The organism is Vibrio diabolicus, assembly GCF_011801455.1.
Taxonomy (GTDB): Bacteria; Pseudomonadota; Gammaproteobacteria; order Enterobacterales; family Vibrionaceae; genus Vibrio; species Vibrio diabolicus.
This window is the reverse complement of the sequence record NZ_CP042451.1, coordinates 922,738-1,038,080: the sequence shown is the minus strand read 5'-3', so window position 1 is coordinate 1,038,080 and position 115,343 is coordinate 922,738. Positions and strand designations below refer to the sequence as shown.

Here is a 115,343-nt window from a genome sequence, read left to right as displayed (position 1 = left end):
TTGTATAAACTCGCTCAAGAAGGTGTCATTGGCTCTTCACTGACTAATCCAGAAGACGCGATTGTCGTCGACTCTGCGTGCTCCGCAACGATGCTAGCAACAGGAATACCTACCGCTTCTGAAGTCATTGGCATTGATAGCCAAGGCAACCACGTTGAAACCATTTTGGAAAAAGCCAAAAGCAAAGGTAAGGCTACGGGTCTCGTCTCTGATACACGTATGACTCATGCAACGCCAGCCGCATTTGCCGCTCATCAACCACACCGTTCTCTAGAAAACAGTATTGCGGCGGACATGCTAGAAACTGGCGTTGACGTGATGATGTCTGGCGGACTTCGTCATTGGATTCCAAAGTCGACAAACGACAAGGGAGAGACATACGAGCAACTTGAAAAGCTCACTGAAGGTAATGTCTACCTAAAGTCGAAACGTAAAGATGAGCGCAACTTGCTTACTGAGGCGCAAGACCAAGGTTACAACCTGGCTTTCAGCCGCGATATGCTCACACAAGCTAAAGGTGACAAATTACTTGGACTTTTTGCTTACTCGGGCATGAACGATGGTATTGCCTACAGCCAAAGCAAAAACGATCCAAAACGTACGCAGCCATCACTGGAAGAAATGACCACCAAAGCAATCGACATTCTTTCAAAAGACAAAGACGGCTTTTTCTTGATGGTTGAAGGCGGTCAAATTGACTGGGCTGGCCACAGTAACGATGCGGGTACGATGCTGCATGAAATGATCAAGTTCGACGAAGCGGTAGACTCGGTTTATGAGTGGGCAAAAGGCCGTGATGACACACTGATCATTGTTACCGCTGACCACGAGACCGGTTCTTTCGGCTTTAGTTACTCATCAGCAAACTTGCCTAAACCGCAAAAACGCGACGGCGAAGCATTCAAAAATCAAGATTACGCGCCAAACTTCAACTTTGGTCAGTTCGAAATCCTCGATGGTTTATACAACCAGAAGAAAAGCTACTACGGTATGATCAGCGAATTCCAAGCGCTTGATAAGAAAGCTCAAACACCAGAGAAGTTTGCAGAGATTGTGAATGCAAATAGCGCTTTTTCGATTACGCCTGAGCAAGCAGAACGCGTATTAGCAAGTAAACCAAATCCATACCGACTCGCTGGACACAAATACTTAAGCGAAGAGAACGTTCCTACAATCAATGACTTTGATGCGTTCTTTCCTTACAACGACCGTGGCAACTTGCTAGCTCGTGAGCATGCAACAAAGCAAAACACCGTATGGGGAACGGGTACTCATACGCATACCCCAGTCAACGTATTTGCTTGGGGACCGGCAGAAACTATCCTTCCAGTATCAAAAATCATGCACCACTCTCAGTTAGGTGAGTACTTAAAGCAACAAATCAAATAATCGGCTTGCACTTACTTCACGACTCGTGAAGTTCAAACGCTCTCGTAAGGGAGCGTTTTTTTATGCATGAAAATAGTTGACGTTTTAAACAATAAACCTCAATAATTATAGGTCTTTGATTATATGAATGAAGAAAATGTGCGAAATATTTGCTAAGCAGCCCCAAGACAACTATCAGTTCATCACCCGCTCTATCCGTATTGATGGTCACGCCACAAGTGTAAAACTTGAAGCAAGCTTTTGGACGATTCTTGAGGAAATTGCTAACGCTCAAAACATGACTGTTCCTAAGTTTATTAGTACGGTCTATCTAGAAGCGCTCGAATACAATGGTGAAGTAAACAACTTTGCCTCCCTACTCCGCTGCGCCTGTCTCACTTACGCTCGCCAGCCTAAAGAGACGATTCGTCAAGCACTTGCACAACTAAACACTTAATAACAACCAACCGCTGACCAACCTACCAATAACCTTCATAAGCTATGCAACAGAGTGGTAAGCCATTGAACATGTTCTAATTTGTCGTACTAGAGTACTACCCAGACTCCTTTTGAACTCGCTAACCTATGCGGACTATCAAGGAGTACCCATGACAAAAATGATTCATACCATGATCCGAGTCAGCGATCTGGACCGTTCTCTACAATTTTACCGCGACGTACTTGAGCTAGAAATCAAAGACCAATACATCTTTGATGGTTTTTCTCTGACCTATCTAGCCAACGAAGAAACTGGCTTTGAATTAGAGTTGACACACAATCACGATCAAACTGAGCCTTACACTCACGGCTCAGGCTACGGTCACCTTGCTGTCAGCGTAGAGGACATCGAACAAACTCACAAACGCATTAAATCTCTCGGTATTGAAGCGGGTGACATCAAAGCCTTTGATCACCAACAAAAACATTTGGCAACGTTCTTTTTTGTGACTGATCCTGATGGTTACAAAATTGAGTTCTTACAACGCCAAGGGCGTTACCTATAACAAAAAGAGTAAACATCATGATTCACTTGACTGCTACCTTTCACGCACAACCGGGAAAAGAACAGGAACTGAAAGCAGTGCTCACCCGAGCACTTGAACCCACTCGCAATGAGGAAGGTTGTGTTCGTTATCAGTTATTCCAAGATAAAGACAATGCGTGCCACTTCGTTTTTCAAGAGCAATTTAAAGACCAACAAGCGTTCGATCTTCATGGTAAAACAGAACACTTTTCTCTTTTGATTAGCCAAATCGACAACTTGTTAGAATGCGAACCGAAATTGGCGTTCTTTAACGAACTGTAAAAACACCGCTTAATGCAAATAAAAAGGCACTCTTTACTAGAGTGCCTTTTCGTACTGTTGTGGCTGTGATTACGCGTCTTGCTTCTCTACCATGTGCAAATGCACATCTTGTTGTGGGAAAGGAATCGAAATGCCTTCTCGGTCAAAGCGCAGTTTCACTTCTTTTGTCACATCCCAATACACGTCCCAATAATCATCAGTTTTTACCCAAGGACGAACAATAAAGTCTACAGATGATGTGTTTAACGTATGCACTTTGATCATCGGCTCTGGTGTACGAAGTACTGCAGGGTGAGAAGTAATGATATCAGACAGCACTGACTCGGCTTTCAGCAAGTCATCCGCATAGCCAATGCCAAACACCATATCCACACGGCGAATGCGCTCGTGTGTGACGTTCTTAATCACATCTCCCCAAATTTTACTGTTAGGTACAATAATAATTTGGTTATCAAACGTACGGATTGTGGTGTTCACCAAACTCATATGGCTTACCTTACCATCCACGCCACCAGCATACACAAAGTCACCAACATCAAATGGGCGGTAAATAAGCAACATCATACCCGCCGCGAAGTTGGACAAGGTGTCTTGCAAAGCGAAGCCGATAATCACACCAGCAATACCAAAACCAGTTAGGATCGGTGCTAGGTTCAATCCAAGCTGAGATAGGCCCACCATGATACCAATCACCCACACGAATTTGCCGGACATTGATATAAAGAAATCCTGCATCAAGTGTGAGAGCTTTAAGTTTTTCGATGAAACCGCCTTGCTGACCACTTTGCGCGTTAACTTCGCGAGCCCACGAGCGATCAATAAAATCAGCGCAAATACAAACAACTGGAAAATGTGCTGCGGCGCATTTTCGGCAAACCAGTCTAGCGCAGAGTTGGACCAATGGCTCAGTATTGACCACACTACTTTGGTATTCAGCAAGTCATGGGTGATATTCCCTGTCACTTCGAAAATTTGGCGTTTGTATTCGGACGTTTCTAAACCGACTTTATCGCCAATCGAAATTAAATTGCGTAGGCTTTCCGTCGCAATATTCAGTCTTTGTTTAGTAATAAGCTGACTTAGCTGCAGTGACGCTTTTTCCGATTCAGGGCTTGACGAAAGTTGAGAGCCGATGATCTCACTTTGCTGACTCAAGTACTCAATTGAGGCAGACAGCAAACGCATGCGTTTATCAACTTTATCCTTTAGTTCCGCTTCTGCGCGCTCATTTTGAGCCCCTAACTCTTTCAGCCAAGCAAGGTTTTGCCAACTTGAATCGAAGCTGACATCGAGGTAATGCTGTAACTCTCGGTAATCATTTACAAGAGCAAGTTTCTCTTCATCCTTGGCTTTATTTAAATCTTCAACGACTTTCTTTATTTTTTCCGACAGATAGTTCGTGGCGTCCTCAGAGTATTTTTCCTGCTTTTTAACCAAGGAGATCAATTTGTCACGAGGGATAGTTTCACGTTCAATCGCTGATGCTAACTGACTTCTTAACTCTTCATTTTTTTGGAACAGCTGCAGTTGAAGCGCGTCGCGCTCATCACCACTCGCTTGCGAGAGACCTTGGGATAAATCCACAATTTCTCGATTCAAGTTATCAATAGAAGTTTCGGCAGCAGAGGGCTCTGGCGTATCCTGAATATCTTTCGCATTGATGACCATCGGGGCCATCATACCGAGGATGAGCGCGAATAATGCCACCCAAGATGTCAGGCGTATTTTCTGGGGGAAATGAAACGTCATGTTTACCTCTTAGGGAACAGTTCTGATCAAAACGACCAAGAATAGAAGTGTAAAGCCTTGAAATTATATACCTAAGTTTACAACACTAAATAATAAACTGAGCAGCATTTCGTTAGTTGGGCGTCAAAGTTGAGAAACCCAATAACAAACAAGCCTTTCATTATTAGATGAAAGGCTTGTTTACATTTAACTACGGGCGATTGGGGTGATTCAGAATGTGGTCTTCCCAATCCACTACATCAATCTCGTATACCACTTTATTGCGGACACTTTCGCCCGCCGCGTGCATCGCAGATTTAGAGCCCGTAATCAACGGATGCCATTCTGGTAAAGGCTGTTTTTCAGCCAACAGGCGGTAAGCGCACGTATGCGGCAGCCAAGTAAAATCGTCAATGTCTTCGCGCGTCAGCTTGGTGCACTCTTCACCCGAAGTAAAACGATTTGGGTAATCCTTACAAGAACACGTTTTGCTATTTAACCAGCTACAGGCCACATTGGTGTAATAGATTTCGTCGGTATCTTCGTCCATTAGCTTATGCAGGCAACATTTACCACAACCATCACAGAGAGATTCCCATTCCTCTTCTGTCATCTGCTCTAACGATTTACTTTGCCAAAATGGAGTGCTCATACTTCAGGTCTCACCAAGGGAATTTAGGGGGCGATTTATACCCCTCTCGACGCAAAAGTTCAAGTTTTGAGAAGATCTCGAATCATTCACACATAACAGTAGAGATATTCAACTACTTTCGCTTTACTGTTCTATCCTTAAACGAGTTTCCATTACTCAATTGATCAAGAAGGCATTAAGGAGTTTTCATGGGTATTATTTCTTGGATTATTTTGGGCTTAATCGCCGGTGCACTCGCAAAATGGCTCATGCCAGGAAAAGATGGGGGTGGCTGGATTGCGACAATGCTACTCGGTATTGCTGGGGCGTTTGTCGGCGGCTTTCTTGGCGGTATTCTGGGTTTCGGCGGGGCAACTGGCGTAAATATCGGTAGCATCATCACCGCAACGCTAGGCGCATTTATTCTGCTGTTTGTTTACAACCGCTTCTTGAGATGATCACAACGGTTTAGAAGCCAAAAGGAGCACTCTATTGAGTGCTCCTTTTTATTTTTTCTTAAGCGACTCTTCCAATCCACGTCAAAATGACCATAATTGCCCCCTCAATTTTTAAGAGGTTTACATTATGGATTGTCGATTAGGATGCGGAGCTTGCTGTATTGCGCCAAGTATCTCTTCACCGATACCTGGAATGCCCAAGGGCAAACCAGCAGGTGTTCGTTGCATACAACTCAACGATGATAATTTGTGTAAACTGTTTGGTAAGCCTGAGCGCCCTAACGTTTGTCACGATTTTAAACCGTGTCCGGTTGTGTGTGGCAAAACCAACCAAGAAGCGCTCGACAACATCACTGAGCTAGAGCAACTTACTTAATCTATTCAGAGCCCCCGTTTAGTCGTTACCAAGCTCTCGTAAGTACAAGTAGATGGTATCGCGCGAAATGCCAAGATGGTTTGCAACCATTAAAACAGCATCTTTGTATTTAAAAATGCCTAAGCCGTGCAGTCGCGTCACCAGTTCACGGTTACGTTTAGAAGGCGCAATGGCTTCATTTTCCCACACTTCTGTTTGCACGGTTTCTATCGTACTGATGATGGTTTCATCGATATTACGCGCAAACGTTTCTGGTGATCGAGCGCCACCAACACAACACTCGGTGTGTTGCTGAGGCAGCATTGCCTTTAAAAACGCCTGCATCGGTGCATCCATATCTACGTTGATACACAGCAAACCAATCGGTTTGTTTTTTGGATTTCTGACAATGGTCGTAATGGAGTGCAAGGTCTTTCCGTTCGACGTTTTCGTCAGGTACGAATCAGAAACGTCCTTGCCCTCTCTTAACTTCATTCTCGCTAAGTTGGTAATTGGGGCACCTTCACTGCGTTCCGTCACGTGCCCATTTGCGATTTTGATGATTTCCGGCGCTTCGGCATCTAAGCTGTGGAGAACCACTTCAGTGTGTTCACCATACATACGTGCAATGCCATCCACGACGTTTTTCATAGAGTTCAAAATATCGAGATCACTCTTGGTGAGTTTCTTTAGTAGCAATGTTACTTCCCTTAGCAAAAACTGGAGGTTAGGCCGACATAATATCGATAATAGATTTGTCAGTATAGGGCATACCGAAACGAACCATTGAGCCAACATTTCTTATCGTTTGCTCAACTTCTTCGCCTACTATACCTTGATTCTTAACACTGTGGTTACCCATCGCCATCAAATATGAGCGCACCGCCGTTGTCGACGAAGTACACACTTTCATCGCACAAGAGGACTTCGCACCATCGCACACCATACCTGAACTGTCGCTGATGACGTTTTGAATGGCGTAGCATGATTGCTCGAATGTACCACCAGCTAAATACACCAGCGCCATAGAAGCTGCCGCACTGGTAACAGTGTTGCCACAAAATGCGGATAACGGTGGGTAATAAGATTTGATGTAAATAGCCCCTAAATGACTCATGATCAACGCGCGAGCCAGCTGTTCTTCGTCGTTTTGAAATGCTTCTGCGGCAACTACAACTGGCATTGTAGCGGCAATACCTTGGTTCCCACTGCCGAAATTGCTCATGGCTGGCAACGTCGCCCCTCCCATGCGAGCATCAGACGCCGCTGATGTCATCATCTGTATACGACTCATTAAGTCATTGCCCAATAAGCCTTGCTCGATGTTGCCTTTTAGCGTGCGTCCAATTTCTAGGCCGTAACCTCGGTCGATACCCTCTTGAGCCAGCAAGGTATTAAGCTCTGCAGCTTGGAGAATGAATTTGATCTCTTCAAAAGGTGCTTGAGTGGCAAACTCATAGATTTGTTTGATCGAAATATCCACACCTTCACAAACGGAAGCGGTCGCAACGCGTTGCTGTGATGGGGCATCAAAAATCACGTCGCCATTACGCATGATCTGGAGAATGTTGGTGTGACCGCCACTGATCGTGACCGAAACAACATCGTCACCAGAGGAGAGCGTTACGTTGCAATAAATGAATTCTTGCGTATCCATGCGCGCTACGGTTACTCGCTCTTCATCTATCAATTTTTGCGCAGCAGCGACATCCTGCTCATTAATCCGAGCCAACACTTCCAGTTCTGCTGTTGGGTCACCGGCTAATGCACCAACTGAGGCGGCAATTTTGAGGCCTATCTTGCCCGTTCCGGGTACGAAAACACCCATCGAGTTTTTAAATAGGTTGTCTGAAACACGCACCTCTATCGCATCAATATCGGATGCGCCCAACTCTTTTCTAGCAACTGCTGCCGCGTACGCAGCAGCAATGGGTTCTGTACATCCTAATGCAGGTTTCACGACTCGCTTAATGATTTGGATATATTGTGTCCATTGCTGGTTCATGCTCTGTTCTCCGTATTACTTTTTATGAGCAATCGCTTCGACTTCAATTAACACGCCAAGAGGTAAATCTTTCACTGCGAAGCAACTGCGTGCCGGACAATCTTGTTGGAAAAACTCTGCGTAGACCTTGTTAAACTCGGCAAAGTCATTAATATTCGATAGGTAACACGTTGTTTTTAAAACAGTATCGATACTGCCACCACCAGCCTCTAAAACGTGCTTCAAGTTAGTAAGAGATTGATGACTTTGTGCACTGATGCCGCCTTCAACTACTTTTCCTGTTGCCTTATCAACGGGTAATTGGCCAGAAGTAAAAATCAAATCGCCATAGCTAGTGCCATGTGAATAAGGTCCGATAGCAGCAGGCGCGTGTTCAGATGAAATCAATTTTTTCATTTTTAAATCCTCACATAAATTTTATTTTTTATTAAGAAGTTTCTAATTTAACTTCCGTATTAGCGTTATTTTTTCAATTAAATATGAACCAAACAACTAGATCAGATCACAAAATTCGTTAAAAACTCCAATTTATTTGAACTTCCTCGCCAAGATCTCAAATTTATCTGAATTTTCCACAAAAAAATTGGTGATATACATTTTCTCAATTAAATTTGAGAAAAATTCATACTAACAAGAGAAACAATAAAATGAGCGTGACAGCACCTACACAAACCTTACCCATCGGTAAAGAGCCACCGCACGTAAAAGCAGGCATGGCCCTAGATGAGTGGAAAGCCGCGATCAAGTTTGATAGCACAGACTGGGGATGGGTGATCATGAGTATCGGCATGGCAATCGGCGCCGGTATTGTTTTTTTACCAGTAAAAGTTGGCGTATTGGGCCTTTGGGTATTCTTGGCCTCTGCCGTAATCGGCTACCCAGCGATGTACTTGTTCCAACGCCTTTTCATCAACACTCTCTCAAGTTCACCAAAGTGCCAAGATTACGCTGGCGTCATTTCCGGCTACCTTGGTAACAAATGGGGGGCGTTATTAGGTGTGCTCTACTTCATCATGTTGGTGATTTGGGTCTTTGTTTACTCAACAGCTATCAACAATGACTCGGCATCTTTCCTACATAGTTTTGGCATCACGGAAGGTTTATTGTCTGAAAACCCGCTATATGGTCTGGCTTTAGTGTGCGCGCTGGTCGCTATTGCATCTCGTGGTGAAAAGATTTTGTTTAAGGTCAGTACTGGTCTTGTACTGATTAAACTTTGTACCGTTGCATTACTTGGCGTCATGATGATCGAAAAATGGGATGTAGCGAATGTCGGTGCAATTCCAGAAACAGGCGCTGGTTTGAAAGATGCAATTGAGCTACTGCCGTTTACTCTAACGTCTATTCTCTTCATTCAAAGCTTGAGCCCAATGGTGATCTCATACCGATCAAAAGAAAAATCGATTGAGGTTGCTCGCTTTAAAGCCATGCGCGCAATGAAAATTGCTTTCGGTATCTTGTTTGTGACGGTCTTTTTCTACGCGATTTCCTTTACGCTTGCGATGTCACATGAACAAGCGGTTAAAGCAGCAGAAGAGAACATCTCTGCTCTTGCGATGGTTGCGCAAGGCATGGACGGCACGACGCTAAAACTAATGAGTTTGATGCTGAATATTTTCTCAGTAATGACAGCGTTTTTTGGCGTGTACTTAGGTTTCCGCGATTCTTGCCAAGGTCTAGCGATGCTGGCTCTAAAAAAGGTCATGCCTGAAGATAAGATCAATAAAGACTTAGTCACCAAGGGAATCATTCTCTTTGCGATTCTCATGGCGTGGGGTGCAATTGTATTGAATCTACCAGTTCTGAGCTTCACATCAGTATGTAGCCCTATCTTTGGTTTGATTGGCTGTTTGATTCCAGCTTACCTTGTCTACCAAGTGCCTTCTTTACACAAATACAAAGGCGCGTCGCTTTACTTGATTATTGCGACTGGTATTTTGTTGTGCGTATCACCTTTCGTCGCATTTAGCTAAAACCTACTTTGCCTTGGCTGTTACTCAGGTAGTGATGGCCAAGGCAAACTTAAAATTCAACCTCTCCTCTCCTTGCTTTTCTCTCATCCTTGAGAACTCTTGCCACATACCGTCCTATTTGCAGTCTTTACGAGACCTCCCTCACACTTAATTGACAATTCTCGACTATGTTCAGCGGGTCATTTAAGTAGAAATTAGGAAATAACATGAACAAGTATTTAGCAGAGGCTTTTGGTACGTTCTGGCTAGTATTAGGCGGTTGCGGTAGCGCAGTGTTGGCTGCAGGTTTCCCAGACGTGGGTATTGGTCTGCTGGGCGTTGCTCTGGCCTTTGGTTTAACCGTTTTAACCATGGCATTTGCAATCGGTCATATTTCAGGTTGTCACTTGAACCCGGCAGTGACGGTTGGTCTTTGGGCTGGCGGTCGTTTTGAGACAAAAGACGTTGCGCCTTACATCATCGCACAAGTGCTCGGCGGGCTGATCGCTGGTGGCATTCTTTATGTCATCGCGACAGGACAAGCTGGATTCGATGTTGTGGGTTCTGGCTTTGCCGCCAATGGTTATGGTGAACACTCGCCGGGTCAGTACTCCATGCTTGCTGCGCTAGTTTCTGAAGTTGTAATGACGATGATGTTCCTTATCGTAATCATGGGGGCGACAGACAAACGTGCACCTCAAGGTTTTGCACCTATAGCGATTGGTTTGTGTCTGACTCTTATTCACCTGATCAGCATTCCTGTCACAAACACCTCAGTAAACCCGGCTCGTAGTACAGCAGTCGCAATGTATGTGGGTGACTGGGCAGTTTCTCAATTATGGCTGTTCTGGGTTGCGCCTATTTTGGGTGGTGTACTTGGTGCAGTTATCTACAAAAACCTTCTTGGTAAAGAATCGAACGATTAATCGTTCTCAACTCCCAAAATCAAAAAAGCCGCTGAATTCAGCGGCTTTTGTCTTTTACCTAATCCCCTAACTGCGAATAAGGATAAATAGGATATGGTGCGACTAGTGCACCACCTGTATATATTGCAGCAGGCAGCATCCCAGAGAAACTATAAGCTTGAAACAAGTGGTTATACATTGTCCCTCCTTCTAACCAAAATCCAGTTATCTGGTCATATCCATGGAAGCCAAACAATCTCGAAACATCAGAGTTAAAGTAATCATGAACTTTAGATACTTTGTTAACGAAACGTCCTATGAGCCCATTCTCATTGTAAAGATGTGCGCCAGAAGCCTCTCGCGCCATACCTCCTTCCGTGAACAAAGTTTGCGTCGGTTTCTCGTTCCACATAGGCTTGCTACCACGAGTACCGTCAGTCAATAGCTCACCATCAACATTGTTCTTACAGACTGAGCCTGAGTTAGCAACTTCACAAGACCTAATCTTATAGCGATCTGTAACATTTTTCATGTACTCAAAGCTAAGCACAACAACTTGTGATAATGCGGCAAATTTTGCACCTTTTTCACATGAACCACCCGCGATCTCACCTGTAGCACAACCACCAGCTGCTGCGACACTTACTTTCGTGGCTGCATGTGCAAATCCTCTCGTTGGCTTAAAGCTATTGTAACCTCCGATAGCGCCTGTAATTGCACCAATCGCAGCCCCTTTGCCAACTCCGTTCCAGCTTTCACTAATGATCCCACCGGTTACAGCCCCACCAGTGGCGCCACCAAGTGCACCGGCAGCAATGGCATTAGTAAGAGACCCTGCAGAGAAGAAACTTGCACCAGCATCGGCTAGCAACACACTGTACGTACCACCACTGGCGACAGTGACGACGATCCCCACAACGATACCGACGATTTCTCTCGAGTAACGAGAGGTGAACTCTCGTACGTCGTTCCATTGACGTTTAAGTTCTTTTTTAATTCTCTTAAAGAAATGGCCAGAAGGATCGTTGTATTTAAGAGGATTATTGAGAACGTAGCTGTATCGATTGAATGATTGACTATTATCAGGAGCTTGTATGTAAACGTCAGCGCTGATAAATCGTGCTAATGTTGCATCATATAAACGACCGTTCATATGGATTAAGTCAACTTCATTAAGCATCTCATGCCCTGTAAATGCACGATTCAACAATACAGGTTGAGGCAACAACACATTGTCAGCTTTCCAAGTAAACGCTCTCTCTTTGCCCCAAGGGTCATATAGCTTACGGTCAACAATATTCCCCCACATATCACTTACCATATCAACCGATTTAAGCGCATCTGTATGGCTATAACGAATTTGGCGATCTACAGATGCATAGCTTCCTTGTCCATCAGTCTTCAATGAGTTCACATTTATAGCGACCAGACCATTCCCAGCATAAATGTACTGAGTTTGTTGAATGTCCCCGGATGCTAGCTCTTTTAACTCGTAGGACTTACCGAGGTACCAAGTTCTGCTTCCATCGCTACTACGCTTGCTGACTCGCTGATTCGACTCATCATATTTAAAGTCAACCCAGCCTTGTTCTTGCTGAATACGTGAAGGCTTGTTGAAGCCTGTCCATTCAATTGTTCTCCCTCCGCCAGATAGCATATTTCCGTTTTCATCGTAGCGATATGTATTATCCCCAGCTTGAGTTACCGCATGCTTGTGTAACGGATCTGCGTAGATATAATGACCAACGTCAGACTTATATTTGATATTGCCATTCGCAGCATAAGACATGGAATACTTTTTGTTAAATAACGGATTCTCAGCATGTGCTGCACCAATACCAGACAAATGGTAGTCTGTTAGTCGGTCTTGATCGTCGTAGTAGAAATTTTCTTGTATATCATTAACAAGATCTCGGCGACTCTGCACATTATCCATTCTGTCGTAGGTGTAATGAACGCCACGCAGCAGCTTGGAACCTTGCCTAGTGTATATATTGAGTAGTTGACCATTACTCTCATGATAATCGAAACTATTAACTAAGCCATTTCCTAAAACCTCTGATGTAATTCGACCTTCGGCGTCCATATCGTTGAGCTTCCAGTACGAAATCCGTCCATCAGCTGGGTTATCATCTTTGAGGGAACGTAGTGCATCTGACTCATTTTCAGATTCCACAGCTAGGTTATTGTACTTCTGTGAAACAAGCTTGACTTGCTTAACTAATTTTACTAGTTGTTCTGCAGCTAAAAGATAGCTATTTACACGTAATTCCGTTGTATCTTGCACATATTCAAGCCTATCTACTTCTTTTGAGAGTGAATTGAGTTCATCAAACATTTGACGCATTCTTTGATCATATAGCGGATCGTCCCTTTCCAAATCAAATGTCGCTAAACTTATACTTCCGCCATCAGAATAGTTGCCGTAGTACGCAGTTTGGTTTTGATTGATCAAACCTGCTTCAAAAGCAGCCCATTCATCAAGGCTTACCTCTCTTAGTAAGTTACCTTCAATCTTAAGATGGAAGTTAGGTTGCTGAACTACAGGTATCAAACCATTTCCAGAGACCACCACTGTCCTTGGGGAAACTTTGAAATAACGCTCGCCATATTCATTTGTGTACATATGTAATGGTCTAGTATGTAGCTCCGCCCTCATTTGGCGCGCAAATGCCTCATTTTCAGCCACTCCGTCAAATGAGATAAGCTGATCTTTAAGCTTCTGATACTCTTCCTTGCGTCGCTTGTAGAAGAATTGCTGCTCTTGTAAATCTTTTACTTTAACTAAATAATCTTTCGCTTTATTTAGGGCTTCATTGATTAGAGGCTCAATCACGTTGCGATATTCAGCTGCAGTGTAATTAACTTGAGCTTGAGAAATATCTCCCCAGACTTCCGTATTAATACCCGTTAAAGCATCTCGGGTGTAGTTTAGAGTAAACTTGTTAGGTCTATGTTCTCGAATTAGTTGCCCGTTAGAGTCATACTCTAAATCTCGTGCGAATGTGTGCTCTGGAGTAATCGTCTCTTCGCGTCTCAGTAAACCCAGACCGTTGTAGAAGTAGTTCTTAACCAGTTCTCCATCTACAGTTGCTTTTAGTAGCCCTCCTAACCAGACGCGTCCATCCACTTTGTCGTAAAACCATGCCTTTGTGGTGATGTGTGTTACTTCTTTCTCACTTTGCTTAACTTTGGATTCTACTTTCTCAGCGACTTTGCGACCTAAGTTGTCGTAAGCGAAATGAGTACTTTGACCTTTAGCATCAGTTTGATTAACGAGTTGACCAAAACCGTCATATTCATAAGTCCACAAACCTAGATCTGGATCATCTACTAAAGATTTATTGCCTTGAATATTGTACTCGGTACGAACTGTTTCTCCTTCTGACGCAATAGCAGATTTCAACATTCCATTGGCATAGAAGTCGTAGATAACTTTGCCACCATTCGGCTCCTGTTTCTCAATCTCCCAACCTAATACGTTGGTAAAAGTTTTAGAAACTCGACCTTTGGCGTCCGTTTTGGTTACTGTGAAAGGACCGTAAGAATAAGAAATCCAGCTGTCTTCTTTACCTGCAGGACCAGGTTCTTTTATCGAAATGACTCTTCCTAATTTGTCGTACTGAGTGACAATATACTGAGGAATATCACCTTGGTAATAAGGTTTTGAAGCAGAGACTAAATTGCCAAATGCATCATAGCCAGAATCAACGAAAACCCACTTACCGTTTACCGATAAAGAGGCTCTTCTCACTTCTCTTTCTAAAAAGTCAAAAAAGCTGATCTTCTTGCCTGAGTTTTTCGATTGATTGATAACACAGTAACTCGCATTGTTAACATTGAATAAGCAACGACTGTCTCCCGCAGGAAAGCGACTGATCTCAGATTTTACAGAAGTGTTTACAACAGACACCTCGGCTTCTCTACCAAAACCATCGAGTTTTGTCGAAGTAGAAAGACCGTTTTCATCAACTTTTACAATTAGCCCTGACAATAGATCAACAGTTTGAGACGAGACGTGTCCTGCAGGGTTTGTCACCTCGGTTACAACACTATTCCCTACGTAGGAATGTTTAAAGGAAGTAGAGCGAGTTTCTAATCTCCCCCCGTTAGTCGCAGTAACGCTTTCTTTAGTAACAATACCGTTTCCATCTCGCTCTTTGATGGTAACCATGGAATATGGCGTATTTGGTAGCGTCGTGTGCTCACGCAACAAACCGGTTTCATTGTCATATTTAAAAGTAGCCTCTTGAGAGATCCTGCTACCATCGCTGTGAATGTAAGTTGTTTTAGTCGAATCGAGCAACCCGATTAACCAAGAATCTACCTTATTTACATACGCGTTTTGGGTAATTTCAACAAACGTGTCACTATAACCGGTGACCGGATTAAGTCCGGTTGTTGTCGTTGTAATTTTACCAACATTCAGAAATGTATCGACATCACTCTGCTCTACGGTAACTGTACTAAGAAGTTCACCACTTTCAGAGTATTGGTAGTCCTTTCGTTCTGAGGTATAAAATGCAAAGGTGTTACCGACTGTTGGAGTTTCAACCCATTCGACGATTTCATCGTATTCTGTAGCTGTGATCGCCTTCACGAATCGAGCTTGACCAGATAATGCAGATAGCTCGCGATTCAAATCATCCGATACTGGCGTCATGAGCCACACTGGTATTTGATCTTCTAGTACCGTTGTTCGCTCCTCAACCAAAGAAAACTCTGTGGCAGGAATCATGATTGGCATCAGTGTTGAACCGCCAACAGGAACAAATTTGTCAGCGCTTGCTGCGTATTTTTGATCTTTGTATTCGATAAGCTTATAACCCTTTAAATGCTTATCTGCTGCAGAAGACAGCTGTTGGAAACTTTTAACGATTTGCGTAGCACTGAACTCTTTTTTTAGCGTCTTAAATTCAAATTCAGATTCGGAACTTTTACTAAGCTCTCTAAAGTTCCAAAAGTCATTCGATCTACAATCACCGCAACCATTTAACCACTTTTGTCCATTCGCAAAATAGTCGGTTTGCTTTTTCAATGTGCCTGAGTAAGGAAATTCTGTATTAAATTGAAACTCTTGGTTGAGAGTGTTTTTTTCATTAACAAAGCTTCGCTGTCGAATCCATTCGAAACCATTGTGTTTTAGACCATCTTTAGAGCGCTTTGCAGGACCATATTGGAATAAGTAGTTATTTTTTCCATGTCCGTTGTCGGTCTCAAGACGATAAGCTACAGGGAAAGAGCCTGGTAAGTTAAAAAGACCAGAATCATCAGACTTAAAAGAGTCAGAAGGCGTGTGATTACCGTATGGGCCAAACCATACTGAAGAAATATGTCCTAGACCATTTGTCACTTTTTCAAGCAATAATGGAGAATGGTTGCTCTGAGCAGTGGTTTGACATTCTAGACGGTTAGATCTCTTCTTACAGAGCTCAAACTTACCATCTTGGTTCAAATCAATGAATGAGTTAAAACCAGTCCCCCAATTATCAACATCAAATTCATATTGGTACTTATAAGCGTTGACACATTGGACCTTGTTACCGACGCCACGGCAGAAATCTATAACACCATCCTGATCCAAATCGAGCCACCAACGTTTATCTACGCTCCCGAGCTCGCCTGTCCAATCATCACTTTTAACAAACTCTATATCGTCTTCGAATTTATGCAACGAACCAAGAGAGCCAAGAGAACAAGTTAGATTAACTGTTTTGCTAGCATCGTTATCCGTCATGCGACAAAAGTCGATGGCATTATCGCCATTCACATCCACCCACCAACGGGAATCTGGCTGACCTACAGAACTAATTGGAAAACTAATATTTTTTTGAACTAGATATTTACCCGAAAAAGACGTGCACTTAATCGTTTGCCCTTCGACAGAACAAAGTTCACTACCACCATCGCCATTTATATCGGTCCAATAAGTGTCTTTAATTTGCCCCCATTCTATGCCACGAACGTGTACTGAATCAGACCACTCGCCATCTTCTTTGGGTTCACTGCATAAAAGTTCATCACCTATACGACGACAGTACTCTGGTACGCCATTACCATCCATGTCCCTCCACCAACGGAAGTCCTTCATCCCGGAGTTCAACACAATCCAAGAAAGTTGTGTCGTTGTATTATTTGAATGAAAAGCATCACAAAGTAATTTGCCATCATCTATACGACAAAACTCTGTTTTACTATCACCATTTATATCTAACCACCAATGGCTATGAGCGTCTCCCCACTGACTTATATTGTAGGTGCGAGCGACACTAGATTGAGACACATCCATGTGGCAAGTAAATCCATGGGCATCAGTCTTACAGAAGTCACCTACGCTATTCCCATCAATATCAACCCACCAACTTCTATTAGCATTTCCCCAATCACTAGGGATAGTGTTTTTCCCCCAATGACCTAAGTCAATATTAGCGATTTTCTCATCAAAGAATATCTGGCCTTTCATTGGGCTTTTATGTTCCTTCCAATCAAATTGAGTGGCAGGTAAACAATCATCCTTCGCATCGCAATATGTAATACTATCAATAAAGGAGGCACCAAGACCTTCGATTACCTCCTTATAACCCAGTCGGTAATAATTTTTTATTTTATTGTTTATACTTATATCAATTCTTGTCAGCTTTGATTCATACCTATGAACATTTCCGTCTATCTTATAATGTTTTGTAGGAATACCACTATTGATAGGAAGATAATTAAAGACAACACTGAAAGAATCGTAATGTATCGATGATATCTGGCCTAAATTATCATAGTTATAAGAGATACTCTCTGAACTTGGGTTGCTTTTATAGGAGCTCAACAACCAACTCTTCGAAAGGTTATTATAATGATATTCTTCAACAGCACCGCTTTTATCATGCTTAATGAAGTAACTTGATGCTGCATTTGAATCACCATTCAGAATAATTTTTGACTGGTTATCTACGTGTAAACGGTATTCAGAGCCATCTTTGCCAGTTACACCTTTTTCACCAATTAAACGCGTGCCATTTAAGCAAAAATTATCAGTAAAACTATAAGTCACTGAGCTTACTTGCCCTTCAATCGCTTGATGGTCACCACACCTTTTTATGGCAGACAGGCCGCTAAGCGAGAAGCCGCCCCCTAGTTCAGACCTTACGGGCCCAGAGCTTGAGTAGCTTAGCGCTAGATTAGGAGCTATACCCCCTTTCCCAGCTGGTAGTGTTATCGGTATTTGATAATATGCGACACCCTTGTCGATCGATAGCTCTCCGGGCAAAGTACCGATCGTTTGTGCTATTGCAGGAATAGACAACCCCGCAAAGATTACACCTAGCCAATTTTTCATTTAACTGCCTTTCAATTAGATAGTTCTGATATTTGATTTTCTAAATTAGTAATTCTTTTATTTATATTTTCGGACTGTTCTTCTGAATCACCTTCCAAAATCCGACTCTTTAACAGTTCAGTTCTCAGCATTTTTATAGAGTTATCATACTTTGAAAAGCTAGTTACATTCAAAGTATCCATCTTCTTATTTTCCTTTAGATTTTCATCATTATTCTTATATGAGAAGTTGAGCCTAAAAACGTAGCCAACAGTCGCAATAATTATGACCAACAAAAATGCACACAAGGATAACTTGGTTTTAACAGGCATGTATATGACACTAAATTGACAAAACCAGGCAATATAATAAAAAAAACCAAACTTCATATATCAAAAACAAAAATGCGTGATAGACATCACAAACAAATTAATATCTTAATATTTAAGTTTATTAATAATATTCAGTGAATATTATAGCTAAAATCTAATATCAACATGGCTAGAAAGATGAAAAAAAAACTAATTGGCATACTCACTATTCTATTATCGTTTAGCTCACTTGCTGAAACTAATGCTGGCTCAGGGCAGAAGTGGTATGGACCATTCACGATTGATAAGGTAGCTCGTTACTGGGATGGTGGACACAAGATGTCAGTTCATGTTAATGAAACACCAGAGACTCCCTGTGAAGTGTCGAATAGCGAGAAGAAGTTTACTTATCTACCAGATAGCCAACCGACCTCTATGGACTTATTCTCAGCTGTAGCAACTGCTCAAGCTCAAAACAAAAAGGTTATGCTTCTTATTGATAAAAGTTGTCATAATGTTTTGGGACTGAACGTTCATGGTGTAGAAATACTAAGCAACTAACTTACCCCAAACTCCCAAAATCAAAAAAGCCGCTGAATTCAGCGGCTATTTATTAAATTCTGTGTCGACCTAACAGCGAGTGTGACAACGTCGTGCCATCGACAAGCTCAAGTTCTCCACCGACAGGCACACCATGCGCGATGCGGCTGGCATCAACTTGGTGTTCTTTACATAGCTCTGCGATGTAATGTGCAGTGGCTTCGCCTTCAACCGTCGGGTTTGTTGCCAAAATCACTTCGGCTATATCACCGCGACGTAAGCGGTAATCCAGCACATCCAGCCCAATATCACTTGGACCAATACCGTCTAGTGGTGACAAATGTCCCATAAGAACAAAGTATCGACCAGAATACTGGCCCGTTGCTTCGACTGCAGCAATGTCTGCCGGGCTTTCTACCACACAAATTTGACCATTTTCTTGGCGTTTTGGGTTAGTACAAATATGACAGACTTCTTCTTCGGTGAAGGTTCGACACTCAGTACAATGACCGATTTCTGTCATTGCCTGGCTAAGCGCATCTGCAAGTTGCAAACCGCCTTTTCTATCGCGCTGTAACAAATGAAAGGCCATACGCTGCGCCGACTTGGGGCCAACCCCAGGTAGACAACGTAAGGCCTCCATCAATTGCTCCAGCATATGACTGGTACGCATTAAAAGTCCGCTTAATTAAATATCAGCAGATTAGAATGGCATTTTCATACCTGGTGGTAGTTGCATACCGCCAGTTACAGAAGCCATTTTCTCTTTTTGAGTTTCTTCAACACGACGGGCCGCATCGTTGAACGCCGCAGCGATCAAATCTTCAAGCATTTCTTTGTCGTCTTCCATCAAACTTTCATCGATGTCAACACGACGTACGCTGTGACTACCAGTGATAGTAACTTTAACTAGGCCAGCACCAGACTCGCCAGTTACTTCCATATTCGCGATTTCTTCTTGAAGCTTTTGCATGCGATCTTGCATTTGCTGGGCTTGCTTCATTAGGTTGCCCATACCGCCTTTACCAAACATGTTTATCTCTCTGGTTTAATGAGGTGTTGCATCAATTAATGGGGTTATACCTTTGGGTTTTCAACCCCATTCCATTCGATTATTAGATAGGGCGCACACTATCTTTATCAAGCTCTGCAGCAAAACGACGTTCAATAAATTGAACATTTGGATCGTTTTCTAAACTATTCAGAGCTTGCTGTAATTTCTCTTGATAGAGCCTATCTCTAAGTTCAAGTGGTGTTTCTCCACTCTCCCCTATTTCGATGCTCATGTGGCACTCTTCACCTAACACGGTATTAAGTGCTTTAAGCAATTCGGCTTGAGCTCTATCAGTATTCAAATGAGCTTGGCTGCTTCTCAATAGTAACGAAACGGTTGTTCCTTCCTTACTATAATGAGAGTTTAGCGCAAGTTGCTCTACCAGCTTAGGGATCTCCATTAAGCTGATTAGCTTCGCCCATTCATTATGTTCTAACGATTCATCGATGAGCTTTTGTGCCATTTCAGGCGTTTTCTCATGCTCAAGTGCCTGCTTGAGCTGCGTAGGTGTCAGTTTTGTATTCACTTTTGTCTCAACAGGCTTGCTTGGACGCCAGCGATACGCTTCCTCAACTTGTGGCTCCGTCGACTTCGGAGCTGAGTTTGGCGACACCTGCGCGGAATTGCCATGCAATTGCGCTACTCGGTCGATAACCGATTCTGGTTGTGCAGATGCCGCTTTAGGCTTTTTTGAGCCACCATTTTGAGGAGTGTTCTGTTGTAAGCCTTGACGCTGAGAGCGTAATTGGTGACGTAAACCGCTTAGACCACCGCGCGCCGGTGTTGAAACGCTCTCTTGCACTTGTTGAGGTGGCGTTTCATGCTGCGGCGCTGGGTTTTCGCTCATCGGCGGCGCCATATCATACTGTGGCGGAACCGTTTCATATCCACTCGCGTGATACTCAGGTTGTGAATTAGATGAAGGTTGAGGCGCCACTTGTGGTGTGCTTTGCGCTGGACTCGGCTGCTGAGTTCGAGGAGCAGCTACTGTCTGAGCTGGTGCAGTCTTTGGTTGACTGGCACTTTGAACTGGGGCTGAAGCTGGTTCGCAGTTACTAGAAACAATATTTGCCCCACTGTTATTTGATGGGCGGAACGCCATCATACGCAGCACAATCATTTCCAGACCGACTCGCCCGTTTGGCGAGAGAGTCAAATCTTCACGACCTTTCAATGCAATTTGGTAGTAAAGCTGAACGTCTTGCGGACTTAGTGCTTTACTCAACAACTCGATTTTTTCTGCATCTGGCTGCGCTCGGTCTAGCGACGCTGGCAGCGCTTGATACATCGCAATTCGATGAAGCTGTGTTGCGACTTGCTGCAACAAACCATCCCACTCAACACCATTTGCTGCTAATTGCTGGATTTTATCCATGGCTTGTTGAGGTTGCTTGCTGCTGATTGACTCCAGCAAGTGAATCGCTTGGTCGGTATCAATCGTCCCCAACATGTGGCTGACAATATCAGTTTGCACCGCACCGTTACCTAAAGCAATTGCTTGATCGGTCAAGCTGAGAGCATCACGCATACTGCCATCTGCAGCATGTGAAATCATACCCAGTGCTTTTGGTTCTGCCGATACTTGCTCTTGACCCAAAATGTAGTCAAGTTGCTGATGAATATCATCAACGCTGATCGGTTTGAGATGGAACTGTAGACAACGCGACAATATAGTAACAGGCAGCTTTTGTGGATCGGTTGTCGCGAGTAAGAACTTCACATACTCTGGCGGCTCTTCCAGGGTTTTCAACAACGCATTGAAAGAGTGACGCGATAGCATGTGTACCTCATCGATGAGGTACACTTTAAACCGTCCACGAGCAGGTTTGTATTGAACGTTGTCTAACAGTTCGCGAGTGTCTTCAACTTTAGTACGTGATGCCGCGTCAATTTCAAGAAGATCGACAAAGCGACCTTCATCAATTTCACGACAAGTATCGCACTTACCACAAGGTGTCGCGGTAATACCGGTTTCGCAGTTCAAGCCTTTGGCAAACAACCTACCGATACTCGTTTTACCCACACCACGAGTCCCGCTGAACAGATAAGCATGGTGTAAACGGTTTTGCGCCAGTGCGTTTTCCAACGCCGTCAAGACATGTTTTTGTCCGACAACTTGGTCAAACTGATTAGGACGCCATTTTCGCGCTAAAGCTAAATAACTCATTGAATGTATTAATGTCCTTCAAAATCGCAAATGCTGTATACGTTTAGACCTAGTGCTTCTAAACGTTTATCACCACCGATTTCTGGTAGGTTGATAACGAACGCAGCGTGCTCAACTTCACCGCCCAGTTGGCGAATCAGCTTAGTCGTCGCTTCAATAGTACCGCCCGTTGCCAATAAATCGTCGACAACCAGTACTTTGTCGCCTTCAACGATGGCATCTGTATGGATTTCTAGTGTATCAACGCCGTATTCAAGCTCGTAAGATTGAGCAACAGTAGGACGTGGTAGCTTGCCTGGTTTACGCACTGGTACAAAACCAACACCTAGCTCAAGCGCTAAAGGCGCACCAAATAAAAAGCCACGAGCTTCCGTACCCACAACCTTGGTAAAGCCCATATCTTTGTAACGTTCAACAAGAAGGTTGATCGTCGCTTGGTATGCTTTTGCGTCTTCAAGAAGGCTCGTCACATCACGAAATAGAATGCCTGGCTTTGGGTAGTCTTGGATGCTTTTGATGCTAGATTTGATCAGTGAAATTGTTTCTGTAGTCATAATACCGATTTACTTAGATTGGCTCATCGCCCTCTCTAATCGCAGTATCACGAGGGCAACGAACAATAGGTTTTCACCACTATGTGCTTATTTTCGTAAGAGTCACAGGCGCTGAAAATACAAACGCCCACTCGAAGAGCGGGCACACTATTCTCTACAATCTTAGTGATTTTCTTCTCTGTCAGCAACCAACTCAATCACAGGCAGACGCATAAACCAGCCGAGTAAAACGATTAGCATCACTAAAAGACCAATTTTCACCCAAACAAGGGGAACAACAACGATTGAAACCATGAAACTAAGTGCAATAAAAATGGCGCCACGCTGTTTTACTTTTGAAGTAACAGCCCGGTGCTTATGCCAATTATCGAGAATCGGTCCAAACGTTTTGTGGTTATGTAGCCAATGATGAAATGCGGGGCTACCACGCATAAAACATGCACTAGCAAGTAGAATGAAAGGAGTGGTGGGTAAAAGCGGAAGGGCTATGCCAGCAATGCCGAGCACAATACAGAGTCCACCAACGGTATTGAAAAAGTAACGCTTAATACGAATGGTGAACTCCGGTACAAAATAGCTAGATTAAAAGCCTGCGTAACCATTCATTACACGAAGCCAGGTTAGCGTTGCAGGTAATGTTGGAATTAAAAGTACTGCAATGAAACCTAAAAAGTAAAAAATATTATAAGGCTCTTTAAAATCTTTGTCTGCCATGATGTATCTTCTCACTAGTTGACTTTGCTTCTCCCAAGGCACAGCGTTAAATTATCGTTGCACAAATGGGTCATTATTGTTTTAGGCGTTGACTATACCTTAAACAGCCAAATCTAAACACCATCAAAAAGTAAGGTTATTGTTCGAGCATTTGTTGTTTTTTGTGGTTCTAAAAAGACAATAAGCAGCGCCAAGACGCTGCTTGTTGTGTTATGAAGTCAGAATTATACCAGTCGTGATTTCCGGGCAATATTTAAGCTAAAACTTGAAGAGCCTAAACAACCGATGGATAACTGACCAGCAACACCTAGCGGTAAATCTCGGGTTATGAAGTTTTTCATACTTCCTGCCCCTAAACAGTTACCTGCCGCGATATGTTGATTAGTATTTCCGTCAGACCAATGGCTATCTAAACCCGCAGGCAGGATAGAAACGGAGGACGAAGCCAGATCGGCGACACCAAATACAGCATTAACCGCACCAGCGCACTCTGAACACTCGATTCCTTTTTCAATGATCCCTACCATATCCTTCAGATCAGCACTGAAACTCTTCAAATTACGCAGGTAATCGTCAAACAAAGCCCTAACAAGCAATGTCGTCGCGACACCATCATTACTCTGGGAAGCAGAGTCAACGAGATAGAACGCAAATTGCCCGTTCATTAACCAACGATAATCGAACACCAGTGGCATAACGTCCGTCGATTGCAATAAACGGTATGAGCAGCGCCAATCACCTTGAGAAGCATCTTTCTCTGGCAATAGAGCATGCAGTAAATCTCTTGCAGCACTCGGGTTCTGCTGCAAATACTCTAGATGCCAGTGAAGCTCTTGCTCATCTGGGATTTCGCCACCGTCATCGACTCGGAACCACTGACTTGAAAAGTCTCGCTGTTCGGAGAAATGGCTATCGGTATCTTCGAGCGTATTGTCTATCGCCTGAGATAGGTGCTCATAATTACCTATCGGTTTAGGAAGAAAATCTTTAATACCAAATCGCAACGCTTTCGCGACATCGGACATTTCATCCGTGCCGGATACCACGATAAGCGGCAAGTATGGATATTCAAGACTGACTTCTTCGACGAATTCAATGCCATCTAATACCGGCATCGATAAATCACACAAGATAAGATCAGGTTGGCATTCCCTGAGTTGTTGAAGCGCCTCTAGGCCGTTTTCAGCTTCTACTACTTTAAAACCCTGACTTTCTAAATAAGCATTGGTTACTTTACGAAATATTGGATCATCATCCACCAACATAATTAGTTTTTGATTAACCACTTCCTGTGCCGAGACCATTGCCGTTTGACTGTGAGTCTTAAACATACCTTTACACCTCACAAAGCTAAGTCAAAAAACAGATTTATTATTAAGTCATTATTTTTGTTGTGTTTACATCCGGCGAAACGTTGCGCAGCAAGACTTGAGGCCGTTCCGCCTTGTTATAAAACGTAGCTTGAAAACGGCGTTTATACAAATATTACGGGGTATAACAGTATTTACTCAAACAGGGTTGCTGTGTTCAAATGATGCAACATGTTGACTTAAAGCAAGCTTTGATCACAAAGTTAATTATAAATTAGCCGTAATCGGTAATTTAATGTGTCTGGAAATATGAAATTAGATGACTTAAACCTGTTTCGACTGGTTGTCGAAAATGGGAGCTACACCGCAACTTCGCGAAAAACCATGATCCCGGTTGCGACCATCACCCGACGCATTCAAGCGCTAGAAGACTCTGTCAATCTTCGACTGTTGAACCGTCACGCTCGCAAACTATCGCTTACAGAAGCCGGGGAACGTTTTTACCATGAGTGCTCTCCTTTGCTACAAAGGCTAACCACGGCAGCAGAGGAAATCACTGACGACTGCCGAGGAGCATCAGGCAAGATTAAGATATCGGCGCCTTATAACTTAACTAAGCGCATGATGATGCCGATGTTCAACAGCTTTATGAAGCAGTATCCGGACATCAATATCGAACTAACGACAGAAAATAATGCAGACAAGCTTGACCCGACTGAATGGGATGTCATTTTTCGAGTGGGGCCCCAACGTGATTCTAGCCTGATCGCACGCAAGATTGGCGAAGTGAAGGATATTCTTGTCGCAAGTCCTGACTACCTTACCTCGAATCCGGCACCAAACCACGCAGAAGAGCTCTCTAACCATTCATTGCTAAAAGGCTACCCTCTTATCAAGTGGACCTTAATTAATAGCAAAGGCGAGTCTGTCGTAAACGTTGATCGTGGTCGCTTTCAGGCGAATGCACTAAATGTAGTACGCAGTGCTTGTTCCGAAGGTTTAGGCATCACGCTAATGCCAGATGTCATGATCAAAGAATACATCGAAAGCGGCGATTTGGTACGCATACTGCCAGATTGGAGTGCAAACCCGCGCGACATTTATATGCTTTACAACCACAAAGATCACCTGCCAGAGAAAGTTCGTCTCTTTATCGACTTTGTGATCGCTTATAACATTCACTAATTCGATAGCAAATACAAAAAACCAGAGCCGAAGCTCTGGTTTTTTTACACCTCAAGAAAACACCTATTATGCGCCTTCGTTATGCAGCTCTAGGTTTGCTAAATCCTGTTGGATTTCAAGTTGTGTTTTCGCATCATCGTTACGAAGACCATCTAAGAAGTCTAGGTATTGTTGGTCAATATCACCCGTTACGTATTCGCCGTTAAACACGGATGTATCGAACTGAGTAATATCTTGGTTTCCAAGGCCGACAGCCTCAACCAAGTCTTCTAGACGTTGATAAATCAATGCATCAGCACCAATCTGCTTACAAATTGTATCGTTGTCGCGGCCATGAGCAATAAGCTCGGTAGCACTTGGCATATCAATGCCGTACACGTTCGGGAATCGAACTTCTGGTGCTGCTGATACCATGTACACTTTCTTCGCACCAGAATCACGTGCCATTTCGATGATTTGTTCTGACGTAGTACCGCGAACGATAGAGTCGTCCACCAGCAACACATTCTTATCTTTGAACTCCGAACGAATTGCATTCAACTTGCGACGTACAGATTTCTTACGTTGTTGCTGACCAGGCATGATAAACGTACGTCCCACGTAACGGTTTTTCACGAAGCCTTGGCGGTAAGGGATATCGATCGCTTGAGCGATTTGAAGTGCGATATCGCACGATGTTTCAGGGATAGGAATAACGACATCAATATCAAGATTTGCGTAGTCTTCACGAATACGTTCGCCTAGCTTTTTACCCATTTCAACGCGAGCACTGTATACCGAAATTTTATCGATGAACGAGTCTGGGCGAGCAAAGTACACGAACTCGAAAATACAAGGGTTCAGCTTAGGATTATCTGCACACTGCTTCGTGTAAAGCTCACCGTCGAACGTTGCGTAAATCGCTTCACCAGGTGCAACATCACGGACGAAATCAAAACCGACGGCATCCAATGCCACCGATTCAGACGCAACCATGTACTCTGCTCTGCCGTTAACTTCACGCTTACCTAAACACAGCGGGCGAATACCGTGTGGGTCACGAAACGCAATCATACCATGACCGATAATCATGGCTGTCACAGCATAAGCACCGCGAATTGTGCGATGAACATTGGTGACTGCGCGGAATACGTCTTCGGTCGTGACATTTCCTTTTACTGAGTCAATTTCGTGTGCCAGTACATTTAGTAATACTTCGGAGTCTGAAGTGGTATTGATATGACGGCGATCTTTTTCAAACAGCTTTTGACGAACTTCGTTAGCGTTGGTCAAGTTGCCATTGTGGGCAAGTGTAATACCGAAAGGAGAGTTTACGTAGAAAGGTTGAGCTTCTGAAGCGCTTGAACTGCCTGCTGTTGGGTAACGAACATGACCAATTCCGACCTCGCCTTGCAGGCGCTGCATATGTCTTGCTTCAAATACATCCTTGACTAAACCGTTCGCCTTGCGCAGACGAAAACGATTGCTTTCTATGGTACAAATACCAGCGGCATCTTGGCCACGATGCTGTAACACCGTTAACGCGTCATAAATAGACTGGTTTACAGGCGTTGTGCCCACGATTCCAACAATACCACACATGTCCTAATCCTCGATTTGCGACAGTAGCTGGCACTACTAGATAGTGCCAGACAGAAAACTTGATGTTGCTTGTAAATGCTCGAAGAATGGGGCGATGATACGGCTGAACTCAGGGATCAACTGTGAATCTTTCCACCAATCCGAGCTTGGGAATGCAGTAAACGCATCCATAAAAAACAGCACCGCAGAAACAATTAAGACTCCGCGTAGACCACCAAATACAATCCCAAGAATTCGGTCCGTACCTGATAGCCCTGTTTTTTGTACCAGTTGACCAATGACGTAATTCACCACTGCACCAACTACCAAGGTCGCGACAAATAAAGCCGCAATCGCCGCTCCGTTACGAAACATGTCATCTTCGATGTTGGTGAAGTACACCGCCAATTTGGCGTAGTAGTTGCTGGAGATAAAAAACGCTCCAAACCAAATCACCAAAGACAAAGCTTCTTTAGCAAAACCGCGAACTAAACTGATCAGAGCTGAAAATCCGATCACACCTAAAATGATAAAATCTATCCAATTCATGTTTTCTTCATCTTAAGTTGGCGCGCATTTTAACAGAAAAAATGCTGACGCAAACGTTTTCTTATGGATTTAATGGCTTAAATTTAAGCAATTGACCTTTTGAGCCTGTAATTTTTTGTAATTCCTTGACTTGCCGTTCAAGTTTACTTTTTGACACATCAGGACCAACAATCACTCTCGTAAACTCGTTTTCTTTCTTTGTATGAGCTTGATAGCCACGCTTTTGCAAATCAGCGACAAGCGCGACCGCATTTTCGTGATTCTTAAGCGCCATCAACTGAATGATCCAAGCAGAATCTTCATATTGATTTTTTTCTTGCACAGGACGAGTGGCCACCTCAACTTGCTCTGGCTGTTTGATGACCTCTGGTTTAGGCGTCGGCGTTGGGTCAGGCTCAGAAGCAGCCACTTGGGCGCCCTCTTGCTCCTGCACCACCGCTTCAACTGGAGAGTCCGGTAACGCTATGTCGTCTTCCACTGGCTCTAATATTTCGAAGTTTTCCACATCACTATCAAGTTCAGGTTTGATAGGAATACTGGCAAATTCTTCTTTGTAGTGCAGTTTCTTACCATCTAGCACATCGGGAAGAACAATCACTCCGACTGCGACTAGAATGATGGTGCCGACTAAACGACTTTGGAATTTACTTGCCATCAAAATACCTTTGCTTATTTATTCTTTGATTGCCAATGTTCCAATACCTCTCCGACAGTATGGAATGAACCAACCACCAGAATGACGTCTTCTTGCTTTGCGTGGCTTCTTGCATTCTCAAAGGCGTCAACAGGGTTTTCAAAATGAACTTGCCCATCGGGTAAGTATTGGCACAACTCTCCAGCAGTCGCCGCTCTCGGTCCGGTTAGCGACGCTGGATACCATTGTGTTGCAATTGGAGTTAGCGCTTCAATGGTTGCTTTAATGTCTTTGTCATGCAGCATCGCGACTACAATATGGATATTCTTACCCAAATATTGGTGCTTCACTTTCTCTACCAAATACTCAGCAGAGTGCGGGTTGTGCGCGACATCAAGGATTATCTCCGGCTCGTGATGCAATATCTGCATGCGCCCTGCCAGGCGAGCATTATTCAAGCCATTGACAATGTTTATGTCAGTGATTTGCAATTCCGATGCTCCCAACGCCATCAATGCTGTTGCCGCATTTTGTAGCGGTAACGATGGGACAGGTAAATCCTCTAACGCAAATGCACCACTGCTCCACTTCCAACCATTATTAGTTAGTTGGTAATCATACTGAATACCAACTTGGAAGAACTCAGAGCCAATATCGTCAGCATGAGCCGCCACGGTCGCCGGTGGCATTGGTTGACCACAAATTGCTGGCTTTCCTGAACGGTAAATGCCTGCCTTTTCAAAACCAATGACATTGATGTCATCACCAAGCCAATCCACATGATCGATCGCTAAGCTCGTAATAACAGAAACATCATGGTCAACAACGTTGGTGGCGTCTAGACGGCCGCCAAGTCCTACTTCAAGTAAGACAACGTCAACTTTCTCTACTTGGAAAATACGTAGCGCAGCAAGCGTACCGAATTCAAAGAGGCTAAGGCTGATATCACCACGCTGCTTTTCTACATAGTCGAATGCTTCACAGTGCTTTGCATCTACAACGTCGACGCCATTAATGCGTACACGCTCGTTGTAACGAATCAGGTGCGGAGAGCTGTAAACACCGACTGAATAGCCAGCATCGAGTAAAATAGCTTCCATTAACGCACACGTTGAACCTTTGCCATTGGTTCCGGCAACGGTGATTACGGTTGGAGCTGGTTTGGTAAGATTGGCTTTGTTTGCTACCGCTTGGACACGGTCTAAGCCTAGATCAATTGCTGAGGAATGAATATTTGCTAAATAATCAAGCCACATCTCTAATGAAGATGTGGCTTGAGGAATTGGGTTTTGGGTCATCTAACTTTAACCATTAAATTCTTTGGTTTTTATGTTAGTTGATACTTTACCCTTTTTCGTCCGCTTCTGGTACAGAATATGGTTCTTCATTTGGAGATTCGTTAACCGAAACCACCAAAGGAGACTTGTGGTTAGTCATCTTAGCAATTAGACCACCCACACGCTGACGCATTTCACGACGGTCAACGATCATATCAATCGCACCGTGATCAAGCAGGAACTCACTACGCTGGAAACCTTCAGGAAGATCTTCACGCACTGTTTGCTCGATAACACGACGACCAGCAAAGCCAATCAGCGCCTTAGGTTCACCGATGTTGATATCACCCAACATAGCCAAACTTGCTGATACACCACCCATTGTAGGGTCAGTTAGAACTGAAATAAACGGCAGACCTTTTTCTGATAGACGCTCAAGCGCAGCACTGGTTTTTGCCATTTGCATAAGAGACATCAATGCCTCTTGCATACGAGCGCCACCACTTGCTGAGAAACAAACAAGTGCACAGTTGTTTTCAATTGCTGCATCCACCGCTTTTACAAAGCGAGCACCAACAACTGAACCCATTGAACCGCCCATAAAGGAGAATTCAAACGCACACGCCACAAGCGGTAGACCAAGCAGTTCACCCTGCATCACAACTAGCGCATCTTTCTCTCCGCTATTTTTTTGTGCTGCAGAGATACGCTCTTTGTATCGCTTAGAATCTTTAAATTTCAGTTTATCCTGTGGCTCAAGTTCGGTACCTAATTCAACTCGATTGCCTTCATCTAAAAACGTTTCCAAACGACGACGCGCTTTCATGCGCATGTGATGGTTACACTTTGGACAAACTTCTAGGTTACGCTCTAGTTCAGCATGGTATAAAACCTGTTCACAAGAGGTACATTTAGTCCACACACCTTCTGGGATAGAAGCTTTGCGTGAACTTACTAGGTTGCTTTTCTCTAAAATCTTTTCAAGCCAACTCATGGAAGACCTTTTCTCTCAACTCTTCCGCTTCATTGCGAAAGATATAAATTCGACATAATACCGACGGATTAAACCATATCTTGCAGCTACTGTAGATAAAAAACTGGTTGTACCTATTTTTGATATCATAAATAGCGTATGTTTTCCGCTCACGTTCAATGTAAACACTACCGATATTTTGAAATAAGTTTGTAAAATTAGTTCAAATTATCTGGCAAAAACAGTGGACCGATCGGCACTTCAGGTAACCCAAATTCTTCTGGATAGTCTACATCTACCAGGTACAGACCTTCCGCTTTCGCTGTCGCACCCGCTAGTTTGCGATCTTTAGCCTCTAGCAACCATTTGATCCATTCAGGGCTCTCTTCACCACGTCCAACCTTTATCAAGCTACCCGTGATGTTACGAACCATATGATGCACGAACGCATTAGCTTTAATATCAATAACCACATAGTTCCCATGGCGCGTAACGTTCAGATGCATCAAGTTTCGAAATGGGCTACGAGACTGACAATGCGCCGCACGAAACGACGTAAAATCATTTTCACCAAGCAGATACTGCCCTGCCTCATGCATTTTTTTCTCGTCGAGCTCACCATGATAGTGGCTCACACCAGAGTTTAAGATACCAGGTCGTAAAGCATGATTGAAAATAATGTAGCGATAACGGCGCGCTGTCGCTGAGAATCGTGCATGGAAATCATCTGGGACTTCCTTAGCCCAACGAACCGCTATATCACTCGGCATGTTCGCGTTTGCGCCCATAGTCCAAGCTACCATTTTTCGAGTAACGTTGGTATCAAAGTGCACAACTTGTCCTGTGCCATGCACGCCAGCGTCTGTCCGACCAGCACACTGCACTTCAACTGGGTGATTAGCAACAACGGACAATGCTTTCTCTAGCTCTTCTTGGACACTTTTCACTTCTCTTTGGCGCTGCCAACCAAAGTAGTTTGTACCGTTGTACTCGATACCTAATGCGATTCTCATCTTAACCTTCGAACTCTAAAATGGGGCGGGAAGTATATACTCAAGTCACCTCAAGTTGCCAGTTTCAACAAGGATGACGTAGAGGTAGCATCATACTAGCGAGACACAAAAAGGGTAGCCAACGCTACCCTTTTCGATTTATCGGCCATTAATGGCATCAATCAGGCTCTTTGCTTCGCGGCGAATATCATCTTCACCGTAAACAATCGCCTCTTCTAGTAATTTTATCGCCCCTTGAGAATCGTTCATCTCGAGATAGATTTTAGCAAGGTCCAGTTTTCCAGCAGCTTCAGCGTTGCTATCTACGTCAACATCGCCGATCTCACCGATAACATCTGGAAACTCGTTCAATCCGACATCAAGCTTCAGATCTTCCTCTTCGAACTCACCACCTTCTTTATCGACCTGAGCCATCAATTCATCAATCGTCATAAATTGATTTTTCTTCGGGTCGAAGTCATCCAAGTTGCTTTGCTCTGCCCAGTTTTCTTGCGCGATCTCTGGCTGACTTAGTGCATCACTTGAATTCCAGACATCACGCTGGTCCTCGGGCACTTCGTCCGCAGAACTTACGCTATCGGCAGCTGGTTTAAAGCCATCCCAATCATCTCCAACATCAAGCATGGTTTCAAAATCCATACCTGCGCTTGCGATGGTGTCACTGTCTAACTGACCTTCAAACACCTCTGAACTTGCGTCTTCAGCAAGAAGGTTAGCCATTGAAGATTCATCATCTAAGTCACTTAGCGGCTCACCCTCTGTCGCTGTTGGCTGCACTTCTGGTTCAGTATCAAAACCGTTTTGCTGCGCAAAGACTTCAAACAAAGCATCATGATCGTTATCGGCTTGAAGAGTTGGTCTCGATGTCTCAGTTTCAACATTAGGAGTCTCTGGCGCACTCTCATTCATTGATGCGAGAACATCTTCCTCATTGAACTCAGGAAGATCTTGGTCGTCAAAACTTAGCTCTTCATCCTCACCGGAGATTGGTTCTATATCTGCAGTCTCAGAGCTCGGTAATTCTGGCTCTTCTTCCATAGATGCCAAGGCGTCTTCTTCACTGAATTCTGGCAGTTCGAGTTCATCGAAATCGAACTCTTCTTCTGCTTCAGTCGCCGACTCAGCTTCAGAGCGCTCAGGCTCGATAGATTCTGGTTCATCTAACGTAGGTTCGCCTGCCATGGACGCCAATGCGTCCTCTTCGCTGAACTCTGGCAGTTCGAGTTCGTCGAAATCGAACTCTTCTTCTGCTTCAGTCGCCGACTCAGCTTCAGAGCGCTCAGTCTCGATAGATTCTGGTTCATCTAACGTAGGTTCGCCTGCCATGGACGCCAATGCATCCTCTTCACTAAACTCTGGCAGTTCGAGTTCATCGAAATCGAACTCTTCTTCTGCTTCAGTCGCCGACTCAGCTTCAGAGCGCTCAGGCTCGATAGATTCTGGGTCATCTAACGCAGGTTCGTCCGCCATAGACGCCAATGCGTCCTCTTCGCTAAACTCTGGTAGATCGAGTTCATCAAAATTGAATTCGTCTTCTGCTTCAGTGGCCGAATCAGCTTCAGAGCGCTCAGGCTCGACAGGCTCTGGTTCATCAAACGCAGGTTCGTCCGCCATGGACGCCAGTGCGTCTTCTTCACTGAACTCTGGTAGATCGAGTTCATCAAAATCGAACTCTTCTTCTGCATTGGTGGCCGAATCAGTTTCTGATGCTAGTTCTGAACTTTCTGGCTCACTTTTGTTACCCAAGTTTTGTTCTTGTTCTGGTTGAGTTTCACTTTCTAGTTCAGGCTCATCCAGTAGCCAATCTTCTTCTTGTGGAACACCAAATTCATTTTCTACTGTATTTGGTGTCGGAGTGAACGCTGGGGCGTCTTCTTCTGTATCAACTTGAGGCGGCACTTTAGCATCAGGCTCTACTGATGCATCTTGCGTTGACTTAGAATTGGCATCCTCTTCTTGTTGTGGCGAAGATTCCTCTATCTCAGCTTGCGGCTCTTCAACTTGTTGTTGCGTTAAATCATCTTCAGTATCAAATAGTGCATCCAGTTCAGCAGAAAAGTCCGCTTTTTCTTGCTCTGTAGGCTGAAGCTCTTCACTGTCTGACTCAAACAAGTCGTCTAGCTCGCTCATTAAAGGATCGTTCTCTGGTGAGAGGTCCTCTAAATCACCCAGAAACTCATCGCTGCTAAATGGCTCTGAAGCAGTTTCTGGCTCGGTTAATGGTTGCTCTGGCGCTGTTTGTTGCGGATCTGGTTGACTGTCACTTAATAAAGCGTCGATGTCCAAACCAGACTCAATTTCCGGCTCTTCATGAGCGGGCTCTGACTCGGCTATTGAAGATGGTTTTTCGTCGCCGTCTGGTTCGCCAAAACCAAGTGAAGCGAGTAACTCTTCCTCTTGCGATTTATTCTGTGCAGGGCTTTCGTCCTCTCGAATCAGATCATCAAACGGGTCTAACTCAGTCTCAGTTCCTGTCTCTTCATCCAGTTCGGATGTAACGTCATCAATGAGTTCATCCAGTAAATCTGTGCTATCTGCATCTAACTCTTCAATCGAGTCATCGCCTTCAAAACCAGAGAGTGCTTCTAGCTCATTCAGTGGGTCAAACTCGTCGTCTGTTTCATCTTCGTCAAAATCGATCAGTTCATCGAGTAAGTCCGTACTGTTTTCATCTAGAACGACGTCTTCGCTGGCGTCACCTTCAACTTCTGTCGACTCAGTAACAGGCTGCTCGTATTGAGCTAATAGCTTATCGATATCGTCATCAGATGCCTCTCCTGCGCTGAAATCATCATCCGATACGGGCTGTTTTAGTTCAGGTTCATCGGTATCTAGGTCGAAGTCGTCATTGCCAAGTTCCGCAAACAAGTCATCAAGCATATCCTGATCGACAGTGTCACTTGGTAACTCTTCTGACGGCTCATCTGCTGCAAGTAGTTCCGCAAACGCGTCGTCTGAAAGCGAGTCTGCTTTCTCGTTCGTATCATCTGAAAGATCGAAGCCAGCCTCATCGTCATCGAGCACTTCTAGTTCTGGAGCAACCTCATCTAAGGCTCGCTCCATCTCTTCTAAACCAAGCGCTTTTTCTTCGCCGTTAACTTGGATACCATTGTTCGATGACTCAAACTCATCCAGACCAACATCCAGGTCGCCGTCATCACCGATACCCGCAAATGGGTCATCGTCCCCTTCTAGGTTGAAATCCAGTTCTTCATCGTCAAGGTTGGCAAAGACGTCTTCTTCTAAATCTGGCTTCTCTTCTTGTGTAGCCTGAGTATTTATATCTTCATCTGCGAACAACTCATCATCAAGTGTGAGTTCTTCATCCAGCTCGTCCGTCGCCGCTAAACCAATTGGCGCAGCTAATGGATCGGTTTCCTGCGGCGATTGCGCAGCAGGCTCTTCCTCTTTGTTTTTAGAACGGCGACCAAGCAACATCACAACCAACAGTGCCAGCAATGCACCTGGAATAAGCGCCGCTAAGCCGACAAGCCAACCATTAGACAGAATCTTGTCAATCGTACTTGGCTGCATGCGTTGTTGCTCAGCAAGGCGTTGGCGCTCTTCAGCAAGCAGTTTCTCGACTTCCGAGCGAATGCGTTCTTCGTCATTCAGCTCATTTTTCAAGGTTTCAACTTCGCTTTGCACTTCTGACAACATTAAGCGAAGACGATGGTTCTTCTCTTCCAATGACTCTAATTCACTTTGTGAGCCTTGAAGTTTGTCTTTTAACGCACTGACCTGCTTTTCACCCTGCGGAGAGGTGTTCACAGGTGGCGCAGGAATAACTGGTATTGTTTTTTGAACCGATTTTGGTTCCGCAGCTACAGTGGTTTCTGGTTTAGGAGCAACAGTCTTGGGTTCTACTTTTATTTGTGGCTTTGGTTGCTCGGTGACGCGTTGTGCTGGCGTGGCTCTATTTGTCGGCTTCGGCTGTTTTAACTTAGCCTCGTGCGCCTTCATGATCGCAACAGCTTGCTCTGTAGTCGCGCTTTGCACTTGCTCTAGAGACGGTACTCGTAGTCGACTCCCTGGAATCAACTCATGAATGTTTTGGTTCTCAAACGCTTGAGGGTTAATTCGATAAATGGCAAGAAGCGTTTGTTGAACGGTAACACCGCGTGAAGGTCTTAATTCTGAAGCGATCGACCATAGTGTTTGATTTTCACCAGTCGGACCAAAGAAACGTGACGGCTGAGTATTTGCAGGAGGAGCAGGTAATGCTCGCTCAATATCTTCAGCATAGCTCGGAGATGATTGCACTTCACCAGACGGTCCAACAAGACGAATTCCTTCGGCTTGAACCACTGATGATGTCTGAGTCGCGCTCATCAACACAAGGGCTGCTAACAAACGCTTATAATTTTGACGCATAGAAGGCTCAGTTTTGTGCTAAATACAATTTGAAATGGTGATCGGTTAAATATATCGGATATCACATGCAAAACTATAGCGTTGAGAATAAAAAATGTGTGGCTCTCGCCATATTCGTACTAATCTCACACTATTTTGTTCCGTTCGTACAAAAAAGCCTCGCACAGTGCGAGGCTTTGAAATGAACTGTAAGTGACTTAGTAGTAATCGCGGATCAGGACTTCAGCGATTTGTACCGCGTTAGTTGCTGCGCCTTTACGCACGTTATCCGCCACAACCCACAAGTTTACACCACTGTGGTGGCTGATATCGTTGCGGATACGACCAACCATAACATGATCTTTACCACCCGCATCACGCACTTGTGTCGGGAAGTCATCACCGTGGAAGACTTCGATACCGTCAGTTTGCTCAAGCAAGTTAACGACTTCTTGTGCATCGATTGGAGAGCGAGTCTCAATGTGAAGCGCTTCAGCATGACCATAGAATACCGGCACACGCACACACGTTGGGTTTACTGTGATTGATGGATCGTTAAAGATCTTCTGTGTTTCCCACACCATTTTCATTTCTTCTTTGGTGTAGCCATTTTCCATCATCTGATCGATTTGCGGAATACAGTTAAACGCAATCTGTTGAGAGAATTGCTTCTTATCCGCTGGCAGACCGTTTAGAAGCTTAGCCGTTTGACCTGCTAGTTCGTCAATGCCCGCTTTACCCGCACCAGATACGGATTGGTATGTAGATACGTTAATACGCTCAATACCCACTGCATCGTGAATTGGTTTTAGTGCCACCAGCATTTGAATGGTCGAACAGTTTGGGTTCGCGATGATGTTACGGTTACGAAACTCTGCAATCGCTTCTGGGTTTACTTCTGGCACAACAAGAGGAATGTCGTACTCATAACGGAAGTGTGAAGTGTTGTCGATAACGATAACACCTTCATCTGCCGCGATTGGCGCCCATTTTTCAGATAGTTCACCACCAGCAGAGAACAACGCAATATGAGCTTGAGACCAATCAAACTCTTCAACGTTCTGTACACGAACCGTTTTGCCATTAAAGCGATAAGTCTTGCCTTCGCTACGCTCACTTGCCAACAAGTGAATGTCACCCACTGGGAATTTACGTTCTTGAAGCACTTCTAAAATTGTTTCACCGACCGCACCGGTCGCACCTAAAATGGCAACATTATATTGCTGGCTCATTGACTTACCTCAATCTGAAAACCTAGTTCTGCTAATGGAGCAAGGTTACATGTTTTGTTACCCACTAGCGTGACAGCGCTGTATTCACGGCGATCCCAGTAGTTTTTACGCATCAGGTCAAAAGCACCTGGCTTACTGATCTCACGACGGAAAAGAGCGTCATCTCTACGCACATCATAGATTAACTGCGTGATGTTATGCAGTGTTGCTTCATCCCAAGCTCTGTCCAATACCATAGTAGGAACAGGCGCGGTTGGCAGTAAATCGCTGGCATGCGCACGTAATTCGTTATTTAAGAACTCACAGTAGCTGTTGAAAATCATCGTCGTACCGCGAGCTTTCCCTTCCAAGCCGTAGCCTGCAACGTGAGGGGTTGCGAATGCTAGCAGAGGCAGAAGCTCCATATCAACCTCTGGTTCAAATTCAAATACGTCAAGCGCTGCGGTAAAACCGTCGTTTTTCAAAAGACGTTGCTTCAATGCCTCATTATCAACGATTGGACCTCGCGCGGCGTTAATCAAAATCTGATCACCACGAAGCGAGTTTAAAACCGTTTCATCAATTAAATGATGAGTTGGATATGGGCCATCTTTGGTGATTGGCGTATGTAGTGTAATGATGTCTGAGCTTTCAATCAGTTCTGTCAACGGAGTAAAGCTACGAGGATCACCAGCCTCTTGTTTGAATGGGTCATTGATGAGAACTTTAATCCCCATGCCTTTCAAACATTTCTCTAGGTAGCTACCTACTTGGCCTGCACCAATAATACCTACCGTCTTGTCAAATACCGAGAAGCCTTGTTGCTGAGCGAGCACCATCATTACGCTGAACGCATACTCCGCCACACCCACTTTGTTACAACCTGGCGCCGCAGTGAAGAAAATGCCTTTCTCTTTTAAAAGCGCTTGGTCGACATGATCCATACCTGCTGTTGCGGTACCAACAAACTTTAGCTTGTTTGCTTTGCTGATTAGATCGGCATTCACTTTGGTTACCGAGCGAATCATTAGGGCATCAACATCCACTAAATCATCAGCCGTCAGTGTACGACCTGGTTTTAGAATCACTTCACCGAGTTGGCTGAATAGCTCTTCAGCGTACGGCATATTTTCATCAACAATAATTTTCATAGCGCCAGCGTTTTAACATCCATTTGTATGAGTTCGTTTATTCGCAAGATGCGAAACTAAAACGATTGTGCCCTTTTCCCGAAAAATCTCAAGAAATAACCCTAATAAACCTCAAGGAGATTGGCTCCAAAGAAATCGTTTAACGGGAAGCAACGTAAAAAGCAGAAATTGAGAAAAGAAAAAGCCCGGCTAAATAGCCGGGCAAAGTTCCAGAACAAAAGGATCCTATCCCGCTCTCCATGGGATAGAGTCTGCGTCTGTTCGATCAGTGTGACTGATCAAGCTCTGGAAACTGGATTGTTGACGCTGTTCTCACTCACGTGGCGCGCCAACAAATTCAGTTAACCTTGGTACTTTTTAATAACCAAAGTTGCGTTTGTGCCGCCAAAGCCAAAGCTGTTTGACATTACGGTTGTTAACTCTGCATCACGTGCTTCTGTCACGATGTCCAGACCTTGAGCTGCTTCGTCCAAGTTTTCAATATTGATGCTTGGAGCAATGAAGTTTTTGTCTAGCATAAGTGTTGAGTAAATCGCTTCGTGCACACCAGCGGCGCCTAGTGCGTGACCAGTCATTGCTTTTGTTGCAGAGATTGCTGGGCTGTTCTCACCAAACAATTGTTGGATCGCACCAAGCTCTTTCACGTCACCAACTGGTGTCGACGTGCCGTGCGTGTTGATGTAATCCACACCGTCAACGTCTTGCATCGCCATCTTCATACAACGGATCGCGCCTTCACCTGATGGTGCTACCATGTCATAGCCATCTGAAGTCGCACCGTAACCTACGATCTCACCGTAGATTTTCGCGCCACGTGCTAGAGCGTGCTCAAGTTCTTCGATAACCAGCATGCCGCCACCGCCAGAGATAACGAAACCATCACGGTCCGCATCATACGTACGAGATGCTTTGTCTGGAGTGTCGTTGTATTTCGTTGACAGCGCACCCATGGCGTCAAACATCATGGTTTGAGACCAATCAAGCTCTTCACCGCCACCCGCAAAAACAATGTCTTGTTTACCAAGTTGAATAAGCTCCATCGCGTGACCGATACAGTGTGCAGAGGTAGCACATGCAGAGCTCATTGAGTAGTTCACACCACGAATCTTAAATGGCGTAGCAAGACAAGCGGAAACCGTAGAAGACATAGTACGAGGAACCATGTAAGGGCCAACTCGTTTTACGCCTTTTGCGCGCATCGTGTCTGTCGCTACCGTTTGGTTGTATGCAGAAGCACCGCCAGAACCCGCAACGATACCGGTACGATCGTTTGAAACCTGATCCTCTGTAAGACCAGCGTCTGCGATTGCCTGCTCCATTGATAGGTATGCATAAGCAGCCGCATCACCCATAAAGCGCATCTGCTTACGGTCGATGTGTTCCGCCGGGTTGATTTTTAGGTCACCCCATACTTGCGAACGAAGACCGTGTTCTTTGAACTGCTCAGATGCAGTGATGCCAGATTTGCCCGCTTTAAGAGACGCTAGAACTTCTTCGACGTTGTTACCGATACTTGAAACAATACCCATACCGGTGATTACGACTCGTTTCATTATGACATTCCTATAATTCAAAAATCCGCTAGATGATAACTAAGATAGTCAACAAAAGTGGTCAGCTTTCCCATAAATTCGTACAATCGCCCCATTCTTACCGCGCCAAATCACAAATTTGCACCATTATGACTTCAATAAAAAACGCAGAACTTGGTTGGAACGAAGCTGGTACTCCGGTTTCAGACCAATTTGATGATGTTTACTTCTCTAACGTAAACGGTCTTGAAGAGACACGCTACGTTTTCTTAAAACAAAATCATCTCCCAGAAAGATGGCAGGAATTTGACCAAAGACGTTTTGTCATTGGTGAAACAGGATTTGGCACGGGATTAAACTTCTTAGCAGTATGCCAGTGGTTTAGTGAGTTTCGTCGTCAGCATCCAGACGCAGCATTGAAAGAGCTGCATTTTATTAGCTTTGAAAAATACCCGCTAAGCCAAGCGGATTTAAAGAAGGCGCATGAAGCTTGGCCTGAGCTAGCTGAGTACGCGAAAAAGTTACAAAAGCACTACCCTGCCGCCGTACCTGAGTGTCACCGCATTGTGCTTGAAGATGGCGCAATTACACTCGACCTTTGGTTTGGTGACATCAAAGACTGCATGCCGCAAGTGCCTTATGGCGAACAAGGACTGATTGACGCTTGGTTCTTAGATGGATTCGCGCCAAGCAAAAACCCAGAGATGTGGAACCAAAATCTGTTCAACAACATGGCTAAGTTAGCCAAGCAAGACTGTACAGTTGCCACTTTTACCGCAGCGGGCTTTGTGCGTCGAGGATTGAACGAAGCAGGCTTTGCAATGAAAAAGGTCAAAGGCTTTGGCACCAAGCGTGAAATGATCGCAGGTTCGATGGAACAACGTGAAAAGCAGTCGAACCATCTCCCTTGGTTCAATCGCACAGCATCTAGCAATCTTGATTCGATTGCTATAATCGGAGGTGGTATTGCCAGTGCAGCGTTAGCGAAAACGTTGGTTCGTCGTGGCCAAAACGTCACGCTTTACTGCAAAGACACTCAACCAGCCGAAGGAGCGTCGGGTAATCGTCAAGGGGCCGTGTATCCCTTGTTGAACGGTCCTCATACTGGTGTTTCGCGTGTGTTTGCGCCTGCATTTTTGTTTGCAAGACAATTTATTGAACAAGCTGCGGAGTCGGTTACATTCGATCACGATTGGTGTGGTGTAACTCAGCTAATGTGGGATGAAAAATCTGCTGATAAGCTGGAAAAGATGCTTGCGGGTAATTTTCCTTCTGAATTGATTCAAAAACTGTCCGCCGAGGAAACTGCGAATACTATCGGATTACCTATCGATATGTCGTCTGTGCACTACCCAATGGGAGGGTGGTTGTGCCCTGCCGAGCTAACTCGTGGGTTAATCAAACAGTTAGAACAGACATCGTTACTCTCAACGAAGTTTGAACATCACGTTGAAGCATTAAATTGGGATGAAGAGCATCAGCTTTGGACACTAACGGTCAATGGTCAAACATTTGAGCACTCAACCGTTGTGATTGCGAATGGTCATGAGTTCCAAACATTGAGCCAAACCGCTTCCCTGCCGATGGGACAGGTGAAAGGGCAAGTCAGTCATGCTCCGGCAACCGAAACGCTGAGTCAATTGAAAACGGTATTGTGTTACGACGGCTACATGACGCCTGTTAACCCAAACAATCAGCACCTGTGCATAGGCGCAAGCTACGATCGCTGTCACCTAGACTACGAATTTGATGAAAACGCTCAGAAGGATAACGCAGAAAAATTAGTGAAATGCGTACCGAACCAAGAATGGCCAAAAGAGGTAGATATCAGTGGCAATCGATCTCGCCAAGGTATTCGCTGCGTGAGCCGAGATCACTTACCATTTGTCGGAAATGTGGGTGACTTTGAGACGATAAAAACGCAATACGCCAACTTACAAAATCAAAAAGCAGAAGAGGTAGAAACCGTTCATCAGTTCACTAACCTATTCTGCTTCTTAGGTTTAGGATCTCGTGGGCTGAGCTCTGCACCATTGTTAGCTGAAGTGTTGGCCTCGCAAATCTGTGGGGACCCGCTGCCATTACCTGTTGATGTATTGACCGAACTTCATCCAAGTCGAATGTGGGTTCGTAAACTAAGAAAAGGCAAAGCCATTACTGAGCTGTAAGAGTATCCTCTCGTTTACATTCCCGACGCAAATATGTGTCGGGAATCACTAACTCATTAAGTCACTCGTGTTGAAATTACTTCAGCCGTGCAATTGCCTGTTTCACTTGTTCTGCCACTTCCGGATTTACCGCCTCACCAGACTCCACGTCAAAGTTCTCGTAGAAGCTCGGCACAGATAGCGATGCTTTCACATCTGCTCCGAAAAATTGCGCGGAACCTGTTGCCGCTGCAAGAACGCTCTGTGCGCCACCCGGACCAGGAGAAGTTGCTAAGTAAACGACTGGCTTGTTTTGGAATACGTTGCGCTCAATGCGCGTCGCCCAATCAAATAGGTTTTTATACGCTGCTGGGTATGAACCGTTATGCTCTGCGAAGGAAACAACAATAGCGTCAGCCTCAGCCAAATCACGTAAAAATGCGACTGCACCTTCAGCTTGACCAATTTCTTTCTCTTTGTCTTCGCTAAACATCGGTACTTGATAATTGTTTAAGTCTAAAACGTTCACTTGAGCGTCTTCGACTTGGTTTGCTGCGTAAGTAGCAAGTAGTTTATTGATTGAGGTAGAGCTGGTAGAAGCACCAAATGCGACAATTTTCATGGTTGTAATCCTTTGTTCACGTTTTATGCTAACCAGAATAAAAGTTGAACAGTTTCGCTACAACCACAAAAATTTTATGGAGAGGTTCGAATTTTTCGAAGTAGTAAATGACTTGGACTAATAAACGGAGAACGACGTTCGGAGATTAAGCCTGAGCCTGCAGTTCTTGCCACAAGTCACTGACGATCGCGCGATCAGCTGGGCTTAATTCGGTACGAGCGTCTTCCAAACTGCTCTCAATGCGTGACTTCAGTTCAGTAATATCGCTAATGCCTTCTTCTTCACAAGATGCCGCAGACAAAGAGATGTGACCACGTAGATAACCACCAGCAAACAATTCATCGTCAGATGCTGTTTCAATTCGAGCATCAATCATTTCCAGTAGTTTTTCTTCAAATTCAATAATCATGGTGTATCTCTGAGGTTATTTGAGGTTATTTAACGCAAAAGTCTGACGCTTCCAGCGGCTTGGTTTGGTAAAACGCACGCAGAGCATCCGAAAGCATATTCACTCGCAAAGGCAAGCCAGCTTCCAAAATACCTAACACTTCTTTATGCACTTTCTGCATAAATCCGAGCCTATCTGGTTCAAAATCGCCGTGTAGATTGTCACAACTCACCGTAAAAGGGAAGCCAGCACTTTGTGCCAGAATCCATTCATAAGCTTGCGGACGCACTTCAACTTTCTCAAACTCCGCTTGAACTTCTGCCGTGCGCCCATCAGGTTCATACCAATAGCCAAAATCTTCCAGCAAACGACGCTCAGGCCCTGCCACACACCAATGCGAGATTTCGTGTAATGCGGAGGCATAAAAACCCCGAGCAAAAATAATCCGATGATGAGGATGCTCATCATCAGCAGGAAGATAAATAGGCTCATCACCACCTAACTCCAATTTCGTATTAAATTGGTCTAAAAAGGTGTCATTGAAAATGGTGATAAGGTCTTGGTATTCGTGGGTCATCGTCGAGTTTGTACTTCAGTTTGACATGCGCTGCGTATTGTCGCTGTTTTTATCTATAAGGTAAAGGTGCTCCCACAGTTTTGGTTATTAGTTGAATTTATCTGAACATCGCTTTCTCCATATAATTTCTCATTCGTCAGCGTACTCATTTGCTACTACACTCTCGCCTTATTTTGATGCTGCTCAAACTGCTGTTTTTTAAGCGGTTTGATTACAGGCATGTTGCTGGTTTTAATCACTTTTTAAGAATGATAAAACCTTTTGTAAGTGTTGTTGCTGCGCCTACGATGATTCACGTAGAACGTAGTGACTTTTTACGTTGAGTGTCTCCCTATGTTGCTAAGTGTGTTGTATATCATTGGTATCACGGCTGAAGCCATGACAGGTGCGTTGAGTGCTGGTAGAAGAAAAATGGACTGGTTTGGTGTTATGTTGGTGGCCAGTGCAACGGCCATTGGTGGTGGCACCGTACGTGACATTTTACTGGGACACTACCCTCTTGGTTGGGTAAAAAACCCAGAGTTCCTAGCAATCACGTGTGTTGCGGGTGTACTTACCACAGGCTTAGCGAAATGGGTGATTAAGCTAAAAGGTCTATTCATCCGCCTTGATGCATTAGGTCTAATCGTGTTCAGCATCATCGGAACTAAGATTGCGATGGGCATGGGCTTACACCCTGGGATCTGCATGGTTTCAGCGCTAGTAACGGGTGTATTTGGTGGGCTACTCCGCGACTTAATCTGTCGCCAAACACCGTTGGTGCTGCATGAAGAACTTTACGCTTCTGTCGCTCTTATCGCATCAGGAATGTACTTAGCGCTATTAGAATTTAATGTTCCCGATGTAACAGCCACTATCATTACACTGATCACCGGTTATATGCTGCGTATGGCCGCGGTACGTTTTAAGTGGCGTCTCCCTTCTTTCAATTTGGAAACGGAAGGCTCACTCCATTAATTTAAATCTAAACGCGTAATGAAAACACATTAAAAAGGCTGCTCATTGAGCAGCCTTTTGTCTCTTTATCAAGCTTATTTTTAAGCTTAAATCTTCGGTGTTTCAGTTGTTACGCCATGGTTTTGACCACGATGACGCAGCAAATGATCCATCACCACAATCGCTAGCATCGCTTCAGCAATGGGTACGGCACGAATACCCACACAAGGATCATGACGGCCTTTGGTGATCAATTGAGTTGGCTCACCTTCTTTTGTGATGGTCTCACCCGGAACTGTGATGCTTGATGTTGGCTTAAGCGCAATGTTAGCCACAATGTCTTGACCAGTTGAGATACCGCCAAGAATACCGCCCGCGTGATTGCTGCCAAAACCTTCAGGAGCAAGCGTATCACGATGTTGACTGCCTTTTTGGTTTACCACATCAAAGCCATCACCGATCTCAACGCCTTTCACCGCATTAATGCTCATTAGCGCGTGTGCGATGTCTGCATCCAGACGGTCAAATACAGGTTCACCAAGACCAACAGGCACGTTAGTTGCCACAACCTGAATTTTCGCGCCAATTGAGTCGCCTTCTTTTTTCAGGTCACGGATAAGTTGGTCAAACGCTTCTACTTTATCAGCATCAGGGCAAAAAAACGCATTGTTTTCGATTTCGTTCCAATCTACCTTGTCGATAGAAACATCACCCATTTGTGACAAGTACGCGCGAATCTCAACACCAAACTCATCTTTCAAGTATTTCTTCGCGATTGCACCCGCCGCCACACGCATTGCGGTTTCACGAGCAGACGAACGGCCGCCACCTCGATAGTCACGGATGCCATACTTTTGGTGGTAAGTATAATCAGCATGACCCGGACGGAATTTATCTTTGATGTCCGAGTAATCTTTTGAGCGCTGATCGGTATTTTCAATTAGCAAACCGATCGATGTGCCTGTGGTTTGGCCTTCAAAAACACCAGAAAGAATTTTAACTTCATCCGGTTCACGACGTTGTGTGGTGTAACGTGATGTGCCTGGACGACGGCGGTCGAGATCGATTTGCAGATCTGCTTCTGTAATTTCTAACCCCGGAGGACATCCGTCTACGATACATCCCAGTGCGATACCGTGACTTTCCCCGAATGTCGTCACTCGGAAATGTTGTCCGATACTGTTTCCTGCCATTACTTCCTCAAGTTTTTATCGCTACGCCCTCTCAAACCAGAGCGCAACTGCTTTCCAATTCTTCGTGGATTCATAGTGGCTTTATTACGTTTTGATGTAAAGAGTTAATATCGGCGAGTTATGTATAAAAAAACACCGAGCATAAAGCTCGGTGTTTTGACGTTTAGTGCAAGACCCTATTAGTCTTTGTACAGTTTAAACTCTTCTGCACACTCAACCAGCTGGTCACGCGTTAGCATGAATACGCCGTGACCGCCGTTCTCGAACTCAATCCAAGTGAAAGGAATCTCTGGGTACTGTTCCATCATATGAATCATTGAGTTGCCGACTTCACAGATAAGAATGCCGTTATCTGTTAGGTAGTCTGGTGCATTTGCAAGAATACGACGCACAAGTTTTAGGCCATCCGTACCTGCTGCTAAACCAAGCTCAGGTTCGTGTGTGAACTCGTCTGGCAGGCTGTTCATGTCTTCTTCATCCACATATGGTGGGTTAGACACGATCAGGTTGTACTTCTCTTTTGGTAGGTCGCGGAACAAGTCAGAGCGAATTGGGAACACTTGCTGCTCCATGCCGTGATCTTGTACGTTTTGCTCCGCGACTTGTAGAGCGTCTGTAGAGATATCAATCGCATCCACTTCAGCTTCAGGGAACGCGTGAGCACATGCAATTGCGATACAACCAGAACCCGTACATAGGTCCATGATGCGCGTAGGCTCTTCCACCAACCAAGGTTGGAATTCAGCTTGAATCAACTCACCAATTGGAGAACGTGGCACGAGTACACGCTCGTCAACGAAGAACTCAAGACCGCAGAACCAAGCTTTGTTGGTTAGGTATGCAGTTGGTGTACGTTCATTGATACGTTTTACTACACGCTCAACAATACGCAGACGCTCGCTGGTCGTTAGGCGAGAGTTTAATACGTGCGGAGGCACATCAATCGGCAAGTATAAGGTTGGCAGGATAAGCTGAACCGCTTCATCCCACGCATTATCAGTACCATGACCGTAAAACAGGTTCGCTGCGTTAAAGCGGCTTACCGTCCAACGAATCATATCTTGAAGGGTATGCAGCTCCGATACCGCTTCTTCTACAAAAATCTTATCCAAAATTGCCTCCGAAAAGCGCTACAATACTGCCAATAAAAGTTTATTAATGAAATTGTTTACCTAATGAGCAAAAAAGACACCGAACACGATGACGATTTCGCCTTGTTTCAGGAAGCAGTACAGGGCGTAAAAAAGTTGCGACAGGATACCATAATCCAGCAACCAAAAAAAAATACTAAGCAAAAAGAAATCAAGCGCTCCAACCGTGAAGCGAGTGATTCTGAATTTTACTTCTCCGACGAGTTTGTCCCTCTCTTAAATGAAGAAGGCCCAACTCGTTATGCACGTGACGACGTCTCCACTTATGAAGTTAAACGTCTACGTCGCGGCGTGTATGTACCGGACGTATTCCTCGATATGCACGGCATGACACAACAAGAAGCTAAGCGTGAACTTGGTGCGATGATCGCCTACTGCGTCAAAAACGAGATTCATTGTGCGTGTGTGCAACATGGCATTGGTAAACACATCCTGAAACAGAAAGCGCCACTTTGGTTAGCACAACACCCAGACGTAATGGCTTTCCACCAAGCGCCACTAGAATTCGGCGGTGATGGTGCGTTGTTAGTTTTGCTCTCGATTCCAGAAAAGTAACTAGCTCACTGTAGAAGCAATTAAACAAAAAGGCAGGAAATTTCCTGCCTTTCTTCATTCTATATCTAATGTTTAAATGCTTATTTGGTTTCGACGCTTATGGCGTAATATGCCACAGCACTTCACCGTTTTGCGTTTGTAGATCGTATTCAATACACACTAGACCTGATGTAGGGAACATCGGTGGTGCCATGTCTTTTACAAACTCTGAAGTGAGATAGCCAACCAAAGGCAAGTGAGAGACAAGCAGAAGCGAGTCTAGTTTTTCCACTTCAATCAATGCACTTGCAAAATCAAATACATGCTCAGATTGACCGTAAGGTGTAATATCTTCACAAGTTTCGATGCTTTTTGCAGCAAAATACTCGCTGATCTCTTGCCAAGTTTGTTGAGCTCTAATGTACGGACTCACCAACACTTTATCGAATTGCGCAAAACCTTGTTCTTTACAGGCTCTCGCAACCGCTTCTGATTCGACTCTGCCTCTTGGGGTCAATTGTCGTGCTGCGTCTGAATCTGCAAAATGCTCGGCTTCGCCGTGACGCATGATGAATATTTTCATGTTATTTCCTAGGGATAGCTAACGCTACCAAAAGGTTGACTGCTATCTTTATTAGATAGACGGGGCTAACTTTAATAATGACGAAACAAAAATACTGATATAATTATCTGTTCATTATACCAATTCGCTTGCTAAAGATAGCGACTTTCTTAACAATCTATTAAAAAGAATGTACTCAGTTCATCACAGTATTTAACTGTGCTATGAGTTCAGAGCATTCATTCAAACAGTTCTTCCCCATACGCAAACGCGATGGGCCTGTGCAGAAGTCTACGAATAACAAAAATACGGCAAGCAGTATTTGTCGAAACGCAAACTTTGCGCCCCCTAGCTAGGGGTTCATAATTACTGTAATGCGAAATCTGGAGACGCATCGTGCATCTAAGTCCTAACGATTCAAATCAATACCGCTACATTACCTTGAGCAATGATCTGCGTGTACTGCTGATTCATTCCGAGACAGCTCAACAGTCAGCAGCTGCTCTAGCAGTGAACGTTGGACACTTCGACGACCCAAACGATCGCCAAGGTCTGGCACACTATTTAGAACATATGCTTTTTTTGGGTACGGAAAAATACCCTAAAGTGGGCGAGTTTCAAAGCTATATTAGCCAGCATGGAGGAACAAATAACGCTTGGACGGGTACTGAGCACACTTGTTTCTTTTTTGATGTTACTCCGAATGCCTTTGAAAATGCCTTAGATCGATTTAGCCAATTTTTTACCGCACCATTGTTTAACGAAGAAGCTTTAGACAAAGAACGCCAGGCTGTCGACTCCGAATACAAACTCAAACTTAATGACGATTCTCGCCGCCTGTATCAAGTCAACAAAGAAGTCATCAATCCAGATCACCCTTTCTCTAAGTTCTCAGTCGGCAACCTAGATACATTAGGTGACCGAGATGGTAAATCCATCCGCGACGAAATTGTCGAGTTTCACCACTCTCAATACTCTGCCGATCTCATGACGTTGACGCTCTTTGGGCCGCAGTCGCTCGATGCTCAGCAAGCGTGGGTAGAAGCCATGTTTGCCAATATCCCAAACCACCACCTTCGTGGAAAATCGATTGATGTCCCCATTAGCACCAAAGAAAGTACCGGAATTTTAGTTCAAGTTGAACCAATCAAAGAATTTCGAAAACTCATTCTCACCTTCCCAATGCCGGGAATGGATAAGCACTACGGCGTTAAACCACTCTCTTACTTCGCGCATTTACTCGGCTATGAAGGCGAAGGCAGCTTAATGCTCCAGCTAAAAAATGAAGGCTGGATTACTTCACTTTCTGCAGGAGGCGGCGCTAGTGGTAGCAACTATCGAGATTTTACGGTTAGCTGCACACTCACCCCGCTGGGTCTCAACCACGTTGACGACATCATCCAAGCGGTTTTTCAATACCTCTCGATGATCAAACAAGACGGGCTAGATGAATGGCGCTATCTCGAAAAACAAGCGGTGCTTGAGTCGGCGTTTCGTTTCCAGGAACCATCTCGACCAATGGATTTGGTTAGCCATCTTGTTATCAATATGCAGCATTATCAGCCAGACGATACCATTTATGGCGACTACAAAATGGCGGGCTATGATGAACAACTGCAGCGTTCGTTGCTGCAATACTTAACCATCGATAATGTCCGCGTAACCCTGATTGCAAAAGGACTGGAATACAATCGTACTGCCGAATGGTACTTTACTCCGTATTCCGTCACGCCTTTTAGTGATGAGCAACGCCGCTTCTATCAACAAATCGATCCAAGCTGGCAGTTCGTCTTACCAGAAAAGAACCCTTATATTTGCTACGATCTCGATCCCATGCCGTTCGAAAATGGTGGTTCACTACCAGAGTTAATTGAAGATCTCGAAGGCTTCCGACTTTGGCATTTACAAGATGATGAATTTCGCGTGCCAAAAGGCGTTGTATATGTCGCTATCGACAGCTCTCATGCTGTTGCATCACCGAAGAACATTGTCAAAACTCGCCTATGTGTCGAGATGTTCCTCGACTCGCTAGCAAAAGAAACCTATCAAGCTGAAATCGCAGGGATGGGTTACAACATGTACGCTCACCAAGGCGGGGTTACCTTAACCCTCTCAGGGTTCAGCCAAAAACTGCCTCAATTGTTGGAAATGATCCTGCACCGTTTTGCTTCTCGAGATTTCAGCCCTGCACGCTTTGAAACCATCAAGCAGCAACTGTTACGTAACTGGAGAAATGCTTCACAAGATCGTCCTATTTCGCAGCTGTTTAACGCACTTACAGGGCTACTTCAACCCAATAACCCACCTTTCGCAACCTTAGTCGAAGCGCTAGAAGAAATCGAAGTCGATGAACTCTCGGTATTCGTAGAATCAATTCTTGCAGAGCTGCACGTTGAAATGTTTGTTTACGGAGATTGGCAGCGTCAACAAGCGCATGACATGGCGACGACCTTAAAGGATGCCCTAAGAGTAAAAGAGCAGCGTTATGAAGAGGCGCTCCGCCCACTCATCATGCTGGGAAAAAACGGCAGTTTTCAACGTGAAGTACATTGTAACCAGCAAGATTCGGCGGTCGTTATTTATCACCAGTGTGAGGATATTGAGCCTCGTAGCATTGCTCTATACTCATTGGCGAACCATCTCATGTCGGCAACTTTTTTCCACGAGATCCGCACAAAACAGCAATTAGGTTACATGGTGGGCACTGGCAATATGCCACTTAATCGTCATCCGGGTATTGTGCTTTATGTGCAATCACCCAATGCAGCACCTGCCGAGCTGGTTACCTCAATCGATGAGTTCTTAAATGCCTTTTATATGGTGCTGTTAGAACTGAACGATTACCAGTGGCATAGCAGTAAGCGCGGCTTGTGGAATCAAATAGCGACGCCGGACACCACACTGCGAGGTCGTGCTCAGCGTCTTTGGGTTGCAATAGGAAACAAAGACACCGAGTTTAACCAACGTGACAAGGTACTTGCTGAACTGAAGAAATTGACCCGAGCAGACATGATTCGCTTTGTCGTTAATGAGTTGAAACCTCGCACGGCAAACCGATTGGTCATGCACTCTCAAGGGCAATCGCATTCGGACGCTCCGCGCATCCACTTAGGGCAAGAAATTGGATCGATTGAAGAGTTCCAACTTAGGCCAAAAGATTGCGGCTTAGGATGATCTAATTGCGCAGTAATAAAATTATCGATTAGTAAGTATATACCTACAAACCAATGAGGTTGTGGGTCTCATAAATAGAATCGACACCATAATTGGCAGAAAATTGAAATTACGCCATTGCGGCTTATGCTCTAATTACCACACTAAAAATAAATTAATGAGGTAATCATGAAAAAAGCACTACTACTTGCGGCTATTATACTGCCACTGGCATCTGCACACGCTGAAATCTCGGTGAAAGGTGATGGCTTTGAGCTAAGTAACGACTGTGTCCGCCTAAGCGGAGACAATGTTTCCATCAAATCAGATGATTGCTCTTCAAAACAGTGGAAAGATAAAGACAACAAAGGCAACAGCAGCGTTCACGGGGACGACAACCCAGGTAAAGGCCACAATAAAGATAAAAAAGACAAGAAGAAGTAACTATTTCTTATTTATGAAAAAGGCTTGCCACTGGCAAGCCTTTTTCTTTACCGAAGCAACGCTTAATAGAATGTGGTTCCTTCTCCAGCTCGAGTAAGCAAACCATCACACGGTGCGTAACGATCGCCGTACTTCGATGCAAACTCATTCATTTTCTCAACCAGTTCTTTAATGCCAAACTGATCCATATAACGGAATGGACCGCCCAAGAATGGAGGGAAACCAATGCCAAATATTGCACCAATATCACCATCACGTGGCGAGCGAATGATGCCGTCATCCAAACAACGTACCGCTTCATTCAGCATTGGTAGTACACAGCGCAACGCAATATCGTTATCGCTCAGCTTAGATTCAGGATCGAGCTTAAGCAGCTTGTAGATAGATTTATCGACTTCTTTCTTCTTACCTTTGTAAGTGTAGAAACCTTTCCCGCTCTTACGTCCTTTGCGACCGTCATTCAATAAGATATCGAACACGTCCGGGCCTTTGAATCGCTCACCTAACTCATTGACTAGAATCGGCATGATCTTCGCGCCAATGTCGACACCGACTTCATCCAGTAAGGTAATCGGGCCGACAGGGAAACCAAAATCAAGCAACGCCGTATCAATCTTTTCGATCGGTTCGTTAGCCAAAAGAATATGCGCCGCTTCGTTCATGTATGGCGCAAGAATGCGGTTCACGTAAAAGCCCGCTTTGTCTTTCACTACGATCGGGGTTTTACCTTGCTTTTTAGCAAGTGCAACGACTGTTGAAATGGTTTCATCTGAGGTCGTTTCATGCGGAATCACTTCCACCAACGGCATTTTTTCTACCGGGCTGAAGTAATGCAAACCCACTACGTTTTCTGGACGCTCCGCTTTTTCTGCAATTTTGTGGATTGGTAACGAAGAAGTATTGGTCGCAAAGATGGTTTCCGGCTTGGCATTCGCTTCAATATCCGCCACCATTTTTTGTTTAAGATCTAAGTCTTCAAAAACGGCTTCAATTACGACATCAATATGATTAAAGCTGGTAAAGTCGACACCGCCAGACAGTTGCAACATTTTCGCTTGCAGATCGGCTTTTGATAGAATGCGACGTTTACGCTGTTTCTCGAATAACTTGTAGTTATAGTTGAGTGCGTTTAGAACGCCATCGTTGCTGACGTCTTTGATGCGGACAGGCACCTTCGCTTTTGCAACAGACACATGGCTGATTCCTGCGCCCATCAAGCCACCGCCAAGCACGCCAACTTTATGAACTGGCGCGGGTTTCGCATCCGTACCATTTTCTTTCTTCATTTCCGTTGTCGCAAAGAAGATAGAACGGAGCGCTTTTGATTCAGAGCTCATCACAAGCTCACCGAAGCGTTTCGCTTCAAGCTCTTGTCCTTGGGCGAAACCTTTCTCTAAACCATGCTGAATAACGTCTAAAATCGCGACCGTTGCAGGATAGTTACCACGGGTTTTCTGATTGGTTTTCTTCGCTGCCTGTTCAAACACAAACTTGCGCCCTAACCCGCTACCCGACATCACTTTTTCTTTCGTGGATAGCTTTTTCGTACCCTTGTTTTTACCTTTGTCGATAAACTGTTTTGCTACGTCGAGCAAAATGGTATCTGGGACACAGGCGTCCACAACGCCCAGCTTTTTAGCTTTCTTCGCACGAAGTTGTTTACCCGTTAAGATCAAGTCCAGTGAAGGTAACAGGCCAATCAAACGCGGCAGACGCTGCGTACCGCCGGAACCTGGCAGCAATCCAAGCTGTACTTCTGGTAGGCCTAAACGCGTTTTATCTGAATCCGTACAAACACGATAATCACATGCAAGAGCAAGCTCTAAGCCACCGCCTAAACATGGACCGTGAATAGCGGCAATCACAGGATATGGTAAGTCCGATAGCTGCTGGAATAGCTCTTGACCTTGCCTCGCTAATGCTTCTGCTTCACTTGCGGTCGTGCACGCTTCTAGCATGCGAACATCGGCCCCCGCGACAAAGTTGTCCGGTTTTAGGGAATGAATGATCATCCCTTTGATGCCACTGGCGTCTTTTAGCTGAGCAAAGATTTCTTTCATTTCATCAGCAAAAGCCGCCTGTAGCGTATTCATTTTTTCATTAGGTACGTCAATCGCTAACCAAGCAATATTCTGCTCATCAACTTTTAGACTAAATGCTTTTTGCTCGCTCATTACTCAACCTCCAGAATCATTGCTGCACCAAGACCGCCAGCTGCACATGCGGTATTCAATGCAATACCGCCACCACGGCGTTTCAGTTCACGTAGGGTTTGCGTCATCATTCGTGCACCTGTCGCCGCGAATGGGTGACCGTAAGCGATTGAGCCACCAAGCACGTTAAACTTATCCATGTCGATTTCACCGATCGCTTTCGAACGACCTAGATTTTCTTGAGCAAACTTATCTGAAGCAAACATCTTCACATTCGCCAATGCTTGCGCAGCAAACGCTTCGTGCATGTCGATCAACGTCAGATCAGACAATTCCAAGCCTGTATTTTCTAGCACTTTTGCTGTGGCATAAGTCGGTCCCATCAGCATGTCCTTTTCCACACCGATCGCTGAAAATGCGTAGCCACGTATGTAGCCAAGAATCTCCATGCCAAGCTCTTTCGCTTTACCTTCGCGCATCAACATCACTGCCGCACCACCATCAGTCAGTGGCGTACTGTTAGCTGCCGTAACACTGCCATACTGGCGATCAAAGGCAGGTCGAAGTTTCGCGTACCCTTCTACGGTTGAGTCGTGACGGACATTGTTGTCTTCCGAAATCCATTTTTTGTATGGTTCTGGAAAAGCCGTCATCACTTCACCTTGGATCTTACCTTCTTTCCAAGCTTGGGAAGCCAGCGTATGAGAGCGATGTGCAAGCGCATCCTGCTCTGCACGAGAAATACCATGCGTCTTTGCCATTTGCTCCGCAGTTTGTCCCATCGACAAGCCCGTCGAGTATTCGGCTACTGCAGGAGGCACTGGCATAAGGTCTTTAAAGCTCAAGTTTTTGAGGATGCTAAGCTTCTGACCCATTGTTTTTGTCTTACTTAGAGCAAGCAGATTAGCGGCCAGTTTCTTAGATACGCCAATAGGCAGGACGGAAGAAGAGTCTGCACCACCAGCAATACCGATATCGATGGTTCCCGCCATGATGCTTTCTGCGACATTGACCGCCGCTTGAAAACTCGTTGCACACGCACGAGTCACACTGTAAGCATCAGTATGGATGTTCATACCGGTGCCTAACACAATTTCTCGTGCGATGTTTGGCGCTTCAGGCATTTGTACTACTTGTCCAAATACCACTTGTTCGATTAACTTCGGATCAATATCTGTTCGAGCAAGCATTTCGCTTACTACCATTTTCCCTAAATCGACCGCTGGCACTTGGCTAAATTCCGTGCTTTGACGAGCAAAGGGAGTTCGAAGCCCCGCGACAATAGCGACACGCTCACCATTGCGTGTTTTTACTTCCTGCTTGCCCATTGTTTCTCCTTAAATACAAGAGGTCTGACCTGATGCATTGTAATGAATTTGTTAAATTTATCAAACGTGCGTTTAAATAAACGTGAAGCAAGTAGATCAATTACTCTACTTCTTTGATTCTTATGCGATTAATAATGATTAACTATAGAGAGTTAAAACGGTAAGAGGTATATGGAAGGTAAAATCGAAGCAAAAAAAAAACCACACATAACTGTGTGGTCGGAATATCTATAAAACAATTAACTTACGCCAATTGAAAATTAATCAGTTTCCTGATTAGGAGAAAGTAAAGTCAGCCTTCAAAAGGAAGTGTCATCTTGCTCAACATGTTAGTCGCAATGACTAACGAGATGACAAGATGTACTATAACCCCTTCACTGCTTGATATTTTGAAATAGATCAATTTTATAGTGATTTTACGAGCTTTAAGCACATCTAAAAGGCTCAGCGATGCAAACCGATTCAAAAATTCACCGCTAGCAGTCTCTTTTTATGTCCCATCGAATGAACTTATCCAAACCATTGATTACTAATGATGATATTGTTAACAATCTTTACCAATTCATGTTCGATGATATTTGGCATTTGCGTATACACTTTTAAGTAACCACATAGCTTATTGTGTCAGAAGTTATCTACGACACACGCTCAACCGAAACCGCGAGGCTATTGAAAAGTAAAGTCATGCTCAGAACAAATAAGAAACTCACAGAGCGAGGATGGAGGCTCCTGTGGCCATATTAAAAATGTTTGGAAAGAAAAATTCCAACAGTCCGGTCAACTCTGATATGGACAAGCAAAGAAAATACGAAGCGCTCGTCCGAGGGTACCATCGTGACTTATATCGCTACGCATACTGGTTGTGCAAAGATAAAGCGATAGCGGAAGATCTAGTTCAGGAAACCTGCCTTAGAGCTTGGAAGTCACTCGATAGTCTCCAGGATGAAAAAGCAGCCAAGTCTTGGCTCATCACCATATTGAGACGAGAAAATGCGCGCCGCTTCGAACGTAAACAATTTGATTTAGTTGATATCGATGATTACGGCAATGATGCTAAAGTCAGCGATGACCCACATCATCAGCAAGAATGGCTGCAAGCGCAGATCATGAAACTCGATGTTGAATACCGCGAACCTTTATTTCTCCAAGTTGTCGGTGGTTTCAGCGGAGAAGAGATTGGCGACATTCTTGATTTAAATAAAAATACAGTGATGACTCGATTATTTCGCGCTCGTAATCAACTCAAAGAGATGTTGGATTCTCAAGATACTAAGAGAGGACAAAAGAATGGATGATTTAGAATTTCGTCGTCGTATTTTGTCGGATCCAAAACAAAAGGATGAAGAGATTCTGCAAGCTTTAGCTGGTAGCGACGCCAACAATAAGTTTGTTGATGACGTTTTGGATCTCGACGTAAAAATTAAACAAGCCATGAATGTGGATGTACCTGAAGATCTCGCTGATAAGATTTTATTTAGTCAGACGTCGAGTGCACTTGATGAAGAGAAGGTCGTCAGACCACACTTTGTGCGCAAAGCAATGGCACTTGCCGCTTCTATTGCGTTCACCGCAGGATTATTAGTTGGTCAAGTAAACTGGGGAAATGTTTTGGTTTCTCCAGCACAAGCCAGTTTAGCGGATACCGCGATGAAACACGTTATTCATGAAGAACCTTTTGTTCGTCATCTTGATGAGGATGTACCGAGCTCGCAAATTAATGCGAAAATGTCGCCATTTCATTACCAGTTTAGTGAAAGCTTTCCATATCACGTTTACTACCTAAACCACTGCGGTTTTGGCGAATCCAATGCGGTGCATATGGTATTCCAAGGTCCAAAAGGTAAAGTAACGTTATTTATTACTGGTATTCCTAGCGAACAAAGTACCGACTTTAATAAGGATGGCATGACCGGAATCGTTCAGCCCGTCGGGAGTTCAAGCCTGATTTTAGTCGGAGAAGAAGGTGAAAATATTGATGCTATCGCTACGACTCTTGCATCAATGATTAAACCGATGTAATAACTTCGACGATTTCCAGCCTTAAAAAGGTTAAATGCCGCTAAATGATCTTATTTAGCGGCATTTTTGTATAAATAGAACACAAAACATTCACCATCGCTATAGCATTTAGAGCTTAAACTCTAAATTATGCATTTTAAGTGCAATTTCCCGTCTTTTAGACATCATTTCTGCAATTTTTATTCAATTTTATCCAATGGTCGGATTTGTCCAAGCAACTATTGATACTACTATCTGCGCCACTGAGCAAAAGCTCAATTTATCGTCCAAAGAGACGAATCTAATAAGGAAAAACAAATGACTCAGAACACGCGTCTGTTTAAAAAGACTCTCCTAGCAGTAACGGTAGCTTTTGCCTCAGGTCAATCGATGGCAGCGGGTTTCCAAATCAACGCTCAATCAGCAACTGGCATCGGCCGTGCATTTGCTGGTGATGCAGTAATCGCAGATAACGCCGCGGTAATGGCTCGTAACCCAGCAGCAATGGCTCTATTTGACAAAATGGAGCTTTCGCTAGGTTTCGAAAGCATTACTTCAATGATTGAAGTGAAAGATGCGAAATATTGTGGTTCAACGTGCCAAGTAGCACCAACACTATTCAAGCCTGTCGACTCAAACTATGACGACGCTGGCGATACTTCTATTGCACCGAACATTCATCTAATCGTTCCTGTAAATGACAAGTTTGCATGGGGCGTAAACGCATACTCTAATTTCGGTACTAAGACAGAATTCGACAATAGCTTTGCGGCAAAAGAATATGGCGGCTTAACTGATGTTAAGAGCGTAAACTTTGGCCTTGCAGGTTCTTACCGTCTCAATGAACAATGGAGCTTTGGTGCTGGTTTAGATTTAATCTACGGCCAAGGTACAATGAAGCGTGAACATGCTGCAATAGGCACACTTGTCGATGTAGACGAAGCTGATGGTTGGGCTGTAGGTTTCAATGTTGGTACTGTGTACGAGCTAGATGAAAACAATCGATTTGGTCTTGCATACCGCCATAGCCCAGAAATGGAAGCAAAAGACGATAAAGGTCAAAAAATCACACTACCTTTACCAGATATGGCCGAGTTCTCTGGCTTCCACAAAATCCAAGACACTAAGTTTGCTGTACACTACAGCATCCAATACATTGGCTGGGAAACTTTCGATCAAATTGAATTCTCTAACTTAAAAGGCTCTCCTCTTGGCTCATCGTATGATAAACAGTACCAGTGGCAAGATGGTTGGCACTACTCGATTGGTGGTACATATTACCTAAGTAATAACTGGACACTTCGTGCTGGTTACATGTACGACACGAGCGCCCAAGCTGACTTAACGTCTGTTTCCGTTCCTGACTCAGATCGCCAATGGTTCTCAACCGGCTTTACTTATCACATTGATAGTAAATCAAATGTCGACTTTGGCTTTACGTACCTAATGGGTAAAGATGTTGAGGTAAATGAATCAACACCAAACCCAATGTACAACCCAGGTGACGCTCAAAGCCCTCAAAATATCTCGAGCTTGTCAGCAACAACACGCGCTGATGCGATTCTATTCGGCTTACAATACAGCCGTAGCTTCTAAGCACTTCGCTGTTAGTTAGTAGAAAAATACTTTATATAAAAGGCTGGATTTCCAGCCTTTTTTCATATCTACAATTTATTGCTCACTCAATTTGAGTGAACACGTGTATCTAAATCTCACAATTAGGACGCACAGCTGTTCGCTGAATTCCATTTACAAGCCCTTCACAGTTAGATTATTAAACCACCCAAACAACACTTGAAAGCATAATATTCCAAATGACTGCTTGTGCTGGATTTTCATTTCTAAAGTAAAAACTCTACCTTTAAACTTTCGTCCCACGTTATAAACAAATCAGCGAACATTCGAATGAAAACCAACAAGACTCTTCTATCAACAGCAGTGGCATTAAGCCTACTTGGCACAACGGGCATGGCTAACGCAGCAGGTTTCCAACTTGCTGAATATTCTGCAACAGGCCTAGGTCGAGCATATGCTGGTGAAGCAGCAATGGCTGACAACGCAAGTGCACAATGGCGTAACCCAGCAATGCTAACTTATTTGGAAGGCACTCAAGTGTCCGTTGGTGCAATCTATGTGAACCCAAATATTGATATTGAAGGTGATGTAAACTTCCACGGTAGTACTTCTTCTGCATCTTCAGATGATTTCGCACATGATGCAATCATTCCAAACTTCTACCTATCACACCAATACAATGAGAAATTCGCGATTGGTTTGGCATTTGGCACCAACTACGGCATGGAAACCGATTTAGGTAAAGGCTTTGGTGCATCACACTTCGGTAACGAAGCAAGCGTAACGACAATGGAAGCGAACTTAAACGCAGCTTACAAAGTCAATGAATCAATCAGCATTGGTGGTGGTATCCGTTACATCATCGGCGAAGGCAGCTTTGGCGCAGCAGCACCTAAGAATAATGTTGTAGGACAGCACCCTGTCACTGGCGATCCTATCAGTGTTCCTCAAGGTACCGCTCTAAAATACATGGAAGGTGACGATACCGCTTGGGGCTGGCAAGTTGGTACTACATGGCAGATCAATGAAAATAACCGTATCGGCTTCGCGTACAAATCTGAAGTTGAACTGAAGCTTGAAGGCCATGCTGAAGGTCTAGGTTTTGGCTTCGGTACTAAGCTTTCACAACTACGTGACAACGGCTACATGTACCTAAACCTGCCTGCAACGGCTGAGTTGGCAAGCTTCCACCAAGTAACAGACCAACTTGCGTTACACGCAAGCTTTAACTGGACGGATTGGAGCTCTTTCGAGAAATTGGAAGCACGTCTAGATACCGCTGGCACGCATATGGTTAAAGTAGAAAACTGGGAAGATAACTACCGCTTTGCTGTTGGTGCCACTTACCAGCTTGATCCTAAGCTAGCGCTACGTACTGGTATTGCGTACGATACTTCAGCGGTTAGCGACAAAAACCGTACGATCACTATTCCAGAAACTGACCGTACTTGGCTAAGTATTGGTGCAACGTACGATTGGACAAAAGACTTCAGCCTAGACGCTGGCTTCACCTATATTTTCGCGAAAGACGCACCAATCGTTGAGTCTCGTGGTTACAAGTCAGACGACGCTGCAGAACAAGTCGGCGGCCAATTCGTAGGCGAAACTACGGGTAATGTTTGGCTAATCGGTGTTCAAGCAAACTACCGTTTCTAACCAAACAGCAAAAATACAAAAAAGGCTTAGCATCAGCTAAGCCTTTTTTATTTGTATATTGTAAAGAACAGCGCTTAAAAGTCTTCTAGGTATTCGTCTAAATACTCTTCTTCTTCGATGTTAACTTCTTCCACCGTTTCAACTTCTGCTTTAAAGTTTTGACGCTGAATATAAACATCGCGAGTAAGAATATATGGATCCGGCGACGATTCTAGCTGTGCTTCTTGCGGTACTAATAAAGCACGCTTCTCCATGCCTTCAAACGCCCACTTACCCAAACTCGCCCAGAAGTTGAGGTAAGAGAGGGGTAAATACGTACTATCTACGGTATCTGTCACTTCACGTAAGGTATACGGGCCATAACCTGGAATCATGAAGTAAGGGCCATTTCCAACACCATAGTGGCCTACTGCATCACTGAACGCTTTCTCGTCGTACTTCGTAATACCCGCGGCACTTGCAATATCGAATAAACCGAAAATACCAAACGTCGAGTTAATCCAAAAACGGTTAAAGTGGTCCACGGCTTTCGTGCCGTTACCCATGACTAAGTTATTAACCATGCTGGCTGGCTCATCTAAGTTCGACAAGAAGTTAGCGATACCGGAACGAATAGGAACTGGCGTGTATTCCACATACGCAAGTGAAACAGGACGAACCAAATACGGATCTAAATATTCGTAGTTGATTTCCCACATGGTTCGGTTAAAGCCTTCCAACGGGTCATACACATCAGAAGTCGTTTGATTTGTTTCTTGTCCTGTTACTGCTTCATCAGGCGCACTTGAACAGCCAACCAGTCCAACTGCAAGCAGTAACAAGAAGGTAGATTTACCCTTGTTATACATTTTATTTTCCATAACGACTATTAATGTACCTAAGTCACCCATGAACCGTTGTACGTATGTTGAGCAGTATACGTAGTAAAGATGACTCAGATATGGGAATAAATAAAGGCCAGCAGTCGCTGGCCTTCTGTATTCTACTCGATCGTTTAAAGTCATACCACTAAAGGCAACAGACTCTACCCCGTTGTCATATTTCAGAGACAGACGCTAACGATTAATATTGCTGATCAATGGTCACGTCTACTGGTGCGCCAAATTCAACGACGTCACTTTCTCCGTGCCAATCTTGATCACGCGTTGCTACGTTACCGTCAGAATCTATACGCACACGGACGATTAGCTTATCGAGTGAAGATAACTTTTGTCCTTGCATCATGGCATTGCCATCATCTAATACGACTGTGCGAGGGAAAGTACCTAGCGGATAACGAGCAGCAGCCACAGGCATTGGGGAGCCATCTGAACGATGTACTGACACAATCAGAACTGCGTTTGGATCCAACTGAGCATTTGGTGCCACATTAATTGTCACAGCAACACTCTTATCCGGTGAAACCGCTTCGCCCATTTGCTTACGAGCACTCTCAATACTGCGTGACAACATCTCGTAGCGGCTATCTTCTGGACCAATCATTTGCTGCATGATTCCCCAGTACTTGATGGCTGCCGGGAAGTCTTGACGCTCAAACGCATCGAACGCTAACAAAGAAAACACACGCAGATCGACATAGTCTTGCTGCATCAGCTTGCCGAGTAATGAGCGAGCCGTCGCTTGATCCATTTCCTCTTGAGACAGCATCAGAGCTTGTGCATAACCCAACATCACATCAGGATCTTGGGGCTCTAGGCGATATGACTTTTCCATCGCATCGATAGCAGTCGTGACATCACGATTTGCTAACGCAATACGACCTAGCAGTAACCAACCTGTCGAGTCTTCCGGCTGGTAATGTAAGCGAGTTCGAAGGGCAAGGGTCAAATCCGCCATTTCATCGTCACTCAACGGCTCAGAAGAAGCCGACATCAGCTTTTTCGATAACTCAGGTAGATTTGCAGACACTTCTTGCCACTGAACAATATCTTCTGACGCGCCAAATTTGTAATACAAGCCATAGCTCAACGCCACCGTCAGAATTACCGATGGGACTAAAACCGCGATTGGTGAAACCTTGGTTTCTTTTTGCGCTTTATCACCAGGAATATCGTCAAGGAGAGACTGCTTTAGATCAGAAATCAGTTCGTCTTCGCTTTCAACCAGCCCTTCGTCGGTTTCTTCTGCAAGCTCTGATAGACGGTCTTTATAAAATGCCTTGTTGAGCTCATCGCGTAACACATCATCATTGTTCGCTTTCTGTTTAAGCAGCGGCAAAGCCACCAGCGCACAAGCAATAAGCGTAAGAGCAACGGTGGAAATCCAAAATAGTGTCATTACTTCTTATCTCCGTTGTTCTCTTCTTCAAGCAATGCTTTTAAACGAGCCTCTTTTTGCTCATCCCATTGCTCGTCACTGCTTGCTTTTGCCTTAACTCTAGATTTACGGCTACGCAGCACAATCAAACCAAAACCACCCAGTACTACAGCGAGTGGCCCTAGCCACAAAATCGCAGTCGCAACCGTAAATGGTGGGTTGTAAGTCACGAAGTTACCGTAACGGGCGATCATGTAATCAACAATCTCATCTTTGGACTTACCTTCTTTGGTCATTTCGTACACCTTATGGCGTAAGTCTTGAGCAAGTTCAGCGTTAGAATCCGAGATCGTGTTGTTCTGACATTTAGGGCAACGGAGCGTATGGCTTAACTCTTTGAACTGCTGTTCTTGTTCCAAGTTATCGAACTCGTACACTTCAATGGCAGCGTGAGCAACAAGAGATAATGTCATGGCAGCAAAAACTGCAAGGATCAGCTTTCTCATTGCTTCGCCTCCTCAACCAATTTGTTGTAAAGCGGCTCCAGTGTTTCCGACCAATTACGTGGGTTTACATCCCCCACATGGCGATAACGAATCACACCATTTGCATCAATAATGAATGTTTCTGGTGCTCCATAAACGCCAAGGTCAAGACCAAGCATACCACTACCATCAAATAGGCTAATTAAGTACGGGTTGCCGAGATCATTCAACCAGCCTACCGCTTTGTTACGATCATCTTTGTAATTCATACCGATGATCTTAACGCCCTTACCCGCCAATTCGTTTAGGTATTTGTGCTCTGCATAACATGTTGGACACCACGTTGCCCAAACGTTCAAGAGCAACGGCTCACCTTTAAAAATTGACTGGTCGTATTGTTTTCCAGGTTCAGCTAAGTCTTCTAAGTGAAACTCAGGAACTGGCTTACCAACCAAAACCGACTCCAATTTCGTTGGATCATCGCCCTCTTGGTTGCGCATTAACTGGGTTGCGAAAATGCCCGCCAAAATCATGAAAGCGACGAGCGGAATAAATAAGATTTTCTTATTCATGTTATGCCTCCTGCTCTTTTGACTTCGCGTTTTTCTTTGAAGATTTACGGAAGCGATAACGCTTATCTGAAATCGCTAGTGCACCGCCTAACGCCATAATCAAAGAGCCAGCCCAAATCCAACGAACGAACGGTTTATAGTAAATACGAACAGCCCAAGATCGGTTGTCGTCTAAACGTTCACCCATTGCAATGTATAAATCACGACTAATTCCACGGTCAATGGCAGCTTCGGTCATCATAGACTTAGCCGTACGGTAGAAGCGCTTCTCAGCGTGAAGCGTATTCACGTATTTACCATCATGTGTGATCTCAAAATCCGCGATGTAGCCATCGTAGTTTGGACCATCTTTATCACGCAGGCCTGAGAAGTAGAAATCATAACCTTGAATTTGGAAGTGTTCGCCAGGTGCTAAACGTACATCACGCTCAATACTGTAGTTCTGTACCATCGCAATACCGATAACAGATACCGCCAGACCAACATGACCCAACATCATCGCCCAATGGCTACGCTGCAGCTTGCGAACGCCTTCACTAAAGCTATGACGGTGCGTTGCACGCTCATATAGTTCAAAGCCATGCATTGCAATAATCCAAATCGCCATTACCCAGCCAATGTAAGCCATGGTTGAGAAGAAGTCGGCAAACAGGTATACGCATACCGCGGCCAAAGCAAAAGCAAGCACACCTGAAACGAGCATTGGTTTCACAAGTTTAGATAAATTGTCTCGCTTCCAACGGATAAGTGGACCAATACCAAGTAGGAAAGCAAATGGCATCATCAACCACGCAAACAGCATATCGAAGAATGGCGCACCGATAGAAACCGACCCCAAACCAAGCTGCTTATGTACGAGCGGCAACAGTGTCCCCACTAACACCACAACAAGTGCTGCGATAAGTAATACGTTATTGGCTAAGAGCGCGTTTTCACGAGAGACTAAGTCGAAGTTACCACGTACACGTACTGCTGCCCCTTTTACGGCAAACAGCAATAAAGAGCCGCCGATAACGAAAACGAGGAAGCCTAGAATAAACATACCGCGCGACGGGTCAGACGCGAACGCGTGCACCGATACTAAAATACCGGAACGGACTAAGAATGTGCCCAACAAACTCAACGAAAATGCAGAGATTGCCAATAGTACCGTCCACGCTTTAAATGTGCCGCGTTTTTCTGTCACGGCAAGAGAGTGCATTAATGCGGTACCCGCTAACCAAGGCATGAATGATGCGTTTTCTACTGGATCCCAGAACCACCAGCCACCCCAGCCAAGTTCGTAGTAAGCCCACCAAGAGCCTAGTGCGATACCGAGTGTTAAAAATACCCATGCAGCGGTTGTCCAAGGACGAGACCAACGGGCCCAAGCCGTATCAAGGCGTCCGGTCATTAGGGATGCGATCGCAAAGGAGAAGGCAACCGAGAAACCAACGTAGCCCATGTAAAGCATTGGCGGATGAACAATCAAACCAGGGTCTTGAAGCAGAGGGTTCAAATCACGTCCGTCAACCGGGAAGAACGGTAACGTACGTAGGAATGGGTTTGACGTTAGGATGATAAACAGTAGGAAACCCACTGAGATCATGCCCATTACGGCAAGTACACGTGCAACCGACTCTTGCGGCATACCACGACTGAATGTCGCTACAGCGACAGTCCAAGCAGCTTGGATTAACACCCATAGCAACAGTGAACCTTCGTGTGCACCCCATACTGCGGTTAAACGGTAGTACCAAGGAAGCTGACTATTCGAGTTGCTCGCTACATACTGTAACGTGAAGTCGTTGGTATAAAATCCCCAACATAAAATGGCGAAAGAGAACAACAGCATCAGGAACATAGACCAAGATAGCGGTCGCGCTGTGTTCATGAGCATGGTGTTATTATTCGATGCTCCCCACAATGGCAATACGCTCAGCAGCACAGCCATTGCAAGCGAAAGAATGAGAGCAAAGTGACCGATTTCAGCAATCATTGGCCGCTTCCTTGTTTCTGTTCGGTGCTGTATTGAAGCGGTTCATGCGTTTTCTTCATCGCTTCTGCAATTTCTGGTGGCATGTATTCTTCATCGTGCTTCGCTAGGACCTCAAATGCCTCAACTGTCGTGGCATCTTTCAGTACACCTTGAGCCACAATACCCTGCCCTTCACGGAACAAGTCAGGAAGAATACCGTCATAAGTAATCGTCACTTTAGGGCCGACATCGTGCAGGTCAAAACTCACTTTCAAAGAATTAGGATCTCGACGAACCGAGCCCACAACCACCATACCACCAATACGCAGACGCTGGCCTACTTCTGGCTTGGTGCCATCTGGCTTACCATTAACCAATTCCGTTGGAGTATAGAAAAGGTCCATATTTTGGTTAAGCGCATAAAGTATCAAACCAATGGTGGCACTAATACCGATAAAGATCGCTAGTACGATACCTAGCCTCTTTTTACGTCTCGGGTTCATAAGGTGTTCTCCATGTTCTTCGCTGCGTCGATACGAGCTTGACGGTCAATTTTTGCTTTCACTTCTTTCAATAATGCATCACCGCGGCGAAGGCTAGTGATCAGAAGAATCAGCATGGATAAGAAAGTAATACCAAACGCACTCCATACGTATGATGCGTAGCCACCCATGGCAAAAAAGTCGCTCAGAGATTCAAAATGCATAATCAATTACCTCACTGAGTTTGTTCTGTTGCGAGTTTGCGCACCCAAGGGCGGTGACTTTCTTTACTGATGATTTCGTTACGAAAACGTACCATCGTCACTGCACCAAAGAAGAACGCAAAGCCAAAGATGTTTAGCAATAACGGCCAAAGCATGTCGGATGAAATAGAAGGTTGTTCAAATTTCGTGATCGTCGCGCCTTGGTGAAGCGTGTTCCACCATTCTACGGAAAAGTGAATGATAGGTAGGTTCACGACGCCTACGATCGCTAAAATACCCGCCGCTTTTGCGGCTGTTTTCTGATCGTCAAACGCGTGATAAAGCGCAATAACACCAAGGTAGAGAAATAGAAGAATCAATTCTGAAGTAAGACGGGCGTCCCATACCCACCAAGTGCCCCACATTGGCTTACCCCAAACGGCACCAGTAAGTAGAGCAATGAAGGTAAATACCGCACCAATCGGCGCCATCGCAAGCGCCGCCATATCAGATAGACGTACTTGCCATACTAAGCCAATAAATGCCGCAATCGCCATCGACATATAAACGCCCATAGACCAAATAGCTGATGGGACATGAATGTAGATGATTCGGAAACTGTCACCTTGTTGGTAATCTGAAGGCGCAAATGCAAGCCCCCAAACCGTACCAACCGATAAGCATACGAGGGCCAATACAGAAAACCAAGGCAGAAACTTACCACTCAAACGGTAAGCGGTTTCTGGCTTGGCATAAGGATGTAGCCATTTCCACATGTTTTGTTCTCACTCTTACTTCAGGGACACTGTCTAAAGGGTTGAGACCGTAGCAGTGCTTTAATAATAATTCTTTGATCAAGCGCCGCTTCATTGGCACTTTATTGAGTTAGTTAACACTAACTCTCAATGCGGCACTAATGGCAAAAGGCGTTAACGTCATCGCTCCCATTAGCATCGCACCTAAAATTGCTAGTTGACCGTTATACGCCATACCAAGCGCGGCGGCATCAATTGCTGATGTTGCGAAAATCAAAATTGGGATGTAGAGCGGAAGAATAAGCAAACTCAAAAGAACGCCCCCCTTTTGCAACCCAACCGTCAAAGCCACACCAATAGCTCCAATAAAACTTAGTGTCGGTGTACCGATCATCAAGGTTAGTACAACAGATAGCCAAGTATTGAAATCGAGCGAAAGTAAAACCGCCAATAATGGGCTAATTAGGATCAGAGGTAACCCTGTTAACAACCAATGTGCTATGACCTTTGAAACCACTACAAGTTGCAATGGAATCGGCATTAGCATCATTTGTTCCAATGCACCGTCTTGAAAATCATCACGAAATAGACGCTCTAATGATAATAAGGCGGATAGCAATGCGGCAACCCAAACAATGCCCGCTGCAATACGTGCTAACAAATTTGGTTCAGGCCCGATACTAAGAGGAAACAGAGTAATAACAATAATAAAGAACCAAAGCGGGTTCAGAATGTCTGCCTGACGGCGAAATGCTATCAATAGCTCGCGGCGAATGATGGTGGTCATAGATGGAATCATATCAATCACCCAACTTTATTTTTCTAAGTTTCGGGCTGTCCGAAAACATATCTTGATGCGTCGTCAACACGACAATACCGCCATTATCAGCGTGACTTGCGAACAAAGATTCAAGCACTTTGACGCCTTGCTTATCGATGGCGGTCAACGGTTCATCTAAAATCCATAAAATTTGCCTACTGAGCCATAACCTTGCTAGTGCCACTCGTCGTTGCTGACCTGCGGAAAGCTGTGCTACAGGCACATCTTCTCGACCAGCTAAACCTACTTGAGTTAAAGCAGTGAAGATTTCTTCGTCAGAAGAGCGGTTATTTTGAATAGATTGGTAAAAACGTAAGTTTTCCAGTGCGGTAAGCTCTCGTTTCACTCCAGTTTGATGCCCTAAGAACAGCAGATCTTGATGGAAAACATCACGAGATTTTTCAACCTCTTCTCCTTTCCACTTAATGATGCCTTCTTCTCTATCACCTAAACCTGTCACAATACGTAGTAACGTAGTTTTGCCAGTACCATTGCGCCCTTCTATCTGGACCAATTCACCAGGCTTAATTTCAAACTGCAGGTTTTCAAACAGGACCCTCTCATCACGGATCGCTGTCAGGTTAGATACTTCTAACATAGAGCTTCAACTAAAAAATGAACGAAGCGCTATATTAGCACAGCTTAGTTATGACAAAACAGGATAAGAGGGCTGGGATGTATGTAAGTTCATGTATTTTTGTTAATTAATCGTCACACTTTAATAAAATTAACTATAAGTAGTTATAAGCTCTCATTTTAACTTGGGGAGCGAGTGCTAAGAATGAAGAGAGCTCAAGGTAACCTAGGGCTGTATTGCAAAAAGATAATTAGTAACCGAACACAAAAAAAGAGGCTTATCGCCTCTTTTTATCGCTTTAAAACCTTTAGCGTCGACGACGTCCACGCGTCGGGTATTCTGCATCATCTGATGGCTGACCGCTTAGTGGTGGAATTTTCTCTTTTCCCGCCAGTTTTTTCTGTAGTGAAAGCATCAATTCCGCTTCAGCTTTTGGCAGTTCACACTCTTCAATGAGCTCATTGATATCTGCACCAAGCTGTACCATTTTAGAAGCTCGACTGTACAAGCGACCATCAGTATCAGCGTGCTCGAGTTCACGAATTCTCTCGTTTAGGTGCTGAATAATGTCTTGTTGTTCCGTTACTTTTTGTCCAAGACCAACGACAACCGAACGCACTTCGAGTAACTGCTTACTCAACTTTTGTACTTCTTTATCTACATGTCGAGACTGTGCTCGTTGCTGGTCTACTTGCTTTTGCAACCCCGAGCGAATGCGCAGTTGCAAAACAACCAACACCAACACGATAAAAGCGACGCCACCCGCAAGGAATGGAACAGATAAAAGAGTCTCTTCAGCCATCATTATTCAGCCCATTATAGGTGAGCCATCTCGTCCCATTCGTCATCCGTTAGGAGCTTGTTCAAATCCACAAGGATAAGAAGTTTGCCGTCACGGTTGCTCACACCTTGGATGAACTTCGCGCTTTCATCAGTACCAACAGAAGGCGTCGTGTCAATTTCAGAAGAACGTAGGTAAACCACTTCTGCCACACTATCTACCAAAATACCAATCACTTGACGCTCTGACTCGATCACAATAATACGAGTATTATCTGTAACTTCGCCTTCCATCAGGCCGAAACGCGAACGCGTGTCGATAACAGTAACCACGTTACCACGCAGGTTGATGATACCCAGAACATAATCTGGCGCACCTGGAACGGGTGCAATTTCAGTATAACGAAGTACTTCACGAACTTGCATTACGTTGATGCCGTACGTTTCTTCTTCTAGCTGGAACGTCACCCACTGAAGAACTTCGTCATTCGATGCATCTTTCTTCACTTCTACTTCAAAAGCTTGAGACATAGTTAATCCTCGTTAATGTCGTTCCCGACTTAAATCTAATTCAGTGATTTGACATCTAAACCGGCGTTTAGCATGTCAATGAGCGCCTGGACATGAATTAAGGCGCACATTTTTTCTTTTACCATGCCCGCTAGCCAAGGGCGCTTACCCGCCTGTTCACGCCAGCGAACCTTGTCGATATTGAGCGTTTCCGTCCCCATTAGTTGGTTACTGGCCAGCCCCCACATGCTCTCTCCAAGCATGACAACGTATTGGTAATTATCTTTGTAACTGTCATCGCGAAGCTTATCTGCCATCACCCATTTCGCGGTATCGACGACATCAAACTGTTGCTCACGATTTGTTTGTAGCCCCAAATACCAGGCGGGCTTTCCTATCAAATGGTTAAGCTCGCTGATGCGATGAATACCACCTAACTCATCAAGCGGTACGGCAAACGTGACATCATTCACATCAAAGTAAAGCACTTGAAAATCTTCACTTCGCTTCGTGCTTTCCCAGTCAGTTGGTATTTCGGAACCTGTTTGTGTCTCGAGCTCGGTATCAACGTTCGATTCTATATTGACATCATGCTCAATCACCGATTGAGGTTCAACCAGTTCTGGCTGAGTTTCCTCAAAAACTGGCGCATCAATCACCCAGTCTTGTATCTCTTCAACTGTTTGTAACTCGGGCGCCTCACTAACGGTTTGTACGTCTGGCTCAGCCGCTTTTATTTCTGCTGCAATATCAATCGTATTTTGTTCAAGAATACTATCAATATCTAACTCGGCTACAGGGTTGCTTGCTTCAAGCTGACTTAATAACCTTTGCACATCTTCCAGATTTGGGGCTTCCAATTCTGGCGGGTACGCTTCTTGAAACTGGTAAGTTTCCGGCTCCGAGTATTGAAACTGCAATTCTGGCTCTGGCTCTGGCTCTGGCTCTGGCTCTGGCTCTGCAGATGATATTTCTTGAGCCAGCAAGTCAAGCTCTTCCTCAAGAGTCGTTGCTTCAGCCTCATCACCCAATAGCGCATTAAAGTAGTCATCAAGCGCTTGTTCACTGGAAAGCACGTCGTTACTGCTCATCGAACGCTAACCTCTCCAGGTAAATCAGTAACTGTTTATACGCAAACACACCACGACTACCAGATGCAAAATGCGATGCTGGCAAATGCTTTAAACTAGCATCACGGAACTTGGTATCAATCGGCACCGCAGAGGTCCATACTTGATTTGGGTAATCTTTCTTCAGTTGCATCAATGTCTGCAAAGACGCTTTGGTGCGCTTGTCATACATCGTTGGAACGATAGTCACTTTGAAACCACCCGGACGAGACTTTTGCATAATGGTTAACGTGCGCATCATGCGTTCCAAGCCTTTCATCGCCAAAAACTCGGTTTGAACGGGAATCAAAATTCGGTCACTGGCGGCCAGTGCGTTGACCATCATCACACCAAGAATTGGCGGGCAGTCAATCAACACATAATCATAGTCTTGTGAGACCGCTTGTAGAGCTCGTTTTAAGATCAGCCCCATCCCACTGCGATTCCCCATGACACGATCAAGCGTCGCAAGGGACATATGCGCGGGAATGATATCCATCCCTTCCAGTTTTGTCTCTAGGATTAACGGCCTCACCGTTTCACGAGAGAATGTCTTCAACTGGAATAAATCAAATAGGCTCGAAGTTACTGCGTCAGGATCATAACCAAGATAGGTAGTCAGTGATGCGTGAGGGTCAGTATCGACCATCAGTATGCGATGACCTTTTTGACTCAGCAAACCCGCTAATGTCACTGTTGAGGTGGTTTTACCCACGCCACCTTTCTGGTTAGCTACACTCCAAACAATCATGATGAATCCTACGCTAGGCCAACTTCCACCAACATGCGTTCAGCAATGCGGTCAAGCGGTAAATCTTCTGAAGAAATGCCTGCTTTAGCAACAGCTTGGGGCATACCATAAACAACACAACTTTCTTCATCTTGAGCCCAAATAGTTGAGCCTGCAGACTTCAACATACGAGCGCCTTCACGACCGTCTGCACCCATGCCAGTCAGCACTAAAGAGAGTACTTTGTCACCGTATACTTTGGCTGCAGAACCAAAAGTCACATCCACACATGGTTTGTAGTTCATGCGGTCGCCGCCATCAATGATACGAAGACGAGCAGCCCCCGCTCGACCATCCACCATCATTTGCTTACCACCTGGAGCAAGGTATGCCACACCAGGCTGTAAGACATCGCCGTCTTGAGCTTCTTTCACTTGAATCTTACACAAGGTATTCAAACGGCTGGCAAATGCAGCAGTAAAGGTTGCCGGCATATGTTGGATCAATACGATCGGATGCGGGTAGTTCATCGGTAAACGCGTCAGAATTTTTTGCAAAGCAACCGGACCACCAGTAGACGTGCCAATTGCGGTCAGTTGATACTTCTTACCGGAGGCTCGGAACTTTGCCGCAGCCGCTCGAGCAGGAGCTGGAGTCGCTGGCGAAGCCGTTCTTGAACCTAGTGGACGAGCTGCCGCATTGGTACTCGCAGCAGCGCGAGTGATTGGTCGACGCATAAAAGCGCGCTTCGAAGCAATCTGAATAACTCGTTGCTGAAGCAGTGACACCGCTTCTTCGCGGTTACGTGCAATGTCTTCAAACTTTTTCGGTAAGAAATCCAATGCGCCCGCATCTAGCGCATCAAGCGTGGCTTTCGCCCCGTCATGAGTCAGGGACGAAAACATTAGGATTGGCGTTGGAGCCGCTGCCATGATTTCACGCACAGCGGTAATGCCATCCATCACTGGCATTTCAATATCCATCGTGATGACGTCCGGTTTAAGAGATTTGGCTTTCTCAACCGCCTCTCTGCCATTTACCGCAACGTCAATCACTTCTAGGCGCGATTCTGAGTTGATGATTTCGCTCACGCGACGTCGAAAAAAACTCGAATCATCAACGACTAGTACTTTAATCGCCATCTTATTCCTTTTAATAACGTCAGCTTTGCTTAAAGGCGTGAAGCCGCAGCATATCGCTTAAGTAAATCAGGCACATCTAAAATTAATGCAATATGGCCATCGCTAGTGATTGTTGCACCAGCCATGCCCGGAGTGCCTTGCAATAGATTATCGAGTGGCTTAATAACCACTTCTTCTTGACCAATAAGCGTATCCACAACAAAACCAACGCGCTGGTTACCGATCTGTACAATAACCACATGACCGTGACCAGTACGCTCTTCGACGTTTTGTGATTTGGATGCTAACCAGTTCTGTAAGTAAAATAGCGGGATAGATTTTTCACGCACAATGATCGTCAACTGACCATCTACCACGTTTGTGCGACTCAGATCCAAGTGGAAGATTTCGCTCACCGAAGCCAGTGGTAGTGCAAACGGATGACCGCCAACACCAACCATCAGTGTTGGTAGGATCGCAAGCGTCAGTGGTACTTTGATGGTGATCTTAGTGCCTTTACCTAGCTCAGAATCAATATCGATTGAACCATTTAAGGTGTTGATCGCCGTCTTAACCACATCCATGCCAACGCCACGGCCAGAGATGTCAGAAATTTTATCTTTACTTGAGAAACCTGGCGCAAAGATAAGGTTGAAGCACTCTTTGTCTGTTAAACGGGCCGCTGCATCTTCGTCCATCATGCCGCGCTTAACCGCGATACCACGCAGTTTGTTCGGGTCCATACCGCCGCCATCATCTACGATGGATAGCTCAATGTGATCCCCTTCTTGTGATGCAGACAAAATCACTTTACCTGTGCGTGATTTACCTGCTTTCGCGCGGTCGTCTGGCATTTCAATACCGTGGTCAACCGAGTTACGAACCAAGTGAATCAATGGATCAGCCAATGCTTCTACAAGGTTTTTATCGAGATCGGTTTCTTCACCGCGCATTTCCAACACGATGTCTTTATTTAAGTTGCGCGCCAAGTCACGGACAACGCGTGGGAAACGGCCAAATACTTTCTTGATTGGCTGCATACGCGTTTTCATTACCGCGCCTTGCAGATCCGCCGTTACGACATCAAGGTTGGCGACCGCTTTGGACATTTCTTCATTGTCGCTGTTCAAACCAAGGCTTAATAGACGGTTTCGGACCAATACAAGCTCACCAACCATGTTCATGATGGTATCAAGCGTCGAGGTATCGACACGAACGGTTGCCTCGGCCTGAGGCTTTTTAACCGCTGGCGATTTCGCCTCTTCTTTCACCGCGACAGGTTTAGATTCTGGTTTTGGTGCTGGAGCCGGAGCCGGAGTTGGAGCTGCTGGTGCTGGCTTAACCGCAGGCTCAGGTTTCGCAGGGCTTTCCTCTACGTTTGCTGATGCCGGCTTCGTTGCCATATCCAGTTCTTCCAGAGTGGGACCTTTGCCCGCACCATGTAGCTCGTCGAGTAACTTTTCGAACTCTTCGTCCGTCATTAAGTCACTATCTTGATTTGCTGACGATGCAACTGGCGCAACTGGTTCTGCCGCTTTAGGAGGTTCTGCTGGTGCAGATGCTGCAGCCTCTGCCGCTGATGGACTTTTGCCAACGCCGTGAAGTTCGTCAAGTAGACGTTCAAATTCATCGTCAGTGATATCGCCACTTTCAACTGATGGCGCACTTGATTGAGGGGGCTCTGATGGCGCTGTTGGTGTCGCAGGTTCTGAAGCGCCTGGAGCTGAGCCTTTACCATGAAGTTCATCCAGCAGCTTTTCGAATTCGTCTTGGGTAATTTCATCGACAGAGCCGACACTTGACGCTGGCGCGGCAGGTTCTTCAATAACAGGCTCAGGAATGACAGGTTCAGGAGTAACCACTGGTTCTTCAACCACGGTTGCAGCGACTTCATCTTCTGATTCAGGTTTACATAGACGATGAAGTTCTTCAAGAAGGGCAGGATCCGCAGCTTCCAATGGTTCACGATCTTGAACGGCTTGGAACTGGGTATTGACCGTATCCAACGCTTTTAGCATCGTATCCATTAAGTTTTGCGTGACCGTGCGTTGGCCGTTTCGTAAAACGTCGAACACGTTCTCCGCACCATGACAAGTATCGACTAGCTCTGCCAAAGACAGGAAGCCAGCACCGCCTTTTACGGTGTGAAACCCGCGGAAAATTGCATTAAGTAAGTCTTTGTCTTCTGGGTTATTTTCCAATTCAACCAACTGCTCAGAAAGCAGTTCGAGAATTTCCCCAGCCTCAATGAGAAAGTCCTGAAGAATATCTTCGTCTAAATCGTAGCTCATACGTTACCTTTAAAATCCAAGACTGGACAACAAGTCATCGACTTCGTCCTGCGATGAAACCGCATCTTCTCTCAGTTCTGGATGAAGAATCGGGCCTTCGGCTTCGCTTGTTTGTGTATTCTTTTTATCTGCCGGTTCTGACAAAACTTGAATGTGTTCTTCAGGTTTATTTCCAGAGAATACGGTTAGGATTTCCACTAAGCGGCCTTCTACTTCATTTACCAACGTAATTACGCGGCGAATAATTTGGCCAGTTAGGTCTTGGAAGTCTTGCGCCATGAGAATTTCGGTCAATTGACCACGCAACTCAGTGCTATCACCTTCGACTTGAACTAATAGCTCGTCGATTCGGTGACAAAGTGCTTTGAATTCGCTTAATTCGATGCGCCCGTGCATGAGTTCATTCCATTGAGGACGAACTTTCTGAAGGCAATCATGCAGGTTGTCAGCGATAGGAAGGCAGCAGTCGACTGCATCCATCGTTTTGTTGGCTGCTAGCTCTGTCTTCTCGATCACATAATTAAGACGATCCCTTGCGTTAGGGATTTCGTCTTTCGCAATTTCGGTCATGCGCTGATCGAGACTGAACTGCTTGAGTGATTCGTGAAGGTCTCGAGTTAAGGCTCCAATTTCTTGCAGCATTGGATTCTCGGCACCTTCGTAGATCGAGGCAACAAGCATATTGGCTTGGTCTTGTTCCCCGTTTTCTAGCATTTGAACGAGTGACTTCGCCTGCTCTAGTGAGATCATTCTGAATAGACCCTTTTACGTTTAGTTCTTCTTATCACTTTAAAAACGCTAAACGAGTCATTTAATAGGTATTTAATAATTGGTATGAATGACTCGAATAACAAAGAGAAAAAGAGAGAGTTATAAACGCTCGAAAATTTTATCTAATTTTTCTTTTAATGTTGCAGCAGTAAATGGCTTAACAATGTAGCCGTTTACGCCTGCTTGAGCAGCTTCAATGATCTGCTCACGCTTCGCTTCAGCCGTGATCATTAGAACTGGCAAATGCTTAAGTTCTGCATCCGCGCGGATGTGTTTAAGCAAATCGATGCCTTGCATACCTGGCATGTTCCAGTCAGTTACAACAAAATCGAAGTCACCTTTTTTCAGCATTGGTAATGCGGTTAAACCATCGTCCGCTTCTTGAGTGTTATTGAAACCCAAGTCACGAAGCAGGTTTTTAACAATACGGCGCATTGTTGAGAAATCATCAACAATAAGGATCTTCATGTTTTTATTCAAAATTGCCTCCACTGAATCGTAAAATCAGTGTTTTTAGTCATTTTGTGTCCACGCACTGAGCTTGGTGCGCAAACGTTGCATCGCTTGACTCAGTATTTGACTTACGCGAGATTCGCTTACGCCTAACACATCGCCAATTTCTTTCAAATTGAGTTCTTCATCATAATAAAGCGAAAGAACCAAAGCTTCACGCTCTGGAATCTGTTTTATTGATTCAACCAGTGCTTTTCGAAATGATTCATCGGCAACCCCTTTGAATGGGTTACTGTCATCAGTTTCATCTGCAGGTGAAATCACATCATCAGAAACGCCTAAATCTTCAATACCGACTAATTTTGAGCAGTTGATATCGGTCAGAGCACTATGATATTGATCCAGTGTCATACCGAGATGCGTGGCTACTTCAGAATCAGTAGGATCTCTATTTAATTCGCCTTCCAGTTCCGCAATCGCTTGGTTAATCTCTCGATTATTTTTATGAACAGAACGCGGTACCCAATCGCCTTTGCGCATGTCATCTAACATTGCGCCACGAATACGGATACCTGCATAAGTTTCAAAGCTCGCACCTTTAGAACCATCATAATTCTGCTGAGCTTCGATAAGACCGATCATGCCGGCCTGAATTAAATCCTCTACCTGAACACTCGGCGGTAAACGGCCTAATAGGTGGTGAGCAATGCGCTTAACCAACACTGAGTAGCGCTCTATAAACGCTTGCTGGCTATTAAACTTGCCATGTTGGTCATAGGTTATCGCTTTATTCACCAAAAGGGTCCTCTGCGAATTCGGTACGATTTAGCAACCTTTCCACAAAAAATTCCAAGTGTCCACTTGGTGTTTTAGGTAGTGGCCACGTTAACGCTTTGTTTGCTAGTGAGCTAATAGCTAAAGCGGCAGGTGAGCGAGGGAACGCATCAACGACAATTTTTTGTCTTTTTACAGCCTGTCGTACTTTATCATCTAATGGAATACATGCTACGAGTTCAAGGCTGACATTCAAGAATCGCTCTGTGACTAGCGTCAACTTTGCAAACAATTCTCGCCCTTCACGGTAGCTTCTGACCATATTTGCTACAACTTTAAAGCGTTGGACCTGGTGTTCTTTACTTAACAGCTTAATTAACGCATATGCATCGGTGATTGAAGTTGGTTCATCACACACAACCACAACGACATCTTGAGCTGCTCGCGAAAAACTGATTACCATGTCAGAAATGCCTGCGGCGGTATCTATCAGCAGGACGTCCATTTCGTCTTCAAGACTACCAAATGCTCGAATGAGTCCAGCATGTTGAGCGTGAGAAAGCTCTGTCATGCTCTGTGTGCCAGAAGTTGCAGGGATTATCTTTATACCATAAGGCCCTTCGACAATCGCATCTTTTAGCTCACATTCACCCGCTAAGACATGTCCTAGATTGCGTTTTGCACGAATTCCGAGCATCACGTCCACATTGGCCAGACCTAAATCAGCGTCGAGAACCATCACCTTCTTGCCTTGGCGAGCCATACAAATCGCCAGACCCAGTGTTACGTTTGATTTCCCCACACCACCTTTGCCGCCAGTAACAGCAATCACTTTGGTCAACGATGGTTGTGTTAAGCGACGGAGGCCGCTTGCTTGATCGTGTATCATATTCTCAGTCATAGTAGTCCGCCGCCTTAGAGTCCTTCACTGTCACTATTCCAAAAGTGAGGTTCGTTCTCTGTCGACTTCTCTAACAGTTCATTTGCTTTCGCAAGCATATATTTTGGTTGCGCTATCACAATGTCCTCTGGCACGCGCTGACCATTAGCTATGTAAGCCACTGGCATTGCGTTTTGAATCACTACACTGATGAATTCGCCTAGACTTAATGACTCATCAAGCTTCGTCATAATACAACCCGAAAGTGGTATGCGTCGGAAGTGATCCAGCGTTTCTTGTAGAACGCGACGTTGTGCGGTAGCTGGCAAAACAAGGTAGCTGTGAATCACTTCTCCGCTCTCTTGCATTAGAGTATCGAGCTGCTCAGAAAGCCTGACATCTCGTTGCCCCATCCCTGCCGTATCGACCAAAATCAGTCTTCTGTTTCTTAGCTGATATATAACATCGGCTAACTCGTTAGAATCTTTAGCAACTCTTACGGGACAACCCATGATTCTTCCGTAAATTGAGAGCTGCTCATGTGCACCTATGCGATATGTATCTGTTGTCACAAGGGCCACATTGTCGGCACCGTATTCCATGGCGGCACGTGCTGCGAGCTTCGCAACGGTGGTTGTTTTTCCAACCCCCGTCGGACCTAACAGTGCGACCACACCACCACGTTTTAAAATGTCCTGTTTAGGAATATTGATTTGATCCGCCACCAGCGACAACAACGCTTTCCACGCTCGCGCTGGTTTTGTATCTTCCGGGATATAGCAAGCCATTTGGTCTGCTAACTCCGGAGAAACGCCCATACGCTCTAAGCGCTTAATCAGCATTGCTCTGAGCGGCTCACGACGTTCCACTTCCTGCCACATTAGGCCAGAGACTTGATGCTCTAGAAGACGACGAATTGACGTCATCTCTTCGCGCATACTCTCCAGCTCATCAGCAGACTCTTCTCGCTCATCACTTGGACGGCGGCGATCATAGCGTGTCGGATCCAACTTCGGCGTTGGACGCTCAAATCGATTATCTTGTGCGATTAACTTCGCCAAAGGTGAATCTGGTTGATATGGCGCTGGCTTTTCTTGGTTGTAGCCGTCGCGATGCTTATTCTGGCGTTGCAATAAAGCAGAGAGCGAATCTTCATTTTCCGCTACATGATCGTCAGCATCTGCTGCACCACCACTATATTGCTTAAGCATGTTAGCGAATCGCTGCGTCATCGAGCCTGTTTTTTCGTTGTTACTGTTATTACTGTTCAGGCTAATTTTATCTTCATCTAAATGACGATCTTGATAACGATCTGCAGAAGACGATGACATTTGACGATGTTCGTTATAGCGATTCGATTGAGAAGCACCGCGATTTTGTTGTGACGCTGCGCTTGCTTGAGACGGGTTAGATTCACTATCTATCGCCGCAACAATCGCCACCCCACCAGCCACTTTCTTGTTTGACATGATCACCGCTTCCGCGCCTAACTCCTCTTTCACTTGGAGCAGCGCCGTTCTCATGTCTTTGGCAAAAAATCGCTTTATTTTCAAACTATGAATCCATTAATGATGCGTGAGATCAGTTACCCACGGCTTGCACAATTCTGATCTGTTTTTCATCCGGGATTTCTTGGTAAGACAGTACCCGGAGATTAGGTATTGTGTTCTTCACAAATTTCGCCAACGTCGAGCGTAATACACCGGAAGTAAGCAGAACGGCAGGTTCGCCTTTCAATTCTTGTTCCTGTGTCGCTTGGCTTAGTGAAGACTGCAATCGTTCAGCGAGCCCCGGTTCAATCCCCGCGGATTCGCCTCCTGATGCTTGCATAGTTTGATGCAATATTTGTTCCAGTTCAGGTATCAAAGTAATCACTGGCAGCTCAGGCTCTATACCATTGATTTCTTGAACAATTAGACGTTTTAGACTAATTCGAACTGCTGCCGTCAATATGTCAGCTTCTTGACTCTTACTTGAGTACTCAGCCAAAGTTTGAACAATCGTGCGAATATCGCGGATTGGGATGGCCTCGTTTAACAAGTTTTGTAGGACTTTCACCACCACACCTAATGGTAATTGGTCAGGAACAAAGTTCTCAACCAACTTAGGCGCGCTGCGTCCTAACATTTCTAATAAATTCTCTACTTCTTCATGACCAATCAACTGCGATGCGTTATTAGTCAATAACTGGCTCAGGTGCGTCGCTAATACTGTCGATGAGTCAACAACCGTATACCCTAACGCCTGAGCATGCTCACGCTGATCTTCGCGAATCCATACGGCTTCCAGTCCAAATGCAGGGTCAATGGTTGGCTCGCCATCAATCATGCCATACACCTGACCTGGGTTAATCGCTAGCTCTTGATCCGGACGAATCTCAGCTTCGCCCACCGCAACCCCCATTAATGTGATTCGATAGCTGTTTGGCGTCAGTTCAAGGTTGTCACGTATGTGAACCGCAGGGATTAAGAACCCAAAATCTTGCGATAGCTTTTTACGCACACCTTTTACGCGCTCTAACAGTTCTCCACCTTGGTCTCGGTCCACTAGCGGAATCAAGCGGTAACCCACTTCTAGGCCAATAATATCGACTGGCTGGACGTCGTCCCAAGATAGTTCGCGTTGTGATGAAGGCTCTGCACCTTCGTCGGCTTTCGCTGGTAAAGCCGGTTCTTTCGCTTTCTGCTTTTGGCGTTTATCGATGAAATACGCCGCCGCGCCAGCCGCGACCGCCAGACTCAAAAACGCAAAGTGTGGCATGCCCGGTACGATGCCCATCACACCGAGAATAGCTGCGGTAATCATCAGTGCTTTTGGGTTGTCGAACATCTGGAAGACCAGCTGTTCACCCATGTCTTCATCGGTGTTTTGACGTGTCACCATCATCGCCGCTGCAATCGACAGCAATAGCGATGGAATCTGTGCAACTAGGCCGTCACCAATCGTCAGCAAAGTATAGATTTCAATTGCCTCACCGAAACCCAATCCATACTGCGCCATACCGATCGACAGACCGCCGATGATGTTGATAAACAGAATCAAAATACCGGCAATCGCGTCACCTTTTACGAACTTCGAGGCACCATCCATCGAGCCGTAGAAATCCGCTTCTTTGGTCACTTCAAAACGACGAACTCTTGCCTGTTCTTGGTCTATCAATCCGGCATTTAAGTCCGCATCAATCGCCATCTGCTTACCTGGCAACGCATCAAGGGTGAAGCGAGCACTTACCTCAGAGATACGACCTGCACCTTTGGTCACCACCATAAAGTTGATGATCATTAAGATAAGGAAAACCACTAAGCCGACCGCGTAGTTACCACCAATAACGACATTACCAAACGCTTCAATTACGTTACCTGCTGCGTTGCCGCCTTCATGACCATGCAGTAAGACGACACGTGTCGAGGCAACGTTCAGCGCTAAACGCAACAAAGTCGCGATCAGCAGTACCGTCGGAAAAGCGGCGAAGTCCAACGGACGACGTGTGTAAACGGTCACTAACAACACCACCATCGACAACGCGATGTTAAAGGTGAAGAACATATCCAGCAAAAAGGCTGGAATAGGCAGCACCACCATCGCTAAGGTGGCCAAAACCATCACCGGTGCGCCAATAGCTGGCATTTCACGCTGAGGGATTCGTGGCAATTTATCTGCAAATGGCAGGCTTAACTTCATACTACGAGAGATCTCAATCGATTGAAGCGTCACGTTAGCTCTTACTATTAATACGCGACCGCTTTGGCCTAAAAGTTTAGGTATGGTTGATAATTAAGGCGTTTTAAGCAAGCTATGTACCATAATTAACGCCAAAATAATGACTAAACACTCAAGTAGAGTTTAATATCTGATTCAATTAATCTTTTTAGAATTAGGCTTCTTTTAGCATTAGTGCCGGTGTTCTGGCGGGATTGGCAAATCGTAATCCTGAATTTTGGGGCGCTGTCCGCCTCGCTTTCGGTATTGCTTCAACTGGAATACAAATGCCAAAACCTGAGCCACCGCAGTAAACAATCCATCGGGGATCTCTTGTTCTAGCTCGGTAGTATGGTACAGCGCACGAGCAAGTGGCGGAGCAGGTACAATTGTGATGTCATGCTCTCGGGCGACTTCTCGAATCTTCATTGCCATGTGATCGGTGCCTTTAGCGATCACTACCGGCGCACGGTCTGTCTTCTGTTTATAACGAAGCGCAACCGAAAAGTGCTCTGGGTTGGTAACAATAACATCAGCCTGAGGAACATCTGCCATCATACGACGTTGAGCCGCTTCTCTTTGCAGCATACGAATGCGTCCTTTGACCTCTGGCTTACCCTCGGTTTCTTTATATTCGTCTTTGACTTCTTGCTTGGTCATTTTTAACTGATCAGCGTGCTGCCAGATTTGAAATGGAATATCGATGGCAACCACGATCAACAGTGAACAGCTGATCAACAAGATAAAGTTCAGCAGAATATCTAAAGCATGGAAGATGTTTTGCGGATACACATCCATACTTAATTGAATTAGATCCGCCTGCGATGCTTGGATCAAATAGATCGCGACACCAGTAACCAAAACCACTTTAAGAATTGATTTGATCAACTCTACCCAGCTTTGCATTCCCACCATCCGCTTTAAACCGCTAAGCGGATTCATTTTCGACAGCTTTGGCATGGCCGCTTGAGCAGAAAAACTGATTCCTCCCACACCCGCAGCACCAATCATGGCGGCAGTAAACAACGTAGCTAGCACCAAAAATAGAGGGAACAACAAATCGGTCATCGCCCCTAAAGCAATGTCAAATAGCTTTGCCGTATCAAAAATCTCTTCTCGTTGAAGATCAAATAAACGGCTCATGATGGAAAACAGTGAGCGTGCTAACGCCTCGCCAAACCACATCAGTGAAATGGCGCCAACGATCAGTACAGATGCTGATGCAAGTTCTTTAGACCGAGCAACCTGCCCCTTTTCTCTGGCTTGTTGTAACCGTCGGGGCGTGGCTTCTTCGGTGCGTTCCTGACCGTCTGATTCTGCCAATTCTTAGCACTCCAAGCGAATGAGTCGACAAATCTGCGCCTCACCCACTGTCCAGAACATTTCATAATGACTATAAAGGCCAGCCAATATGTACCAACAAAGTAATAGGCCCACCATCAAAGCAAAAGCAAAACCAAGCGAGAAGATATTCAGCTGTGGTGCGGCACGGGTCATTACACCAAACGACAAGTTAATGGTAAGTAGTGCAATAATGCCAGATAGAGACATACTCAGTGCCGTTTGGAACATAATACCAAGCCAGCCTGCCATTTCACGGAAATCAACCGCGTTGAGCGAGCCGGAGCCAATCGGCAGTGTTTTAAAGCTGAACACGACCAGTTGCAGCATTTTCAAGTGCCCATCGGTGGCAAGGAAAAACATTGTCGTCAAAAACATGAATAGCTGACCAAGCAATGGCGTGTTCTGACCATTTGCGGGATCAACCATAGAAGCGAAACCCAAACTTGATTGCATACCCAATATTTGTCCCAACAAGACAAAGGTTTGAATCATAAATTGAGTGACCATGCCCATCGCAATACCGATGATCATTTGCTCGGCAATGGTCATAAAACCCCGAAACGAGAGCAACTCAATGTCTTGAGGCACTGCAGGGATCGCTGGCATGACGGCAAAAGTAATGGCTAACCCGAGGTAAAGGCGGATTCGTGGTGAGACAAATCGAGCCCCAGTTACCGTCATCACCATCAGCATGGAAGAGATACGAACGTAAGGCCAGAAATAGTTTGCGATCCAATCTAAGACAACGCTAGTGGGGTACTCCATAGGCGCCTCTAATAAAGCACCTGAGGTAAGCGCTCAATCAAGCCATAGAAATATTCCATCAACATTTGCGTCATCCAGTGACCAAATAGCATTAGAGCCAAAAGAGTGACAATCAAACGCGGCAAGAAGCTCAATGTTTGTTCGTTGATGGAAGTCGCAGCTTGGAAAATCGCAACAATAAGGCCGATAAGCAAACTTGGGATGATAATGGCGCAGACCATGATAAGCACCATCCAAAGTGCTTCACGGAAAAGCTCGACAAACATTTCTGGTGTCATGTCTTATCCTCTATCTGCGCTTATCTAAAGGGCGAAACTGCCCGCGAGTGTCGAAAGTATCAAGTTCCAACCATCGACCAATACGAACAGCATCAACTTGAACGGCAACGAAACAATCATTGGTGACAACATCATCATACCCATTGCCATCAGTACCGACGCTACCACGAGGTCAATAATCAAAAACGGCAAGAAGAGCATAAAACCAATTTGGAATGCAGTTTTTAACTCCGAGGTGATGAAAGCCGGAATCAACACCGCCATCGACACATCTTCTGGGTTCTCAACTTGCTCTCCTGACATGGTTACAAATGTCTCCAAATCTTTGATTCGGGTCTGTTTAAGCATAAATGCTTTCATTGGTGCTTGTGCAGCATCAAACGCTTCTCTCGCAGTGACTTGCTCATTCAAATAAGGCTGAACGGCTTTATCGTTGATTTCGTTCAGGACAGGAGACATAACAAAAAAGGTCAAAAAAAGCGCTATACCAATGATGACCTGATTAGACGGCGTTTGTTGCAAACCCATTGCCTGACGCAATATCGACATCACCACCACAATTCGAGTAAACGACGTCATTAGAATCACCATAGCAGGCAAGAAGCCAAGCATGGTCATTAACGCTAGGATTTGTAGCGTAACCGAGTAATCTTCACTGCCATCTGGGTTTGTGGTCATGGTAAACGCAGGGATGCCACCACCACTAGAAACGGACATAGCACGACTGGCGCCAGTATCACTTTGCATCGCCTGAACAGTGACGCTACTTCCATCGGCCAAGTTGTCAGGCAGAGCAGACTCCTCTGCCTCAGCAAACGAAAATGAAGAAAACAGCACGCCGACGAAAAGCAACAACGTGCTCAGGAGCAAACGAATCGGGTTACCCTTTGTCATGTTTTTTGATCAGTTGGCTAAATTGAGTCGCAAAAGCATTGGTCGCCAACTCTTCCTCTTTCAGTGGCTTATCTAACTTGGCTAACGTTTGGATTGATTGGCTGGTAATTCCAACCAAAAACTGCTCTTCACCCACTTGAACTACGGCGATTCTTTCTTTGGTGCCCACTGGCAACTGACTCACAATACGCAAGCCTTTTTGTTGTCCCATCGCCGGCACTTGCATACGTTTAAGTAGCCAAGCCAACAAAAGAATCACGCCGATCACAAGCACAAGCGAGCCCAGTGTCGTCGCAAGATCCAGATTATTTGGTGCGGCAGCAAATGCATAAGGAGCACTCAGCATTAAGCTCAGTGCTCCAGTGATTTGCTTCAATCGCGTTTTGATTGAGCGGCTCATCTTAACGTAGCTTCTTAATTCGTTCAGTTTGGCTGATCACATCCGTCAAACGGATACCAAACTTATCGTTCACGACCACGACTTCGCCATGCGCAATCAGTGTACCGTTGACTAATACGTCCAATGACTCGCCCGCTAGACGATCCAACTCAACAACCGAACCTTGGTTCAACTGCAATAAGTTCCGAATGCTGATTTGTGAACGACCGACTTCCATCGAAATCGTCACCGGAATATCCATGATGGTGTCGAGTTTACGACGCTCATCTTCGGTAATTGGGCTTGAAGTGTCTTTTAGCTCTTCCAGTGGCGCGGCCAATACTTCATCTACGTCAACAGAAGGTGCAGACGGGTCTTCGCCAAGAGCGGCTGCCCATTCATCTGCTAGCTTTTGATCGTCACTTGGTTCCATTTTTCTATCCTGTGTTAAGCCTTATTTAATGCCAAAGCATGTCTGTTCAATAAGGTATCTTAATCGTCTATATCGTCTTCATTCTCAAGCTCAGACATGATGTCTTTGCCCAAGAAAGCTAAATCTGTTTTGACTACATGTGGGCGCTCAATTTCCTCAGAAATTTGCACCGCTAATTTGTCTTCCGAACGGCCCATTTTTACGCGATAGGTCGGCAGGTCTTCCACAAACATTGTCGCATGTTCTGGCATTTCAATCGGGATGATGTCACCCGGTTGCAATTCCATGAGGTCACGCAAAGAGATGTCTTTTTCAAGCAAGTTAACGCGGAAGTTAACCGGACAATCCATAATCTCTTCACGTAATGCTGAGCTCCAACGGACGTCTGTCTCCATCTTGTCGGACTGAACACCTGCATCCAACAGTTCACGAATCGGCTCAACCATGGAGTAAGGCATAACGACATGAAAATCGCCGCCGCCACCATCGACCTCAATGTGGAAAGAACTCACGACAATCACTTCTGTCGGGCTGACAATGTTAGCCATACTTGGGTTTACTTCAGAGTCGAGATATTCGAACTCCACCCCCATCACTGGCGACCACGCTTCTTTGTAGTCTTCAAATACAATCTTCAGCAGCAGCTGAATGATGCGGCGTTCCGTTGGGGTAAATTCGCGCCCTTCGATTTTTGCATGGAATCGACCATCCCCACCAAAGAAGTTTTCTACCAGAATAAAGACTAAGCGAGCCTCCATGGTGATCAACGCTGTACCTTTTAACGGACGAAAACGCACCATGTTCAAACTGGTTGGCACGTACAATGTGTTTTGGTATTCGCCAAACTTCATCATCTGCACGCCATTGATCGACACTTCTGCCGTTTTACGCAGCATATTAAACAGACTAATACGCATGTGTCGTGCAAAGCGCTCGTTGATAAGTTCGAGCGTCGGCATTCGACCACGTACAATCCTGTCTTGCGACGAGAAATCAAAATTGACGGCACCTTCGTTGTCGTTTTCTATCGGTTCATCGACGTCATCAACATCGTCAACCCCGTGCAATAGCGCATCAATTTCGTCTTGGCTTAATAGATCGGTCACGTTTTACCTATTGAATAACAAAATCTGTAAACAGTACTTTTTCAATCACTGGCTTACCGACCGCAGCGTTTAGCGCTGCTTTGATATCTTCGGAAGCACGATCGCGCAATTCCACTCGTCCCGTTGGAGAACGCAATTGATCAACCGTCGCCGAAGCAAACGTTGATAACAAAGAGCTCTCAATTAGTGGCGAATGGTACCGCGCCAACTCTTCATTCTCTGCGCCGCGAACCATTAACTGCGCTTTAATTTGTACCAGTCTGTCGCGACGGTCCCCAGTAACGTTAAATACAAATGCCTGAGGAAGATTCACGTAGGCAATGGGCGAGGCATCTGATGCCTTCGCTTGAACCTGTTGAGACGCTTCAGCCTGAGCTGGTTCATCAGAGCCCATGAGAAAGAATGCTGCTGCACCACCGCCAAGTAGCAATACCACAACAGCGATTATGATGATAAGTAACTTACCTTTTCCTTTCGGCGCATCGGCCCCTTGTAACTGTTCTTCTGCCATTGTTGTCTCTTATTGTTCTTTTAGGTTACCGAGATGCTTAAGGAAGTCGTTTGGTAACCTTGTATTATTGCCTTTAAACGGCCTGTTATGCGTAAAAACTAATTCCATCACGCTTTGAAGCCACATTCAAATCCAGATTGACGTCAGCATCAAAGCTCTCTTCTGATTGTCCAGAAAAACCGCTGCCTTGAGCACTTTGACCATGTTGCTCAGCAGTATACCTACCTTGCTGCTGCCCGCTGTTTTGTTGCTGAACAGAAGAATCAGCCAGTTGCATGCCCTGCTGCGCCAACATCTCTCTCAAGCGAGGAAGCGTCTGTTCAATGATGTCACGCGCTTGCGGGTTGTTCACCGTAAAATGCACATTAGCCACATCGTTGTTCATCGTCATACGAATTTGCATACGACCTAATTCTGGTGGATCAAGACGAATATCGAGGTTTTTTAGGTTCTTCGACATCATCATTTGCACTTTTTCCGCCACTTGCTCATTGGCCAACTCTTTGGTCAGTTGCAACGGAAGCTGAGCTTGCTGCGCGGCATCAATACGCGCTTGTTGCTGCACGTTTGTTCCTTGTTGACCCGCCATCGCCTGAAGCTGCCCCGCTAAACCATGTTGAAGTTCTGGTTTATCTTGCTTATCCGCTGTCGCTTTAAGTGCACCAGCAGTCAATGCGGCATTCACAACTTTCTGGTTAACCTCTCCGTCCTTTACGCCTTGAAGCGCCGTCGGAAAATGAGCTGCGGCCAACGCATCTGGCATCGGAGACAATGCGACTTTATCTGTACTCTGAACAGCTTGTGGCTGAGCTGATTGAGGCGCAAAATTAAGGGCTTGCTGAGACATCCCCATAGGCGCAGCCTGGCGAGCCAAATGATGTTGTACTTGCTGCTCGGCGAGAACCTGTTTAACGTCAGTAGGAAGCGCAACAAACTGGGCAAGATCTTGCTCAGGAATATCGGCAATGACCGTCCCTTTTTTAAACCCTTCTATGATCTCAGCTTCTTGCTGAGTCAGTGGTTTTCCCTGCGCCAGTTTGGTATCTATGAGTTCGAGTTCATCCAAGGAAACATGCTGAAGCGCATCAATTTTAGAGCCATCCAAACCCACCTCCAGTGGCGATAGTTCATTGGCAACGTCACCACTGACCATGCCCTTCTCGGTTGGGTGACTGACTTGTTTAGCCAGACCTTGCCAAGTAGCAAACTCAGACGAGAGCTTATCGACATCGATAGGTTGACCATGCTTATCTAAAATTGGCTCTAAGCCTTGCCCGGCCATTGCCTGCACTTGTTCAAGCGATTGAGCTGATGGCATGTCATTCAAAGCAAGTTCATCAATGTCTGTTGTTTGCTCGTTAAACGAGTGCTCTAAACCCGCTCGTTGAGGCAAAACTTTGCCACTATCGATGGATGCATTATTCGCTTTCAAGGTTTGATTCGCTTGTTCAATACGACCAAGCAGCTGTTGTCCTTCACCCATCGCGCTTTTTGCGCCATTAGCAGCTGAAGGGGCGTTCGAGAGTGAACCGACTTTCTCAGTGACATCAGCATCATTTTGCGAGTGCTCGCCTAGTTTGGCTTCCAGTAGGCTTGCTTCATCACTTTGAATGGTGTTCGCATGCTCTGTCAGCATGTCGCCAGAGCGGTTTTGCTCTTGATGGCTTTCTTGCGCCAGAAACTCTTCGGCGTCGTTACTGCTCTCTTGAGCCACGTCTGTGACCGTATCTTGGCTATCAGCGTCGCCAGACGAAAGCTTGTTAACCTCGGCACTGTTTTGGTCTTCACCGTTTTGTGATTTCGTTGCTACTTTTTCTGACTTTTGTGAACCTGAAAATGCATCCGTCAAGGTTTCCAAAAATCCCTTGTTCTCCGCGTTTTCTGTAGGTGCTTGTGCGGCAGAGTCAGAAACTGACGTCTTGCTCGTCGCAGAAACATTGGACAAATTCACATTCATATAGAAATTCTCATTATCAGCAGCTTCGAGCGCTAGGCCGCTGCTAAATTGCACACGGTGGCAAATTTAGGTTATTGGGATGATCATCTACAAAGTTATCTGCAAAAATTACGCCAATAACAAGCTCATTGCCGCAGTGACAAATCGAGCGCTATAAGTGGAAGCAACATCAACTTTTAAACATTAAAAAGGCTTCGCTCGACGGCTGTAAAGCAACGTTGAAAACTCATCCATTTGCTTTTGTTCCCGTTTGGCTTCCGCAAGCTGCTTCTCTTTCTCTCGCTTTTCGATCATCCACTCATAGGATTTGCGTTCTTTGCGTACTGTTAACCAGTATTCTTGACAGTTTTCTACCTGTTCTTTGAAATGACTTTCCGCTTGTTTCTGCTTAGATAACGTTTCGTCTAGCTGGGTGAGAAAGCGATTTAAATGCCCATATTCGCTTGCCGTTAAGCCCGCCTGGCCACGGTCGATAAGCTGTTGGCAATAATCAAGGCGATACTTTTCGATTTGCTCAACCTGACGGTAATAATCTTCAAGTTCAGAGCGCGCTTTGTTCAGCGCAAGTACGGCTTGATCTTCACGCTCTTTAGTCTGCTCAAGTAGGAACTCCATCGCATTGTTCATGCGCTATCACCCGCCCAAAATGTTTCTAAGCATGTTGACGCACATATCGTATGGCACCGATTCTTTCATGCTCTGCTGTAAGTATTCGTCTAACTTTGGCTTCAATGTAAACGCGCCATCGATAGCAGGATCGGTGCCCGGCTTGTACGCCCCAATCGAGACCAAATCTTGGTTCTTGCGGCAAATCGACAAGACCTGACGTACCGCTTTCGACATCAGAACATGTTCTTCAGTGGTGATTTGCGGCATAACACGGCTAACCGACTTTTCGACGTCAATCGCAGGATAATGGCCTGCATCCGCCATTTCACGGGACAGCACAATGTGACCATCAAGAATTGCCCGCGATGCATCCGCAATCGGGTCTTGTAAATCATCGCCCTCGGTCAACACGGTAAAGAACGCCGTAATTGAGCCTTGTTCGGCGCTTCCGTTACCCGCACGCTCAACCAAAGCAGGTAGCTTGGCGAACACAGATGGCGGATAGCCTTTTGTCGCTGGCGGCTCACCAACAGAAAGGGCGATTTCACGCTGTGCTTGCGCAAAACGCGTCAAGGAATCCATCAATAACAGAACGTCCAAACCTTGATCGCGAAAGTACTCTGCAATGGTTAAGGCGGTTTGACAGCCTTTCAAACGCATCAATGGTGAAGCATCGGCAGGCGCAGCCACCACGACAGAGCGACGTCGTCCATCCTCACCTAAAATCTCTTCGATAAACTCTTTAACTTCGCGTCCACGCTCACCTATCAGACCGACCACAACAACTTGTGCGGTTGTACCTCGCGTCATCATGCCAAGCGTGACCGATTTACCCACACCAGAGCCAGCAAACAGACCGATACGCTGACCTTTACCTACCGTCAATAATCCGTTAATCGCTTTCAAACCCACATCAAGTGGCTCTGAAATTGGCTTTCGAGCCAGCGGGTTGATTGGCTCAGCATTAAAAGAGGCGCGATGATCGGTATACAACGGGCCAAGTCCATCAAGCGGATTACCAACCCCGTCAATCACGCGACCAAGTAACTCCATGCCAACAGGCAAGCCAGCGTCACTGGTTAATGGCGCCACTCTAGCGCCAGGCAAAATGCCCGTAATTTGCTCGCTTGGCATCAAAAATAGGTTATCACCTGAAAAACCGACGACCTCGGCTTCCATCTGACCGGACATGGTTTCCACTAAGCATAAACTGCCAATTGGTGCGCGACAGCCTGTCGCTTCCAACGTTAACCCAACCACTCGAACCAGTTTGCCAGAGGCAACTGGGCGCGTCGTTAAGCCTTCAACTTTGTAGTTTTTTAAACGGTCAGCCAATGCTTGCATGGATTACTCACCCTCTTGATGACGGTTTGCACCACAAAAACTGTGCAACACGCTTTTGACGCGCTCTTCCATACGGTAGTTAATGCTTGATTCACCCGCTTCAATTTGGACGTCGCCTCGATTGAGTGATGGCTCAGCAACCAACGTCCAGTTGCGGCAATCAAGGTCTTCTTCGCCGTAAGCTGAGCGAATAATCGCAACGTCTTCTGGATTCAGGTGCAAGGTAATGGGATGACCTGATATTGGCAGCGCTTCAACCGACTGCTTAACCGTGTCTAAAATAATTTGAGGGTTGGTTTGTACTTCGACATGCACGACTTCTTTGACTAAACAGAGCACCATATCCACCAGCTGCTTTTCAACCTGAGCATTCATCAACTCCAAAGGTTGAGTAAACTGATTGGCCAAGTTCATAAAGGTTTCGACTTGCTGCTGAATATATTCTTGACCTGCGGTCACGCCTTCGGCTTTTCCAAGCTCCAGCCCTTCAGCATGGCCCGCTTGCAGGCCTTCTTCTTTGCCTTTTTCATAACCTTGCTTAAAGCCGGCTTCTTGACCTTGATACAAACCTTCCTGATAAGCGCCTTGCTTGATCAGCTCTATCTGCTCTTCGGTTAGCTCAAGTGCTTGCTCTTCTTCTGGCTCTTCAAGATTCGGTACCCAACCCGGGTCATAGTTAAACGCGGTTTGTTTTGCTTGCTTGGCTTTGGGCTCGCCGTAATCAGGCAACCCCCAACGTTGTGGTTCGATCATCGAATCATCTTCATCAGGACGGATAAATCCACGTTTTCTTTCGCCAGCCATGGGTTACCTATTATGTATTCGATTAAGAAGTGAGGGCGCTCCGCAATAGGATAATCGCGGAGCAATAGAGATTATAAGAATTCGTCCGCACCGCCAGACAACATGAGTTCGCCTGCATCGGCCATGCGACGAGCGATCGCCAGGATTTCTTTCTGTGCCGCTTCGACATCCGCCACGCGAACTGGCGGCATCGCTTCGATGTCATCACGCATCATCTCAGCCGCTCGTTTCGACATGTTCTTAAATACCTTCTCACGCAGAGAATCGTCGGCACCTTTAAGTGCTTTTTGCAACACGTCTTGTGGTACATCACGCAGCAATTTCTGAATACCTTGATCGTCCACTTCGACTAAGTTTTCGAAGACAAACATCAAGTCTTGAATTTGCGTCGCCATGTCTTCGTCTTGATCGCGAATCTGTTCCATCAACAAACCTTCAACGTTGTTGTCTAGATAGTTCATGATCTCCGCTGCCGCTTTCAGGCCACCAATCTTGGCTGCTTGAGCGCCAGCTTGACCCGCGAACTGTTTCTCCATGATTTCGTTCAGCTCTGCCAGTGCCGATGGCTGAACTTCTTCAAGGTTGGCAATACGCATCATCAGGTCCAAACGCACGCGCTCAGGGAACTGAGACAAAATCTCCGCGGATTGGTCTGCTTCTAAATAAGACAATACGATGGTTTGGATCTGCGGGTGTTCGTTGACAATGATGCTCGCCACTTGTCGTGGGTCCATCCATTTCAGCGAATCCAAGCCTTTTGAACCCGTACCAAGCAGGATCTGGTCAACCAAGTTGTTGGCTTTGTCTTCACCAAGAGCCGCCACCAGCGCATTACGCATGAAGTCTTCGCTGCCCATGCCGATGTTGGTGTATTTCTGGATGTCCTCCAAAAATGCACGGTGAACGGCTGACACCTTGTCTTGGCTGAGATCTTTCGCCTTAGCCATCGCACTACCCACACGCTGGACCTGTTTTGGCTCTAGGTGACGAATAATGCCAGCGGCATCTTGTTCATTGAGGCTCAGTAGCAAAATTGCTGCTTTTTCTTCGCCAGTAATGGTTGAGACATCCAGCTCAACTGGCATTCCCGCGGCGTTGTCATCTTGAGGTACGATATCGTTAGCCATTGTCATTCATCCAGTTTTTCACTACTTGAGCAGCAAGTTCAGGTTCATTCGCAACCAGAGCGCGAACCGCTTTCAATACATCTTCATCTTTATGAAGGTTTGGCAAATCAATACTTGAACCAAACTCAAACAGTTCGCTGCTTTCAATGTCGCTGCCAATCAGGCTAGTTTCACCATCCGCGCCAATCGGCAAGCCGTCTGGTCCGTACATTTCGTCTTCGTCATCACTGGTAGGGTTAAGCAATTTCTTCATTGCTGGGCGAACCAGAACCAACACAACAACGATGATCACTAATGCACTTGCGAACCAACGAACCCAGTCACTGAAGTTAGGGTGCTCCCAAATTGGTGGTTCTTCCAGCTGTTCAGCCTCAGGCTCTGCAAACTTCACACTCAGTACATTCAACAAATCACCACGGCCTTGGTCAAAACCAACCGTACCAATTAAGACTTGGCGAATGGCATTGATTTCCGATTCGGACATCGGGGTATAAGTCACTTCTCCCGTATCTGGGTTGACCTGACGACGGTCCTTAATCGCAACAGAAACTGTCTGGCGAGCAACCGTCCCCGTCTGCTTACGCTCATGGCTGATAGTGGTATCAAGCTCAAAGTTACGCGTGGATTCTTTACGCACCGAACCCTGCCCCATGACAGAACCGTCTTTCATCTGAGCCACATCTTGCGGAATAGAGGCATCCGCTGGAGGCTGATTACTTAACGCCCCCGGAATACCCGCTACCATATTGCCGTTATTGTAATCTTCTAATGCGTACTCACTGCGGGTTGCAGGGGTATTGGGATCAAAGCGTTTGCGAGTTTGTTCAACCGCGCTGAAATCCATTTGGATATCGACCTGCGCCGTGTAGTTGCCAAAACCTAAAATAGGTAATAGCACTGAATCAATTTTTTCACGCAGCGCTTGTTCCTGGCTACGCTCTAATTCTTGTTCTTTGCGTCGCGCAGCAGAAGCAGGGTCTTGAGAGCCTGAACTGAGCAAACGACCATGCTGATCTGTGACGGTAATTCGGGAGGTTTTCATTCCCGGAACGGCACTCGCCACCATGTCAACGATAGAATCCACTTCTTGCTGTTTGAGGTTCGTGCCAGTCGACAGTGTCAAAAATACAGACGCTGATGCTTCTTGGTTATGACGAACAAACACACTGTGCTTTGGTAGCGCCAATAAGACTCGTGCTTTACGAACCTGCTTCATTTCCTCAATCGCTTGAGCCAGTTGACGCTCTCGACTGAGTTTTAGACGCTCTTGCTCTAAACGTTGTGATACGCCAAAGCCCATATCTTGCAGCAAAATATCATCGCCCGCCTCTGTGGCTTGGTTTACGCCAGAGCGAACCATGCCAAGTTTGATCGAGTTGTATTCGCTCGATTCAACAGAAATGGTATTACCATCAAGCTTGTAATTGATTTTTTGCTGGTCCAGATAATCCAAAACGGGGATCAACTCTTCGGTCTCATACGCTCCAAGCGGGCGCATCTCCGGCTCTTTGACCCAAAAGAACAGCATCACGATCAATGCAACACAGATGGAGATTGACAGCACAAGTACAACTTGACGAAGTAAATCAAGGTCACCCACTGCCATATCAAATTTTGACGCACTGCGCTCCTCTAGATCTGGATTTTGACTCTCCACATCTACGTCGGAACTTGCTACCAGTGCACCATCTGAGCCGCCTTCAGTGACGGTTAAATCTGTAGACTTGTCTGCCACACTTATTACCTAAATTACACTGGCATGTTCATGAGGTCTTTATACGCCTCAACGAGTTTATTGCGAATTTGAACCGTCGCATCAAAAGCGACACTAGACTTGTTACGAGCAATCATAACGTCAGAAAGGGAAACATCGGCATCACCACGATCAAAACGGGTTTGTAAATCACCGGATGCTTTTTGAAGTGTGTTCACGTTATTGATGGCTTTAGTTAGGAGATCATTAAAATCTGCTCCAACTTTCGCCCCACTTGCAGTAGGAGCAGTATTGGTTGCTTCTACCATCATGGCGCGCATTTCTGCCTGAATACCATCAACTTTCATTAGCACCTCTAAGCCAAAAGATTGACTATTAACAAAACTGATTATTAACACAGCAATTAACGTGCCATAAGACATTTGTTAGCGGTTTGCTTACACTTTTTGTCTTATGGCGATTGCACATGTTAATTTGGGATATCTATACCAGCATCACGCATTTTGGCAAGTTTGTAGCGCAAGGTTCGTGGGCTTATGCCCAGTTTCTCCGCCATTTCTTTGCGTCGGCCGTTACACTCCACCAAGGTTTCCAAAATAATGGCGTATTCTTGGTCACGCAGCTCGCTGCCCAAGCCTTCCCCGCCAGATACCGGACGGTTCACACTCTCAGGTTGAGCGACTGGCTTAACATTAGGTACCACCATCTCTGCATTTTGCACCACATGTTGCAAGCTGTTGGCATCTTGCCAGTCCACCCCTTCTAGTAAGATGTGTTCAGCGTCGATATCACCATTCTCACTTAAAATAAGAGCTCGTTGCACCACGTTATCCAGCTCACGAACGTTACCTGGCCAAGGGTATTGCAGCAGCTTTTCTACCGCAACGGCTGAAAATTGAGGCACTGGCATCCCCATCTTGCTGCAATGACGCTCAGCAAGATGCTTGGCAAGTGGCGCAATATCGCCTTTGCGTTCGTTCAGTGCTGGCCAGGCAATTGGGAACACATTCAAGCGGTAGTATAAATCTTCACGGAAGTTGCCTTCTGAGACATACTGCTTGAGATCACGGTTACTGGTCGCGAGCACGCGTACATCCAGCTTGATACTCTTACGACTGCCAAGGCGCTCCACTTCACGCTCTTGCAAAACACGTAATAGTTTCGCTTGCAGGTTTAAGTCCATTTCGCTGATTTCATCCAGCAAGATTGTGCCGCCTTGTGCTTGTTCAAACTTACCCGGACACGCTTGAACCGCACCAGTGAACGCGCCTTTCTCGTAACCAAATAGTGTCGCTTCCAGCATGTTGTCTGGAATCGCCGCACAGTTGATAGCAACGAATGGACCATCTTTACGGTTTGATGCGTTGTGAATATAACGCGACATCACTTCTTTACCTGAGCCACTCGGACCTAGCACCATAACATTCGCATCTGTACGTGCCACTTTATCGGCCAAAGCAAGTAGTCGCAGACTTTTTTCATCAGCCACGACCGCGTCACCATTGTCATCGCTTTTGATCGGTGCGTATCGACTGACCATGTTCAGCAATACTTCTGGTGCAAATGGTTTCGCCATGTAGTCAATCGCGCCGTCTTTCATTGCCGACACGGCATCCTCAATGTTGGCGTACGCCGTCATTAACAGTACTGGTAAGTTAGGCCAATTCTGCTTGATGTTTTTGAGCAGAGCCAACCCGCCCATACCTGCCATTTGCACGTCAGAAACGACGATATCGACAGTATTCGATTTGAGTTTTAGTAGTGCGTCTTCCGCACAGTCAGCTTCTAACCACTCATACCCTGCCAGAGCCAGAGTATCCACTAGGGCTTCACGAAGACCTTCATCGTCTTCTACGATCAGCACTTTGCTTTGCGCCATTCTGATTCTCCAGTAATTGTTATTACCAGAAGCTGCTTACTGCGCTTCTGGTTGCACTCGCTCTAGCGGAATGCACATGGTAAAGCAGGCTCCATCACCCTGCTCTGAAATAAGTTCCAATCGACCGTCATGGGCACGGCAAACCATTTGAACAACAGCCAGCCCTAACCCGGTTCCTTGAGAACGCGTGGTAAAAAATGGCTCCATAATTTTGGCTTGTAGTTCTTCAGGTACACCCGGTCCGCTGTCTTGCACTGAAATGCGCAACTCGCCATTTACCGGGCGGAAAAAAATATCAACTTGCGACTCTTTACCAGACATCTGAATCGCATTCATGACAAGGTTGCTCAACGCGGATGCAATCGCATTCGCATTGCCTAGCAACTCAGTTTGTTCTTCTTCCACTTCTAGGCAGTAATCAATACCGTTATTTTTTAGCGCGGTTTCGACCATCGGCTGATATTCCGCCACCAACTGAGCAATCGTAAATGGCTTAATGACTTTATTATCACCACCTTTAGCAAAAAGCAGCATATCATTAACCTGCTTTTCCAAATCGTGCAGTCGATCCATTAATTTGGTTTGAAAGCGATCCCTTGTCGCTAGTGGAAGGTTTGGCGCTCCCAAATTGGATGCATATAGCATGGCGCTCGATAGCGGCGTTCTTACCTGATGAGCAAGCGACGCTACCATACGCCCTAACGACGACAAGCGTTGTAAATCACTCACACGAGCTTGAAGTAAGCGAGTTTCGGTTAAATCGGTAATCAGGATCAATTGACCTGTCGTAGAAGCCGAAATGGCTAATCGAACTTTACGACCATTCCGCAGGGAAACTTCGTGACCATCATCCTCACGAGGATCAAACACCGCCTGAATAATGTTGAACCATTTTTCATTAACCAGTGGAATCTCAAGAATTCGGTGCGCCTCTGGGTTTGCTTCACGCACTATGCCGTACGTGTCGAGCAGAATCACTCCGGCAGGCATCACATCAAGCACCTGCTTATAGCGCTCAACCTGATTTTCTACGGAATCTAAATGGGATTGGTTGGTGTTGTTATCCATTACTGCCTGTCGAAATATCGCCGCTAAAACTAAAATAGCTTGGTAAGCAATTAGCGTACCAAGCTATTTTTTTATATTTATCATGACGTTAAGTCATCGACAATAAGTTGACACCCTCAGATAACGGTTTTTGGTGTCAGAAAAACGATGCTAAATAGCCCAAATGATTTAGATATCGTCTTAAATCTCAACGTTACCTAGCGTTGTAAGTTGTACTTACGCATTTTTTCCACCAACGTTGTGCGTCGCATACCCAGCATATCAGCGGCTCGTGCCACGACCCCACCTTGTGCTTCTAACGCTTGGCTGATCATATTAACTTCTAAATCAGCCAACAGCTCTTTCAGATTTACACCTTCAGGCGGCAGCGCTTGCGGAGCGTTCATGCTGTGGTCAAGATCGTCTTGATCATCAAAACTAAAGTCTTCTGAGAAGATGTCTTGGAACACATCACGCTCTTGTTCTTCAACCGAAATAAACGGATTACTTTCTGGTTGGAACTCCGGGATATCACTGTAGCGATATTTGGTTGGTAAGTGGTTTACATCGACCAAGCTATTTGGGTACAGAATGATCATTCGCTCAACAAGGTTGGCTAACTCACGCACGTTACCCGGCCAGTTGTGCTCCATCAGTGAATTGATCGCACGAGGGGTAAAACAGATAGGCTGGCCACCCTCCGCCTCCAGACGCGTCATCAACTCTTGCAGCAGCAATGGAATATCTTGTTTGCGCTCTTTCAGCGCAGGCATCTCGATTGGAAACACGTTCAAACGATAGAACAAGTCTTCTCGGAACGTGCCTTCTTCAATCATACTTTCTAGATTACGGTGTGTTGCCGCGACAACTCGAACATTGACCTTGATGGTGCTATTGCCACCCACACGTTCGAAACAGCGCTCTTGTAATACGCGAAGTAACTTTACTTGCATCGACATCGGCATATCGCCAATCTCATCAAGAAAGATCGTGCCACCGTCTGCGAGCTCAAATCGACCTTTACGTGCCGTTAACGCACCAGTAAACGCGCCTTTTTCGTGGCCAAACAATTCACTTTCTAGAAGCTCCGGTGGAATGGCACCACAGTTAATGGGCACAAAGGCACCACTGCTGTACGACGAATGATAGTGAATGTTACGCGCAACGACTTCTTTACCGGTACCAGATTCACCCAAGATCAACACGTTTGCCTCAGTGTCTGAGACTTGCTCGATCAGGTGACGAACTTCTTGAATACCTCTGCTTTGACCAACTAAGCTGCGAAAAAGCGTGTTTTTTCGTGCACTGGCAACGACATTGACCCCTTTTCGACCCAGAAAATCTTTGCAGTGGCGTAACGCCTCACTAAGCTGTGGGTAATTAAGAGGTAGTTCTAGCTCACCTACAAAATTTGGAAGATCATCCACGGGCAACGGAAATCGGCCCATGACTAAAAGTGGGATGTGGTAGGCGCTGTTTAAATGAGAGATAACCGTATTCGCCGCTTGACCTGCTGGAATGTTACCAACAATACAGCACGACCATACGCTAGACCAATCAACATCGCTGAGCTGATCAGAACTGACCGCTTCGCAATTTTCTCCAACAAATTCCAATATATTGCTTAAATTTAAACGACTTGATGCGTCATCATCAATTACAAGCAGCTTTGCCAAACCTTGCATAAGTAAGAATGATTGCCTTTATTTTAGGTGCGTTGCGGCCAAACCTTGATTTGCGCAATTGGGTGCTAAAAGAAGGCAGAACCACCACACTCAATTTACGATAGACAAAATAGGAAAATCAGCAACAAAAAAAGCCATTAGGGCTACTAATGGCTTCTATTTTATTTGAATATAAAAATAAGGCAACCAAGCAATAAAGAGGTGTGAGCTTGATAGAAACTTTGCTACACAACTCGTTGCGCAATTGACAAATATATTCCTCTAATATCTTAACGCGTTGTTTTGGTTATTAAATACCGACTTCAGCTGCTGTAAGGTTATGAAACTCTGTAGGGATTTGGTCCCAAGCGGATTTGATCTCACGGATAATGTCGATAACGTCGTCGATCAGTTGAGGATCATTTTGATGGTTAGCAGCTGAAATTTGCGTGATCATAAACTCATAGAGTGAATCTAAGTTTGAAGCAATATCACCACCGTCATCCATCGATAGACAGCTACGTAGCGCAATAATGATGTCTAGCGCTTTACCTAAACGCTCGCCTTTCGCTGGAATGTTGCCTGCTTGCATGGCCGCTTTACCTTGAATAAGGCGCTCAATCGCACCAGCCATAAGCATTTGAATGACTTTGTGCGGAGAAGCCGCGCTTAGCTGGCTGTCGACTGATACCTTTTTGTATGCTTGCAAAGAACCGCGCATAGTAATCCTCTTTTAAATAAATTTTTTGTACTGCTGAAGCGAACGCTGGCCATAACGAAACTTATGAAGTTCTTTTCCGACCTTTGACGTTTCCGATTGCATCAGCTCGACAATTCTTTTGGTACGAGTAAGCAACGCTTGCCACTCTGCATCCTGCTTAACCAAAGGATTTTGATGAATAATTGGTAACAGGTTTTGCAATAACCGTTCCCTGATATCGACCAAGCGAAGAATTTCTTCAGTACTAAAGTCGACTTTTTCCAATTCTTGCGTAATTAGTTGATCTATATCACTAATATCTATGAGTTCTTTTTGCATTTATTAACCCAACGCACTCATTAAGGCACCTAACTGACCTTGCATTTTGCCAGTCGCATCTTGCATGGCGGTAAACTTCGCGTGAGTGCGCTTTTCTAGGCTTTCCATGCGGCGATCTAATGCCGCTTGATCATCACTCAAACGATAATTTTGTTCTGTGAGACTTTTTTCTCGAGTACGAATGCTGCCTGTAATGCCTGTAATACCATGAATCGCGTCTTCGACTCGTTTAGCAAAACCTGTGTTGCCACCGAAGAACTTTTCTAGCTCGTTGAAGTTGTTGTTCAACTGACGATCCAACATGTCATAGTTGATTTCTAAGGTACCTTGACGCGTGGTAGTAATGCCAAATTCAGTTAATGACTTTAGGTTTTCAGGCGCTTTATCAATTTGAGTGGAAAATACCGATTTTAATCGTGAGTCTGCGCTGCGTACGGTACTGTCACCCGACAACGGTCCTTTTTGACCAGTGACCGGATCCACACTCGCCAACGCTTGAGACGTTTGATAAAACGAGTTATACGCAGCCACAAAGTTTTCGATGTCGTTACGCACACTCTGACGATCGTATTCGACGCCAATTTCAGCAGGTGGCTTGTTCGGTTCTGATTTGCCTTTAAGTGTTATATCAACACCTTCTATGGCATCTTCAATCACATTGTTGTGACTAGATAGCTTTGCTACTCCATCAAGCAGAACTTCTGAATCTTGCCCTGCTTGTACCTCTGTCATACCAAGGTATTCTTCAAAAGCAGATTGCGCTTTTGCAATTTTCGCTTCTGCTTCATCAATTTTTTCTAAACGTTCACGCTCTTGAGGATCCAGCTTAGCGCGATGAATTTGTTTCGCTTGCTCTTCGGTCAATTCACCACGTTCAACTTTTGCGTCTAGCGCTTGTTTTTCACTCGCAATTTTTTGCTCAATTTCAGCTTTTTCTTGCTCAAGAAGCTGCTTGGCCTCTTTCGTCGTAACGTAAGAGTCGGTTAATGTGCCTGATGCCGCATTACTCCAACCCGGTACATCTGGTGCCTTCTCTATTGCTTTCTCGTCGAGTTCGAGCTCTGGCTCTTCATAAGAATCCAGCAAAGTGCCTGACGCAGTTTCTGTCCACCCTGGAATTCGGTCTTCAGGGCGCAAACTCGCACGTCGGTTGGCTTCATCAATCGCTTCCTGCCCAGCTTTAGCAGCTTCTGCACCCGCAGCATAGATTGGCTCTTGGGAGCCATCATCTTGTCCATTTTCTGCCGCTTTTTGCTCTTCTGGAGGTAGAGGATTGCCGTTTGCATCCAGTTCTACTGGTTGCTCGGGGAATTGAAGAGGACCTAACACTTCTTCCGCCGCTGAACGAGCTTCTTCAAGCGCGTTAACACGGTCTTCAAGTGTTTGATATTCGAAATACTTTAGAGGGTTGCCTTTGTCGGCCTCCACACTGACTCTGATTTGATGATCCTTACCAGAGAGATTTGAGGCAAGGATAAGGCGTGGTCCTTCAACGTCGTTAATGAGAGATGCTCGAACACCGGGATTGTCTTTTGAGCCGTTGATGCCGCGTACGACATCTGCGAGCTTGGAGCTCGAACGAACGTTCACGTTGAAGGTGTCATCACCAAGCGAAATCTGCAGCTTACCAGGGCCAAACTTTGTGTCTTCTGGCAGTACGTCAGAAGCGACTTTGTGGCTCTGGGCAAGCTGCAACACATCGATAGCATATTTGCCAGCGATAGCATCTGTAGTTGCAGTAGCAGATACGATATTGTCGTCTGTCGTTTCAACAGTACGAACGGCAAACGCTTTCTCTTGACGAAAGTTCGCCATGAGATTTTTCATCGTATCCAGTGATTCTCTGAGTCGCCCATAGGCACTGATACTGGCATTAATTGTCGTGCGCTCGTTGTCAATGCGTTGCTGCTTTGGTACGCGTTCGGCATCCACAATTTTGCTGACCATGGAATTGATATCCATGCCGCCAGACATCCCCAAAGGGCCTAAACTCATCAAATCACCTCTAAAAACGACTTACACTTTTTCAGTCAACAACCCGCTGTTGGCTGTGTGCTCAGCTAGGCGACGCAATACCACTAGCATCTCTTCATCAGGAATTTGACGAATCACGTCGCCCGTTTTGGCTTCGTAAATCGTCACCACATCTCTCCCGGATTCCTCATCCACTCGAAACGCGACTCCTTTGTTTATGGACGTCACAAACTCATTCATTTGCGCGACCAATTTTTCACGTTCTTCTTTGTTCAGCTCTTGACGGCTTTCCGCCATCTCGATCGCAGCTTGAACAGAGAAGTCGTATTCGGTGTCTTTCGCTTTTTGCGGCGAAACCTCACCATTTGAATTTGCTGGGCTAGACGTGCCTATATCATTGCCATTTTCATTTGCAAACTTTGTGCCACTTGGCGTGCCGTAAGGCTGGATGTTCGATGCGTAGGAGGATATATCCATTACAATCTCCCTTCCACCTTATGGGCTAACGATAGAACCTATCGCTTTGGTGCCCCAGCACTAAGGTATTTACCTCAGGCTGGGTCAACCACTTAGCCCAACAAGCTTAGCGCTGCAGATGGAGACTGCTTCGCTTGAGCCAGGATTGAAGTACTTGCTTGCTGAAGAATTTGCGACTTAGTCATCGCAGTGGTTTCTTTCGCGTAATCAGTATCTTTAATACGGCTGTTAGACGCATTAACGTTCTCGTTAATGTTGTCTAAGTTGCTGATTGCGTGGTTGAAGCGGTTTTGGAAAGCACCAAGTGACGCACGTTGGCTGTCTACTGACTTCAGGGCACCGTCGATAACAGCCACAGCTTCTTGAGAGCCTGCTACTGTTGTTACGTCGATGTCTTTCACTGTTACGTCTTTCGGGCCGCCAAAGCCGATCTCGTCCGCTAGGTTGCCAGAGAACTCAACATCACCTTGAACTTTTTGAGAAGAAGCAAATACTTGTAGCTTGCCATCTTCACCAACAGACGCTTTTACATCATCGTTTTGACCGTTGATGTACGTTGCTAGCTGCTCAATGTCGTCGCCTTGTTTTGCGCTGATCGATAGCTCTTTCTCTTCACCTTGTTTGTTGGTGTAGCTCATTTTGAACTCAGTTTTCTCACCAACAGTCCAAGATGCATCTTTACCCTCTTCTGCTGCGTAGCTCTTGCCACCCATTGCAGAAGTGTCTGAGCGCAAGCTACCCATAGAAAGCATCACTGCTTCACCTGAGTCTGCACCGATTTGGAAAGATTGCGTACCGTATGTACCGTTCAGCAACTTGTTACCACCGAAAGAGGTAGTTTCAGCAATACGGTTTAGCTCGTCATTTAGCGCTGTTACTTCTTCTTGGATCGCAACACGTTCTGCTTTTGAGTTAGAACCATTCGCAGATTGAAGCGATAGGTCACGCATACGTTGTAGGATGTTGGTAGATTCATTCATTGCACCTTCAGCAACCTGTGCAATAGAAATACCGTCGTTTGCGTTTTTCACCGCCATGTCTAGGCCACGGCTTTGTGCATTCAAGCGGTTTGAAATCTGTAGACCTGCAGCATCGTCTTTCGCGCTATTGATTTTATAACCCGAAGACAAACGCTCCATTGATTTTTGTTGACCGTCAGCTGCCTGGTTTAGGTAACGCTGTGCAGTCATCGCAGAAACGTTAGTATTAACGTTAATCGCCATAATTGATCTCCTTAAGGCTTTAGTGAATGTACCGTCGTGTCTCTCACCTCACTTAGGTACATCTCATTTCTCTCAGCCCCTTTAACGGCGACCGATGAATATCCTTTAGAAGAAATTTTCAATTTTTTGCGATTATTTTCTTTGGCTTACTGAAATGTGATGAAGCTCTAATGTCGTGATTCGCAGAAATCTTGAGTCCCCAAAAGACAGAAAAAAACCCAGCCGAAGCTGGGTTTACTCGCTCATCTCTCACCACGAGCCAATGAGGTTCTCGTCTTAGGTTTGAAATTAACCTAGCAGACTTAGCGCTGAGTTTGGCGCTTGTTTCGCTTGCGCAAGGATTGAGCTTGACGCTTGCGATAGAATTTGTGACTTGGTCATTTGAGTCGTTTCTTTCGCGAAGTCAGTATCTTTGATACGGCTCTTCGACGCATTCACGTTCTCGTTGATGTTGTCCAAGTTGCTGATTGCATGGTTGAAACGGTTCTGGAATGCACCCAGCTCTGCGCGGTGGCTGTCTACGTATTTCAGTGCCGCATCGATGATAGCAACAGATTCTTGTGCGCCACCAACTGAGGTTACGTCGATAGTATCTACCGTTACTTTTTTACCTTCGCCCAAACCCAGCTCGCCAGATAGGCCGCCTGAAAACTCGACTTCGCCTTCGACTTTGTTGTTGCCAGCAAAGATTTGCAGTTTACCGTCTTGGTCTACTGAGGCTTTCACTAGGTCAGTTTGACCGTTAATGTAAGTCGCAAGCTCTTCGATATCGTCACCTGCTTTTGCGCTGATGTTGATTTCTTGCTCTTGGCCATAGCTGTCCGTTAAGTTGATTTTTAGGTCGTTCTTACCTTCAGCAACGTTCCAGTCTTTACCTTTACCACTTTCAGCTTGGTAGCTCACACCGCCCATCATTTTGTTGTCTGAACGCATGTCTTTTAGCTCAAGCATCACGGCTTCACCGTTATCCGCACCGATTTGGAACGATTTCGCACCGTGTGTGCCGTTTAGTAGCTTGTTACCACCGAAAGAAGTGGTTTCTGCGATACGGTTTAGTTCGTCGTTTAGCGCGGTCACTTCTTCTTGAATCGCCACACGCTCTGATTTCGAGTTTGAGCCGTTTGCTGATTGTAGAGACAAATCACGCATACGTTGAAGAATGTTAGTGGTCTCGTTCATTGCACCTTCAGCGGTTTGTGCAATTGAGATACCGTCGTTCGCGTTGCGAACCGCCACATCCAGGCCACGGCTTTGTACGTTCAAACGGTTCGAGATTTGTAGACCCGCAGCGTCATCTTTTGCGCTGTTGATTTTGAAACCCGAAGACAAACGCTCCATAGAAGTTTGTTGAGCTGAGTTTGCGTTGTTTAGGTAACGCTGAGCGGTCATCGCTGATACGTTAGTGTTTACATTCACTGCCATGGTGATTTCTCCAATTGATTTTCCGGTATAGCGGTTTCCGACGTCTCGGAAAACCAAGTAGTTCTCTCAAAGTTACTTTTATTAACGGCGCTCAAACTGATTTCTTTAGGGAATTTTTTGGATTTTTTTGGAAAAAGTTCATTTGGAGAAGGAATCGTGATGAAGCAGATAAAAAAGCAAAAAAACGTCAAATTTTCGCTAAAGCTTCTTTTCGAGTTGTCGATACAGGCAGGTTTTACGTTAAATTCGAGCGAGATCGATCATTAGCCAAGTAAGGTTAATGCTAGGTTGGGCGCTTGTTTTGCTTGTGCAAGAATAGAAGTACTGACCTGCTGCAAAATCTGCTGCTTCACCATTTGCGTGGTTTCTTTCGCGTAGTCAGTGTCTTGGATACGACTGTTGGAAGCGGCTAAGTTTTCGTGGATGTTATCGAGATTATTGATCGCGTGATTAAAGCGGTTTTGATACGCGCCTAACTCAGCACGATGGCTATCAACGTACTTCATCGCAGTATCTAGGACGGCCACGGCTTGTTGCGCACCACCGACAGACGTAATGTCGATGTTATCAACCGCATCGTAACCTTTTAGCTGTAACCCCAGTTCACTCGCTAAGTCACCTGAAAACGATAAAGTGCCTGAAGTTTCTTCTCCAGCCATAAATAGCTGTAACTGACCTTCTTCATTCACCGATGCCGTGACTTTGTCAGTTTGACCATTGATATAAGTCGCAAGCTCTTCGATATCATCGCCAGCTTTGGCATTAATTTGAATGGTTTCCGTCTCACCAAAACGATTCGTAAATGACATACTAAGATCATTCGCACCGTCTTTTACTTTCCAATCAGAGCTTGCACGTCCGTTTGCAATGTAACTAAAGCCGCCCATATCAATGCCATCACTGCGCATCGACTTTAATTCAACTTGCACAGCTTCACCTGACGCTGCACCGATTTGAAATGCCGACTTACCAAAGCTGCCATTGAGCAGTTTACGCCCACCAAAGGAGGTCGTTTCGGCAATGCGGTTTAGCTCATCGTTAAGTGCCGTCACTTCTTCTTGCAGTGCAGTGCGTTCCGCTTTGCTGTTTGAGCCATTGGCTGACTGAAGCGACAAATCACGCATACGCTGCATGATATTAGTCACCTCATTCATCGCGCCTTCCGCAGTTTGCATGATGGAAATACCGTCATTCGCGTTACGTACCGCGACATCCAAACCGCGCATTTGCGATTGCAGACGGTTGGAGATTTGCAGACCCGCAGCGTCATCCTTTGCGCTGTTAATACGCTTCCCTGAAGACAAACGCTCCATGGATTGGTTCAGCATGTCGGTTGCACTGGTCAAATGACGTTGTGCGACAAGTGCTGCAACATTGGTATTAACGGTGATAGCCAAGAGACACAGACTCCAAATAAATTAAGGCTTTGGATACTTATCGACCAAATAATCGAAAGGTTTAGTCTTTTTTGAAAAAGTCTGTGGAATAGAAAAGAAGAAAATAAAAGCCCTCCAATTGGAGGGCTTAAGCAATAAAGTCTGAGAACTTACTTGATGGCTAGCTCTGCTAGCATTTCTTGTGATGGAGCGAAGAAGTACGCACCAGTTACCGCTTTTGTGAAACGAAGCATTTGGTCTGTTTTACCATCTGTCACGCCGTACATACTTTCTAGCATCACTTTAATGTTATGAAGTGTATTGCAGTAAGAAATAAACAGCAGGCCATGAGGCCCTGTTACCGTCCCGTATGGCAAGCTATGACGAACAATCTTGAGACCTTTTCCTTCTTCTTTAATATCAACGCGACCAACGTGTGATGCAGCAGGAACGTCTTCTAGCTCGATAGAGTCTGGTTTGGTACGACCAATCACTTTTTCTTGCGCTTTGACATTCAAGCGATTCCAAGCGGCAAGGTTATGTTCGAAGCGTTGAGCCATGACATAACTACCTCCAGCAAATGGGCCCTCTTTTACTAGAGCCACATCAGCGCGAGCCTCCCCTTTCGGGTTTTCTGTCCCATCAATAAAGTCTGTCATATCACGAGCATCAAGGTAACGGTACCCATACGTTTCGTCCACAATGGTGACATCTTCTGCCGTCTCTTCTAGAAACTTACGCAGAACATAAAAGTGCAAGTCGTGACGAGTAGAGTGACAGTGAATCAGCACATCAACATCCGTTGCAGGCGCTACGATGTCTCCTTCGCCAAGTTGAGTAAAATCAATAAGCTCTTCTGGCGCGTCTACATTGAGGTGTTGCCAAAACGATTTTGTGAATGCGATAGAAAGGGTCAGCGCCGCGCCTGGCTGGGTAATATTTAACTCTTCCACTAACTTTGGTAGTGCTTTCAGCTTATCCAATACGTTTTCACGGTTTTGGTTCACTTTAAGTTGAGTGTACAGTGCAAATGGCCCTGCTTCTGGCACGATCGCCGTTTGAGCTTGTGACATTGAGGTTTCCTCTATACTTTGCCCCGGTGTGGGAAGTTATTGTTTTTAATTCTTCGAAGGCTGCTCTTCATTGCGCTCCAATTGTGGCACATGAAAACAGTCTTTTACCCATCTTCCATTTAGAAGATAGATCATAAACCAAGCTAATAAGGTAATGGTAAGGGCGTTTGCCCAGTTGAATACACCATGTTCCAGATACACATGATACATGGTCTGAGCCAGTTGGATACCGCACAAGATCAAAGTGATCTCTCGACCATAGCGAGTAATTCTGTTTACCCATCCTCTATCGGGGTGACGGAGCCCCATCAACCACATGAGAAGCAGGCTTGGAATGCCCATAGCCAAACCCAAATACAGCGTACTTGAGTCTGGATAAACAATAGCGAGTAGCTTACTGCCACTATCACGACTTACGCCTGCCATCGCAAACACAACCCATGAACGTACAAGAAACATCCATCCAAACCATAAAATAATCGGCGCTTTTAAAAATCCATGGGCGTCATATTGGTCAAACGAGTAGCGCACAACATCTTCTTCTTAATGTGATAAAACGCCACTTTAACCTATCATTTCAGAGTTGCAAGCCAGCAAAGATGAGAACTAAAGTTCATTTCATCATCTTACACAGGTAAACTAAACAAAGATTTACAATGACGTTGATGAGAAACATGAAAAAAAGAACTCCAGCTACCCCAGCGCCTTCTCAAGAAACTCAAGCCGAAGCGATGAGAATTGCCAAATCCACACAGAAACCGGGGCAAACCAAAGAGCAAACCAAGCTGATCGCTCAAGGTATCGAAAAAGGCATCGCTCAATATAAGAAGCAGCAAAAAGAGCGCAATCGTCAAGCCGATAAAGCAAAGAAAAAACAGCAACGTGAAAAGCAACGTCAGCATGAAGAAGCTATCGAACAAGACAACATCACCAACGATGCGCCAAACTATGCATCAAGCAAACTGCCTTGGATAATGCTCGCTCTGAGCTGGATTGGCTTTGCTGCTTACATAGTATTGGGGAAATAGCTGATGAGACGCCTGTTACTTGGACTTTTTGTCGTACTTCTCTCTGGTTGCACGATGCCTTCTCACCTTACTCATGCTCAAAGCCAAGATGTTCATATTCGCATTGACGCTCAGTTCAACCCTGATCGATGCGAATACAAAGGCGAAGTCACCGGAAGCGAGGGTCATTGGTATAACTACATTTTCATGACCAATGACGCGATGATGCAAGGTGCAATGAATGATTTAAAAAACAATGCAGCGGCTATCGATGCGGATACCGTTTTTATGGTCTCCCCGCAAGATTTTATCACCTCATTTAGCGTGCTGGGCTCCGCTTACCGCTGCAATAGATGACGCCTGAATATGAAAAAAGCCAGCAATTGCTGGCTTATGCACGAAATCCAAGACTGCTAGCGATATCTCTCTCCCGCTCTAGAACCCATTGGCTATCAAAAGGCCCCCAATCTGAAAGTTGATAATAGCCGTCATTATGACGTCGGCCATCTTGAACGAATATGAGTTCAATGCCGATCCCAGGTAACGCCTTGAGTACATCTTGAATTGTACGACGAGGCCACCCCGTTTTTTCGATCAACTTTGGCACATTCGGCCTTTCTAGGTTTTCCACCAACAAGGCCAAATATAGCCGCCTTGCAAAAACAGGACTCAATTCCATTGACACCTCCTAAAATTGTGCTGATTCATTATTTCGTTTTTGCTCAGCGAGATGTTGCGTTTGATCAATAACTCGACTTTTCCATTTGATTTAGACGATTTTTTATTCGATTTATAGTGCATTCATCGTAAATAAGTTACGTAACATCAGTTATCTCAATCTATCTGAAAATATTTTCCACCGCATTTTGTCAGTTTGATTGCTTCTTGATAGGATGCTATAGCAGCCAAATCACTTAAGTGCGTCTTAACCGCGCCAGTGAAAAATAGAACAAAGAAAAAAGGAAACACTATGTCGATTACCATGTTTGGTATTCCCAACTGCGATACGATCAAAAAAGCCAAAAAATGGTTAGAAGCTGAGGATATTGCTTACGACTTCCATGACTACCGTAAGCAAGGCGTTGATGTAGCTATGGTAAGCGAATTTTGTCGCGCTTTAGGTTGGGAACAGGTGCTCAACAAACGTGGCACGACCTACCGCCAACTGACACAAGAACAGAAAGACACGCTTAACGAAGAAAACGCGATCGCTCTTTTGGTAGAAAATCCGGCGATGATCAAGCGCCCAATTTTAAAAGTGAATGATCAACTTCATATCGGTTTTAAAGCTGATCAATACGCTAGCATTTTCAACTCTTAAATAAAGGAATACTCAAGGATGACAGACAGTCCAGTATTGGCACTTGCTAAAGATCTGATCAGTAGACAATCGGTAACGCCGGAAGACGCAGGTTGTCAGGATTTGATGATCGAGCGCTTAAAAGCACTCGGGTTTGAAATTGAAGTAATGGTGTTTGAAGATACCACGAACTTCTGGGCTCGACGTGGTTCAGAAGCGCCACTATTTGCATTCGCTGGCCACACCGATGTGGTACCTGCTGGCAAACTGGAGCACTGGGATACACATCCGTTTGAACCAACTATTATTGATGGTTACCTACACGGTCGCGGTGCAGCGGACATGAAAGGGTCGCTAGCTGCTATGGTCGTTGCTGTCGAACGCTTCATTGCAGAAAACCCAGACCACAAAGGCTCAATCGGCTTTCTAATTACGTCGGATGAAGAAGGACCATTTATCAATGGTACCGTTCGTGTTGTAGAAACGTTGATGGCTCGTGGCGAAAATATCGACATGTGTATCGTCGGTGAACCATCCAGCACCGAAGTGGTTGGCGATGTGGTGAAAAATGGACGTCGCGGTTCTATCACGGGCGATTTAACGGTAAAAGGAACACAAGGCCACGTGGCCTATCCTCACCTAGCTAATAACCCTGTGCACGAGTCTCTACTCGCGATTCATGAACTCGCAACAACAGAGTGGGACAAAGGAAATGATTATTTCCCACCAACCAGCTTCCAGATCCCGAACGTATCGGCTGGCACTGGTGCGTCTAACGTCATTCCTGGCGAGTTCCATGTTCAGTTCAACCTACGTTTTAGTACTGAGCTTAACAATGACGCAATTGTTCAGCGTGTTACCGAAACATTGGACAAGCATGAGCTGGACTACGATCTAAAATGGACATTCAACGGCGACCCATTCCTGACCGATACAGGCGCGCTGCTAGATGCGGTTGTTGCTGCTGTTGCCGACGTGAATGATACGAAGCCAGCCCTACTTACAACTGGCGGTACGTCTGATGGTCGCTTTATCGCTCGAATGGGTGGTCAAGTCGTAGAGTTAGGCCCTGTTAATGCTACGATTCATAAAGTGAACGAATGCGTGAAAGTGGACGATCTAGAAAAGTTGACTGACATGTACGAGAACACGTTGAAACACCTGTTAGCGAAGTAATCAGCGAGAACACCATGACACCAGAGCAACTCACCGGCACCACAGATTCTCATCTGCAATCCACTTTAGTGGGTCAAAAAGCGTTTCTACTCCACCCTGAAGTAGCTGACGATCTGCTAAAGATGATTGAAGCGGCAACAGAAGCAGGTTTTAAAATGGAAATCGCCAGTGGTTTTCGTGACTTCAACCGCCAAAAAGCGATCTGGAACGGGAAGTTTTCTGGTGAGTTGCCAATTCTCGACGTCAACTCCCGCCCTTTAAACAAAGCAGAGTTAAATGACGAAGAGAAGTTGATGGCCATTTTGCGCTGGTCGGCACTGCCTGGAGGAAGTCGTCATCATTGGGGTTGTGATTTTGATGTCTATGCGCGCAATTTATTGCCTACTGACACCAAACTCAAGCTGGAACCTTGGGAGTACCTTGATGGCCACCAGCAAGCATTCTACCAATGGTTAAAAGCCAACCTTGGTCGATTCGGCTTCTTCTTCCCTTATCAGCACGATTTAGGTGGCGTTTCGATTGAGCCTTGGCACATTAGCCACCGCACCGTCGGGCAACAGTGCCTCGCGCAATTGACGCCTGATGTGCTCAGAAACCAGCTGATTCAGCAAAATCAGACCGACAACATTGCAGGGATTGACGTCATACTGAATAATTTGGATAACGTCGTTGCCAAATTTATTCACAATATCACGCCGCCGGAGGCTCTATGATAGAAATACTCACCAATCCTTGGGTCATTATCATTGTAGTGTTGAGCGTGGTCATTGGTAACATTGCCGCACTCAAATACACCGCAAAAATGAAGTTTGGTCAGATGGATAAAAGCCGTAAGAACGATTTAGATAAGCTGAACACGTTGGATAAACAGCGCTCCGCTGACGAGGAGAGCAACAAAGACGAGCCTCGTTAGTTAAACACCTACTTTATCCCGACACGCCGAATATAAGCATCAAAAAAGGGACCACTGGGTCCCTTTTCAATTATTGTGTAAACGTATCGCGTTAAGTTCGCTTTGGTTACTGCTTCACCGTCGCAGCCAATACAGGCGCTAGTGATTTCAAAAACTCTTCTTCTACTGGCTTACCAGAGGAATCCGTAATATTGATAGACGTACGGTTGCCTAAATCGCCAAGTAAGAATGTGTACTTACCAGCGTCTAACTCCACTGGTTTAACGCCGATATCGTTCCAGAATTCATCATCCGGAGACGCATATTTCGCAGTGATTGTGCCCTGAGACTGGCTACGCTCTTCAATCTTAAAGCCCATCTTAGGTAGAATATTAGGCAGACGTTGCCAAAGCATATTGTATTGCGCGCGCGCGACAATCACAGGAAGCCCACTACGGTCTTTACCCATTGTAATTGGGATCTGTTTAACCAACTCTTGCGCTTTACGTTGTGCTTCTTCACGTACTTCTTGATCGTAGCGAGCGGTTACCAAGTTCGTCATGAACACATTGTAGCGCTCACGGTTGGTCGCCGTTACTTCTTTCACTTGATTGCCTTCACGCCAGTCAATAAGACTAACTTTAAAGCCGTGTCGACCATTTGCTTCAGCACGTACGATCTCATATCGGCTACCAATTTCCAGCTCTTCGTCTGGCGAATCCCACGTCACCCAACCCGTCTCGATGCGAGAATCTGTTTGGCTTTCAACTGGAATCTCGTTGGCCGCGACCATGTTTTGTACCGTTTGCCAAACTTTATCTAGTTCATCTTTACGAAGTAGCCAAAGTGTCACTTCACCATCACTACTGCGGTCCAGACGTGCACCAGGAATAAGCTCTAGGACTTGTTGAGGTGGACGAATGTCGACATCTTTACCTACACCACCAGCATAGTTACCCTGAGGGATCTCATAGTTCGGATAAAACTGTGGCTGTGCGCCTTGTGGGACATTCCACTCACCCAAATTGGGGGAGTTCAAATACTCGAAGTCATCTTTTGCTTGACGACGTTGATTGGCACCACCTGAACAGGCAGTCAATACGAATACAGCTAATGAACTTAACACTAACTGGCTTGAAAGCTTCATCTATACTCCTAAAACACCGAGGGCGCTTTGGCCCCCAGTATGAACTTCAATCCTAGTAACTCAATCTTAATAGCTCAATTTTAATAAATACCGGCGTCGGTTAACGCCTGTTCAACGATCGGCTGCGATTTTTCAGAAAGTGTGGTTAAAGGAAGACGCAAACCACCTTCTTCAATCAAACCAAGCTTTTGCGCTGCCCATTTTACTGGGATAGGGCTTGCTTCAATGAAAAGGTTTTTGTGTAGAGTCATCAAGCGTTGGTTAATCGCTTCTGCTTCTTCATACTTACCTTCACTTGCCAAATGGAACATGTCTGCCATGTCTTTAGCTGCAATATTGTTCGTTACCGAGATAACACCATTGCCACCAAGTTTCACAAAATCGAGACCCGTCGCATCATCGCCACTTAGTAAGATAAAATCTTCGCCACAAAGTTCACGGTGAATTGCAATTCGGTCCAAATCGCCCGTTGCATCTTTTAAAGCCACGATATTATCAAGCTTTGACAAGCGTGCCACTGTTTCTGGCTGCATATCAACAGCAGTACGGCCTGGTACGTTGTATAAAATTAGAGGCACATCACTCGCTTCAACAATTGCCTTGTAGTGCAAGAACAAACCTTCTTGAGTTGGTTTGTTGTAATACGGTGTCACACTCAGGAAGCCAGCAATACCAGAATCAGCCAGTAATTTGCTAAATGTTACTGCCTCGTGGGTTGCATTTGCACCCGTGCCAGCAATCACAGGGATGCGACCGTCGGCAAACTCAACAGTTTTATTAACGACCTTTACATGCTCTTCAATGGTCAGTGTCGCTGACTCACCTGTTGTGCCTACCGCCACAATACCGTCTGTACCCGCTTCAACGTGGTACTCTACTAGCTTTTGCAGACTGTCAAAGTCTACTTCGCCATCTGCTTTGAATGGCGTAATCAGCGCTACGATACTTCCTGAAAACATGTTTATCTCCCTCATTTAACTCTTTCTGCATGGTACTGTAATGCGATTGAAAAACACAAGAGCGTAAACTCGCTTACAAAGTACAAATGAATGAATAATTATCAGTTGTTAGAGGTCTAGCAACTTAATTGCTCTATTTGGTTTGATTAGCGGCAATATTGATAATCGTGTTGGGCTTTCGAGTGACTTTAGAATCTATCAGTGATTTGGAAAATACTGAAGTGCACAAGCCAGGAAAATATACTCTTTGGTCGTGCTCACCAAGTCAGACCTGAGTGAATAAAAAGACCAAACAACACGCAAGCACATCATGCAAACGTTTTATTCCCCCGACTCCCTCGTTGACTGCTTGCCCCCAATCGTTCACCTCAAGAGCCAACCTGCTTTTTTGTAAACTAAAAAAAGAACTGACTCGATATTTCTCCGCAATATCTGTGCTAACATCTCTCTATTGAAGAAAGGACAAGAAGCTCATTTATGAAGCAACATCTGGTACTTACAGCAGTTGGAACGGACCGTCCAGGCATTTGTAACCAAGTCGTACACCTCGTTACTCAAGCCGGTTGTAACATAGTCGATAGCCGTATCGCTATCTTTGGAAGTGAATTTACGCTGATCATGCTCCTAACTGGGAACGCCAGTAGCGTGACTCGGGTAGAAACGCAATTGCCTCTAC

The 115,343-nt window shown here is 45.3% G+C and carries 109 protein-coding genes (2 of these 109 only partly in view); 26 read left to right on the top strand and 83 right to left on the bottom strand.

The genetic code is table 11. The features are described 5' to 3' along the window. From FR741_RS04920 to FR741_RS04905, 4 genes are all read left to right on the top strand, one after another. A protein-coding gene (locus FR741_RS04920; RefSeq protein WP_167426352.1) for an alkaline phosphatase crosses the window boundary here: on the top strand, positions 1-1,389 show its 3' portion. 189 nt of this gene lie to the left of the window's left edge; the window shows 1,389 of its 1,578 coding nt (coding positions 190-1,578); the start codon falls outside the window, past its left edge; its stop codon occupies positions 1,387-1,389. Positions 1,390-1,525: 136 nt separating this feature from the next. Continuing rightward, a complete protein-coding gene (locus FR741_RS04915) occupies positions 1,526-1,825 on the top strand; it encodes a ribbon-helix-helix domain-containing protein (protein ID WP_047010120.1) in 300 nt (99 codons plus the stop codon). A gap of 151 nt (positions 1,826-1,976) precedes the next feature. Continuing rightward, positions 1,977-2,372 carry a VOC family protein gene (locus FR741_RS04910; RefSeq protein WP_005397245.1) on the top strand — a complete coding sequence of 132 codons (396 nt, stop codon included), beginning with the start codon at positions 1,977-1,979 and terminating at the stop codon, positions 2,370-2,372. A gap of 17 nt (positions 2,373-2,389) precedes the next feature. Next, the gene (locus tag FR741_RS04905; protein ID WP_065645039.1) at positions 2,390-2,674 is read left to right on the top strand and encodes a putative quinol monooxygenase; all 285 of its coding nucleotides are present in this window, start codon (positions 2,390-2,392) and stop codon (positions 2,672-2,674) included. A gap of 69 nt (positions 2,675-2,743) precedes the next feature. Here the strand turns inward: FR741_RS04905 and FR741_RS04900 are convergent, their stop codons facing one another. Beyond that, positions 2,744-4,342: a mechanosensitive ion channel family protein gene (locus tag FR741_RS04900; protein WP_005397241.1), complete on the bottom strand. Its 1,599-nt coding sequence runs from the start codon at positions 4,340-4,342 to the stop codon at positions 2,744-2,746. A 271-nt stretch (positions 4,343-4,613) separates the two neighbouring features. Continuing rightward, positions 4,614-5,054 carry a YcgN family cysteine cluster protein gene (locus FR741_RS04895; protein WP_005384948.1) on the bottom strand — a complete coding sequence of 147 codons (441 nt, stop codon included), beginning with the start codon at positions 5,052-5,054 and terminating at the stop codon, positions 4,614-4,616. Between the two features lie 188 nt (positions 5,055-5,242). On the opposite strand from FR741_RS04895, the gene FR741_RS04890 reads away from it, so the two are divergent. Both FR741_RS04890 and FR741_RS04885 read left to right on the top strand, forming a co-directional pair. After that, positions 5,243-5,491 carry a GlsB/YeaQ/YmgE family stress response membrane protein gene (locus FR741_RS04890; protein ID WP_005397239.1) on the top strand — a complete coding sequence of 83 codons (249 nt, stop codon included), beginning with the start codon at positions 5,243-5,245 and terminating at the stop codon, positions 5,489-5,491. 127 nt (positions 5,492-5,618) lie between these two features. Further along, a complete protein-coding gene (locus tag FR741_RS04885; protein ID WP_167426351.1) occupies positions 5,619-5,867 on the top strand; it encodes a YkgJ family cysteine cluster protein in 249 nt (82 codons plus the stop codon). 18 nt (positions 5,868-5,885) lie between these two features. Here FR741_RS04885 and FR741_RS04880 read toward each other — a convergent pair whose 3' ends face one another. From FR741_RS04880 to FR741_RS04870, 3 genes are read right to left on the bottom strand one after another with little or no spacing between them, the layout of a single operon-like run. Beyond that, positions 5,886-6,545 (bottom strand): helix-turn-helix transcriptional regulator, encoded by a 660-nt coding sequence (locus FR741_RS04880; protein ID WP_005397228.1) that lies wholly within the window; start codon positions 6,543-6,545, stop codon positions 5,886-5,888. 28 nt (positions 6,546-6,573) lie between these two features. Next, positions 6,574-7,851, bottom strand: coding sequence for an L-cysteine desulfidase family protein (locus FR741_RS04875; protein WP_167426350.1), 1,278 nt, complete (start codon positions 7,849-7,851; stop codon positions 6,574-6,576). 15 nt (positions 7,852-7,866) lie between these two features. Then, entirely contained in the window at positions 7,867-8,247 is a 381-nt protein-coding gene (locus FR741_RS04870) for a RidA family protein (protein ID WP_005397224.1), read from the bottom strand. Positions 8,248-8,564: 317 nt separating this feature from the next. Between FR741_RS04870 and FR741_RS04865 the strand changes: the two genes are divergently transcribed. Both FR741_RS04865 and aqpZ read left to right on the top strand, forming a co-directional pair. Then, positions 8,565-9,824 carry an SLC5/6 family protein gene (locus tag FR741_RS04865; RefSeq protein WP_031780611.1) on the top strand — a complete coding sequence of 420 codons (1,260 nt, stop codon included), beginning with the start codon at positions 8,565-8,567 and terminating at the stop codon, positions 9,822-9,824. 206 nt (positions 9,825-10,030) lie between these two features. Next, the gene (gene aqpZ, locus FR741_RS04860; RefSeq protein WP_053808790.1) at positions 10,031-10,729 is read left to right on the top strand and encodes an aquaporin Z; all 699 of its coding nucleotides are present in this window, start codon (positions 10,031-10,033) and stop codon (positions 10,727-10,729) included. Between the two features lie 58 nt (positions 10,730-10,787). Here the strand turns inward: aqpZ and FR741_RS04855 are convergent, their stop codons facing one another. Continuing rightward, on the bottom strand, positions 10,788-18,038 hold the full coding sequence (locus FR741_RS04855) for an RHS repeat-associated core domain-containing protein (RefSeq protein ID WP_167426349.1): 7,251 nt from the start codon (positions 18,036-18,038) through the stop codon (positions 10,788-10,790). A 488-nt stretch (positions 18,039-18,526) separates the two neighbouring features. Here FR741_RS04855 and FR741_RS04850 point away from each other — a divergent pair, with 488 nt between their 5' ends. Further along, a complete protein-coding gene (locus FR741_RS04850) occupies positions 18,527-18,889 on the top strand; it encodes a hypothetical protein (protein ID WP_041852910.1) in 363 nt (120 codons plus the stop codon). 52 nt (positions 18,890-18,941) lie between these two features. Here the strand turns inward: FR741_RS04850 and recR are convergent, their stop codons facing one another. The 7 genes from recR to FR741_RS04820 all read right to left on the bottom strand — a co-directional run bounded on the left by recR (position 18,942) and on the right by FR741_RS04820 (position 24,688). Then, entirely contained in the window at positions 18,942-19,541 is a 600-nt protein-coding gene (gene recR, locus FR741_RS04845) for a recombination mediator RecR (RefSeq protein ID WP_031780610.1), read from the bottom strand. Positions 19,542-19,571: 30 nt separating this feature from the next. Continuing rightward, positions 19,572-19,901 carry a YbaB/EbfC family nucleoid-associated protein gene (locus tag FR741_RS04840; protein WP_005380618.1) on the bottom strand — a complete coding sequence of 110 codons (330 nt, stop codon included), beginning with the start codon at positions 19,899-19,901 and terminating at the stop codon, positions 19,572-19,574. A gap of 82 nt (positions 19,902-19,983) precedes the next feature. After that, complete coding sequence (gene dnaX / locus FR741_RS04835) at positions 19,984-22,089, bottom strand: DNA polymerase III subunit gamma/tau (RefSeq protein ID WP_005397216.1); 2,106 nt, start codon at positions 22,087-22,089, stop codon at positions 19,984-19,986. Positions 22,090-22,097: 8 nt separating this feature from the next. Beyond that, positions 22,098-22,643, bottom strand: coding sequence for an adenine phosphoribosyltransferase (gene apt, locus FR741_RS04830; protein ID WP_005380615.1), 546 nt, complete (start codon positions 22,641-22,643; stop codon positions 22,098-22,100). 162 nt (positions 22,644-22,805) lie between these two features. Continuing rightward, a complete protein-coding gene (locus tag FR741_RS04825) occupies positions 22,806-23,192 on the bottom strand; it encodes a YbaN family protein (protein WP_371131105.1) in 387 nt (128 codons plus the stop codon). A gap of 33 nt (positions 23,193-23,225) precedes the next feature. Beyond that, on the bottom strand, positions 23,226-23,357 hold the full coding sequence (locus FR741_RS23715; RefSeq protein WP_005380608.1) for a hypothetical protein: 132 nt from the start codon (positions 23,355-23,357) through the stop codon (positions 23,226-23,228). A 224-nt stretch (positions 23,358-23,581) separates the two neighbouring features. Further along, on the bottom strand, positions 23,582-24,688 hold the full coding sequence (locus FR741_RS04820) for a response regulator (protein ID WP_005397213.1): 1,107 nt from the start codon (positions 24,686-24,688) through the stop codon (positions 23,582-23,584). Positions 24,689-24,976: 288 nt separating this feature from the next. Here FR741_RS04820 and FR741_RS04815 point away from each other — a divergent pair, with 288 nt between their 5' ends. Then, positions 24,977-25,852 (top strand): LysR family transcriptional regulator, encoded by an 876-nt coding sequence (locus tag FR741_RS04815; protein WP_167426348.1) that lies wholly within the window; start codon positions 24,977-24,979, stop codon positions 25,850-25,852. 66 nt (positions 25,853-25,918) lie between these two features. Here FR741_RS04815 and purF read toward each other — a convergent pair whose 3' ends face one another. From purF to fabB, 10 genes are all read right to left on the bottom strand, one after another. Next, the gene (gene purF, locus FR741_RS04810; RefSeq protein ID WP_005397209.1) at positions 25,919-27,433 is read right to left on the bottom strand and encodes an amidophosphoribosyltransferase; all 1,515 of its coding nucleotides are present in this window, start codon (positions 27,431-27,433) and stop codon (positions 25,919-25,921) included. 36 nt (positions 27,434-27,469) lie between these two features. Then, on the bottom strand, positions 27,470-27,961 hold the full coding sequence (locus tag FR741_RS04805) for a CvpA family protein (protein WP_005380590.1): 492 nt from the start codon (positions 27,959-27,961) through the stop codon (positions 27,470-27,472). A gap of 61 nt (positions 27,962-28,022) precedes the next feature. Further along, positions 28,023-28,616: an SPOR domain-containing protein gene (locus tag FR741_RS04800; protein WP_005397207.1), complete on the bottom strand. Its 594-nt coding sequence runs from the start codon at positions 28,614-28,616 to the stop codon at positions 28,023-28,025. Between the two features lie 14 nt (positions 28,617-28,630). Beyond that, on the bottom strand, positions 28,631-29,893 hold the full coding sequence (folC, locus tag FR741_RS04795) for a bifunctional tetrahydrofolate synthase/dihydrofolate synthase (RefSeq protein ID WP_134647253.1): 1,263 nt from the start codon (positions 29,891-29,893) through the stop codon (positions 28,631-28,633). A gap of 46 nt (positions 29,894-29,939) precedes the next feature. Further along, complete coding sequence (gene accD, locus FR741_RS04790) at positions 29,940-30,866, bottom strand: acetyl-CoA carboxylase, carboxyltransferase subunit beta (protein WP_005397203.1); 927 nt, start codon at positions 30,864-30,866, stop codon at positions 29,940-29,942. Between the two features lie 197 nt (positions 30,867-31,063). Continuing rightward, a complete protein-coding gene (truA, locus tag FR741_RS04785) occupies positions 31,064-31,858 on the bottom strand; it encodes a tRNA pseudouridine(38-40) synthase TruA (protein WP_047010110.1) in 795 nt (264 codons plus the stop codon). Positions 31,859-31,996: 138 nt separating this feature from the next. Then, entirely contained in the window at positions 31,997-36,232 is a 4,236-nt protein-coding gene (locus tag FR741_RS04780) for a FimV/HubP family polar landmark protein (protein ID WP_167426347.1), read from the bottom strand. Between the two features lie 197 nt (positions 36,233-36,429). After that, positions 36,430-37,443, bottom strand: a complete 1,014-nt coding sequence (locus tag FR741_RS04775; protein WP_005397941.1) for an aspartate-semialdehyde dehydrogenase — start codon at positions 37,441-37,443, stop codon at positions 36,430-36,432. Beyond that, the gene (locus tag FR741_RS04770; RefSeq protein ID WP_048625846.1) at positions 37,440-38,573 is read right to left on the bottom strand and encodes a 4-phosphoerythronate dehydrogenase; all 1,134 of its coding nucleotides are present in this window, start codon (positions 38,571-38,573) and stop codon (positions 37,440-37,442) included. The genes FR741_RS04775 and FR741_RS04770 overlap by 4 nt, the downstream gene beginning before the upstream one ends. 341 nt (positions 38,574-38,914) lie before the next feature. Further along, positions 38,915-40,126, bottom strand: coding sequence for a beta-ketoacyl-ACP synthase I (gene fabB / locus FR741_RS04765; RefSeq protein ID WP_006741726.1), 1,212 nt, complete (start codon positions 40,124-40,126; stop codon positions 38,915-38,917). Positions 40,127-40,254: 128 nt separating this feature from the next. On the opposite strand from fabB, the gene mnmC reads away from it, so the two are divergent. Beyond that, positions 40,255-42,273 (top strand): bifunctional tRNA (5-methylaminomethyl-2-thiouridine)(34)-methyltransferase MnmD/FAD-dependent 5-carboxymethylaminomethyl-2-thiouridine(34) oxidoreductase MnmC, encoded by a 2,019-nt coding sequence (gene mnmC / locus FR741_RS04760; protein WP_167426346.1) that lies wholly within the window; start codon positions 40,255-40,257, stop codon positions 42,271-42,273. A 76-nt stretch (positions 42,274-42,349) separates the two neighbouring features. Here mnmC and FR741_RS04755 read toward each other — a convergent pair whose 3' ends face one another. The 3 genes from FR741_RS04755 to FR741_RS04745 all read right to left on the bottom strand — a co-directional run bounded on the left by FR741_RS04755 (position 42,350) and on the right by FR741_RS04745 (position 43,839). Then, entirely contained in the window at positions 42,350-42,874 is a 525-nt protein-coding gene (locus FR741_RS04755) for an NADPH-dependent FMN reductase (RefSeq protein WP_046875554.1), read from the bottom strand. 145 nt (positions 42,875-43,019) lie between these two features. Next, entirely contained in the window at positions 43,020-43,283 is a 264-nt protein-coding gene (locus FR741_RS04750) for a YfcL family protein (protein WP_167426345.1), read from the bottom strand. A 25-nt stretch (positions 43,284-43,308) separates the two neighbouring features. Then, entirely contained in the window at positions 43,309-43,839 is a 531-nt protein-coding gene (locus FR741_RS04745; protein WP_167426344.1) for an elongation factor P hydroxylase, read from the bottom strand. Positions 43,840-44,172: 333 nt separating this feature from the next. On the opposite strand from FR741_RS04745, the gene FR741_RS04740 reads away from it, so the two are divergent. Beyond that, on the top strand, positions 44,173-44,796 hold the full coding sequence (locus FR741_RS04740; RefSeq protein WP_074191661.1) for a trimeric intracellular cation channel family protein: 624 nt from the start codon (positions 44,173-44,175) through the stop codon (positions 44,794-44,796). Between the two features lie 86 nt (positions 44,797-44,882). Here FR741_RS04740 and aroC read toward each other — a convergent pair whose 3' ends face one another. Next, positions 44,883-45,968, bottom strand: a complete 1,086-nt coding sequence (aroC, locus tag FR741_RS04735) for a chorismate synthase (RefSeq protein WP_167426343.1) — start codon at positions 45,966-45,968, stop codon at positions 44,883-44,885. 179 nt (positions 45,969-46,147) lie between these two features. Continuing rightward, a complete protein-coding gene (gene prmB, locus FR741_RS04730) occupies positions 46,148-47,080 on the bottom strand; it encodes a 50S ribosomal protein L3 N(5)-glutamine methyltransferase (protein ID WP_005380541.1) in 933 nt (310 codons plus the stop codon). 63 nt (positions 47,081-47,143) lie between these two features. On the opposite strand from prmB, the gene smrB reads away from it, so the two are divergent. After that, entirely contained in the window at positions 47,144-47,674 is a 531-nt protein-coding gene (smrB, locus tag FR741_RS04725) for an endonuclease SmrB (RefSeq protein ID WP_012841540.1), read from the top strand. Between the two features lie 97 nt (positions 47,675-47,771). Here the strand turns inward: smrB and sixA are convergent, their stop codons facing one another. Beyond that, on the bottom strand, positions 47,772-48,236 hold the full coding sequence (sixA, locus tag FR741_RS04720) for a phosphohistidine phosphatase SixA (protein WP_005397904.1): 465 nt from the start codon (positions 48,234-48,236) through the stop codon (positions 47,772-47,774). 375 nt (positions 48,237-48,611) lie between these two features. On the opposite strand from sixA, the gene FR741_RS04715 reads away from it, so the two are divergent. Together FR741_RS04715 and FR741_RS04710 are read left to right on the top strand one after the other, a co-directional pair. After that, positions 48,612-51,389, top strand: coding sequence for an insulinase family protein (locus tag FR741_RS04715; protein WP_005397901.1), 2,778 nt, complete (start codon positions 48,612-48,614; stop codon positions 51,387-51,389). A 168-nt stretch (positions 51,390-51,557) separates the two neighbouring features. Then, a complete protein-coding gene (locus FR741_RS04710; protein ID WP_046875551.1) occupies positions 51,558-51,812 on the top strand; it encodes a hypothetical protein in 255 nt (84 codons plus the stop codon). A 62-nt stretch (positions 51,813-51,874) separates the two neighbouring features. Here the strand turns inward: FR741_RS04710 and fadJ are convergent, their stop codons facing one another. Together fadJ and fadI are read right to left on the bottom strand one after the other, a co-directional pair. After that, the gene (fadJ, locus tag FR741_RS04705) at positions 51,875-53,986 is read right to left on the bottom strand and encodes a fatty acid oxidation complex subunit alpha FadJ (protein WP_167426342.1); all 2,112 of its coding nucleotides are present in this window, start codon (positions 53,984-53,986) and stop codon (positions 51,875-51,877) included. Then, on the bottom strand, positions 53,986-55,293 hold the full coding sequence (gene fadI / locus FR741_RS04700; protein ID WP_005394284.1) for an acetyl-CoA C-acyltransferase FadI: 1,308 nt from the start codon (positions 55,291-55,293) through the stop codon (positions 53,986-53,988). Before fadI ends, fadJ begins: the two co-directional genes overlap by 1 nt. A gap of 719 nt (positions 55,294-56,012) precedes the next feature. Between fadI and FR741_RS04695 the strand changes: the two genes are divergently transcribed. From FR741_RS04695 to FR741_RS04680, 4 genes are all read left to right on the top strand, one after another. Continuing rightward, positions 56,013-56,588 carry a sigma-70 family RNA polymerase sigma factor gene (locus FR741_RS04695; protein ID WP_029836529.1) on the top strand — a complete coding sequence of 192 codons (576 nt, stop codon included), beginning with the start codon at positions 56,013-56,015 and terminating at the stop codon, positions 56,586-56,588. Further along, on the top strand, positions 56,581-57,312 hold the full coding sequence (locus FR741_RS04690) for a DUF3379 domain-containing protein (protein WP_053808773.1): 732 nt from the start codon (positions 56,581-56,583) through the stop codon (positions 57,310-57,312). The genes FR741_RS04695 and FR741_RS04690 overlap by 8 nt, the downstream gene beginning before the upstream one ends. A 297-nt stretch (positions 57,313-57,609) precedes the next feature. Further along, positions 57,610-58,887 carry an outer membrane protein transport protein gene (locus FR741_RS04685; RefSeq protein ID WP_085342876.1) on the top strand — a complete coding sequence of 426 codons (1,278 nt, stop codon included), beginning with the start codon at positions 57,610-57,612 and terminating at the stop codon, positions 58,885-58,887. Positions 58,888-59,196: 309 nt separating this feature from the next. Beyond that, positions 59,197-60,522 (top strand): outer membrane protein transport protein, encoded by a 1,326-nt coding sequence (locus tag FR741_RS04680; protein WP_167426341.1) that lies wholly within the window; start codon positions 59,197-59,199, stop codon positions 60,520-60,522. Between the two features lie 74 nt (positions 60,523-60,596). On the opposite strand, the gene FR741_RS04675 is transcribed toward FR741_RS04680, so the two are convergent. From FR741_RS04675 to FR741_RS04435, 49 genes are all read right to left on the bottom strand, one after another. Continuing rightward, the gene (locus FR741_RS04675) at positions 60,597-61,370 is read right to left on the bottom strand and encodes an MlaA family lipoprotein (RefSeq protein WP_104972031.1); all 774 of its coding nucleotides are present in this window, start codon (positions 61,368-61,370) and stop codon (positions 60,597-60,599) included. Between the two features lie 214 nt (positions 61,371-61,584). Next, positions 61,585-62,799: a c-type cytochrome biogenesis protein CcmI gene (gene ccmI, locus FR741_RS04670; protein WP_167426340.1), complete on the bottom strand. Its 1,215-nt coding sequence runs from the start codon at positions 62,797-62,799 to the stop codon at positions 61,585-61,587. Continuing rightward, complete coding sequence (locus FR741_RS04665; RefSeq protein WP_167426339.1) at positions 62,799-63,284, bottom strand: cytochrome c-type biogenesis protein; 486 nt, start codon at positions 63,282-63,284, stop codon at positions 62,799-62,801. Before FR741_RS04665 ends, ccmI begins: the two co-directional genes overlap by 1 nt. After that, positions 63,281-63,835, bottom strand: a complete 555-nt coding sequence (locus tag FR741_RS04660) for a DsbE family thiol:disulfide interchange protein (protein WP_012841537.1) — start codon at positions 63,833-63,835, stop codon at positions 63,281-63,283. Before FR741_RS04660 ends, FR741_RS04665 begins: the two co-directional genes overlap by 4 nt. Position 63,836: 1 nt before the next feature. Next, on the bottom strand, positions 63,837-65,813 hold the full coding sequence (locus FR741_RS04655) for a heme lyase CcmF/NrfE family subunit (protein ID WP_005394299.1): 1,977 nt from the start codon (positions 65,811-65,813) through the stop codon (positions 63,837-63,839). Continuing rightward, positions 65,810-66,295, bottom strand: a complete 486-nt coding sequence (gene ccmE / locus FR741_RS04650) for a cytochrome c maturation protein CcmE (RefSeq protein WP_005380516.1) — start codon at positions 66,293-66,295, stop codon at positions 65,810-65,812. The genes FR741_RS04655 and ccmE overlap by 4 nt, the downstream gene beginning before the upstream one ends. Then, positions 66,292-66,498, bottom strand: coding sequence for a heme exporter protein CcmD (ccmD, locus tag FR741_RS04645; protein WP_005380515.1), 207 nt, complete (start codon positions 66,496-66,498; stop codon positions 66,292-66,294). Before ccmD ends, ccmE begins: the two co-directional genes overlap by 4 nt. 11 nt (positions 66,499-66,509) lie before the next feature. Beyond that, positions 66,510-67,253 carry a heme ABC transporter permease gene (locus tag FR741_RS04640; protein ID WP_005394301.1) on the bottom strand — a complete coding sequence of 248 codons (744 nt, stop codon included), beginning with the start codon at positions 67,251-67,253 and terminating at the stop codon, positions 66,510-66,512. 109 nt (positions 67,254-67,362) lie between these two features. Beyond that, positions 67,363-68,031, bottom strand: coding sequence for a heme exporter protein CcmB (ccmB, locus tag FR741_RS04635; protein ID WP_006741714.1), 669 nt, complete (start codon positions 68,029-68,031; stop codon positions 67,363-67,365). Between the two features lies 1 nt (position 68,032). Beyond that, positions 68,033-68,650 (bottom strand): cytochrome c biogenesis heme-transporting ATPase CcmA, encoded by a 618-nt coding sequence (gene ccmA, locus FR741_RS04630; RefSeq protein ID WP_167426338.1) that lies wholly within the window; start codon positions 68,648-68,650, stop codon positions 68,033-68,035. A gap of 286 nt (positions 68,651-68,936) precedes the next feature. Next, positions 68,937-69,431: a DUF2802 domain-containing protein gene (locus FR741_RS04625; RefSeq protein ID WP_046875563.1), complete on the bottom strand. Its 495-nt coding sequence runs from the start codon at positions 69,429-69,431 to the stop codon at positions 68,937-68,939. 14 nt (positions 69,432-69,445) lie between these two features. Then, positions 69,446-69,940 (bottom strand): chemotaxis protein CheW, encoded by a 495-nt coding sequence (locus tag FR741_RS04620; protein WP_005380507.1) that lies wholly within the window; start codon positions 69,938-69,940, stop codon positions 69,446-69,448. A 35-nt stretch (positions 69,941-69,975) separates the two neighbouring features. Next, entirely contained in the window at positions 69,976-71,010 is a 1,035-nt protein-coding gene (locus tag FR741_RS04615; protein WP_167426337.1) for a chemotaxis protein CheW, read from the bottom strand. Continuing rightward, positions 71,000-71,779 carry a ParA family protein gene (locus tag FR741_RS04610; protein WP_167426336.1) on the bottom strand — a complete coding sequence of 260 codons (780 nt, stop codon included), beginning with the start codon at positions 71,777-71,779 and terminating at the stop codon, positions 71,000-71,002. The genes FR741_RS04615 and FR741_RS04610 overlap by 11 nt, the downstream gene beginning before the upstream one ends. An 8-nt stretch (positions 71,780-71,787) precedes the next feature. Further along, the gene (locus tag FR741_RS04605) at positions 71,788-72,900 is read right to left on the bottom strand and encodes a protein-glutamate methylesterase/protein-glutamine glutaminase (protein WP_167426335.1); all 1,113 of its coding nucleotides are present in this window, start codon (positions 72,898-72,900) and stop codon (positions 71,788-71,790) included. Positions 72,901-72,929: 29 nt separating this feature from the next. Next, positions 72,930-75,170, bottom strand: a complete 2,241-nt coding sequence (locus tag FR741_RS04600) for a chemotaxis protein CheA (RefSeq protein WP_167426334.1) — start codon at positions 75,168-75,170, stop codon at positions 72,930-72,932. 9 nt (positions 75,171-75,179) lie between these two features. Next, entirely contained in the window at positions 75,180-75,920 is a 741-nt protein-coding gene (locus FR741_RS04595) for a protein phosphatase CheZ (protein ID WP_006741709.1), read from the bottom strand. A gap of 120 nt (positions 75,921-76,040) precedes the next feature. Then, positions 76,041-76,409 (bottom strand): chemotaxis response regulator CheY, encoded by a 369-nt coding sequence (gene cheY / locus FR741_RS04590; protein ID WP_017635949.1) that lies wholly within the window; start codon positions 76,407-76,409, stop codon positions 76,041-76,043. Between the two features lie 45 nt (positions 76,410-76,454). Continuing rightward, complete coding sequence (locus FR741_RS04585) at positions 76,455-77,189, bottom strand: RNA polymerase sigma factor FliA (protein WP_006741708.1); 735 nt, start codon at positions 77,187-77,189, stop codon at positions 76,455-76,457. Further along, positions 77,182-78,069, bottom strand: coding sequence for a MinD/ParA family protein (locus FR741_RS04580; protein ID WP_005380498.1), 888 nt, complete (start codon positions 78,067-78,069; stop codon positions 77,182-77,184). The genes FR741_RS04585 and FR741_RS04580 overlap by 8 nt, the downstream gene beginning before the upstream one ends. Before the next feature lie 14 nt (positions 78,070-78,083). Then, a complete protein-coding gene (flhF, locus tag FR741_RS04575) occupies positions 78,084-79,601 on the bottom strand; it encodes a flagellar biosynthesis protein FlhF (RefSeq protein WP_012841533.1) in 1,518 nt (505 codons plus the stop codon). 28 nt (positions 79,602-79,629) lie between these two features. Further along, a complete protein-coding gene (gene flhA, locus FR741_RS04570; protein ID WP_041853026.1) occupies positions 79,630-81,729 on the bottom strand; it encodes a flagellar biosynthesis protein FlhA in 2,100 nt (699 codons plus the stop codon). A 210-nt stretch (positions 81,730-81,939) separates the two neighbouring features. After that, complete coding sequence (gene flhB, locus FR741_RS04565) at positions 81,940-83,070, bottom strand: flagellar biosynthesis protein FlhB (protein WP_006741705.1); 1,131 nt, start codon at positions 83,068-83,070, stop codon at positions 81,940-81,942. 3 nt (positions 83,071-83,073) lie between these two features. Next, positions 83,074-83,856, bottom strand: coding sequence for a flagellar biosynthetic protein FliR (gene fliR, locus FR741_RS04560; RefSeq protein WP_005384463.1), 783 nt, complete (start codon positions 83,854-83,856; stop codon positions 83,074-83,076). Between the two features lie 8 nt (positions 83,857-83,864). Further along, positions 83,865-84,134, bottom strand: a complete 270-nt coding sequence (fliQ, locus tag FR741_RS04555; protein WP_012841532.1) for a flagellar biosynthesis protein FliQ — start codon at positions 84,132-84,134, stop codon at positions 83,865-83,867. 24 nt (positions 84,135-84,158) lie between these two features. After that, positions 84,159-85,028 carry a flagellar type III secretion system pore protein FliP gene (gene fliP / locus FR741_RS04550; RefSeq protein ID WP_006741704.1) on the bottom strand — a complete coding sequence of 290 codons (870 nt, stop codon included), beginning with the start codon at positions 85,026-85,028 and terminating at the stop codon, positions 84,159-84,161. After that, complete coding sequence (fliO, locus tag FR741_RS04545; RefSeq protein WP_012841531.1) at positions 85,015-85,428, bottom strand: flagellar biosynthetic protein FliO; 414 nt, start codon at positions 85,426-85,428, stop codon at positions 85,015-85,017. Before fliO ends, fliP begins: the two co-directional genes overlap by 14 nt. Before the next feature lies 1 nt (position 85,429). Continuing rightward, the gene (gene fliN / locus FR741_RS04540) at positions 85,430-85,840 is read right to left on the bottom strand and encodes a flagellar motor switch protein FliN (RefSeq protein WP_012841530.1); all 411 of its coding nucleotides are present in this window, start codon (positions 85,838-85,840) and stop codon (positions 85,430-85,432) included. 59 nt (positions 85,841-85,899) lie between these two features. After that, the gene (gene fliM, locus FR741_RS04535; RefSeq protein WP_006741703.1) at positions 85,900-86,946 is read right to left on the bottom strand and encodes a flagellar motor switch protein FliM; all 1,047 of its coding nucleotides are present in this window, start codon (positions 86,944-86,946) and stop codon (positions 85,900-85,902) included. Between the two features lie 7 nt (positions 86,947-86,953). Then, positions 86,954-87,457, bottom strand: a complete 504-nt coding sequence (gene fliL / locus FR741_RS04530) for a flagellar basal body-associated protein FliL (protein WP_012841529.1) — start codon at positions 87,455-87,457, stop codon at positions 86,954-86,956. An 85-nt stretch (positions 87,458-87,542) separates the two neighbouring features. Further along, positions 87,543-89,414, bottom strand: a complete 1,872-nt coding sequence (locus FR741_RS04525; protein WP_167426333.1) for a flagellar hook-length control protein FliK — start codon at positions 89,412-89,414, stop codon at positions 87,543-87,545. 183 nt (positions 89,415-89,597) lie between these two features. After that, positions 89,598-90,041, bottom strand: coding sequence for a flagellar export protein FliJ (gene fliJ / locus FR741_RS04520; protein WP_012841527.1), 444 nt, complete (start codon positions 90,039-90,041; stop codon positions 89,598-89,600). 6 nt (positions 90,042-90,047) lie between these two features. Beyond that, complete coding sequence (fliI, locus tag FR741_RS04515; RefSeq protein ID WP_167426332.1) at positions 90,048-91,367, bottom strand: flagellar protein export ATPase FliI; 1,320 nt, start codon at positions 91,365-91,367, stop codon at positions 90,048-90,050. 3 nt (positions 91,368-91,370) lie between these two features. After that, a complete protein-coding gene (gene fliH / locus FR741_RS04510) occupies positions 91,371-92,171 on the bottom strand; it encodes a flagellar assembly protein FliH (protein WP_124008404.1) in 801 nt (266 codons plus the stop codon). 71 nt (positions 92,172-92,242) lie between these two features. Beyond that, the gene (gene fliG / locus FR741_RS04505; protein WP_012841526.1) at positions 92,243-93,298 is read right to left on the bottom strand and encodes a flagellar motor switch protein FliG; all 1,056 of its coding nucleotides are present in this window, start codon (positions 93,296-93,298) and stop codon (positions 92,243-92,245) included. Further along, positions 93,291-95,033, bottom strand: a complete 1,743-nt coding sequence (gene fliF / locus FR741_RS04500) for a flagellar basal-body MS-ring/collar protein FliF (protein WP_174856090.1) — start codon at positions 95,031-95,033, stop codon at positions 93,291-93,293. The genes fliG and fliF overlap by 8 nt, the downstream gene beginning before the upstream one ends. A gap of 14 nt (positions 95,034-95,047) precedes the next feature. Then, on the bottom strand, positions 95,048-95,359 hold the full coding sequence (fliE, locus tag FR741_RS04495) for a flagellar hook-basal body complex protein FliE (protein ID WP_012841525.1): 312 nt from the start codon (positions 95,357-95,359) through the stop codon (positions 95,048-95,050). A gap of 122 nt (positions 95,360-95,481) precedes the next feature. Further along, positions 95,482-96,891: a sigma-54-dependent transcriptional regulator gene (locus FR741_RS04490; protein ID WP_046875536.1), complete on the bottom strand. Its 1,410-nt coding sequence runs from the start codon at positions 96,889-96,891 to the stop codon at positions 95,482-95,484. Between the two features lie 36 nt (positions 96,892-96,927). After that, on the bottom strand, positions 96,928-97,959 hold the full coding sequence (locus FR741_RS04485) for a sensor histidine kinase (protein ID WP_167426331.1): 1,032 nt from the start codon (positions 97,957-97,959) through the stop codon (positions 96,928-96,930). A gap of 197 nt (positions 97,960-98,156) precedes the next feature. Beyond that, positions 98,157-99,623: a sigma-54 dependent transcriptional regulator gene (locus tag FR741_RS04480; protein WP_006741695.1), complete on the bottom strand. Its 1,467-nt coding sequence runs from the start codon at positions 99,621-99,623 to the stop codon at positions 98,157-98,159. Positions 99,624-99,912: 289 nt separating this feature from the next. Further along, positions 99,913-100,323 carry a flagellar export chaperone FliS gene (fliS, locus tag FR741_RS04475; protein WP_012841524.1) on the bottom strand — a complete coding sequence of 137 codons (411 nt, stop codon included), beginning with the start codon at positions 100,321-100,323 and terminating at the stop codon, positions 99,913-99,915. 12 nt (positions 100,324-100,335) lie between these two features. Continuing rightward, positions 100,336-100,641, bottom strand: coding sequence for a flagellar protein FliT (locus FR741_RS04470; RefSeq protein WP_012841523.1), 306 nt, complete (start codon positions 100,639-100,641; stop codon positions 100,336-100,338). Between the two features lie 3 nt (positions 100,642-100,644). Further along, positions 100,645-102,636, bottom strand: a complete 1,992-nt coding sequence (fliD, locus tag FR741_RS04465) for a flagellar filament capping protein FliD (RefSeq protein ID WP_167426330.1) — start codon at positions 102,634-102,636, stop codon at positions 100,645-100,647. A 21-nt stretch (positions 102,637-102,657) separates the two neighbouring features. Further along, positions 102,658-103,092, bottom strand: coding sequence for a flagellar protein FlaG (flaG, locus tag FR741_RS04460; RefSeq protein WP_046875532.1), 435 nt, complete (start codon positions 103,090-103,092; stop codon positions 102,658-102,660). 92 nt (positions 103,093-103,184) lie between these two features. Continuing rightward, a complete protein-coding gene (locus tag FR741_RS04455) occupies positions 103,185-104,315 on the bottom strand; it encodes a flagellin (RefSeq protein WP_006741693.1) in 1,131 nt (376 codons plus the stop codon). A 288-nt stretch (positions 104,316-104,603) separates the two neighbouring features. Continuing rightward, positions 104,604-105,737 (bottom strand): flagellin, encoded by a 1,134-nt coding sequence (locus FR741_RS04450; protein ID WP_005393103.1) that lies wholly within the window; start codon positions 105,735-105,737, stop codon positions 104,604-104,606. Between the two features lie 263 nt (positions 105,738-106,000). Beyond that, positions 106,001-107,134, bottom strand: a complete 1,134-nt coding sequence (locus FR741_RS04445) for a flagellin (protein WP_046875529.1) — start codon at positions 107,132-107,134, stop codon at positions 106,001-106,003. Positions 107,135-107,283: 149 nt separating this feature from the next. Then, positions 107,284-108,186 carry a Dyp-type peroxidase gene (locus tag FR741_RS04440; RefSeq protein WP_048625862.1) on the bottom strand — a complete coding sequence of 301 codons (903 nt, stop codon included), beginning with the start codon at positions 108,184-108,186 and terminating at the stop codon, positions 107,284-107,286. A gap of 45 nt (positions 108,187-108,231) precedes the next feature. Then, positions 108,232-108,717: a DUF2919 domain-containing protein gene (locus FR741_RS04435; protein WP_012841521.1), complete on the bottom strand. Its 486-nt coding sequence runs from the start codon at positions 108,715-108,717 to the stop codon at positions 108,232-108,234. Between the two features lie 143 nt (positions 108,718-108,860). On the opposite strand from FR741_RS04435, the gene FR741_RS04430 reads away from it, so the two are divergent. Next, positions 108,861-109,214 (top strand): DUF2956 domain-containing protein, encoded by a 354-nt coding sequence (locus FR741_RS04430; protein WP_167426329.1) that lies wholly within the window; start codon positions 108,861-108,863, stop codon positions 109,212-109,214. A 3-nt stretch (positions 109,215-109,217) separates the two neighbouring features. Further along, a complete protein-coding gene (locus FR741_RS04425; RefSeq protein ID WP_139060393.1) occupies positions 109,218-109,550 on the top strand; it encodes a DUF4156 domain-containing protein in 333 nt (110 codons plus the stop codon). Positions 109,551-109,584: 34 nt separating this feature from the next. Here FR741_RS04425 and FR741_RS04420 read toward each other — a convergent pair whose 3' ends face one another. Beyond that, on the bottom strand, positions 109,585-109,872 hold the full coding sequence (locus FR741_RS04420; RefSeq protein WP_005380433.1) for a winged helix-turn-helix domain-containing protein: 288 nt from the start codon (positions 109,870-109,872) through the stop codon (positions 109,585-109,587). A 291-nt stretch (positions 109,873-110,163) separates the two neighbouring features. Between FR741_RS04420 and FR741_RS04415 the strand changes: the two genes are divergently transcribed. From FR741_RS04415 to FR741_RS04400, 4 genes are read left to right on the top strand one after another with little or no spacing between them, the layout of a single operon-like run. Beyond that, positions 110,164-110,514 (top strand): ArsC family reductase, encoded by a 351-nt coding sequence (locus FR741_RS04415; protein ID WP_134647216.1) that lies wholly within the window; start codon positions 110,164-110,166, stop codon positions 110,512-110,514. 18 nt (positions 110,515-110,532) lie between these two features. After that, on the top strand, positions 110,533-111,669 hold the full coding sequence (gene dapE / locus FR741_RS04410) for a succinyl-diaminopimelate desuccinylase (RefSeq protein WP_047008854.1): 1,137 nt from the start codon (positions 110,533-110,535) through the stop codon (positions 111,667-111,669). Between the two features lie 14 nt (positions 111,670-111,683). Next, positions 111,684-112,382: a M15 family metallopeptidase gene (locus FR741_RS04405; protein ID WP_167426328.1), complete on the top strand. Its 699-nt coding sequence runs from the start codon at positions 111,684-111,686 to the stop codon at positions 112,380-112,382. Further along, positions 112,379-112,582, top strand: coding sequence for a DUF2897 family protein (locus FR741_RS04400; RefSeq protein ID WP_012841517.1), 204 nt, complete (start codon positions 112,379-112,381; stop codon positions 112,580-112,582). The genes FR741_RS04405 and FR741_RS04400 overlap by 4 nt, the downstream gene beginning before the upstream one ends. 106 nt (positions 112,583-112,688) lie before the next feature. On the opposite strand, the gene bamC is transcribed toward FR741_RS04400, so the two are convergent. Both bamC and dapA read right to left on the bottom strand, forming a co-directional pair. Next, a complete protein-coding gene (gene bamC, locus FR741_RS04395; RefSeq protein ID WP_006741687.1) occupies positions 112,689-113,708 on the bottom strand; it encodes an outer membrane protein assembly factor BamC in 1,020 nt (339 codons plus the stop codon). A gap of 80 nt (positions 113,709-113,788) precedes the next feature. Beyond that, the gene (gene dapA / locus FR741_RS04390; protein ID WP_167426327.1) at positions 113,789-114,667 is read right to left on the bottom strand and encodes a 4-hydroxy-tetrahydrodipicolinate synthase; all 879 of its coding nucleotides are present in this window, start codon (positions 114,665-114,667) and stop codon (positions 113,789-113,791) included. Positions 114,668-115,144: 477 nt separating this feature from the next. Here dapA and FR741_RS04385 point away from each other — a divergent pair, with 477 nt between their 5' ends. Beyond that, positions 115,145-115,343 carry the start of a glycine cleavage system protein R gene (locus tag FR741_RS04385; RefSeq protein WP_012841515.1) on the top strand. The gene runs 344 nt beyond the window's last position, so only the first 199 of its 543 coding nucleotides appear in the window; it begins with the start codon at positions 115,145-115,147; the stop codon falls past the right edge of the window.

Coding starts and splice junctions, on each gene's coding strand:
- FR741_RS04915 (WP_047010120.1), top strand. CDS start 1,526: ATGTGCGAAATATTTGCTAAGCAGCCCCAAGACAACTATCAGTTCATC.
- FR741_RS04425 (WP_139060393.1), top strand. CDS start 109,218: ATGAGACGCCTGTTACTTGGACTTTTTGTCGTACTTCTCTCTGGTTGC.
- FR741_RS04840 (WP_005380618.1), bottom strand. CDS start 19,901: ATGTTTGGTAAAGGCGGTATGGGCAACCTAATGAAGCAAGCCCAGCAA.
- fliL (WP_012841529.1), bottom strand. CDS start 87,457: ATGGCAGAAGAACAGTTACAAGGGGCCGATGCGCCGAAAGGAAAAGGT.
- fliG (WP_012841526.1), bottom strand. CDS start 93,298: ATGGCTAACGATATCGTACCTCAAGATGACAACGCCGCGGGAATGCCA.
- fliH (WP_124008404.1), bottom strand. CDS start 92,171: ATGGCTGGCGAAAGAAAACGTGGATTTATCCGTCCTGATGAAGATGAT.
- bamC (WP_006741687.1), bottom strand. CDS start 113,708: ATGAAGCTTTCAAGCCAGTTAGTGTTAAGTTCATTAGCTGTATTCGTA.
- FR741_RS04750 (WP_167426345.1), bottom strand. CDS start 43,283: ATGATTATTGAATTTGAAGAAAAACTACTGGAAATGATTGATGCTCGA.
- FR741_RS04490 (WP_046875536.1), bottom strand. CDS start 96,891: ATGGCGCAAAGCAAAGTGCTGATCGTAGAAGACGATGAAGGTCTTCGT.
- FR741_RS04620 (WP_005380507.1), bottom strand. CDS start 69,940: ATGTCTCAAGCTTTTGAAGTAGAAGTGAAGAAAGATGCATCGAATGAC.
- FR741_RS04910 (WP_005397245.1), top strand. CDS start 1,977: ATGACAAAAATGATTCATACCATGATCCGAGTCAGCGATCTGGACCGT.
- fliO (WP_012841531.1), bottom strand. CDS start 85,428: ATGAGCCGCTCAATCAAAACGCGATTGAAGCAAATCACTGGAGCACTG.
- ccmD (WP_005380515.1), bottom strand. CDS start 66,498: ATGCATTTTGAATCTCTGAGCGACTTTTTTGCCATGGGTGGCTACGCA.
- FR741_RS04600 (WP_167426334.1), bottom strand. CDS start 75,170: ATGAGCTACGATTTAGACGAAGATATTCTTCAGGACTTTCTCATTGAG.
- FR741_RS04755 (WP_046875554.1), bottom strand. CDS start 42,874: ATGAAAATTGTCGCATTTGGTGCTTCTACCAGCTCTACCTCAATCAAT.
- FR741_RS04615 (WP_167426337.1), bottom strand. CDS start 71,010: ATGAGCAGTAACGACGTGCTTTCCAGTGAACAAGCGCTTGATGACTAC.
- FR741_RS04745 (WP_167426344.1), bottom strand. CDS start 43,839: ATGACCCACGAATACCAAGACCTTATCACCATTTTCAATGACACCTTT.
- FR741_RS23715 (WP_005380608.1), bottom strand. CDS start 23,357: ATGGCAGACAAAGATTTTAAAGAGCCTTATAATATTTTTTACTTTTTA.
- mnmC (WP_167426346.1), top strand. CDS start 40,255: ATGACTTCAATAAAAAACGCAGAACTTGGTTGGAACGAAGCTGGTACT.
- FR741_RS04680 (WP_167426341.1), top strand. CDS start 59,197: ATGAAAACCAACAAGACTCTTCTATCAACAGCAGTGGCATTAAGCCTA.
- ccmB (WP_006741714.1), bottom strand. CDS start 68,031: ATGATTCCATCTATGACCACCATCATTCGCCGCGAGCTATTGATAGCA.
- truA (WP_047010110.1), bottom strand. CDS start 31,858: ATGAGAATCGCATTAGGTATCGAGTACAACGGTACAAACTACTTTGGT.
- FR741_RS04440 (WP_048625862.1), bottom strand. CDS start 108,186: ATGTCACAAGCTCAAACGGCGATCGTGCCAGAAGCAGGGCCATTTGCA.
- FR741_RS04875 (WP_167426350.1), bottom strand. CDS start 7,851: ATGAACCAGCAATGGACACAATATATCCAAATCATTAAGCGAGTCGTG.
- FR741_RS04580 (WP_005380498.1), bottom strand. CDS start 78,069: ATGACTGAGAATATGATACACGATCAAGCAAGCGGCCTCCGTCGCTTA.
- fliQ (WP_012841532.1), bottom strand. CDS start 84,134: ATGACACCAGAAATGTTTGTCGAGCTTTTCCGTGAAGCACTTTGGATG.
- FR741_RS04775 (WP_005397941.1), bottom strand. CDS start 37,443: ATGAGCCAGCAATATAATGTTGCCATTTTAGGTGCGACCGGTGCGGTC.
- dapE (WP_047008854.1), top strand. CDS start 110,533: ATGACAGACAGTCCAGTATTGGCACTTGCTAAAGATCTGATCAGTAGA.
- FR741_RS04470 (WP_012841523.1), bottom strand. CDS start 100,641: ATGCAAAAAGAACTCATAGATATTAGTGATATAGATCAACTAATTACG.
- FR741_RS04690 (WP_053808773.1), top strand. CDS start 56,581: ATGGATGATTTAGAATTTCGTCGTCGTATTTTGTCGGATCCAAAACAA.
- fliR (WP_005384463.1), bottom strand. CDS start 83,856: ATGGAGTACCCCACTAGCGTTGTCTTAGATTGGATCGCAAACTATTTC.
- FR741_RS04660 (WP_012841537.1), bottom strand. CDS start 63,835: ATGAATAAGAAAATCTTATTTATTCCGCTCGTCGCTTTCATGATTTTG.
- FR741_RS04655 (WP_005394299.1), bottom strand. CDS start 65,813: ATGATTGCTGAAATCGGTCACTTTGCTCTCATTCTTTCGCTTGCAATG.
- FR741_RS04695 (WP_029836529.1), top strand. CDS start 56,013: ATGGAGGCTCCTGTGGCCATATTAAAAATGTTTGGAAAGAAAAATTCC.
- aroC (WP_167426343.1), bottom strand. CDS start 45,968: ATGGCAGGAAACAGTATCGGACAACATTTCCGAGTGACGACATTCGGG.
- smrB (WP_012841540.1), top strand. CDS start 47,144: ATGAGCAAAAAAGACACCGAACACGATGACGATTTCGCCTTGTTTCAG.
- FR741_RS04815 (WP_167426348.1), top strand. CDS start 24,977: ATGAAATTAGATGACTTAAACCTGTTTCGACTGGTTGTCGAAAATGGG.
- FR741_RS04870 (WP_005397224.1), bottom strand. CDS start 8,247: ATGAAAAAATTGATTTCATCTGAACACGCGCCTGCTGCTATCGGACCT.
- FR741_RS04780 (WP_167426347.1), bottom strand. CDS start 36,232: ATGCGTCAAAATTATAAGCGTTTGTTAGCAGCCCTTGTGTTGATGAGC.
- fliN (WP_012841530.1), bottom strand. CDS start 85,840: ATGGAACCAAGTGACGATCAAAAGCTAGCAGATGAATGGGCAGCCGCT.
- FR741_RS04450 (WP_005393103.1), bottom strand. CDS start 105,737: ATGGCAGTGAATGTAAACACTAACGTATCAGCGATGACCGCTCAGCGT.
- FR741_RS04625 (WP_046875563.1), bottom strand. CDS start 69,431: ATGGCTGAAGAGACTCTTTTATCTGTTCCATTCCTTGCGGGTGGCGTC.
- FR741_RS04805 (WP_005380590.1), bottom strand. CDS start 27,961: ATGAATTGGATAGATTTTATCATTTTAGGTGTGATCGGATTTTCAGCT.
- flaG (WP_046875532.1), bottom strand. CDS start 103,092: ATGGATATATCCTCCTACGCATCGAACATCCAGCCTTACGGCACGCCA.
- FR741_RS04610 (WP_167426336.1), bottom strand. CDS start 71,779: ATGATTGTTTGGAGTGTAGCTAACCAGAAAGGTGGCGTGGGTAAAACC.
- FR741_RS04895 (WP_005384948.1), bottom strand. CDS start 5,054: ATGAGCACTCCATTTTGGCAAAGTAAATCGTTAGAGCAGATGACAGAA.
- FR741_RS04640 (WP_005394301.1), bottom strand. CDS start 67,253: ATGTGGAAATGGCTACATCCTTATGCCAAGCCAGAAACCGCTTACCGT.
- fliJ (WP_012841527.1), bottom strand. CDS start 90,041: ATGAACAATGCGATGGAGTTCCTACTTGAGCAGACTAAAGAGCGTGAA.
- FR741_RS04685 (WP_085342876.1), top strand. CDS start 57,610: ATGACTCAGAACACGCGTCTGTTTAAAAAGACTCTCCTAGCAGTAACG.
- FR741_RS04885 (WP_167426351.1), top strand. CDS start 5,619: ATGGATTGTCGATTAGGATGCGGAGCTTGCTGTATTGCGCCAAGTATC.
- FR741_RS04430 (WP_167426329.1), top strand. CDS start 108,861: ATGAAAAAAAGAACTCCAGCTACCCCAGCGCCTTCTCAAGAAACTCAA.
- cheY (WP_017635949.1), bottom strand. CDS start 76,409: ATGAAGATCCTTATTGTTGATGATTTCTCAACAATGCGCCGTATTGTT.
- FR741_RS04405 (WP_167426328.1), top strand. CDS start 111,684: ATGACACCAGAGCAACTCACCGGCACCACAGATTCTCATCTGCAATCC.
- FR741_RS04850 (WP_041852910.1), top strand. CDS start 18,527: ATGAAAAAAAAACTAATTGGCATACTCACTATTCTATTATCGTTTAGC.
- fliD (WP_167426330.1), bottom strand. CDS start 102,636: ATGAGTTTAGGCCCTTTGGGGATGTCTGGCGGCATGGATATCAATTCC.
- sixA (WP_005397904.1), bottom strand. CDS start 48,236: ATGAAAATATTCATCATGCGTCACGGCGAAGCCGAGCATTTTGCAGAT.
- fadJ (WP_167426342.1), bottom strand. CDS start 53,986: ATGAGCGAGCAAAAAGCATTTAGTCTAAAAGTTGATGAGCAGAATATT.
- FR741_RS04890 (WP_005397239.1), top strand. CDS start 5,243: ATGGGTATTATTTCTTGGATTATTTTGGGCTTAATCGCCGGTGCACTC.
- FR741_RS04900 (WP_005397241.1), bottom strand. CDS start 4,342: ATGGTCATCAATGCGAAAGATATTCAGGATACGCCAGAGCCCTCTGCT.
- ccmI (WP_167426340.1), bottom strand. CDS start 62,799: ATGACACTATTTTGGATTTCCACCGTTGCTCTTACGCTTATTGCTTGT.
- FR741_RS04400 (WP_012841517.1), top strand. CDS start 112,379: ATGATAGAAATACTCACCAATCCTTGGGTCATTATCATTGTAGTGTTG.
- apt (WP_005380615.1), bottom strand. CDS start 22,643: ATGACTACAGAAACAATTTCACTGATCAAATCTAGCATCAAAAGCATC.
- fabB (WP_006741726.1), bottom strand. CDS start 40,126: ATGAAACGAGTCGTAATCACCGGTATGGGTATTGTTTCAAGTATCGGT.
- dapA (WP_167426327.1), bottom strand. CDS start 114,667: ATGTTTTCAGGAAGTATCGTAGCGCTGATTACGCCATTCAAAGCAGAT.
- FR741_RS04525 (WP_167426333.1), bottom strand. CDS start 89,414: ATGAATGTGAATTTGTCCAATGTTTCTGCGACGAGCAAGACGTCAGTT.
- FR741_RS04665 (WP_167426339.1), bottom strand. CDS start 63,284: ATGAGAAAGCTGATCCTTGCAGTTTTTGCTGCCATGACATTATCTCTT.
- ccmE (WP_005380516.1), bottom strand. CDS start 66,295: ATGAACCCGAGACGTAAAAAGAGGCTAGGTATCGTACTAGCGATCTTT.
- FR741_RS04800 (WP_005397207.1), bottom strand. CDS start 28,616: ATGGCAAGTAAATTCCAAAGTCGTTTAGTCGGCACCATCATTCTAGTC.
- fliE (WP_012841525.1), bottom strand. CDS start 95,359: ATGAAAGTTGATGGTATTCAGGCAGAAATGCGCGCCATGATGGTAGAA.
- accD (WP_005397203.1), bottom strand. CDS start 30,866: ATGAGTTGGCTTGAAAAGATTTTAGAGAAAAGCAACCTAGTAAGTTCA.
- fliI (WP_167426332.1), bottom strand. CDS start 91,367: ATGCAAGCATTGGCTGACCGTTTAAAAAACTACAAAGTTGAAGGCTTA.
- FR741_RS04595 (WP_006741709.1), bottom strand. CDS start 75,920: ATGATCTCACTAGAGCAGGCGAAGTCACTCGTTCAAATGCTAGAAAAC.
- FR741_RS04905 (WP_065645039.1), top strand. CDS start 2,390: ATGATTCACTTGACTGCTACCTTTCACGCACAACCGGGAAAAGAACAG.
- fliP (WP_006741704.1), bottom strand. CDS start 85,028: ATGACAAAGGGTAACCCGATTCGTTTGCTCCTGAGCACGTTGTTGCTT.
- FR741_RS04865 (WP_031780611.1), top strand. CDS start 8,565: ATGGCCCTAGATGAGTGGAAAGCCGCGATCAAGTTTGATAGCACAGAC.
- FR741_RS04480 (WP_006741695.1), bottom strand. CDS start 99,623: ATGCAAGGTTTGGCAAAGCTGCTTGTAATTGATGATGACGCATCAAGT.
- FR741_RS04485 (WP_167426331.1), bottom strand. CDS start 97,959: ATGGATAACAACACCAACCAATCCCATTTAGATTCCGTAGAAAATCAG.
- fadI (WP_005394284.1), bottom strand. CDS start 55,293: ATGGGCAAGCAGGAAGTAAAAACACGCAATGGTGAGCGTGTCGCTATT.
- folC (WP_134647253.1), bottom strand. CDS start 29,893: ATGACCCAAAACCCAATTCCTCAAGCCACATCTTCATTAGAGATGTGG.
- FR741_RS04455 (WP_006741693.1), bottom strand. CDS start 104,315: ATGGCGATTAACGTTAATACTAACGTTTCTGCGATGACTGCACAGCGT.
- FR741_RS04710 (WP_046875551.1), top strand. CDS start 51,558: ATGAAAAAAGCACTACTACTTGCGGCTATTATACTGCCACTGGCATCT.
- dnaX (WP_005397216.1), bottom strand. CDS start 22,089: ATGAGTTATTTAGCTTTAGCGCGAAAATGGCGTCCTAATCAGTTTGAC.
- FR741_RS04740 (WP_074191661.1), top strand. CDS start 44,173: ATGTTGCTAAGTGTGTTGTATATCATTGGTATCACGGCTGAAGCCATG.
- purF (WP_005397209.1), bottom strand. CDS start 27,433: ATGTGTGGTATTGTTGGAATCGTGGGCACAACGCCTGTAAACCAGTCT.
- flhA (WP_041853026.1), bottom strand. CDS start 81,729: ATGAAGTTAAGCCTGCCATTTGCAGATAAATTGCCACGAATCCCTCAG.
- recR (WP_031780610.1), bottom strand. CDS start 19,541: ATGCGTACCAGTCATATGCTGGAGCAATTGATGGAGGCCTTACGTTGT.
- FR741_RS04415 (WP_134647216.1), top strand. CDS start 110,164: ATGTCGATTACCATGTTTGGTATTCCCAACTGCGATACGATCAAAAAA.
- FR741_RS04605 (WP_167426335.1), bottom strand. CDS start 72,900: ATGGCGATTAAAGTACTAGTCGTTGATGATTCGAGTTTTTTTCGACGT.
- FR741_RS04770 (WP_048625846.1), bottom strand. CDS start 38,573: ATGAAAATTATTGTTGATGAAAATATGCCGTACGCTGAAGAGCTATTC.
- aqpZ (WP_053808790.1), top strand. CDS start 10,031: ATGAACAAGTATTTAGCAGAGGCTTTTGGTACGTTCTGGCTAGTATTA.
- FR741_RS04420 (WP_005380433.1), bottom strand. CDS start 109,872: ATGGAATTGAGTCCTGTTTTTGCAAGGCGGCTATATTTGGCCTTGTTG.
- fliS (WP_012841524.1), bottom strand. CDS start 100,323: ATGCGCGGTTCTTTGCAAGCATACAAAAAGGTATCAGTCGACAGCCAG.
- FR741_RS04820 (WP_005397213.1), bottom strand. CDS start 24,688: ATGTTTAAGACTCACAGTCAAACGGCAATGGTCTCGGCACAGGAAGTG.
- FR741_RS04675 (WP_104972031.1), bottom strand. CDS start 61,370: ATGTATAACAAGGGTAAATCTACCTTCTTGTTACTGCTTGCAGTTGGA.
- FR741_RS04855 (WP_167426349.1), bottom strand. CDS start 18,038: ATGAAAAATTGGCTAGGTGTAATCTTTGCGGGGTTGTCTATTCCTGCA.
- ccmA (WP_167426338.1), bottom strand. CDS start 68,650: ATGTTAGAAGTATCTAACCTGACAGCGATCCGTGATGAGAGGGTCCTG.